The 111,566-nt window shown below is 61.3% G+C and carries 105 protein-coding genes, 1 other RNA gene and 4 pseudogenes (1 of these 110 running past the window's edge); 63 read left to right on the top strand and 47 right to left on the bottom strand.

What is annotated here, in order from left to right; translation table 11 throughout:
- Positions 1-196 precede the first annotated feature (196 nt).
- Positions 197-919 carry a ribonuclease PH gene (gene rph / locus LOY67_RS27385; RefSeq protein WP_024780256.1) on the top strand — a complete coding sequence of 241 codons (723 nt, stop codon included), beginning with the start codon at positions 197-199 and terminating at the stop codon, positions 917-919.
- Between the two features lie 30 nt (positions 920-949).
- Positions 950-1,318, top strand: coding sequence for a DUF4870 domain-containing protein (locus LOY67_RS27380; protein WP_024780255.1), 369 nt, complete (start codon positions 950-952; stop codon positions 1,316-1,318).
- A 174-nt stretch (positions 1,319-1,492) separates the two neighbouring features.
- On the opposite strand, the gene LOY67_RS27375 is transcribed toward LOY67_RS27380, so the two are convergent.
- On the bottom strand, positions 1,493-2,272 hold the full coding sequence (locus LOY67_RS27375) for an exodeoxyribonuclease III (RefSeq protein ID WP_013694557.1): 780 nt from the start codon (positions 2,270-2,272) through the stop codon (positions 1,493-1,495).
- Positions 2,273-2,355: 83 nt separating this feature from the next.
- On the opposite strand from LOY67_RS27375, the gene pyrE reads away from it, so the two are divergent.
- Positions 2,356-3,000 (top strand): orotate phosphoribosyltransferase, encoded by a 645-nt coding sequence (gene pyrE / locus LOY67_RS27370; RefSeq protein ID WP_047702586.1) that lies wholly within the window; start codon positions 2,356-2,358, stop codon positions 2,998-3,000.
- Between the two features lie 48 nt (positions 3,001-3,048).
- Here pyrE and LOY67_RS27365 read toward each other — a convergent pair whose 3' ends face one another.
- The 6 genes and pseudogenes from LOY67_RS27365 to coaBC all read right to left on the bottom strand — a co-directional run bounded on the left by LOY67_RS27365 (position 3,049) and on the right by coaBC (position 9,361).
- Positions 3,049-3,918 (bottom strand): hypothetical protein, encoded by an 870-nt coding sequence (locus tag LOY67_RS27365; protein WP_265065238.1) that lies wholly within the window; start codon positions 3,916-3,918, stop codon positions 3,049-3,051.
- On the bottom strand, positions 3,909-4,964 hold the full coding sequence (locus LOY67_RS27360; RefSeq protein ID WP_265065237.1) for a type IV toxin-antitoxin system AbiEi family antitoxin: 1,056 nt from the start codon (positions 4,962-4,964) through the stop codon (positions 3,909-3,911). The genes LOY67_RS27365 and LOY67_RS27360 overlap by 10 nt, the downstream gene beginning before the upstream one ends.
- A gap of 138 nt (positions 4,965-5,102) precedes the next feature.
- Positions 5,103-6,008: an acetylglutamate kinase gene (argB, locus tag LOY67_RS27355; RefSeq protein WP_258629234.1), complete on the bottom strand. Its 906-nt coding sequence runs from the start codon at positions 6,006-6,008 to the stop codon at positions 5,103-5,105.
- Positions 6,009-6,035: 27 nt separating this feature from the next.
- Positions 6,036-7,442: pseudogene (locus LOY67_RS27350) on the bottom strand (phosphomannomutase/phosphoglucomutase); the annotation flags it as partial.
- A gap of 249 nt (positions 7,443-7,691) precedes the next feature.
- Positions 7,692-8,147, bottom strand: a complete 456-nt coding sequence (dut, locus tag LOY67_RS27345; RefSeq protein ID WP_030138214.1) for a dUTP diphosphatase — start codon at positions 8,145-8,147, stop codon at positions 7,692-7,694.
- A gap of 5 nt (positions 8,148-8,152) precedes the next feature.
- Entirely contained in the window at positions 8,153-9,361 is a 1,209-nt protein-coding gene (gene coaBC, locus LOY67_RS27340; RefSeq protein ID WP_265065236.1) for a bifunctional phosphopantothenoylcysteine decarboxylase/phosphopantothenate--cysteine ligase CoaBC, read from the bottom strand.
- A gap of 146 nt (positions 9,362-9,507) precedes the next feature.
- On the opposite strand from coaBC, the gene radC reads away from it, so the two are divergent.
- On the top strand, positions 9,508-10,182 hold the full coding sequence (gene radC, locus LOY67_RS27335) for a RadC family protein (protein WP_265065235.1): 675 nt from the start codon (positions 9,508-9,510) through the stop codon (positions 10,180-10,182).
- A 127-nt stretch (positions 10,183-10,309) separates the two neighbouring features.
- On the opposite strand, the gene LOY67_RS27330 is transcribed toward radC, so the two are convergent.
- Complete coding sequence (locus LOY67_RS27330) at positions 10,310-11,896, bottom strand: ABC transporter substrate-binding protein (protein ID WP_265065234.1); 1,587 nt, start codon at positions 11,894-11,896, stop codon at positions 10,310-10,312.
- A gap of 436 nt (positions 11,897-12,332) precedes the next feature.
- Here LOY67_RS27330 and rpmB point away from each other — a divergent pair, with 436 nt between their 5' ends.
- Together rpmB and rpmG are read left to right on the top strand one after the other, a co-directional pair.
- Entirely contained in the window at positions 12,333-12,566 is a 234-nt protein-coding gene (gene rpmB / locus LOY67_RS27325; RefSeq protein WP_003177273.1) for a 50S ribosomal protein L28, read from the top strand.
- Positions 12,567-12,577: 11 nt separating this feature from the next.
- Entirely contained in the window at positions 12,578-12,733 is a 156-nt protein-coding gene (rpmG, locus tag LOY67_RS27320) for a 50S ribosomal protein L33 (protein WP_003177274.1), read from the top strand.
- A 176-nt stretch (positions 12,734-12,909) separates the two neighbouring features.
- Here the strand turns inward: rpmG and LOY67_RS27315 are convergent, their stop codons facing one another.
- On the bottom strand, positions 12,910-13,272 hold the full coding sequence (locus LOY67_RS27315) for a cupin domain-containing protein (protein ID WP_265065233.1): 363 nt from the start codon (positions 13,270-13,272) through the stop codon (positions 12,910-12,912).
- 233 nt (positions 13,273-13,505) lie between these two features.
- On the opposite strand from LOY67_RS27315, the gene LOY67_RS27310 reads away from it, so the two are divergent.
- Positions 13,506-14,999 (top strand): aldehyde dehydrogenase, encoded by a 1,494-nt coding sequence (locus tag LOY67_RS27310; protein WP_265065232.1) that lies wholly within the window; start codon positions 13,506-13,508, stop codon positions 14,997-14,999.
- Between the two features lie 158 nt (positions 15,000-15,157).
- Entirely contained in the window at positions 15,158-16,300 is a 1,143-nt protein-coding gene (locus tag LOY67_RS27305) for an MFS transporter (protein WP_265065231.1), read from the top strand.
- 193 nt (positions 16,301-16,493) lie between these two features.
- On the opposite strand, the gene LOY67_RS27300 is transcribed toward LOY67_RS27305, so the two are convergent.
- Both LOY67_RS27300 and LOY67_RS27295 read right to left on the bottom strand, forming a co-directional pair.
- On the bottom strand, positions 16,494-18,062 hold the full coding sequence (locus LOY67_RS27300; RefSeq protein ID WP_265065230.1) for a phospholipase D family protein: 1,569 nt from the start codon (positions 18,060-18,062) through the stop codon (positions 16,494-16,496).
- A gap of 61 nt (positions 18,063-18,123) precedes the next feature.
- A complete protein-coding gene (locus LOY67_RS27295) occupies positions 18,124-19,557 on the bottom strand; it encodes a PLP-dependent aminotransferase family protein (RefSeq protein WP_265065229.1) in 1,434 nt (477 codons plus the stop codon).
- 181 nt (positions 19,558-19,738) lie between these two features.
- Between LOY67_RS27295 and LOY67_RS27290 the strand changes: the two genes are divergently transcribed.
- Complete coding sequence (locus tag LOY67_RS27290; protein ID WP_265065228.1) at positions 19,739-19,984, top strand: DUF1127 domain-containing protein; 246 nt, start codon at positions 19,739-19,741, stop codon at positions 19,982-19,984.
- Positions 19,985-20,135: 151 nt separating this feature from the next.
- Here the strand turns inward: LOY67_RS27290 and LOY67_RS27285 are convergent, their stop codons facing one another.
- The gene (locus LOY67_RS27285) at positions 20,136-21,449 is read right to left on the bottom strand and encodes an NAD(P)/FAD-dependent oxidoreductase (RefSeq protein WP_265065227.1); all 1,314 of its coding nucleotides are present in this window, start codon (positions 21,447-21,449) and stop codon (positions 20,136-20,138) included.
- Between the two features lie 146 nt (positions 21,450-21,595).
- On the opposite strand from LOY67_RS27285, the gene LOY67_RS27280 reads away from it, so the two are divergent.
- Both LOY67_RS27280 and LOY67_RS27275 read left to right on the top strand, forming a co-directional pair.
- A complete protein-coding gene (locus LOY67_RS27280; protein ID WP_265065226.1) occupies positions 21,596-21,949 on the top strand; it encodes a YkgJ family cysteine cluster protein in 354 nt (117 codons plus the stop codon).
- Between the two features lie 119 nt (positions 21,950-22,068).
- Positions 22,069-23,238, top strand: coding sequence for an IS4 family transposase (locus LOY67_RS27275; protein WP_265064268.1), 1,170 nt, complete (start codon positions 22,069-22,071; stop codon positions 23,236-23,238).
- A 143-nt stretch (positions 23,239-23,381) separates the two neighbouring features.
- On the opposite strand, the gene LOY67_RS27270 is transcribed toward LOY67_RS27275, so the two are convergent.
- Positions 23,382-23,870, bottom strand: coding sequence for an Lrp/AsnC ligand binding domain-containing protein (locus tag LOY67_RS27270; RefSeq protein ID WP_003206849.1), 489 nt, complete (start codon positions 23,868-23,870; stop codon positions 23,382-23,384).
- 155 nt (positions 23,871-24,025) lie between these two features.
- On the opposite strand from LOY67_RS27270, the gene dadA reads away from it, so the two are divergent.
- The 6 genes from dadA to LOY67_RS27240 all read left to right on the top strand — a co-directional run bounded on the left by dadA (position 24,026) and on the right by LOY67_RS27240 (position 30,151).
- Positions 24,026-25,330, top strand: a complete 1,305-nt coding sequence (gene dadA / locus LOY67_RS27265; RefSeq protein ID WP_265065225.1) for a D-amino acid dehydrogenase — start codon at positions 24,026-24,028, stop codon at positions 25,328-25,330.
- Positions 25,302-25,655 carry a RidA family protein gene (locus LOY67_RS27260; protein ID WP_265065224.1) on the top strand — a complete coding sequence of 118 codons (354 nt, stop codon included), beginning with the start codon at positions 25,302-25,304 and terminating at the stop codon, positions 25,653-25,655. Before dadA ends, LOY67_RS27260 begins: the two co-directional genes overlap by 29 nt.
- A 92-nt stretch (positions 25,656-25,747) precedes the next feature.
- Complete coding sequence (gene alr / locus LOY67_RS27255) at positions 25,748-26,821, top strand: alanine racemase (protein WP_265065223.1); 1,074 nt, start codon at positions 25,748-25,750, stop codon at positions 26,819-26,821.
- 128 nt (positions 26,822-26,949) lie between these two features.
- On the top strand, positions 26,950-27,498 hold the full coding sequence (locus tag LOY67_RS27250; protein WP_265065222.1) for a cupin domain-containing protein: 549 nt from the start codon (positions 26,950-26,952) through the stop codon (positions 27,496-27,498).
- Positions 27,499-27,679: 181 nt separating this feature from the next.
- A complete protein-coding gene (locus LOY67_RS27245; protein ID WP_265065221.1) occupies positions 27,680-28,093 on the top strand; it encodes a c-type cytochrome in 414 nt (137 codons plus the stop codon).
- Positions 28,094-28,228: 135 nt separating this feature from the next.
- Entirely contained in the window at positions 28,229-30,151 is a 1,923-nt protein-coding gene (locus LOY67_RS27240) for an acetyl-CoA hydrolase/transferase C-terminal domain-containing protein (RefSeq protein ID WP_265065220.1), read from the top strand.
- Positions 30,152-30,275: 124 nt separating this feature from the next.
- Here the strand turns inward: LOY67_RS27240 and LOY67_RS27235 are convergent, their stop codons facing one another.
- Together LOY67_RS27235 and rep are read right to left on the bottom strand one after the other, a co-directional pair.
- On the bottom strand, positions 30,276-30,848 hold the full coding sequence (locus LOY67_RS27235; RefSeq protein WP_265065219.1) for a xanthine phosphoribosyltransferase: 573 nt from the start codon (positions 30,846-30,848) through the stop codon (positions 30,276-30,278).
- 56 nt (positions 30,849-30,904) lie between these two features.
- Entirely contained in the window at positions 30,905-32,914 is a 2,010-nt protein-coding gene (gene rep / locus LOY67_RS27230) for a DNA helicase Rep (protein ID WP_265065218.1), read from the bottom strand.
- Positions 32,915-33,176: 262 nt separating this feature from the next.
- On the opposite strand from rep, the gene LOY67_RS27225 reads away from it, so the two are divergent.
- Positions 33,177-34,841 carry a putative bifunctional diguanylate cyclase/phosphodiesterase gene (locus LOY67_RS27225; protein ID WP_265065217.1) on the top strand — a complete coding sequence of 555 codons (1,665 nt, stop codon included), beginning with the start codon at positions 33,177-33,179 and terminating at the stop codon, positions 34,839-34,841.
- A gap of 126 nt (positions 34,842-34,967) precedes the next feature.
- Here the strand turns inward: LOY67_RS27225 and LOY67_RS27220 are convergent, their stop codons facing one another.
- Positions 34,968-36,368, bottom strand: a complete 1,401-nt coding sequence (locus LOY67_RS27220; RefSeq protein ID WP_265065216.1) for a NorM family multidrug efflux MATE transporter — start codon at positions 36,366-36,368, stop codon at positions 34,968-34,970.
- A gap of 154 nt (positions 36,369-36,522) precedes the next feature.
- On the opposite strand from LOY67_RS27220, the gene LOY67_RS27215 reads away from it, so the two are divergent.
- The 4 genes and pseudogenes from LOY67_RS27215 (at position 36,523) to LOY67_RS27205 (ending at position 41,100) form a co-directional block, all read left to right on the top strand.
- Entirely contained in the window at positions 36,523-37,443 is a 921-nt protein-coding gene (locus LOY67_RS27215; RefSeq protein ID WP_265065215.1) for a LysR substrate-binding domain-containing protein, read from the top strand.
- Positions 37,444-37,630: 187 nt separating this feature from the next.
- Positions 37,631-38,704 (top strand): annotated as a pseudogene (locus LOY67_RS28730) (Cache 3/Cache 2 fusion domain-containing protein); the annotation flags it as partial.
- 42 nt (positions 38,705-38,746) lie between these two features.
- Positions 38,747-39,607: a methyl-accepting chemotaxis protein gene (locus LOY67_RS28725; RefSeq protein WP_413776235.1), complete on the top strand. Its 861-nt coding sequence runs from the start codon at positions 38,747-38,749 to the stop codon at positions 39,605-39,607.
- Positions 39,608-39,885: 278 nt separating this feature from the next.
- Positions 39,886-41,100, top strand: coding sequence for an aldose 1-epimerase family protein (locus LOY67_RS27205; protein ID WP_265065213.1), 1,215 nt, complete (start codon positions 39,886-39,888; stop codon positions 41,098-41,100).
- Positions 41,101-41,106: 6 nt separating this feature from the next.
- Here LOY67_RS27205 and LOY67_RS27200 read toward each other — a convergent pair whose 3' ends face one another.
- On the bottom strand, positions 41,107-42,600 hold the full coding sequence (locus LOY67_RS27200) for a YifB family Mg chelatase-like AAA ATPase (RefSeq protein ID WP_265065212.1): 1,494 nt from the start codon (positions 42,598-42,600) through the stop codon (positions 41,107-41,109).
- A 197-nt stretch (positions 42,601-42,797) separates the two neighbouring features.
- Between LOY67_RS27200 and LOY67_RS27195 the strand changes: the two genes are divergently transcribed.
- The 3 genes and pseudogenes from LOY67_RS27195 (at position 42,798) to LOY67_RS28715 (ending at position 45,826) form a co-directional block, all read left to right on the top strand.
- On the top strand, positions 42,798-44,078 hold the full coding sequence (locus LOY67_RS27195) for a sensor histidine kinase (RefSeq protein ID WP_265065211.1): 1,281 nt from the start codon (positions 42,798-42,800) through the stop codon (positions 44,076-44,078).
- A gap of 107 nt (positions 44,079-44,185) precedes the next feature.
- A pseudogene (locus LOY67_RS28720) lies at positions 44,186-44,968 on the top strand (MCP four helix bundle domain-containing protein); the annotation flags it as partial.
- The gene (locus LOY67_RS28715) at positions 44,963-45,826 is read left to right on the top strand and encodes a methyl-accepting chemotaxis protein (protein WP_413776234.1); all 864 of its coding nucleotides are present in this window, start codon (positions 44,963-44,965) and stop codon (positions 45,824-45,826) included. The pseudogene LOY67_RS28720 and the gene LOY67_RS28715, both read left to right, overlap by 6 nt.
- Positions 45,827-46,451: 625 nt before the next feature.
- Here LOY67_RS28715 and LOY67_RS27180 read toward each other — a convergent pair.
- Positions 46,452-46,712: an accessory factor UbiK family protein gene (locus LOY67_RS27180; protein WP_265065209.1), complete on the bottom strand. Its 261-nt coding sequence runs from the start codon at positions 46,710-46,712 to the stop codon at positions 46,452-46,454.
- 414 nt (positions 46,713-47,126) lie between these two features.
- Here LOY67_RS27180 and glnK point away from each other — a divergent pair, with 414 nt between their 5' ends.
- From glnK to sutA, 4 genes are all read left to right on the top strand, one after another.
- Complete coding sequence (gene glnK / locus LOY67_RS27175) at positions 47,127-47,465, top strand: P-II family nitrogen regulator (RefSeq protein WP_002555808.1); 339 nt, start codon at positions 47,127-47,129, stop codon at positions 47,463-47,465.
- Between the two features lie 37 nt (positions 47,466-47,502).
- On the top strand, positions 47,503-48,837 hold the full coding sequence (locus LOY67_RS27170) for an ammonium transporter (protein ID WP_265065208.1): 1,335 nt from the start codon (positions 47,503-47,505) through the stop codon (positions 48,835-48,837).
- A gap of 211 nt (positions 48,838-49,048) precedes the next feature.
- Positions 49,049-49,474: a secondary thiamine-phosphate synthase enzyme YjbQ gene (locus LOY67_RS27165; RefSeq protein ID WP_024780561.1), complete on the top strand. Its 426-nt coding sequence runs from the start codon at positions 49,049-49,051 to the stop codon at positions 49,472-49,474.
- A gap of 101 nt (positions 49,475-49,575) precedes the next feature.
- Positions 49,576-49,899 (top strand): transcriptional regulator SutA, encoded by a 324-nt coding sequence (gene sutA / locus LOY67_RS27160; RefSeq protein ID WP_265065207.1) that lies wholly within the window; start codon positions 49,576-49,578, stop codon positions 49,897-49,899.
- A 185-nt stretch (positions 49,900-50,084) separates the two neighbouring features.
- On the opposite strand, the gene LOY67_RS27155 is transcribed toward sutA, so the two are convergent.
- The 6 genes from LOY67_RS27155 to lptM are packed head-to-tail and all read right to left on the bottom strand — an operon-like array spanning position 50,085 to position 54,691.
- On the bottom strand, positions 50,085-50,789 hold the full coding sequence (locus tag LOY67_RS27155; protein ID WP_265065206.1) for an HAD family hydrolase: 705 nt from the start codon (positions 50,787-50,789) through the stop codon (positions 50,085-50,087).
- Positions 50,786-51,685 carry a tyrosine recombinase XerC gene (gene xerC / locus LOY67_RS27150; RefSeq protein ID WP_265065205.1) on the bottom strand — a complete coding sequence of 300 codons (900 nt, stop codon included), beginning with the start codon at positions 51,683-51,685 and terminating at the stop codon, positions 50,786-50,788. The genes LOY67_RS27155 and xerC overlap by 4 nt, the downstream gene beginning before the upstream one ends.
- A gap of 1 nt (position 51,686) precedes the next feature.
- Positions 51,687-52,412 carry a DUF484 family protein gene (locus tag LOY67_RS27145; RefSeq protein WP_265065204.1) on the bottom strand — a complete coding sequence of 242 codons (726 nt, stop codon included), beginning with the start codon at positions 52,410-52,412 and terminating at the stop codon, positions 51,687-51,689.
- Positions 52,413-52,425: 13 nt separating this feature from the next.
- On the bottom strand, positions 52,426-53,256 hold the full coding sequence (gene dapF / locus LOY67_RS27140; protein WP_265065203.1) for a diaminopimelate epimerase: 831 nt from the start codon (positions 53,254-53,256) through the stop codon (positions 52,426-52,428).
- A gap of 4 nt (positions 53,257-53,260) precedes the next feature.
- Positions 53,261-54,508, bottom strand: a complete 1,248-nt coding sequence (gene lysA, locus LOY67_RS27135) for a diaminopimelate decarboxylase (protein ID WP_265065202.1) — start codon at positions 54,506-54,508, stop codon at positions 53,261-53,263.
- Between the two features lie 9 nt (positions 54,509-54,517).
- Complete coding sequence (gene lptM, locus LOY67_RS27130; RefSeq protein WP_214999771.1) at positions 54,518-54,691, bottom strand: LPS translocon maturation chaperone LptM; 174 nt, start codon at positions 54,689-54,691, stop codon at positions 54,518-54,520.
- A 184-nt stretch (positions 54,692-54,875) separates the two neighbouring features.
- Between lptM and cyaY the strand changes: the two genes are divergently transcribed.
- From cyaY to rnk, 3 genes are all read left to right on the top strand, one after another.
- The gene (cyaY, locus tag LOY67_RS27125) at positions 54,876-55,208 is read left to right on the top strand and encodes an iron donor protein CyaY (protein ID WP_265065201.1); all 333 of its coding nucleotides are present in this window, start codon (positions 54,876-54,878) and stop codon (positions 55,206-55,208) included.
- A 4-nt stretch (positions 55,209-55,212) separates the two neighbouring features.
- Complete coding sequence (locus tag LOY67_RS27120) at positions 55,213-55,428, top strand: DUF1289 domain-containing protein (RefSeq protein ID WP_265065200.1); 216 nt, start codon at positions 55,213-55,215, stop codon at positions 55,426-55,428.
- A gap of 205 nt (positions 55,429-55,633) precedes the next feature.
- On the top strand, positions 55,634-56,044 hold the full coding sequence (rnk, locus tag LOY67_RS27115) for a nucleoside diphosphate kinase regulator (RefSeq protein ID WP_265065199.1): 411 nt from the start codon (positions 55,634-55,636) through the stop codon (positions 56,042-56,044).
- Positions 56,045-56,049: 5 nt separating this feature from the next.
- Here the strand turns inward: rnk and LOY67_RS27110 are convergent, their stop codons facing one another.
- The 3 genes from LOY67_RS27110 to LOY67_RS27100 form a co-directional block, all read right to left on the bottom strand.
- The gene (locus tag LOY67_RS27110) at positions 56,050-58,893 is read right to left on the bottom strand and encodes a class I adenylate cyclase (RefSeq protein WP_265065198.1); all 2,844 of its coding nucleotides are present in this window, start codon (positions 58,891-58,893) and stop codon (positions 56,050-56,052) included.
- A gap of 175 nt (positions 58,894-59,068) precedes the next feature.
- Positions 59,069-59,314 carry a TIGR02647 family protein gene (locus tag LOY67_RS27105; RefSeq protein WP_265065197.1) on the bottom strand — a complete coding sequence of 82 codons (246 nt, stop codon included), beginning with the start codon at positions 59,312-59,314 and terminating at the stop codon, positions 59,069-59,071.
- 279 nt (positions 59,315-59,593) lie between these two features.
- Positions 59,594-59,878, bottom strand: coding sequence for a hypothetical protein (locus LOY67_RS27100; protein ID WP_265065196.1), 285 nt, complete (start codon positions 59,876-59,878; stop codon positions 59,594-59,596).
- Positions 59,879-60,002: 124 nt separating this feature from the next.
- On the opposite strand from LOY67_RS27100, the gene LOY67_RS27095 reads away from it, so the two are divergent.
- On the top strand, positions 60,003-60,662 hold the full coding sequence (locus tag LOY67_RS27095) for a glutathione S-transferase family protein (protein ID WP_265065195.1): 660 nt from the start codon (positions 60,003-60,005) through the stop codon (positions 60,660-60,662).
- Positions 60,663-60,790: 128 nt separating this feature from the next.
- On the opposite strand, the gene argH is transcribed toward LOY67_RS27095, so the two are convergent.
- Positions 60,791-62,185 carry an argininosuccinate lyase gene (argH, locus tag LOY67_RS27090; RefSeq protein WP_134926354.1) on the bottom strand — a complete coding sequence of 465 codons (1,395 nt, stop codon included), beginning with the start codon at positions 62,183-62,185 and terminating at the stop codon, positions 60,791-60,793.
- Positions 62,186-62,643: 458 nt separating this feature from the next.
- Between argH and LOY67_RS27080 the strand changes: the two genes are divergently transcribed.
- The 7 genes and pseudogenes from LOY67_RS27080 (at position 62,644) to LOY67_RS27050 (ending at position 69,043) form a co-directional block, all read left to right on the top strand.
- Positions 62,644-63,390, top strand: a complete 747-nt coding sequence (locus LOY67_RS27080) for a LytR/AlgR family response regulator transcription factor (protein WP_265065194.1) — start codon at positions 62,644-62,646, stop codon at positions 63,388-63,390.
- Positions 63,391-63,529: 139 nt separating this feature from the next.
- Positions 63,530-64,471 (top strand): hydroxymethylbilane synthase, encoded by a 942-nt coding sequence (gene hemC, locus LOY67_RS27075; RefSeq protein WP_265065193.1) that lies wholly within the window; start codon positions 63,530-63,532, stop codon positions 64,469-64,471.
- A pseudogene (locus LOY67_RS27070) lies at positions 64,471-65,214 on the top strand (uroporphyrinogen-III synthase); the annotation flags it as partial. The gene hemC and the pseudogene LOY67_RS27070, both read left to right, overlap by 1 nt.
- Before the next feature lie 36 nt (positions 65,215-65,250).
- Complete coding sequence (locus LOY67_RS27065) at positions 65,251-66,381, top strand: uroporphyrinogen-III C-methyltransferase (RefSeq protein WP_265067834.1); 1,131 nt, start codon at positions 65,251-65,253, stop codon at positions 66,379-66,381.
- Positions 66,378-67,625, top strand: a complete 1,248-nt coding sequence (locus LOY67_RS27060) for a heme biosynthesis HemY N-terminal domain-containing protein (RefSeq protein ID WP_265065192.1) — start codon at positions 66,378-66,380, stop codon at positions 67,623-67,625. Before LOY67_RS27065 ends, LOY67_RS27060 begins: the two co-directional genes overlap by 4 nt.
- A gap of 241 nt (positions 67,626-67,866) precedes the next feature.
- Entirely contained in the window at positions 67,867-68,409 is a 543-nt protein-coding gene (locus LOY67_RS27055; protein ID WP_265065191.1) for a disulfide bond formation protein B, read from the top strand.
- A gap of 175 nt (positions 68,410-68,584) precedes the next feature.
- Positions 68,585-69,043 (top strand): Rsd/AlgQ family anti-sigma factor, encoded by a 459-nt coding sequence (locus LOY67_RS27050; RefSeq protein WP_041022643.1) that lies wholly within the window; start codon positions 68,585-68,587, stop codon positions 69,041-69,043.
- A 56-nt stretch (positions 69,044-69,099) separates the two neighbouring features.
- Here the strand turns inward: LOY67_RS27050 and LOY67_RS27045 are convergent, their stop codons facing one another.
- On the bottom strand, positions 69,100-69,765 hold the full coding sequence (locus tag LOY67_RS27045) for an FKBP-type peptidyl-prolyl cis-trans isomerase (protein WP_265065190.1): 666 nt from the start codon (positions 69,763-69,765) through the stop codon (positions 69,100-69,102).
- Between the two features lie 191 nt (positions 69,766-69,956).
- Here LOY67_RS27045 and LOY67_RS27040 point away from each other — a divergent pair, with 191 nt between their 5' ends.
- The gene (locus LOY67_RS27040; protein WP_265065189.1) at positions 69,957-71,114 is read left to right on the top strand and encodes an AlgP family protein; all 1,158 of its coding nucleotides are present in this window, start codon (positions 69,957-69,959) and stop codon (positions 71,112-71,114) included.
- Here LOY67_RS27040 and LOY67_RS27035 read toward each other — a convergent pair.
- Positions 71,111-71,575, bottom strand: a complete 465-nt coding sequence (locus tag LOY67_RS27035) for a TIGR02444 family protein (RefSeq protein ID WP_265065188.1) — start codon at positions 71,573-71,575, stop codon at positions 71,111-71,113. The two genes, LOY67_RS27040 and LOY67_RS27035, sit on opposite strands and share 4 nt — an antisense overlap.
- A gap of 50 nt (positions 71,576-71,625) precedes the next feature.
- On the opposite strand from LOY67_RS27035, the gene LOY67_RS27030 reads away from it, so the two are divergent.
- The 9 genes from LOY67_RS27030 to LOY67_RS26990 all read left to right on the top strand — a co-directional run bounded on the left by LOY67_RS27030 (position 71,626) and on the right by LOY67_RS26990 (position 82,952).
- Positions 71,626-73,536 (top strand): ATP-binding cassette domain-containing protein, encoded by a 1,911-nt coding sequence (locus LOY67_RS27030; RefSeq protein WP_265065187.1) that lies wholly within the window; start codon positions 71,626-71,628, stop codon positions 73,534-73,536.
- Entirely contained in the window at positions 73,536-74,117 is a 582-nt protein-coding gene (locus tag LOY67_RS27025; RefSeq protein WP_265065186.1) for a mechanosensitive ion channel family protein, read from the top strand. The genes LOY67_RS27030 and LOY67_RS27025 overlap by 1 nt, the downstream gene beginning before the upstream one ends.
- Before the next feature lie 134 nt (positions 74,118-74,251).
- Positions 74,252-75,352: an AAA family ATPase gene (locus LOY67_RS27020; RefSeq protein WP_265065185.1), complete on the top strand. Its 1,101-nt coding sequence runs from the start codon at positions 74,252-74,254 to the stop codon at positions 75,350-75,352.
- Positions 75,349-76,008: a DUF4276 family protein gene (locus LOY67_RS27015; RefSeq protein ID WP_265065184.1), complete on the top strand. Its 660-nt coding sequence runs from the start codon at positions 75,349-75,351 to the stop codon at positions 76,006-76,008. The genes LOY67_RS27020 and LOY67_RS27015 overlap by 4 nt, the downstream gene beginning before the upstream one ends.
- A 69-nt stretch (positions 76,009-76,077) precedes the next feature.
- Complete coding sequence (gene rhtB, locus LOY67_RS27010; RefSeq protein ID WP_265065183.1) at positions 76,078-76,710, top strand: homoserine/homoserine lactone efflux protein; 633 nt, start codon at positions 76,078-76,080, stop codon at positions 76,708-76,710.
- 280 nt (positions 76,711-76,990) lie between these two features.
- Positions 76,991-79,087: a type VI secretion system tip protein TssI/VgrG gene (gene tssI, locus LOY67_RS27005; RefSeq protein WP_265065182.1), complete on the top strand. Its 2,097-nt coding sequence runs from the start codon at positions 76,991-76,993 to the stop codon at positions 79,085-79,087.
- A 24-nt stretch (positions 79,088-79,111) separates the two neighbouring features.
- A complete protein-coding gene (locus LOY67_RS27000; protein ID WP_265065181.1) occupies positions 79,112-79,924 on the top strand; it encodes a DUF4123 domain-containing protein in 813 nt (270 codons plus the stop codon).
- 50 nt (positions 79,925-79,974) lie between these two features.
- Positions 79,975-80,442 carry a DUF3304 domain-containing protein gene (locus LOY67_RS26995; RefSeq protein WP_265065180.1) on the top strand — a complete coding sequence of 156 codons (468 nt, stop codon included), beginning with the start codon at positions 79,975-79,977 and terminating at the stop codon, positions 80,440-80,442.
- On the top strand, positions 80,427-82,952 hold the full coding sequence (locus tag LOY67_RS26990) for a T6SS phospholipase effector Tle1-like catalytic domain-containing protein (protein ID WP_265065179.1): 2,526 nt from the start codon (positions 80,427-80,429) through the stop codon (positions 82,950-82,952). Before LOY67_RS26995 ends, LOY67_RS26990 begins: the two co-directional genes overlap by 16 nt.
- Positions 82,953-83,109: 157 nt before the next feature.
- Here LOY67_RS26990 and LOY67_RS26985 read toward each other — a convergent pair whose 3' ends face one another.
- From LOY67_RS26985 to LOY67_RS26970, 4 genes are all read right to left on the bottom strand, one after another.
- Positions 83,110-83,853, bottom strand: coding sequence for a penicillin-binding protein activator LpoB (locus tag LOY67_RS26985; protein ID WP_265065178.1), 744 nt, complete (start codon positions 83,851-83,853; stop codon positions 83,110-83,112).
- 3 nt (positions 83,854-83,856) lie between these two features.
- Positions 83,857-84,444 (bottom strand): penicillin-binding protein activator LpoB, encoded by a 588-nt coding sequence (gene lpoB / locus LOY67_RS26980; RefSeq protein WP_265065177.1) that lies wholly within the window; start codon positions 84,442-84,444, stop codon positions 83,857-83,859.
- A 157-nt stretch (positions 84,445-84,601) separates the two neighbouring features.
- Entirely contained in the window at positions 84,602-84,973 is a 372-nt protein-coding gene (locus LOY67_RS26975) for a YcfL family protein (protein ID WP_003206754.1), read from the bottom strand.
- Between the two features lie 18 nt (positions 84,974-84,991).
- Entirely contained in the window at positions 84,992-86,389 is a 1,398-nt protein-coding gene (locus LOY67_RS26970; RefSeq protein ID WP_265065176.1) for a COG3014 family protein, read from the bottom strand.
- A gap of 312 nt (positions 86,390-86,701) precedes the next feature.
- On the opposite strand from LOY67_RS26970, the gene LOY67_RS26965 reads away from it, so the two are divergent.
- Together LOY67_RS26965 and LOY67_RS26960 are read left to right on the top strand one after the other, a co-directional pair.
- Complete coding sequence (locus tag LOY67_RS26965) at positions 86,702-88,600, top strand: FTR1 family protein (protein ID WP_265065175.1); 1,899 nt, start codon at positions 86,702-86,704, stop codon at positions 88,598-88,600.
- On the top strand, positions 88,600-89,055 hold the full coding sequence (locus tag LOY67_RS26960) for a YaiI/YqxD family protein (protein ID WP_265065174.1): 456 nt from the start codon (positions 88,600-88,602) through the stop codon (positions 89,053-89,055). The genes LOY67_RS26965 and LOY67_RS26960 overlap by 1 nt, the downstream gene beginning before the upstream one ends.
- Before the next feature lie 126 nt (positions 89,056-89,181).
- Here the strand turns inward: LOY67_RS26960 and elbB are convergent, their stop codons facing one another.
- Positions 89,182-89,850, bottom strand: a complete 669-nt coding sequence (elbB, locus tag LOY67_RS26955) for an isoprenoid biosynthesis glyoxalase ElbB (protein WP_265065173.1) — start codon at positions 89,848-89,850, stop codon at positions 89,182-89,184.
- 113 nt (positions 89,851-89,963) lie between these two features.
- On the opposite strand from elbB, the gene LOY67_RS26950 reads away from it, so the two are divergent.
- On the top strand, positions 89,964-91,199 hold the full coding sequence (locus LOY67_RS26950; RefSeq protein WP_265065172.1) for a sterol desaturase family protein: 1,236 nt from the start codon (positions 89,964-89,966) through the stop codon (positions 91,197-91,199).
- Here LOY67_RS26950 and LOY67_RS26945 read toward each other — a convergent pair.
- Complete coding sequence (locus tag LOY67_RS26945; protein WP_265065171.1) at positions 91,150-91,803, bottom strand: DedA family protein; 654 nt, start codon at positions 91,801-91,803, stop codon at positions 91,150-91,152. The genes LOY67_RS26950 and LOY67_RS26945 overlap by 50 nt on opposite strands.
- 203 nt (positions 91,804-92,006) lie before the next feature.
- On the opposite strand from LOY67_RS26945, the gene hemB reads away from it, so the two are divergent.
- Together hemB and ppk1 are read left to right on the top strand one after the other, a co-directional pair.
- On the top strand, positions 92,007-93,020 hold the full coding sequence (gene hemB, locus LOY67_RS26940; protein ID WP_265065170.1) for a porphobilinogen synthase: 1,014 nt from the start codon (positions 92,007-92,009) through the stop codon (positions 93,018-93,020).
- Between the two features lie 17 nt (positions 93,021-93,037).
- Positions 93,038-95,254, top strand: coding sequence for a polyphosphate kinase 1 (gene ppk1 / locus LOY67_RS26935; RefSeq protein ID WP_265065169.1), 2,217 nt, complete (start codon positions 93,038-93,040; stop codon positions 95,252-95,254).
- A 197-nt stretch (positions 95,255-95,451) separates the two neighbouring features.
- On the opposite strand, the gene ppx is transcribed toward ppk1, so the two are convergent.
- From ppx to LOY67_RS26910, 5 genes are all read right to left on the bottom strand, one after another.
- Positions 95,452-96,954 carry an exopolyphosphatase gene (ppx, locus tag LOY67_RS26930; protein ID WP_265065168.1) on the bottom strand — a complete coding sequence of 501 codons (1,503 nt, stop codon included), beginning with the start codon at positions 96,952-96,954 and terminating at the stop codon, positions 95,452-95,454.
- Positions 96,955-97,212: 258 nt separating this feature from the next.
- Positions 97,213-97,947 carry an amino acid ABC transporter ATP-binding protein gene (locus tag LOY67_RS26925; protein WP_265065167.1) on the bottom strand — a complete coding sequence of 245 codons (735 nt, stop codon included), beginning with the start codon at positions 97,945-97,947 and terminating at the stop codon, positions 97,213-97,215.
- Positions 97,934-98,584 carry an amino acid ABC transporter permease gene (locus tag LOY67_RS26920; RefSeq protein WP_265065166.1) on the bottom strand — a complete coding sequence of 217 codons (651 nt, stop codon included), beginning with the start codon at positions 98,582-98,584 and terminating at the stop codon, positions 97,934-97,936. Before LOY67_RS26920 ends, LOY67_RS26925 begins: the two co-directional genes overlap by 14 nt.
- Positions 98,581-99,261: an amino acid ABC transporter permease gene (locus LOY67_RS26915; protein ID WP_265065165.1), complete on the bottom strand. Its 681-nt coding sequence runs from the start codon at positions 99,259-99,261 to the stop codon at positions 98,581-98,583. The genes LOY67_RS26920 and LOY67_RS26915 overlap by 4 nt, the downstream gene beginning before the upstream one ends.
- A 21-nt stretch (positions 99,262-99,282) precedes the next feature.
- Positions 99,283-100,068, bottom strand: coding sequence for a transporter substrate-binding domain-containing protein (locus LOY67_RS26910; RefSeq protein WP_265065164.1), 786 nt, complete (start codon positions 100,066-100,068; stop codon positions 99,283-99,285).
- Positions 100,069-100,323: 255 nt separating this feature from the next.
- On the opposite strand from LOY67_RS26910, the gene LOY67_RS26905 reads away from it, so the two are divergent.
- The 6 genes from LOY67_RS26905 (at position 100,324) to LOY67_RS26880 (ending at position 106,483) form a co-directional block, all read left to right on the top strand.
- Entirely contained in the window at positions 100,324-101,031 is a 708-nt protein-coding gene (locus LOY67_RS26905; RefSeq protein ID WP_265065163.1) for a FadR/GntR family transcriptional regulator, read from the top strand.
- A gap of 121 nt (positions 101,032-101,152) precedes the next feature.
- Positions 101,153-101,482: a thioredoxin TrxA gene (gene trxA / locus LOY67_RS26900; protein WP_003206727.1), complete on the top strand. Its 330-nt coding sequence runs from the start codon at positions 101,153-101,155 to the stop codon at positions 101,480-101,482.
- 239 nt (positions 101,483-101,721) lie between these two features.
- Positions 101,722-102,981: a transcription termination factor Rho gene (gene rho, locus LOY67_RS26895; protein ID WP_003206716.1), complete on the top strand. Its 1,260-nt coding sequence runs from the start codon at positions 101,722-101,724 to the stop codon at positions 102,979-102,981.
- Positions 102,982-103,100: 119 nt separating this feature from the next.
- A complete protein-coding gene (gene ubiD / locus LOY67_RS26890) occupies positions 103,101-104,567 on the top strand; it encodes a 4-hydroxy-3-polyprenylbenzoate decarboxylase (RefSeq protein ID WP_039590257.1) in 1,467 nt (488 codons plus the stop codon).
- On the top strand, positions 104,567-105,535 hold the full coding sequence (locus LOY67_RS26885; protein WP_265065162.1) for a CDP-6-deoxy-delta-3,4-glucoseen reductase: 969 nt from the start codon (positions 104,567-104,569) through the stop codon (positions 105,533-105,535). Before ubiD ends, LOY67_RS26885 begins: the two co-directional genes overlap by 1 nt.
- 279 nt (positions 105,536-105,814) lie before the next feature.
- Positions 105,815-106,483, top strand: coding sequence for a gamma-glutamylcyclotransferase (locus tag LOY67_RS26880; protein WP_265065161.1), 669 nt, complete (start codon positions 105,815-105,817; stop codon positions 106,481-106,483).
- Here LOY67_RS26880 and glpT read toward each other — a convergent pair.
- Both glpT and LOY67_RS26870 read right to left on the bottom strand, forming a co-directional pair.
- Positions 106,459-107,808: a glycerol-3-phosphate transporter gene (glpT, locus tag LOY67_RS26875; RefSeq protein ID WP_265065160.1), complete on the bottom strand. Its 1,350-nt coding sequence runs from the start codon at positions 107,806-107,808 to the stop codon at positions 106,459-106,461. The genes LOY67_RS26880 and glpT overlap by 25 nt on opposite strands.
- 225 nt (positions 107,809-108,033) lie before the next feature.
- A complete protein-coding gene (locus tag LOY67_RS26870; protein WP_265065159.1) occupies positions 108,034-109,011 on the bottom strand; it encodes an NADPH:quinone oxidoreductase family protein in 978 nt (325 codons plus the stop codon).
- 151 nt (positions 109,012-109,162) lie between these two features.
- Between LOY67_RS26870 and LOY67_RS26865 the strand changes: the two genes are divergently transcribed.
- A complete protein-coding gene (locus LOY67_RS26865) occupies positions 109,163-109,582 on the top strand; it encodes a flagellar basal body-associated protein FliL (protein WP_265065158.1) in 420 nt (139 codons plus the stop codon).
- Between the two features lie 125 nt (positions 109,583-109,707).
- Here the strand turns inward: LOY67_RS26865 and LOY67_RS26860 are convergent, their stop codons facing one another.
- Positions 109,708-110,160, bottom strand: coding sequence for an EVE domain-containing protein (locus LOY67_RS26860; protein ID WP_265065157.1), 453 nt, complete (start codon positions 110,158-110,160; stop codon positions 109,708-109,710).
- A gap of 195 nt (positions 110,161-110,355) precedes the next feature.
- On the opposite strand from LOY67_RS26860, the gene LOY67_RS26855 reads away from it, so the two are divergent.
- Positions 110,356-110,502 carry a hypothetical protein gene (locus LOY67_RS26855; protein WP_265065156.1) on the top strand — a complete coding sequence of 49 codons (147 nt, stop codon included), beginning with the start codon at positions 110,356-110,358 and terminating at the stop codon, positions 110,500-110,502.
- 35 nt (positions 110,503-110,537) lie between these two features.
- Here LOY67_RS26855 and LOY67_RS26850 read toward each other — a convergent pair whose 3' ends face one another.
- The 3 genes from LOY67_RS26850 to LOY67_RS26840 all read right to left on the bottom strand — a co-directional run.
- Positions 110,538-111,143, bottom strand: coding sequence for a 5-formyltetrahydrofolate cyclo-ligase (locus LOY67_RS26850; RefSeq protein WP_265065155.1), 606 nt, complete (start codon positions 111,141-111,143; stop codon positions 110,538-110,540).
- A gap of 117 nt (positions 111,144-111,260) precedes the next feature.
- Positions 111,261-111,440, bottom strand: a non-coding RNA gene (gene ssrS / locus LOY67_RS26845) — 6S RNA.
- A gap of 30 nt (positions 111,441-111,470) precedes the next feature.
- Positions 111,471-111,566, bottom strand: the 3' portion of a protein-coding gene (locus LOY67_RS26840; protein WP_024780504.1) for a cell division protein ZapA. It continues 222 nt past the right edge of the window; 96 of the gene's 318 nt are visible here — the last part of the coding sequence; its start codon lies beyond the right edge, outside the window; the stop codon is at positions 111,471-111,473.

Genomic DNA, 111,566 nt, shown 5'->3' with positions numbered 1-111,566 from the left:
CCGACGGGCAGCAAAGGCGCAGGATTGTAGCGCAGTGAGGCGCATGCCCCCAAACCGAGCCTGTGACAAAGCGCTGCAGCCCGTCGGGCGGGCCTTTGAGCGGCTTCGCTCGTCGCGCCGGTTTTTTAGAATGCCCTCTGGCGATTCACGGCTTTATAATGCCGGCAGTTTTCCGTCCTCTGTACAGGTGTTCCCTATGAAACGTCCAAGTGGTCGCGCTGCCGATCAGCTCCGCTCGATCCGCATTACCCGCAACTACACCAAACACGCCGAGGGATCCGTACTGGTCGAATTCGGTGATACCAAGGTCATCTGCACCGTCAGCGTCGAAAACGGCGTGCCACGGTTCCTCAAAGGGCAGGGCCAGGGCTGGTTGACGGCCGAGTACGGCATGCTGCCGCGCGCTACCGGTGAGCGGAACCAGCGCGAGGCCAGCCGTGGCAAGCAAGGTGGTCGCACCCTGGAAATCCAGCGGCTGATCGGCCGTTCGCTGCGCGCCGCCCTGGACATGTCCAAGCTCGGCGACGTGACGCTGTATGTCGATTGCGACGTGATCCAGGCCGATGGCGGTACCCGCACCGCATCCATCACCGGTGCCATGGTTGCATTGGTCGACGCCCTGAAAGTGATCAAGAAGCGCGGCGGCCTCAAGGGCGGCGACCCGCTCAAGCAGATGATCGGCGCGGTGTCCGTGGGCATGTACCAGGGCGAGCCGGTGCTGGACCTGGATTACCTGGAAGACTCCGCTGCCGAGACCGACCTGAACGTGGTGATGACCAGCGCTGGCGGCTTCATCGAAGTCCAGGGCACTGCCGAGGGCGCGCCATTCCAGCCTGAAGAGCTGAACGCTATGCTGGAACTGGCGAAGAAAGGCATGAGCGAAATTTTCGAACTGCAAAAGGCCGCCCTGGCCGACTGATCGTTTCACGCTTCAGACAAGGAGAGCGTCATGAGTGATGAGCAAGTGCTACTGCCCCAGCCGGACAGGGAGGCGCGTCAATGGGCGATGTTCTGCCACTTGTCCGCCCTGTCGGGCCTGGTGATTCCGTTCGGTACGCTGATCGGGCCGCTGGTGCTCTGGCAGATCAAGCGCGAGTCCGATCCGTTCATCGATGCCCAGGGCAAGGAAGCGCTGAACTTCCAGATCACCGTGGCGATCGCCTCGCTCATCAGCTTCCTGTTGATGATCGTGGTGATCGGCTTCTTCCTGTTCGGGCTGATCGCCATCGGCGCGCTGGTGCTGACCATCATCGGTGGGATCAAGGCCAATGAAGGGCAGCCGTATCGGTACCCGTTTACCTGGCGGTTGATCAAATAACGATCAATGCGTAGCCCTTGTGGGAGCGAGCCTGCTCGCGATGGCGGTGGGTCAGTCAACGTTGATGTTGGATGATCAATCGCATCGCGAGCAGGCTCGCTCCCACAGAGGAAATTTATTGCCCACAAAAAAACCGACAGTGCTGTCGGTTTTTTTGTGGCTGCGAAACAGCGTTTAAATCGTCAGCGTCCAGTCGTAGTCCACGATCAGCGGCGCGTGCTGCGAAAACCGAGGCTGGCGCGGCAGGCGGGCGCTGCGCACGAAACGGCGCAGGCCGGGCGTCAGCAACTGGTAGTCGAAACGCCAGCCGAGGTTGAGCATCTCGGCCTGTTCGTTGTCCGGCCACCAGCTGTACTGGTCGCCTTCGCGGCTGACTTCGCGCAGGGCGTCGACATAGCCCATGTTGCCGATGATCTCGTCCATCCAGGCCCGTTCAGGCGCCAGGAAACCCGGGGATTGCTGGCTGTCGCGCCAGTTCTTGATGTCCAGCTTCTGTTGCGCCACGTACAGCGAGCCACAATAGATGTACTCGCGACGTTTGCGCCGCTGCTTATCCAGGTAACGGGCGAAGTCGTCCATCAACTTGAATTTCTGATTCAAATCTTCATCGCCGTTCTGCCCCGATGGGAGCAGTAAGGTCGCGATGCTGACCTTGTCGAAATCGGCTTGCAGGTAGCGCCCGTAGCGGTCCGCCGTCTCGAAACCGAGACCGTTGATGACAGCCTTCGGTTGCAGCCGCGAGTACAAAGCCACGCCACCCTGGGCGGGGACTTCGGCATCGCAGGCATAAAGGAAGTAACCATCCAGTTGGAAGGCTGCATCGTCCAGTTCAAAGGCGGAGGCGCGGGTGTCCTGCAGGCAGATGACGTCGGCATTCTGTGCTTGCAGCCAACTGAGCAAACCTCGCTCCACTGCAGCCTGAATACCATTGACGTTCACACTGATGATCCGCATAAATGGCCCCAAAAATCACGTGCGTGTATGATACACGCCGTGTACCTATTTAGCTAAATCCGCGGTATTTGAGGCTTTTTTTCATGCAGGCGTATCAGCGCGATTTCATTCGCTTTGCCATCGATCGCGGGGTTTTGCGCTTCGGTGAGTTCACCCTCAAGTCCGGGCGCACGAGCCCGTACTTCTTCAATGCCGGCCTGTTCAACAGCGGTTCCGCCCTGGCCCAGTTGGGTCGTTTCTATGCGGCGGCCATCGTCGAGAGCGGCATCCCGTTCGACGTGCTGTTCGGGCCGGCCTACAAAGGCATCCCGCTGGCCGCCACCACCGCCGTCGCCCTGGCCGAACACCACGACCGCGACCTGCCCTGGTGCTTCAACCGCAAGGAAGCCAAGGCCCACGGTGAAGGCGGCAGCCTGGTGGGCGCGCCGCTGACCGGTGACGTGTTGATCATCGACGACGTGATCACCGCCGGCACCGCCATCCGCGAAGTGATGCAGATCATCGCTTCCCAGGACGGCGCCAAGGCCGCCGGCGTGCTGATCGCCCTGAACCGCCAGGAACGTGGCAACGGCGAACTGTCGGCGATCCAGGAAGTGGAGCGCGACTTCGGCATTCCGGTCATCAGCATCGTTTCGCTGACCCAGGTTCTGGAGTTTTTGGCCGACGACCCGCAGCTCAAGCAGCATTTGCCGGCGGTCGAGGCTTATCGGGCGCAGTTCGGCGTCTGAAAAAATCCAGGGCTCTACCCACAGGGCCCTGAATTTTCAAGTGGAGCTTCAAGCTCGTAGACGAAGGGCGCGCAGTAACGCATCCACTTGCCCAAAAGCATCCATTTGCCACTGCTCCGAGGTTCGATTTTCAAGGATCTGACTGTCCTCGACGAAGCGTCTTACGGAAGTTGGGCCGTAGCCGTCGACTCCATCGAATTTTTGGCAAATGTACAGGAAGCCTTGTTCGCCGCTACCAGTCTCGATGACTGGCCGACACTCCTCAGCGAGTGCTGCTATGCCACCAGGATAATTTCGAACGCAATAGTAGATGTCGTAAGCGTCTTTTTGCTTATGCCGTCCGTTAAGCGCATATCCCTTCATCGCGAGTAAGGCGGGGATTGAGCACACGGCAACCTCGACGCGGTTGGTACCGCCCGTTGGCATAGGACCTTCAATCGCGACCATTTGGTAGAACCGCGTTGCCAGGTCGGCACCGTCAGCGCGCTGCACAGCAAAGTCACTGAGAATAGGTGGCTTATTCTGAATAATCTCGGCGTCGCGTGGCATCAGAAAGTCCACGATTACGTCTATTGGAGCACCCCCGTCGACTACAGGAACCTGACGAACAAGCTGGAATCGCCGTAACTCTCCTCGCTGCTCATACCCGTTTCCCATCAAGGCTTCGACCAGTGTCGCGTACTCTCCATCGCCAAGCGCCTGTGCATCAAGACTCAAGTCGACATCGAGCGTGCCGACATGCTGCATGTCGTCATTTGCCAGAAGCAGCCAAGGCACCGCGCCGCCGATGACAGTGAATTTACCCTTGAAACTACCCAGAATCTGGCCCATTTCGACGAGTACCGCCTTTACAGCATTCGTCGTCCTGTCTTCATAATCCAAGGCGGATTGAGGCTCTTGCGGCACGACTAAGACCATGTCAGTTTTTCCTGGCGTAAATGCTCGGCTGCTTCTTGCGCGCGCTCCCCGGCAACGGATAGGTCCAAATAAGTTTGGGCGGGGCTGGTGCATATGACGCCGGGGGCGGCCTCGACGGCGTCCAGTAGAAGTCCTTCGTCCTTGGGGATTGTGATCACCACATTTTCGCCCTTGGATGCGGGAATAAGCTCTAGTGCCTTGATCAGCTTTTCCAGCCCTTCGCTGTCCGCATAGAAATGGTGGCTGCTCACCCGGGCATAGGGGGCGAGCCATTGCGCAGCGGAAAATGAGGCGAAGAGCGCACGCCCATTGCTATTTTCACTGACAGCGCTTCGCGCTGCTTTCTCCAAGGCACTACCGTGCAAGGTGGTGTAGAACTTCTTACGTTCCCCTAATGGGGGCTCGTAAACCTGGACCCAGGCGTCCAAAAGGGCTGGGGGATCGCGTAGAACGAATCCGTCGCCTGTCGTTTGTCCCCATTCCCGATCAAGCAGAGCTGTTCGGATATTGCTGACCAGACCCAGACTTACCCCAGCTACGTAAGAGAGTTCGGAAACTCGCCATGCACGGTTCGGCTCTCGCAACATCGTGCGAAGAATTTGCGCTGATTTTGGTTTGAAAAGAGACTTCAGCTCCCTGTGTTCCGAGGAGGGCTTGTCGGCAACTTGACGGTCAATGAATACGCCATCGAATGAGAGCCACGCATTGCCCAGCAGATCCAAATACCCAACACCCTTTTCCCGACATGCTTGCCTGGTAACGGGCGAAAGATAGGGGGCTATTACGATAGGTGTGGCATTGATCTCCTTGCCAATCACGTAGTCACGAAGCTGAAGTACGGCCGTAGTTACAAATCTGGGCTGTCCATTTGCTTTTATCGTACAGATTAGGAAACGTGATTTGCCTGATACCTCTATCTCCACAATGAAATCAGGATTCCACGCTTGTGTCTGCAGCGCGGTTTTCAGGTTTCTAATTTCAATGAGAGGCACTGTGCCAAGAAGGCTGCTAAGCGCCTCTCTTGAACGTATTTCGAGCTCTTTCATCAAATCTGCCCCTTTCAACGAATGCTGAAAATAGCCATATTAGTGAAAATCGTCTAGCGATTTCACCAGATATAGCTATTTCAGCGTTTGCTGAAGCCCCGCTTTTACTGAAATCCGAGCGGGTTTTCGAGGCTGATGTCAGTTGCGCTTACGATTGCTGATCAACGTACCCACACCGGTATCGGTGAAGATCTCCAACAGGATCGCATTCGGCACCCGGCCATCGATGATCAGCGAACTGCCGACGCCGCCCTGTACCGCTTCCAATGCGCAACGGATCTTCGGCAGCATGCCGCCGTAAATAGTGCCGTCGGCGATCAGATCGTCGACCTGTTGAGTCGACAGGCCGGTCAGGACCTTGCCCGACTTGTCCATCAGGCCGGCGATGTTGGTCAGCAGCATCAGCTTTTCAGCTTTCAGTGCTTCGGCGACCTTGCCGGCCACCAGGTCGGCGTTGATGTTGTACGACTCGCCGTTGGCACCCACGCCAATAGGCGCGATCACCGGGATAAAGTCGCCCTTGACCAGCAGGTTCAGCAGGTCGGTGTTGATGCCGACCACTTCGCCCACCTGGCCGATGTCGATGATTTCCGGTTGGGTCATTTCCGGCGTCTGGCGGGTGACGGTGAGTTTCTTCGCCCGGATCAGCTCGGCGTCCTTGCCGGTCAGGCCGATGGCGCTGCCGCCATGGCGGTTGATCAGGTTGACGATGTCCTTGTTGACCTGGCCGCCGAGGACCATTTCCACCACGTCCATGGTCTGCGCGTCGGTGACGCGCATGCCATCGATGAAGTGGCTTTCGATCGCCAGGCGCTTGAGCAGGTCACCGATCTGCGGGCCACCGCCATGCACCACCACCGGGTTGATGCCCACGGCCTTCATCAGCACGATGTCGCGGGCGAAGCCGGTCTTCAGCTCCTCGCTTTCCATCGCGTTGCCGCCATATTTGATCACCAGGGTCTTGCCGACGTAGCGTCGGATATAAGGCAACGCTTCGGACAGGACCTTGGCGGTGTTGGTGGCGGCTTCGCGTTCGAGGGTCATTCAGGGCTCCAGTGGCGCTTCAAAAAATCAAAACGGTAGTTGAAGATCGGGTGCAACACGTTTGAGTTGGGTGTGGAACACATCCTTGATGCGCTGCAGCTCGGCTTCGTTGTCGGCCTCGAAACGCAGGACCAGCACCGGTGTGGTGTTGGACGCGCGAACCAGGCCCCAGCCTTGGGGATAGTCGACCCGCACACCGTCGATGGTGGTCAGTTCGGCCCCTTCGCCCCATTGAGCGTCGTGCAGTGCATCAATGATGCTGAATTTGCTCTCTTCGGTCACATGGATATTGATTTCCGGCGTAGAAATATCGTTCGGGAAGGTCGCGAACAGTTCTTCGGCGCTGGATTTTTCCTTGCTGAGGATCTCCAGCAGGCGCGCGGCGCTGTAGATGCCGTCGTCAAAACCGAACCAGCGCTCCTTGAAGAAGATGTGGCCGCTCATTTCGCCGGCCAGCAGGGCGCCGCTTTGCTTCATTTTTTTCTTGATCAACGAGTGACCGGTTTTCCACATCAGCGCACGACCGCCGTATTCCTTGATCAGCGGCACCAGGCGACGGGTGCACTTGACGTCGAAAATGATCTCCGCGTCGGGGTTGCGGGCCACGACGTCCTTGGCGAACAGCATCAGCAGGCGGTCGGGGAACACTACGCTGCCGGTATTGGTCACCACGCCCACGCGGTCGCCGTCGCCGTCGAAGGCCAGGCCCAGGTCGGCGTTGGTTTCCTTGACCTTGGCGATCAGGTCTTCAAGGTTTTCCAGCTTGCCCGGGTCCGGGTGGTGGTTGGGGAAGTTGCCGTCCACCTCGCAGAACAGCGGGATGACCTCGCAGTTCAGGGCTTCGATCAGTTGCGGGGCGATCACGCCGGCCGCGCCGTTGCCGCAATCGACCACCACTTTCAGGCGACGGGCAAGCTTCACGTCCTTGACGATTTCGTCGCTGTAGCGCTCGAGGATCTCGACTTTGGTGATGCTGCCCTTGCCGCTGCTCAGGTCGTTGGTCTTGAGGCGGGTGTGCAGGGCCTGGATCTGTTCGTTGGCGAGGGTGTCGCCGGCGATGACGATCTTGAAGCCGTTGTAGTTCGACGGATTGTGGCTGCCGGTGAGCATCACGCCGGATTTGCCGGCCAGTACGTTGGCGGCGTAGTACAGCGCCGGGGTCGGGACCAGGCCGACGTCGCTGACGTGGCAGCCGCTGTCGGCAACGCCCTTGATCAGTTGTTCGACCAGTTCAGGGCCGGACAAGCGGCCATCGCGGCCGACGGACACGTTCGGCTCGCCCTGGGCCAGGCTCTGAGAGCCAATGGCGCGGCCGATCCAGTAAGCGGTTTCGGCGGTGAGGGTTTCCGGTACCACGCCACGGATGTCGTAGGCGCGGAAGATGCTGTCAGGAAAGATCGGGGCGATTGCGGCTGGGGTGTTCATGGGCGGGGTGCTCTATCAGGAAAGTGACTGGACAGGCCGACGGTCAGCGTCGGCAGGCTCAAGCTGAAGGGTATGACGGCGTTTTTGACAGAGAGTTCGTGGTGGGAAAGTGCCATGAGACAGCGTTATCCCGCCCTCGGTCGCCTAATACCTTGATTCCGGATGGGAAACCTAGCAGAAAGCCATTGCGCATTTTTCGTCCTGAAACAGAAGCTTAATAAAGCGGCCGGGCAGGGCGCCCGGCGCTGACCAACAGGATCAGTGGCTGCCGGAGTGCCCGAAGCCGCCCGCGCCGCGCTGGCTCTCGTCGAACTCCTGGACCAGTTCGAAATGGGCCTGGACCACCGGTACCAGCACCAGTTGGGCGATGCGTTCGCCCACCGCGATGTTGAACGCCGTTTGACCACGGTTCCAGCACGACACCATCAATTCGCCCTGGTAGTCGGAGTCGATCAGCCCCACCAGGTTGCCCAGCACGATGCCGTGCTTATGGCCCAGGCCCGAGCGCGGCAGGATCAGTGCGGCCAGGCCCGGATCACCGATGTACACCGACAGGCCGGTAGGGATCAGCAGGGTCTGGCCCGGCTCCAGGACGGTGTCCTGCTTGAGCATGGCCCGCAGGTCGAGGCCGGCGGAACCCGGTGTGGCGTATTGCGGCAGCGGGAATTCGTTGCCGATGCGAGGGTCGAGGATCTTGGCTTGTAGCGCGTGCATGTCAATTAAACCTGGTTCAGCCGTTCGGCGATAAAAGTGATTAGCTGGCGGGCAATCTTGCCTTTGCTGGTCTGGGCGAAAAGGGTGGCGTGCAACTGGCGGTCGATCACGCTGCAGGCGTTTTCTTCGCTGTTGAAGCCGATGCTCGGGTTGGCGACGTCGTTGGCGACGATCAGGTCCAGGTTCTTATCCTTGAGCTTGCGCGCGGCATAATCGAGCAGGTGCTCGGTTTCGGCGGCGAAGCCGACACTGAACGGACGGTCGGGACGGGTGGCGATGGTGGCCAGGATGTCCGGGTTGCGGACCATTTGTAGTAACAGGCCGTCGCTGCTCGTAGGGTCTTTCTTCAATTTTTGCGGGGCAACGACTTCGGGACGGTAGTCCGCCACCGCCGCCGAGGCGATGAACAGGTCGCAGGGAATGGCCGCTTCGCAGGCCGCGAGCATGTCCCGGGCGCTGACTACATCGATACGGGTGACCCGATCCGGCGTCGGCAGGTGCACGGGGCCGGTGATCAGCGTCACCCGGGCGCCGGCTTCCACTGCGGCTTCGGCCAGGGCGAAGCCCATTTTCCCGGAGCTGTGGTTGGTGATGTAGCGCACCGGGTCGATGTTTTCCTGGGTCGGGCCGGCGGTAATCAGCACATGCTTGCCGGTCAGGGCCTGGCGCTGGAAGCAGTCGGCGGCGCATTGGGCCAGGTCCGTGGCTTCGAGCATGCGGCCCATGCCGACATCGCCGCAGGCCTGGCTGCCGGAGGCCGGGCCAAAGACTTTCAGGTCGCGGCTTTCGAGCAGTTGCAGGTTGGCCTGGGTGGCCGGATCGCGCCACATGGCCTGGTTCATGGCCGGTGCGACAGCGACCACGGCGTCGGTGGCGAGCACCAGGGTGGTCAACAGATCATTGGCGATGCCTTGGGCCAGGCGGGCGATCAGGTCGGCCGTGGCCGGGGCGATCAGCACCAGGTCGGCCCACTTGGCCAATTCGATATGGCCCATGGCGGCTTCGGCCGCGGGGTCGAGCAGATCCAGGTGAACCGGGTGCCCGGACAGGGCCTGCATGGTCAGCGGGGTGATGAATTCACTGCCGCCACGGGTCATGACGACCCGCACTTCCGCGCCCTGGTCGATGAGTCGGCGAACCAGCTCGGCGCTCTTGTAGGCAGCAATGCCGCCGCCGACGCCCAGAACGATGCGTTTCCGATACAGCCGCTGCATAGGCCTGCCTTTCGATTTCAGTGGTCAGTGCAGTGCGAACCCTTCGGCAACAGCCTGCCAGGGTGCAAATCGCCTGCAAAAAAGATGGGCTACGATATCACAGCGACCGCTATGGAACAGCGGTGCGCCACAGACCAGGAGGTCCTATGAGTATTCGTGATTGGCCGGCGGCCGAGCGCCCGCGGGAGAAGCTGTTGGAACTGGGTTCGGCGAGTCTTTCGGATGCCGAGCTGTTGGCGATTTTTTTACGAACCGGTGTTTCCGGAAAGAGCGCGGTAGACCTGGCTCGTCACCTGCTGCATCAATTCGGCTGTCTGCGCGTTTTGCTGGAGGCCGACCTGCGTACCTTCAGCGCGCAACTGGGCCTGGGTCCGGCGAAGTTTGCGCAGTTGCAGGCAGTCCTGGAGATGGGCCGTCGACACCTGGCGCAGGACTTGCGACGAGAGTCGGTGCTGGAGAACCCGCTGGTTGTGCGCGACTACCTCAAGGCCATGTTGCGGCATGAGCCCCACGAAGTGTTCGGCTGCTTGTTCCTGGATTCCCGGCATCGGGTGCTGGCGTATGAGGCGCTGTTTCGTGGTTCGATCGACAGTGCCAGTGTCTATCCCCGGCAAGTGGTCAAGCGCGCCCTGGCCCACAACGCCGCCGCGCTGATCCTGTGCCACAACCATCCCTCCGGCAACACCGAACCCAGCCACGCCGACCGTGTGCTCACCGAACGACTTCGAGAGGCGTTGGAACTGATTGACGTGCGGGTGCTCGATCACTTCATTGTGGGCGATGGGGAGCCGCTGTCGATGGCGGAGTATGGGTGGATGTGAGCGAAATCTGGTGCTCAGAAAACCCTTTGTGGGAGCGAGCCTGCTCGCGATAGCGGTTCGTCAGTGACATTGTCTGTTCTGACACTCCGCAATCGCGAGCAGGCTCGCTCCCACAAGGTGCGCGGCGTTACTTGAGGCTGACCTTCGAATAATCCTGGCGTCCAAACGGACTCACCGCATAACCCTGCAGGTCCTTGCGAACCAGGGCGAACGCGGTCGGGTGCGCCAGCGGTAACCACAGGGCCTGTTGCTGGATCTGTGCCTGGGCCTGCTCATAGAGCTTGGTGCGCACACCCTGTTCGCCGGTGGTCTTGCCGGCGCCGATCAGTTTGTCCAGGTCCTGGTTGCAGTAACGGGCGAAGTTGGTGCCGGACTTGACCGCCGCGCAGGAAAACTGCGGCGTGAGGAAGTTGTCCGGGTCGCCGTTGTCGCCGGCCCAGCCCATGAACAGCAGGTCGTGCTCGCCGGCCTTGGCGCGACGGATCAGTTCTCCCCATTCGATCACCCGGATCTCGGCCTGGATGCCGATTTCCGCCAGGTCGGATTGCAGCAGTTGCGCGCCGAGGCTGGGGTTGGGGTTCAGCAGGCTGCCGGACGGGCGGGTCCAGATGGTGGTCTGGAAACCCTCTTTCAAGCCGGCCTTGGCCAGCAGCTCGCGGGCCTTGGCCGGGTCGTGGGCGTAGCCGGGCAGGTTTTTGGCGTAGCTCCAGGTGTTCGGCGGGTAGGGGCCGTTGGCCGCTTCGGCGGTGCCCTCGAAGACGGTCTTGAGGTAGCTGGCCTTGTCGAAGGCGAGGTTGATGGCTTGGCGCACCTCGGGTTTGTCCAGCGGTGGGTGCTGGCTGTTGATCGCCACGAACGCGGTCATGAAGGCATCGGTCTGCTCAACCTTCAGGGTCGGTTCCTGCCGGGCGGCCTGCACGTCCAAAGGCTTGGGCGACAGGGCGATCTGGCATTCGTTGCGCCGTAGTTTCTGCAGGCGCACGTTTGCATCCGGCGTAATGGCGAAGATCAGCGGGTCGACCTGGGGTTTGCCAGCGAAGTAATCATTGTTGGCCTTGTAGCGAATCGAGGCGTCTTTCTGGAACCGGTTGAAGATGAACGGACCGGTGCCGATGGGCTGGTTGTTGAGTTTTTCCGGGGTGCCGGCCTTCATCAACTGATCGGCGTATTCAGCCGAATAGATCGAGGCGAAGCCCATGCTCAGGGTGGCCAGGAAGGTTGAGTCCGCGTGATCGAGGGTAAAGCGCACGGTCAGCGGGTCCAGGGCGTCGATTTTCTTGATCAGCGCCGGCAGTTGCATGGATTGGGCATGGGGGAAGCCGCTCTGGGCGACTTTATGCCAGGGGTTGGCAGGGTCCAGCATGCGCTCGAAGCTGAACTTCACGTCTTCGGCGCTCAGGTCACGGTGCGGCGTGAAGTATTCGGTCTGGTGGAACCTGACCTTTGGATTCAGCTTGAACACGTAGGTCAGCCCATCGGGCGAGACGTCCCAGTGCTCGGCCAGGCTGGGGACCACCTTGCCGCTGGCGGTGTCGAAATCCACCAGTCGGTTCATCAGGACATCGGCAGAGGCGTTGGTGGTCGTCAGCGAGTTGTACTGGACGACATCGAACCCCTCCGGACTGGCCTCGGTGCAGACGCTCAGGGCGGCAGCCTGGGCCAACGGGCTGATCAGCAGGGGGGCGAGCAGCAGTGATAGGGCAGCGAGGCGCATGATCGGTTTCCTTGTCAGGTCGAAGGCCCATCTGCGAGTGCAGTCTGGAAAAGGCCTACCCTAGTGGGCTCGCTGCCAAATGACTATCCCCTTTTTGTTTTTTCCGGCACGCTGCGCCAGCGCATTGAGGGGATAAAACCGTCGGCGCTGAAAAAAAGCTGGATGCCGCGACGAGCGGTCACGGGCATTGGCGGCCTTTGCCCCAGCCGTTCGGCACGATTGGGCGTTGGCTCCCAGCAAAGACAAATCACACAGGCTGTTGTTGCACCGAGGTCTTTCTGGTATAAAGCAGCGCTCTTTTCTAGGGGCCCGGTTCCTTCACTGTAGGTGTAGCCGGTAAGACCCTTAAAGAAACGCGGCGCCTGGCGCCAAATGACTGAGAGATTAAGCGGCCAACCCATGCCGGGTTGGGCATGTGGTTTTAGAGGGCTGAGGCATGTCTAGAGTCTGTCAAGTTACCGGTAAGGGTCCGGTGACTGGGAATAACATTTCCCACGCAAACAACAAAACCCGTCGTCGTTTCCTGCCGAACCTGCAGCATCACCGCTTCTGGGTTGAAGAAGAGAAACGTTTTGTACGTCTGCGCGTATCTGCCAAAGGCATGCGTATCATCGACAAGCGTGGCATCAGTGTCGTGCTGGCCGAACTTCGTCGCGATGGCAAGGTTTAAGGGAGCTAATCATGCGTGAATTGATTCGTTTGATCTCGAGCGCCGGTACTGGTCACTTCTACACTACCGACAAGAACAAGCGTACTACCCCGGACAAAATCGAGATCAAGAAATATGATCCGGTTGTTCGCAAGCACGTGATCTACAAGGAAGGCAAAATCAAGTAATTGATTTTTCCCTCTTTACGAAAAAGGCCCGTATCGCGAGATACGGGCCTTTTTTTGTGGCTGGCTTTCAGGGCCTCATCGCGAGCAGGCTCGCTCCCACATGGGATCTGTGTGATGTCCGGCCCTTTGTGGGAGCGAGCCTGCTCGCGATGAGGCCAGACCCGACACCAAAAAACTCAAGCCTTCTGCTCAAACACCACATAGATCTTGCGGCACGGTTCCAGCACTTCCCAGGTGCCCTTGAAGCCCGCCGGAATCACGAAGCGGTCGCCAGCGCGCAGCGTCTTGGCGTTGCCATCGTTGTCCCGCAGCACGGACACGCCCTGGACGATTTCGCAGTACTCATGCTCGGTGTAGTTGACCGTCCACTGGCCGACCGCGCCTTCCCAGACGCCGGCGTTCATTTGCCCGCAGGGACTGTTGTAGTGGTTGAACACGGCTTGCTCGGGATCACCCTTGAGTACCTTGGCCGGGTCTGGGCGATAGCGATCGGCGACGGTGCTGGCCTGGCTGAAGTCGACGATGTCCTGGATGCTCATGTCCGTAGTCCCCGGTGATTGCTTTGAAGTCTCGAGTCTATGTTTATTAAAACGAACATCGCAAGGCGGTTTTCCGGACTTATGTCAAATATATTGAAACTTGAGGTGCGGCTGGTTTAGGGTGGCGGGTGCCCCGTGCCGAAAATGTGCGCTGCAAACAGGCGGGCCGGGCAGAATTCCTGAGCGCTGCGCGCCATGCGACGCTCATACCCAAATAAGAGGAGGACACTCGCATGACCACCCTGACTCGTGCCGACTGGGAACAACGCGCTCGCGACCTGACCATTGAAGGCCGCGCCTTCATCAACGGCGAATACACCGATGCGGTGTCCGGCGAAACCTTCGATTGCCTCAGCCCGGTCGACGGCCGTCTGCTGGGCAAAGTCGCCAGTTGCGACGTTGCCGACGCCCAGCGTGCCGTCGAAAACGCCCGTGCGGTGTTCAATTCCGGCGTCTGGTCGCGCCTGGCGCCGAGCAAACGCAAAGCCATCATGATTCGTTTCGCCGGCCTGCTCAAGCAGCATGTCGAAGAGCTGGCCCTGCTCGAAACCCTGGACATGGGCAAACCGATCAGCGATTCCCTGAACATCGATGTGCCCGGCGCGGCGCAAGCGTTGAGCTGGAGCGGCGAAGCCATTGACAAGCTCTACGACGAAGTGGCCGCGACCCCGCATGACCAGTTGGGCTTGGTCACCCGTGAGCCGGTGGGCGTGGTCGGCGCCATCGTGCCGTGGAACTTTCCACTGATGATGGCCTGCTGGAAGCTCGGTCCGGCACTGTCCACCGGTAACTCGGTGGTCCTCAAACCGTCGGAAAAATCTCCGCTGACCGCCATCCGCATCGCCGCACTGGCCGTCGAAGCCGGGATTCCGAAAGGCGTGCTCAACGTGCTGCCAGGCTATGGTCATACCGTCGGCAAGGCCCTGGCCCTGCACATGGATGTCGACACACTGGTGTTCACCGGTTCCACCAAGATCGCCAAGCAACTGATGATCTACTCCGGTGAGTCCAACATGAAGCGCATCTGGCTGGAAGCCGGCGGCAAGAGCCCGAACATCGTGTTCGCCGACGCCCCGGACCTGCAGGCTGCCGCTGAAGCCGCGGCCAGCGCCATTGCCTTCAACCAGGGCGAAGTCTGCACCGCCGGTTCGCGTTTGCTGGTGGAGCGCTCCATCAAGGACACCTTCCTGCCGCTGGTGATCGAAGCCCTCAAGGGCTGGAAGCCGGGTAACCCGCTGGACCCGGCGACGAACGTCGGTGCCTTGGTCGACACCCAGCAGATGAACACCGTACTGTCCTACATCGAAGCCGGTCACAGCGGCGGTGCCAAACTGGTGGCCGGCGGCAAGCGGATCCTTGAGGAAACCGGTGGTACGTATGTCGAGCCGACGATTTTCGACGGCGTGAGCAACGCCATGAAAATTGCCCAGGAAGAGATTTTCGGTCCGGTCTTGTCGGTGATCGCTTTCGATACCGCCGAAGAAGCTGTCCAGATTGCCAACGACACGCCGTATGGCCTGGCAGCGGCGGTATGGACCCGGGACATCTCCAAGGCCCACCTGACCGCCAAGGCCCTGCGCGCCGGCAGCGTGTGGGTGAACCAGTACGACGGCGGCGACATGACTGCGCCGTTCGGTGGCTTCAAGCAGTCGGGTAACGGCCGCGACAAGTCGCTGCATGCCTTCGACAAATACACTGAGCTGAAGTCGACCTGGATCAAGCTGTAACTGTGCAGCACTGATCCCTAATGTGGGAGCGAGCCTGCTCGCGATAGCGGTATGACAGTCGACAGCTTTGTTGAATGTTGCGCCGCTTCGCGAGCAGGCTCGCTCCCGCATTGTTTTGAGTGATGCCGGGAGCCGATGACTACCACAGGAGCATGGAAATGCGTTGGGCGACTTATTTCGCCGTGTTGGCGTCTGTCCTGAGCGTCGGCCTGGCCTTGGGCGTGAGCATGCCGCTGGTGTCGCTGCGCCTGGAGGGTTGGGGTTATGGTTCGTTCGCCATTGGCGTGATGGCGGCCATGCCGGCCGTCGGGGTGTTGCTCGGGGCCAAGGTGTCGAGCCGGCTGGCGGCGCGGTTTGGGACGGCGACCTTGATGCGCCTGTGCCTGTGGGGCGGAGCGTTGTCCATCGGGTTGCTGGCGCTGTTGCCCAGTTATCCGGTCTGGCTGGTGCTGCGGCTGGTGATCGGGGTGGTCCTGACCCTGGTGTTCATCCTCGGTGAGAGCTGGATCAATCAACTGGTGGTCGAGCAGTGGCGCGGGCGGCTGGTGGCGCTGTATGGCGCCAGTTATGCCTTGAGCCAGTTGTCCGGCCCGCTGCTGCTCGGTGCCCTGGGAACTGTTCACGACTACGGATTCTGGGTCGGCGTTGGTCTGCTGCTGGTGGCGCCGTTGCTGTTGCTCGGTCGCAGCGGTGCGCCTACCAGCGAAGCCAGTAGCGTCACGTTTGGCGATTTGTGGGCGTTTTGCCGAGGCTTGCCAGCGATTGCCTGGGCTGTCTCGTTGTTTGCGGCTTTCGAGGCGATGATCCTGACGTTGCTGCCGGTTTATTGCCTGCGCCAAGGCTTCAGTGCCGACATTGCGCTGGCGATGGTCAGTACCGTGGTGGTCGGGGATGCCTTGCTGCAACTGCCCATCGGCGCCCTGGCCGATCACTTGTCTCGCCGAACCTTGCTCACGGGCTGCGCGGTGGCGCTGACCTTGTCGAGCCTGGCGGTCCCGTTGCTGATCGATACTGTATTGATCTGGCCGCTGTGGGTGCTGTTCGGTGCCAGCGCGGGTGGCTTGTTCACCTTGTCGCTGATCCTGATCGGTGAGCGCTACCGCGACGATGCGCTGGTGCGGGCCAACGCCCACATTGCCCAGCTGTGGGGGATCGGTTGCTTGATCGGCCCCCTTGCGGCGGGTGCAGGCAGCCAATGGATCAGCGGGCATGCGCTGCCGTTGTTCATGGCGGCGGGGGCGTTCGGGCTGGTGATTCTGTTGCTGCGCCAAGGTGCGTTTGGAGCCTCTCAGCCGGCTTGAAACACCAAATTTTTGTGGCAAAGAGGATTCCTGTGGCGAGGGGATTTATCCCCGCTGGGCTGCGCAGCAGCCCCAAAAACCAGTTACTGCGGGGTGTCAGGTTAATGCAATCAGCTTCATTAGGGCTGCTACGCAGCCCAGCGGGGCGGTGCGACGTTTCGCTAAATCCCCTCGCCACAGGGGCGGGGCAGGGCTACAACATCCGCTCCAACCCCACAGTCGTCGCAAACCAGGCATTGAACCGGCGCCACCAACTGCCTGGCTCGCGGTCCAGGTCATGAAGCTGGCCATTGTCTTCGGTGGTCCAGACCAGCTTTCCATCTTCCAGTCGCGCCTGATAACTCAGGGCCGGTGCCATGCCCTGCAAGGCCAGGTCACGGACCTGCCCAGCGAGTTCAGGGCTGTCCACCAATACGCCGACCTCGGTGTTCCACAACACTGAGCGCGGATCGAAATTGAACGAGCCGATGAACGATTTCTGCCGGTCAAAAATGATCGCCTTGCTGTGCAGGCTCGAGTCCGATTCGCCGTAGGACTTGCTGTAGAACAGGTGAGGACTGCTGCCTCCCGTGTCCCCGGGCTGGCGCCGCAGTTCGAACAGACGCACGCCGTGCTCCAGCAGCGCCTTGCGATAAGGCGCATAACCGCCGTGCACCGCCGGCACGTCGGTGGCTTCCAGGGCGTTGGTCAGCAGGCTTACGGCCACGCCGGCATCGGCGCGGCTGGTCAGGTACACCAACCCGGGCTGGCCAGGCACGAAGTAAGCCGAAATCATGATCAGTTCTTTGCTGACACTCGCCAGTTCAGGGCCCAGTTGCGTGGTCAGCAACAGTTGCGGATCCGGCTCGTCCTTGGACAGCACCTTGCTGGGCGCATCCCACAGCGCCTGGTTCCAGGCCCAGACCAACTCGTTGCGCCAGATATCCAGGCGCGGTTGGGTCCGGTAGGTGGTCAACTGCTGGTACAGCGCATGGTTCTCCTTTTGCGTCTGTTCCAGGGACTTTTGCAGGCGCAGGCGGCTGTTGGCCAAGTCCTTGGCGGTGGGCCGATGGGAGAGGAATTGTTCAATCGGCTTGCTCAGGGCGCTGTTCCAATACTGGTCGAAGCTGTGCCCCAGTTGCTCGGCCACCGGGCCGACGCCGAGCAGGTCGATGTCCGTGAAGTTCAGGTGGGGTTCGGCATCGAAGTATTCATCCCCCAGGTTGCGCCCACCGACGATGGCCATGCTGTTGTCCGCCAGCCATAGCTTGTTGTGCATCCGCCGGTGTTGCAGCGACAGGTTGAACAGGCGGCCGAGGCTGCGGGTCACACCTGTGGCACGCCCCAGGTGCAACGGGTTGAACAGGCGGATCTGGATCTGCGGGTGGGCGCCGAGGGTCGAAATGATCTGTTCCTGGCCATCGCTGGTGGTGTCGTCCAGCAGGATCCGCACGCGCACACCCCGGTCGGCGGCCTTGAGCAGCTCATCCACCAGCATCCGTGTGCTGATGCCGTCGTGAACGATGTAGTACTGCAGATCCAGGCTGCTTTGCGCGTTACGAATCAGTTCGGCCCGGGCAGTAAAGGCATCGGTGCTGTCGGAGAGCAGGCGAAACCCTGAGCGTCCTTCATGCGGTGCAACCTGGGCCTGGACCGAGCGTCCGAACGAGGATTCGGAAGCCGGCAGTGCCTGGGAAGGCTCGCGGGTAATATCAACGCTGGCACAGCCTCCCAGCAGTGAGGCGACAAGCAGTAGCGCAGGCAGGACCGGTTTGGATCTCACGTAGGATCGTTCCGCTGGTTGGCGTTGATTGGCTGTCGGATACTGCTTCCCTGCCTAGAATTCAGACGCCGTCGCCCTGGGTTTCGTTCAACAGCGCGATGGCGGCGGCCCCTACCTTACGCACGGCCTCCTCGATCTGTGCCGTTGGCTTGGCAGCGTAGTTCATCCGCAGGCAGTTGCGGTACTTGCCTGACGCCGAAAAAATGCTGCCGACCGCGACCTGCACACCTTGGTCATGCAGGACCCGGTTGAGCTTCAGCGTATCGAAACCTTCGGGCAGTTCGACCCACAGCATGAAGCTTCCCCGGGGGCGACTGGCGCGGGTGCCTGACGGGAAGTAGCGGCTGACCCAGTCGATCATCACGTCACGATTGCGCTGGTATTGTGTGCGCATCCGCCGCAAATGGGGTTCGAAATGCCCATTCTTGAGGAATTCGGCGATGGCGATCTGCGGTTGCGGCGCGGTGGAGCCGGTGCTGATGTACTTCATGTGCAGCACCCGCTCCAGATACCGGCCCGGTGCGACCCAACCCACGCGCAGGCCCGGCGCCAGTGTCTTGGAGAAAGAGCTGCAGAGCAGGACGCGGCCGTCTTCGTCGAAGGATTTGATCGTGCGGGGTCGTGGGTAGGTGTAGGCCAATTCCCCATACACATCGTCTTCGATGATCGCCACGTCGAAGCGCTGTGCCAGGTTCAACAATGCGCGTTTGTTTGCTTCCGGCATGATGTAGCCCAGCGGATTGTTGCAGCTGGGCGTCAACTGTATGGCCTTGATCGGCCATTGCTCCAAGGCCAGTTCCAACGCCTCCAGGCTGATGCCGGTGAGCGGGTCGGTGGGGATTTCCATGGCCTTCATGCCCAGGCCCTTGAGGGTTTGCATGGCGCCATGGAAGCTGGGTGAGTCCACCGCGACGATGTCGCCTTGTTCGCAGGTGGCGCGAATGCTGACCGACAGCGCTTCGTGGCAGCCGGTGGTGACAATCAGGTCGTTGGCCCCCAACTGACAACCCGAATCCAGCAGCAGGCGGGCAATCTGTTCGCGTAACGCGAGGTTGCCATAGATGTTGTCGTAATACAGACCGGGCATGTCCTGCCGACGGCTGATCTGCGCCAGGCTGCGCAGCAGCGGTTTCATGGTCGGCGAGTGGATGTCCGGCATGCCTCGCCCCAGTTGCACCACATCCTTGCGCGGTACGGCGCGTATCAGCTCCAGCACCTGGTCCCATTGTGAAATATCCACTGGCCGCTGGGCTGGACGGCCTATTGCCGGCAGGTCCGGCAGTTCGCGGCTGACCGGGACGAAATAGCCGGATTTTGGCTTCGGCATCGCCAATCCGCTGTCCTCCAGCACGCGATAGGCCTGCTGCACCGTACTCAGGCTGACGCCATGCTCCGTACTCAATGCCCGCACCGACGGCAGCCGGTCGCCGGGGCGATAGAAACCCTGTTCGATGCGGGTGCCGAGCAATTCGGCGAGGTTCACGTAGAGGGTCATGGCGTGCTCTCGATGGGTTGGACAGCAGGTAACCAATACAGATGGCTGGTAAAAACAGCATTCAGTGGCAAAAAGACCTTATCTGTATGCAAATAAAATACAGATGTTGAATCTGTATCGATTTTAGCCGTCCGCGCATCATGAAACCTCTGGCTACCCAAGTAAACAGGAGCGGTGAAAAATGAACGGCTTGAGCGATGTGCGGCTGACGTTACACAGTCAGGAACTGGAGGCAGGGCAGGAGAAAGAGCTTCGAGGCGCAAGGTTTCGAAATGCCCCGACCTGCCTGAGTCGCTGGGACCTGTTCTGGCATCGTCTGCATACACGCAAAGTCCTGTTGGAGCTGACACCCGAACAGTTGCGTGATATCGGGATGAGTCGGCAACAAGCGCGGGAGGAGGGCCTCAAGCCGTTCTGGCGCAGCTGATGAAGAAACCCTGTGGCGAGGGCGCATGTTTGCGCTGGACCGTAGGAGCTGTCGAGTGCAACGAGGCTGCGATCTTTCCCCTGCCCATTGAGGCTCAAGGCGAAAGATCAAAATCAAAAGATCGCAGCCTTCGGCAGCTCCTACAGAGGGATCAGACCAGCTCTTTCAACCTGTGCCACAACATCCCCAACGCCAGCAGCGGCGAGCGCAAGTGTTTGCCACCGGGGAAGGTGATGTGCGGAACCCGGGCGAACAGATCGAACCCGCCGCCTTGCTGTCCGCTGATGGCTTCGGCCAGCAGCTTGCCAGCCAGGTGCGTGGCGTTCACGCCATGGCCGGAGTAGGCCTGGGCGAAGTACACGTTGGGCTGGTCCTTGAGCCGGCCGATCTGCGGCAGGCGGTTGGCGCCGATGCCGATCATCCCGCCCCATTGATAGTCGATCTGCACCTCTGCCAACTGCGGGAAGACCTTGAGCATTTTCGGACGCATATAAGCGGCGATGTCCTGCGGGTCGCGGCCCGAATAATGACAGGCCCCACCGAACAGCAAGCGTCGATCCGCCGAAAGCCGGTAGTAGTCCAGCGCCACCCGCTGGTCGCAGACCGCCATGTTCTGTGGCAACAACGCCTGGGCTTGGGCCTGGCTCAAGGGTTCAGTGGCGATGATGTAGCTGCCGGCCGGCAGCACCTTGCCGCTCAATTCCTTGTTGAGGCCGTTGAGATAGGCATTGCAACCCAGTACCAGGGTCTTGGCGCGAACCGAGCCGTGTGGGGTGTGCACCTTCACTTCAGGACCGTAGTCGATCCGCGTGACCGCCGATTGCTCGAACAGCCTGACTCCCAGTCGCTGTGCTGCGTCAGCTTCGCCCAGGGCCAGGTTCAATGGATGCAGATGGCCGGAGCCCATGTCGATCAGGCCGCCGACATACCGATCCGAGCCCACCACGCTGTGCATCTCATGGGCTTGCAGCAGGCGGGTCGGGTGACGATAGCCGAGGCTGCGCAGTTCCTCGGCGTCCTCGGCGAAGCCTTCCAGGTCGGCGGGTTTGTTGGCGAGGTCGCAATAGCCCCAGGTGAGGTCGCAGGCAATCTGAAAACGCTCGACCCGCTGTCGGACGATTTCCACCGCCTCAAGGCCCATGAGTTTCATCTGACGGACGCCCTCGGCACCGATGGCCGGGGCGAACTGATCCAGGCCATGACCGACGCCGCGGATCAACTGGCCGCCGTTACGTCCACTGGCACCCCAGCCGATCCTGTGCGCCTCCAGCAACACGACGCTCATGCCGCGCTCGGCCAGTTCGATGGCCGTGTTCAGCCCCGAGAACCCGCCGCCGACCACGCAGACATCCGCCAGCAGCTCGCCTTGCAGCAGCGGATGGTCCGGTTGCGGCAGGCTGCTGGCGGCGTAGTAGGAGGCGGCGTGCGCGTGGCTCGGGACAGGTTGCTGAACACGGGCGTTCATGTGCGTAATCCTGATTGTTGTGTTTGAGAAATTTTACAGAGCATAAGCCGTGGATTCCTCCGCGGGCAACAGTGGTCGGTTGGCGCTGTCTGGTACAAGGCTTTTCGGGCAGAATTCGGATCAGTCCCGACCAGGTAACCGCCTCGATGAGCTGCAACAGTCAAAAAATCCGCACGCTGCGCCAGCAGATTCCCTCGTTCGAGTGCGTCCCGGGTTGCCATGACTGCTGCGGGCCGGTGACCACGTCACCGGAGGAGATGGCCCGGCTGCCGCGCAAGAGCCGCGCCGAGCAGGATGCCGCCCTGGAAGCACTCGATTGCGTGCACCTGGGGCCGAACGGTTGCACCGTGTATGACGAGCGACCGCTGATCTGCCGCTTGTTCGGCACCACGGCAACCTTGCCATGCCCCAACGGGCGGCGTCCGGTGGAGTTGATCCATCCGCGGGTCGAGCAGCAGATTCATGAGTACATGGCTGCCAATCGGCAGGTGTTGGTCTAGCGAGATCGTTCCCACGCTCTGCGTCACTAGTGTCCGGTAAAAACTGAAGGGGGAGCTTGCTCCCCCTTGCTGTACCTGCCTTTGAGCGATACTCGGCTTTTTCAGACTCGATTCCGGCTATGTTCAGCAGCACTCGCTTTTCACAAATGCTCCAAGCACTCCCTCATCAGTTGTTCAAAAATGCAGTCAAACGCTGTGGCGCTGATCGTTATGCCAAGCAATTCAGCTCTTGGGATCTGCTCGTCACGCTGATCTTTGGTCAGATAACACAAGCCAGCAGCCTGCGCGCCTTGGCGACAGCATCGCAATCGCTGGAACCTCACCATTATCATCTCAACGCTCGCAGCATGGTTCGCTCAACGCTTTGTGATGCCTTGAGCAAACGCAGTTCAGAGCCTTTTCGGCTGGCCTGCGAGCACTTGCTGCAGGGCGTTGGCCGCAAGCAGCGCAAGTCCCTGGAAGCGATGGTCACGCTGATCGACTCGACCTCAATCACCTTGCGCGGTCCCGGCTTCGACGACTGGACCGCTGCGACGAAAACCCGCATAACACAAGGCCTGAAGGTGCATGTGGCAATTGATCCACGACAAACAGCACCCACTTACGTGAACATCACTGCCGCCAACGTCAATGACCTGAGTGACGCCCTGACCATGCCGCTTGAAGCAGGCATCACGTACGTTTTCGACAAGGGATACTGCGATTACAACTGGTGGCACCAGATTGATCAGGTGGGGGCGTTCTTCGTCACACGACTCAAAAAAAATGCCAATGTGAATCACGTAGAGGATCTGAACAGAGGGGAAAATGCCGACTTCATAGAGTCGGACGAAGCCGTGCGATTTGGCAAAAAACACCTGAATACACGACGGTTAAATCACTATCACGACCAAACCGTACGTCGGGTCCAGGTTCGTCGAGATGATCACGAAACGCCGCTGATCCTGGTGACTAATGATTTTTCACGCTCAGCTGAAGAAATTGCCGACCTGTACAAGCAGCGCTGGCAGATCGAGTTGTTCTTCAAGTGGATCAAGCAAAAACTCAAGCTCAAACGGTACTTCGGATTCTCTGAAAACGCGGTGCGTCTACAAATCTACAGCGCGCTGATCACATACCTTTTGCTGCTCCTGTATCAACAACGTTCGGCCTGCTCAGACTCGCTTTCAAACTTCACTATCCGGCTGGCTCATAGCTTGTTTGAGCGCCCGCTCAGCGACACACACCGCGGATATCGAAGGCAAGAACGAACAGAGCTGAAGGCTGCCCAGGGTAGCCTTCAGCTATGAAAAGGTTTTACCGGACACTAGTGACGCTCTGCGTGGGAATGCCTCATCGGACGCTCCGCGTTTGGCTGTTCCGGGACGCGGAGCGTCCCTGGCTGCATTCCCACGCAGAGCGTGGGAACGATCTACGCTCCGCGCGGGAACGATCAATCCGGAATCGGCAGATTCAGGCTCTCTTTCACCTCTTCCATCACGATATAGCTCTTGGATTCGCGCACATGGGGCAGCTTGAGCAGGATGTCGCCCAGCAGTTTGCGGTACGAGGCCATCTCGGAAATCCGCGCCTTCACCAGATAGTCGAAATCCCCGGACACCAGGTGACATTCCAGCACGTGAGGCAATTTCAGCACGGCACGTCGGAATTCTTCGAAGGTGTCGCCGGACTTGTAATCGAGGCTGATCTCGACAAATACCAGCAGGCTGCCCTTCAAGTGCTGCGGATTGAGCCGGGCGTTGTAGCCCATGATGATCCCTTCGCGCTCCAGGCGCCGTACCCGCTCGGTACACGGAGTTGTGGAGAGGCCGACCTTTTCCCCCAGTTCGGTGAAGGAGATCCGCCCGTCCGCCTGGAGGATACGCAGGATGTTGCGGTCGATCTTGTCCAGCTCGCGCTTGGTCTGGGTGTTGGTACGCACAGGGGATGCGCCTCCGTGAAAAGGGTTTTTGCCGAGAATTCTCGCCAAATATAGGCAGTTATATAGTGAAAAGCACTGCCTATTCTTTCTTACACTGCGCCCATTACAGTTCTGTACAACAAACGTCAGCGGCTCGCCGCGATGAGGGCGACAACATGCGTGTTCTGGTCTTGGGTAGCGGCGTCATCGGTACCGTCAGTGCTTACTATCTGGCCCGTGCCGGGTTCGAAGTGGTGGTGGTCGACCGTCAGCCGGCGCCTGCCATGGAAACCAGTTTCGCCAACGCCGGCCAGGTGTCGCCGGGTTATGCCTCGCCGTGGGCCGCGCCGGGCGTGCCGCTCAAGGCCATCAAGTGGCTGCTGCAGCGCCACGCACCGCTGGCCATCAAGGCGACCGCCGACATCGACCAGTACCTGTGGATGGCCCAGATGCTGCGCAACTGCACCGCCAGCCGCTACGCCATCAACAAGGAACGCATGGTGCGCCTGTCCGAGTACAGCCGCGACTGCCTCGACGAGCTGCGCGCCGAAACCGGTATTGCCTACGAAGGCCGTAGCCTGGGGACTACACAGTTGTTCCGTACCCAGGCACAGCTCGATGGCGCAGCCAAGGACATCGCCGTGCTGAAAGAGTCCGGTGTCCCGTTCGAAGTGCTCGACCGCGAAGGTATTGCGCGGGTCGAGCCGGCCCTGGCGAATGTCACCGACATCCTGGCCGGTGCGCTGCGTCTGCCCAACGACCAGACCGGCGATTGCCAGATGTTTACCACGCGCCTGGCGGAGATGGCCGTGAAGCTTGGTGTGGAGTTCCGCTTCGGCCAGGACATCCAGCGCCTGGACCAGGCCGGTGACCGCATCAACGGCGTCTGGATCGACGGCAAGCTGGAAACCGCCGACCGCTACGTCCTGGCCCTGGGCAGCTATTCGCCGCAACTGCTCAAGCCCCTCGGCATTCGCGCCCCGGTGTATCCACTCAAGGGCTATTCCCTGACCGTGCCGATCACCAACCCGGCCATGGCGCCGACCTCGACCATTCTCGACGAAACCTACAAGGTCGCGATCACCCGTTTCGATAACCGCATCCGGGTGGGCGGCATGGCGGAAATTGCCGGTTTTGACCTGTCGCTCAATCCGCGTCGCCGTGAAACCCTGGAGATGATCGTCAACGACCTTTATCCTCAGGGCGGCGATCTGGCCCAGGCCGGTTTCTGGACCGGTTTGCGTCCGACCACGCCGGATGGCACGCCGATCGTCGGCGCCACCCCGTTCAAGAATCTGTTCCTGAACACCGGCCATGGCACCCTCGGCTGGACCATGGCTTGCGGTTCCGGTCGCTTGCTGGCGGACCTGATGGCGAAGAAAAAGCCGCAGATCAGCGCCGAAGGTCTCGATATTTCCCGTTATGGCAGCAAACATCAGGAGTCTGCAAAACATGTCAATCCAGCGCCAGCTCACCAATGACCGCATGAGCCAGGTGGTCGTGCACAACGGCACCGTTTACCTGGCCGGGCAAGTCGGCGACGACATGAGCGCAGGTATCGAGCAGCAGACCCGCGAAACCCTGGCCAGCATCGAGCGGTTGCTGGACCTGGCCGGGACCGACAAGAACCGCCTGCTGTCGGTAACCGTCTACCTGAAAGACATCGAGGCCGACTTTGCCGGCATGAACGCGGTCTGGGACAAATGGCTGCCCAAGGGCGTCGCGCCGGCCCGTGCCACCGTACAGGCCAGGTTGTGCGAGCCGGAAATCCTGGTGGAGCTGTCTGTCGTGGCCGCGCTGCCTTAACGCTGTCGAAACGATCCCTCTCCCGGCGCTGTTGGTGGTTCACGCCATCAGCCGGCGCCGGTTTTTTCATGTCTGCCTAGAAGCCTGCCGTCATGCGTCCTGCCCGTGCCCTTATCGATCTTCAAGCCCTGCGCCACAATTACCAATTGGCTCGCGACGTCACGGGGGCCAAGGCCCTTGCGGTGATCAAGGCCGATGCCTACGGGCATGGCGCGGTACGTTGTGCCGAGGCGTTGCAGGACACCGCGGACGGGTTTGCCGTGGCTTGCATCGAAGAGGCCCTGGAGCTGCGAGCCGGCGGTATTCGTGCGCCGGTGTTGCTGCTGGAAGGTTTTTTCGAAGCCGATGAGCTGTCGTTGATCGTCGAGCACGATTTCTGGTGCGTCGTGCATTCGTTGTGGCAGCTCGAAGCAATTGAAAAGGCGCCGTTGAGCAAGCCGCTCACGATCTGGCTCAAGCTCGACTCGGGGATGCACCGGGTTGGCCTGCATCCGCAGGACTATCAAGGCGCCTATCGTCGACTGCTGGCCAGTGGCAAAGTCGCGAAAGTCGTGTTGATGAGCCACTTTGCCCGCGCCGATGAGCTGCACGACTCTTCCAGTACCCGGCAACTGGAGGTGTTCGAAGCCGCCCGCCAGGGGTTGGTGGCCGAGACCAGTCTGCGCAACTCCCCGGCGGTATTGGGCTGGCCACAGATGCCGAGCGACTGGGTCCGACCGGGCATCATGCTGTATGGCGCGACGCCGTTCGATGAAGCCAACGCCACCGCCGCGCGCCTGCAGCCGGTAATGACCCTGGAATCGAAGATCATCTGCGTGCGTGAACTGCCCGCCGGCGAGCCGGTGGGGTACGGCGCCCATTTCATGACCACGCAGCCGACCCGGGTTGGAGTGGTCGCCATGGGCTATGCCGACGGCTACCCGCGCCAGGCCCCGAGCGGTACGCCGGTGCTGGTGGACGGCCAGCGCAGCCAATTGGTCGGGCGTGTGTCGATGGACATGCTGTGCGTCGACCTGACGAACATCCCCCAGGCCGGACTTGGTTCGACCGTGGAGTTATGGGGCAAGCATGTGCTTGCCAGCGATGTGGCGAAGGCCGCCGGCACTATTCCCTATCAGATTTTCTGTAACCTGCGGCGGGTGCCACGGCTCTATTCCGCGGGCTGACGCACAACGGGATCGACCGAAGGTCGCTTCACCGCACAGGATTCGGGTCAAGGTGTTGTAAATACTGAACGCTGTCGCCATGATAACGCTCACTTTCCACACAACCTGATCCCCTGGAGGTTCCAGCATTGGACGTCGGTGAACGACTGCAAGCCATTCGTAAACTCAAAGGCCTTTCCCAGCGTGAACTCGCCAAGCGTGCGGGCGTCACCAACAGCACCATTTCGATGATCGAGAAAAACAGCGTCAGCCCCTCGATCAGCTCGCTGCGCAAGGTCCTTGGCGGCATCCCCATGTCCATGGTCGAATTTTTCTCCGAGGAAATCCTCCAGGAGAAGCCGACCCAGATCGTCTATAAAGCCAACGAACTGATCGATATCTCCGACGGCGCCGTGACCATGAAGCTGGTGGGCAGGGCACACCCGAGCCGGGCGATCGCCTTTCTGAACGAAATCTACCCGCCTGGCGCCGATACCGGTGACGAGATGCTCACCCATGAAGGCGAGGAAACCGGGATTCTGGTGGAAGGGCGTTTGGAGCTGGTGGTCGGTGCCGAGACATTCGTGCTTGAAGCGGGCGACAGCTACTATTTCGAAAGCACCAAGCCACACCGTTTCCGTAATCCGTTCGACGCGCCGGCGCGACTGATCAGCGCAGCCACACCGGCCAATTTCTAAGGAAGGAGGCGCCGGGCCCATGAGGCAAGGCGCCGAACAAGCGGGCTGGCATGCCGGGACAAGACCCTTGCGACTTTAGGGTTGTTTCAGTGTGACAGGCTTACCGCTATACTTGCGCCCGCCTGCAACCGTGGCCGCAGGCGTGACTAGCCACCATGAGGGTGTACGCGTGAACCTAATTATGAAAATGCTGGCTGCACCAGCAACCGTATTGGCCCTTTGGGCAGTCAGTGCCCAAGCGGCGACCAACGACGAAATCGCCAAGCGCCTCGAGCCGGTCGGCCAGGTTTGCGTGGCGGGGAAGGAATGCAAGGGCATGGAAGTGGCTGTTGCGGCGGGCGGCGGTGCTAAGAAAACACCCGATGACGTGATTGCAAAACACTGTAACGCTTGCCATGGCACCGGCCTGCTGGGCGCTCCAAAAATAGGTGATACAGCAGCCTGGAAAGAGCGCGCTGACCATCAAGGCGGTTTGGATGGCATCCTTGCGAAAGCCATTACCGGTATCAATTCCATGCCGCCTAAAGGCACCTGTGCCGATTGCTCGGATGACGAACTCAAAGGCGCCATCCAGAAGATGTCCGGCCTGAAATAAAGCCAGCATCCGTCGAAAGAGCCGCTTACGAGCGGCTTTTTTGCGTCTGGGGAACGATCGGCAGGGCTGTTCATCGCAACCAAGACCCGGCAAGCTCGGTCCAACCCACATTCACGGAATGACCCGGAGGGTAGGATGGTGCAGTTGTGTTCAATCGAGCAGGCGGTGGATGACGTTCTGGAACGCCTGCCGGCGCATATTCACCTCGGCATGCCCCTGGGGTTGGGCAAGCCCAACCTGTTCGCCAACGCGCTGTACCGGCGCATCGCCCAATTGCCCGAACGACAACTGACCATCTACACGGCCCTGAGTCTGGGCCGGCCGAACCTGGGCGATGGTTTGCAGAGGCGCTTTCTCGAGCCCTTCGTCGAACGCGTCTTCGGTGACTATCCCGAACTCGATTACCTGGCCGACCTGCAGCGGGACAGCCTGCCTTCCAACATCCGCGTCGAGCAGTTCTTCATGCAACCCGGCAGCCTGCTGCACAGCGCATCGGCCCAACAGAACTACGTCAGCAGCAACTACAGCCATGCCGCCCGGGACATCAATGCCGCCGGCTTGAACCTGATCGCGCAACTGGTGGCGAGCGATCCGCAGTATCCGGATCGCCTGAGCCTGAGTTGCAACCCCGACATCACCCTCGACCTGCTGCCGATGATCGAGAAGCGCCGGGCCGCGGGGGAAACCATCCTCATGGTCGGCCAGGTCCATAGCGACCTGCCCTACATGCCGGGGGACGCGGAAATCGGCATCGACGGTTTCGACCTGTTGATCGACGAGAAGGACAGCCACACGCTGTTCTCCACGCCGAACATGCCGGTGGGGTTCCAGGACCATTTCATTGGCCTGCACGCCAGCAGCCTGGTGCGTGACGGCGGCACGCTGCAGATCGGTATTGGTTCCATGGGCGATGCATTGACGGCGGCGCTGCTGGCGCGTCAGGCCGATAACGCCGGGTACCAGGCGTTACTGGCGGACCTGAACCTCAGCCAGTGGGCCCAATTGATCGAGCGCGAGGGAGGACTCGAGCCGTTCGCCAAGGGGTTGTACGGTTGCAGTGAAATGTTCGTCAACGGGTTACTGGCGCTGGCGGAGGCCGGGATCATCCGGCGTAAGGTCTATCCCGATGAGTCGACCCAGGAGCAGGCCAACGCGGGTACGCTCGACGAGGCGGCCCAGCCCGACGGCATCTGTGTCCATGGCGGCTTCTTCCTCGGCCCGCACAGTTTTTACCAGCGCTTGCACGAGTTGCCCCAGGACCGACGGCTCGAATTCAACATGACCCGCATCAGCTACATCAACGAGTTGTATGGCCAGGAGCGCCTCAAGCGTTTGCAGCGTCTCGATGCCCGCTTTATCAACACGGTGTTCACCATGACGCTGCTGGGCGCCGGGGTGGCCGATCAGTTGGAAGACGGACGGGTGCTCAGCGGTGTGGGCGGGCAGTACAACTTCGTCGCCCAGGGGCATGCGCTGGAAGGTGCGCGGTCCATTCTGCTCCTGCGCAGTTGGCGGGAGGCCGGGGGCGAGATCAGCTCGAACATTGTCTGGGAGTACGGCCATTGCACCATTCCCAGGCACCTGCGGGACATCGTGGTGACCGAGTACGGCATCGCCGACCTGCGGGGCAAGGCCGATGCCGCGGTGATCGAAGCGTTGCTGAACATCAGCGATTCACGTTTCCAGCCCGGGTTGATCGAGCAGGCGCAGAATGCGGGCAAGTTACCGAAGGATTTCCGCCTCGATCCGCGGTTTGCCGACAACACGTCGCAGCGTTTGCGGGCGATCCAGGCGCGGCATCCGAATCTGTTTCCGGAGTATCCGCTGGGTGCTGATTTCGACGAGGTGGAGCGGGACCTCTTGCGGGCGCTGAACTGGCTCAAGAGCAAGTTCAAGCTCACCGAAATGCTCGAGTTGGGCAAGGCCGCGCTGGATGCACCGGAGCCCTCGTTGTATCCCGAACATCTGGAGCGGATGCAACTGGCGAGCACCGACGGGTTGAAGGAAGATCTGTTCCAGCGTTTGCTGCTGGCGGGGCTCAAGGCCACCGCGCAATAACGGCCAGCCCCAAAACATTGTGGGAGCGAGCCTGCTCGCGATGACGGACTACCTGCCAGCACTTATGTTGGATGTGCAGGCCTCATCGCGAGCAGGCTCGCTCCCACAGGGGGGATTTGTGCGGTTATTCGATAAAGGTGACTATCCCACCCGCCAGCGATTTCACCCGCGCCAGGGACTCGACGCGATAGCCCTGGGCATCCAGTTCCGCGCGGCCACCCTGGAACGACTTCTCGATCACGATCCCCAGCCCGGCCACGGTGGCGCCGGCCTGTTTGATGATGGAAATCAGCGCCTGGGAGGCTTTGCCGTTGGCCAGGAAGTCATCGATGATCAGCACCCGGTCGCTGCTGGTCAGGTGACGGGGGCTGATGGCGACGGTGCTTTCGGTCTTCTTGGTGAACGAATACACGGTCGCCGAGAGCAGGTTTTCCGTCAGGGTCAGGGATTGTTGCTTGCGGGCGAAAATCACCGGCACGCCGAGGTTCAGGCCGGTCATGATGGCCGGGGCGATGCCCGAGGCTTCGATGGTGACGATCTTGGTGATACCCGAGTCCTTGAACAGCGCGGCGAATTCATCGCCGATCTGTTTCATCAACTGCGGATCGATCTGGTGGTTCAGGAACGCGTCGACTTTCAGGACCTGGTCGGAAAGCACGATGCCTTGCTCACGGATTTTCTGGTGCAGGGCTTCCATGAAGCCTCCTTTGATGACGCCTTAAGGGCTCTGAAGTCGGAAAAAAGTAGTCGATTCTAGCGCTTTAGCATGGCTCGTATATCGGCCAAGGCGCTGTTGCCGCGAACGGCCTTCACTTCGGTCGGGGTGTCGTCGTTGCCTTCCCAGGCCAGGTCGTCCGGCGGCAGTTCATCGAGAAAGCGGCTTGGCGCGCAGTCGATCACTTCACCGTATTGCTTGCGCTTGGCGGCAAAGGTAAACGCCAGCGTCTGGCGTGCCCGGGTAATGCCCACGTAGGCCAGGCGCCGTTCTTCTTCGATGGTGTCGGCCTCGATGCTGGAACGGTGCGGCAGGATTTCTTCTTCCATGCCCATGATGAACACGTAGGGGAACTCCAGGCCCTTGGAGGCGTGAAGGGTCATCATCTGCACGCCTTCGGCACCGTCTTCCTCTTCCTGCTGACGCTCGAGCATGTCCCGCAGCACGAGTTTGCCGATGGCGTCCTCGACGGTCATCTCGCCGTCTTCGTCTTTTTCCAGGGTGTTCTTCAAGGCCTCGATCAGGAACCAGACGTTGCCCATGCGGTAGTCGGCGGCCTTGTCGCTGGAACTGTTGGTGCGCAGCCAGTTCTCGTAGTCGATGTCCATGACCATGCTGCGCAGCGCCGCGATCGGATCTTCCCCGGCGCACTGCTCGCGGACCTTGTCCATGAAGCGCTTGAAGCGCGCCAGGCGGTCGGTGAAGCGGCTGTCCAGATGTTCGCCCAGGCCGATTTCGTCAGTGGCGGCGTACATCGAGATCTTGCGTTCGGTGGCGTAGTTGCCGAGTTTTTCCAGGGTGGTCGAGCCGATTTCCCGGCGCGGGACGTTGATCACCCGCAGGAAGGCGTTGTCGTCGTCCGGGTTCACGATCAGCCGGAAATAGGCCATCAGGTCTTTCACTTCCTGGCGGCCGAAGAAGCTGTTGCCGCCGGACAGGCGATAGGGCACCTGGTGATGCTGCAACTTCAGCTCGATCAACTTGGCCTGGTAGTTGCCGCGGTACAGGATCGCAAAGTCGCTGTACGGCCGGTCGGTGCGCAGGTGCAGGCTGAGGATTTCCATGGCCACGCGCTCGGCTTCGGCGTCTTCGTTGCGGCAGCGGATCACGCGGATCTCGTCGCCGTGGCCCATCTCGCTCCACAGCTGTTTCTCGAACTCGTGGGGGTTGTTGGAAATCAGCACGTTGGCGCAGCGCAGGATTCGGCTGGTGGAGCGGTAGTTCTGCTCCAGCATCACCACTTTGAGCGACGGATAGTCTTCCTTTAGCAGCATCAGGTTTTCCGGCCGCGCGCCACGCCAGGCGTAGATCGACTGGTCGTCGTCGCCCACCACCGTGAACTGATTGCGTAAACCGATGAGCAGTTTCACCAGCAGGTACTGGCTGGCGTTGGTGTCCTGGTATTCGTCCACCAGCAGGTAGCGAACTCGGTTCTGCCATTTCTCGAGGATGTCGGCATGTTCCTGGAACAGCTTGACCGGCAGCAGGATCAGGTCGTCGAAGTCCACCGCATTGAACGCCTTGAGCGTGCGCTGGTAGTGGGTGTAGACGATGGCGGCCGTCTGCTCCTTGGGGTTGCGGGCGTTTTCCAGGGCTTCGGCGGGCAGCACCAGGTCGTTTTTCCAGGCGCCGATCATGTTCTTGATCTCGTCGACGCCGTCGTCGCCCGCGTACTCCTTCTGCATGATGTCGGTCATCAGGGCCTTGACGTCGGTCTCATCGAAGATCGAGAAGCCCGGCTTGTAGCCCAGCCGCACGTGTTCCTTGCGGATGATGTTCAGGCCCAGGTTGTGGAAGGTGCAGACCGTCAGGCCGCGGCCTTCGCCGGCGCGCAGCAGGCCGCCGACCCGTTCTTTCATTTCCCGGGCGGCTTTGTTGGTAAAGGTCATGGCGACGATGTACTGGGCGCGGATGCCACAGTTCTGGATCAGGTGCGCGATCTTGCGGGTGATCACGCTGGTCTTGCCAGAGCCTGCACCGGCGAGCACCAAAAGAGGGCCGCCGACATAGTTCACGGCTTCTTGCTGCCGGGGATTGAGTCGGGACATGACAGGGTCAGGGAGTCGTTTGCGAAAATGGGCCGGCATTTTAACAGGCTCAGAGAATTGTGCTGCTCTGTCCGACTTGTGACGCGCAGGCGCGTTTCGCTGCTTGATCCCGGGATTTGGGGCGGATTGACGCTGATGTTCGGCCTGGAATGAAAAAAGATTCGCCAGAAGCCAGTATTTGAGAACTATTAGCACTGGTCATTGTCCGGCGGCAGGTCATAATGCCCAGCGCCTACCCCCATGCAGAGTCTACGGAGTCAGCTTGTCCACGCCTGTCGAACCCTTGCGTTTGCTGTTATTGGCCGAAGAGCCTGAGTGGTCAGCGATATTGCGCGAGTGCCTGGCGCCCATGGCGGGCTCGGTCGTGTTGATCAATGCCCCGACCTGGGAGTCGGTCAGCAGTCTGTTCGAAGACAGCCGCAACGCGGTACTGCTGACGGTCGCGGCCTTGCAACCGGCGCCCGGTCGCTGCCATCTGCCGACCATCCTGCTGCTTGAACACGAGCCCGCGACGCCACCCGATGGCGCCAGCGACTGGTTGGTGCGTGACCTGCTCGATGGCGCGACCCTGCGCCGTTGCCTGCGCCATGTGCGAGAGCGCGGCGTACTGGAAAACACCTTGCAACGCCTTGCCGAACAGGACCCGTTGACCGGCATTGCCAACCGCCAGGGGTTCCAGACCCTGCTGGCGGCGCGCCTGGCTGAAAGCGAAGGCCGTGGCCTGGCACTCGGTCACCTGGACCTGGACAACTTCCGCCACGCCAACGACGCCCTCGGTCATCAGGCCGGTGATCGCTTGATCCTGCAGGTGGTGTCGCGCCTGAAGGGTGCGCTCGAGGCCGGCGATCAACTGGCGCGATTGGGCAGCGACGAGTTCGCCCTGTTGATCGACACCCGCCGGGCACCTCAACGGGCCGAATGGATGGCCGAGCGCATCACCCAAGCCATGGCCGAACCCTATTGGGTGGACGGCGAAAGCCTGTTGATCGGCTGCAGCCTGGGCATCGCCCACGCCCGGGCCCAGGCCGGAGCCGATCCGCTGATGTGGCACGCCCACATCGCCATGCAACAAGCCAAGAGCACCCAGGGCTGCACTTTTCATGTGTTCAACGAGCGCATCAACCGCAACGCCCGCAGCCTCGCCGACCTGGAAAGCGAACTGCGCCGGGCGCTGCGTCGCGACGAACTGGAGCTGCACTACCAGCCCCGATTGGACCTCGAGGGCGGCCATATCGTCGGCCTCGAAGCCCTGGTGCGCTGGCGTCACGGCGAGCGCGGGCTGCTGCCACCGAGTGAATTCGTGCCGCTGGCCGAGCAGAGCGGCCTGATCGTCCCACTGGGCTACTGGGTGATTTCCCGTGCGCTGCGGGACATGCAGGCCCTGCGCGAGCGAGGGCTGGCGCCGCTGCACATGGCGGTCAACCTGTCGTTCCGGCAGTTCCAGGACAGTCAATTGCTATCGACCTTGAGCCGGTTGATTGCCGAGCGGGGCGTTGAAGCCCAGTGGCTGGAATTCGAACTCACCGAAACCGCGGTCATGCGCCGCAGCGAGCTGGTCAAGCAGACCATGGATGCCCTCGGTCGCCTCGGGGTGCGTTTCTCCCTGGACGACTTCGGCACTGGATTTTCCTCGTTCGTGCACCTCAACAGCCTGCCCATCGCCTTGCTCAAGATCGACAAGAGCTTCGTCGGCGGCATGGAGCAGCGCGAAGAGAACCGCAAGCTGGTGCACGCGATGATCAACCTGGCCCACAACCTCAACCTGGAGGTGGTGGCCGAAGGTGTGGAAACCCGGGAGCAACTGGACCTGCTGCGCGGTTTCGGTTGCGATCAGGTGCAGGGCTTCCTGATCAGCAAGCCGTTGCCGTTGCCTGAGCTGGTGGAATACCTGACGTTCGACAACAAGTCGACGGAAGTCACCGCCTGACACAAAACCTGATGGCTGACACAACCCCCTGTGGGAGCGAGCCTGCTCGCGATGGCGGTCGATCAGTCGAGATCGATGTATCAGACACATCGCTATCGCGAGCAGGCTCGCTCCCACACGGGATGTTCATTCAGTCTGGACGATCTCGAAACCCTGTTGTTCCGACCCACCCCTGATCATCCGCTTCATTTTCCCTTCAAACGCCAGCGTCAGGCTCACTGCCGCGCAGGCCAGTCCCAGGGCCAGGCCCCACCAGACACCCGTCGGTCCCCAGTTCAGGTGGAATGCCATCCACCAAGCCGCCGGTGCGCCGATCAACCAGTAACACCCCAGGCCCACCAGGAAGGTGGTCTTGGCGTCCTTGAGCCCGCGGATGCAGCCCATGGCGATGGTCTGCGTACCGTCGAACAGTTCGAACCACGCCGCCACGGCCAACAGGCTCACCGCCAGCTCGATCACCGGGCGGAACGCCGGGTCGTTGTGGTCCAGGAACAAACCGATCAACTGATTCGGCAACAGCCAGAACACCATGGCGAAGGCCAGCATCACTGCGGCGCCGAAGCCAATACCGACCCGTCCGGCCAGTCGCGCCATCAGCAGTTGCCCGGCGCCATAGTGCTGGCCGATGCGCATGGTGATTGCGTACGACATGCCTGCCGGGACCATGAACGCCACTGAAACGATCTGCAGGGCGATCTGATGGGCCGCCAGCGGCGTGCTGCCCATGGTGCCCATGCACAGCGCGGCGAACGCGAACAGCCCGACTTCTACGGCATAGGTACCGCCAATCGGCAGGCCCAGGCGCCACAGCTCCTTGAGGTACTGGCGATTCGGCCGCAACAGCCCCTCAAGCAACGGGTACGCCCGGTATGCCGGATGCCGGCGAATGTGCCAGGCCAGCGCCAGGGCCATGCAACTGGCAACGATGGCGGTGACCATGCCAATACCCGTCAGACCCAGTTTCGGCAGCCCGAACATACCGGTGATGAGTGCGTAATTGAGCAGAAAGTTGGCCACCGTGCCGCCGAGGCTGATCACCATGACCGGCGTGGCCCGGCCGATGGCGCTGGTAAAGCCGCGCAGGGCCATGAAGCTCAGGTAGCCGGGCAGGGCAAACGGCAGCGCCACCAGGAATTGTCCGGCGGAGAGCACGTTGGTTTCGGTCTGGCCGAACATCAGCAGCACCGGCTTGAGGTTCCACAGCAGTAGTCCGGCGACCAGTGCCATCAGCCAGGCCAGCCACAACCCGGCCTGGGTCAAGCGGGTGGCACCCTCGATGTCGCCGGCACCGTGACGGATCGCCACCAGCGTGCCCACCGCCGCGATCACGCCGATGCAGAAGATCGACACGAACGAATAACTCGCCGCGCCCAGTCCACCGCCGGCCAGGGCTTCGGGGCTCAGGCGCGCCATCATCAAGGTGTCGGTGAGGACCATCAACATGTGCGCCAACTGCGAGGCAATCAACGGCCCCGCCAGCCGCAGGATGGCCCGCAGTTCAGTACGCACAGGATGCTGCATGATCATCACGCTCCATGTTCAAACAAGGCATTGAAGCGACGATTCTCGGCGCTTGCGGCGCTTTGCACAAAAGGATAAAAACGATGGCAGATATGATTAAAACTCATGCATGAGGTCTTTCTGGTAGGGTGCGTGAACCCCAGCCTTGGAGCGTTTTCCGATGTCTCGTCGTCTCCCACCTCTTTATGCGTTGCGGGCATTCGAAGCGGCGGCGCGATGCAGCTCGTTCACCCGGGCCGCAGAAGAGCTGTCGATTACCCAGAGTGCGGTCAGCCGCCACATCCGCACGCTCGAAGAACATTTTGCCTGCCGACTGTTCCAGCGCAGTGGTCGCAACCTGCAGTTGACCGAAGCGGCGCGGCTGCTGCTGCCAGGCATACGCGAAGGCTTCATGGCGCTGGAGCGGGCCTGTCATACGCTGTCCGGGGAGGACGGTATCCTGCGCATGAAGGCTCCCTCGACCCTGACCATGCGCTGGCTGCTGGCGCGCCTGAGTCGCTTTCGGCATTTGCAGCCGGGCAACGAGGTACAACTGACCAGCGCCTGGATGGACGTCGATTCGGTGGACTTCAACACCGAACCTTTCGATTGTGCGGTGTTGCTGGGCAACGGACATTTTCCAGCGGATTGGGAGGCCAGTTTCCTGTTTCCCGAGGAACTGATCCCGGTGGGTGCGCCGAACCTGTTGAACGATCAACCGTGGGATGTGCAACGGCTGGCCAACGCCGAGCTGCTCCATCCCACGCCGGACCGTCGCGACTGGCGCAGTTGGCTGGAGCGCATGGGCTTGTCCGACAAGGTCTCGCTCAAGGGCGGGCAGGTGTTCGATACGCTGGAGCTGGGCATGATTGCAGCCGCCCGCGGTTACGGTGTTTCCATGGGCGACCTGTTGATGGTGGCCGAAGACGTGGCCCAGGGGCGCTTGAGCCTGCCGTGGCCGACCGCCGTCGCCAGTGGCGAGCACTATTACCTGGTCTGGCCGAAAACCCGCCCGGGAGGTGAACGTTTGCGTCGGCTCAGTGACTTCTTGCAGGGCGAAGTCAAGGCGATGCAACTGCCTGCAGTGGAGCATCTTGGCTGAAACGTTGCAGTGGGAGTGATGGCAGCCTGATATTATTTCCCCAAGCCGCTCAAGTATCTGGCTTTGCTGCCGAACCCGTGAACATGGAACCCTCGTTCAGAAAGGGCAAATACATACCTTACCTCGAATAAAATGCCGAGCGTGCGACGTGATCAAGGATGATCCGGTGTCTCGGCCAGGAGCCGTCATGTCCCAACCCCGTGCCCGGATCGCCTCACAGCTAGGCCTTGCCCTTGCCGTGATATTGGCGATCGTGATCTCCGGCAGTACCGTCTTCGCCTTGCGTTCGCTGGACGCCGCCAACCTCGCCACTCGTGAAGAGCACCTGGCCAGCGAAGCGCGGCTGATGGCCGATCAGCTCAATACCTTCCACGGCACTTTGCGCGAGAGCACCCAGCGCTTGGCCGGCCTGTTCGAAAAGCGCTTCAGCGCGGGCCTGAGCGTGCACCCGGACCAGCCGGTTGCTGTGGCAGGCGTACAGACGCCGAGCCTGAGCCTGGGCAGCGAAGTGCTGAACAACAACTTCAAGGAAGTTGACGAGTTCAAGCAGATGACCGCCGGGACCGCCACGGTGTTCGTGCGCAGCGGCGACGACTTCATCCGCGTCAGTACGTCGGTGGCCAAGCAGGACGGTTCGCGAGCCATCGGTACCGTACTTGACCATGCCAGCCCGGCTTACGCCCGCTTGACCAGTGGGCAGAGCTATATCGGCCGCGTCTTGCTTTTCGGCCGTTACTACATGACCCAGTACAGCCCGGTTCGTGACGGTAGCGGCAAGATCATCGCGGCGCTGTATGTAGGTTTCGATTACACCGACGCGCAAAATGCGCAATTCGAAAATCTCAAGCGCTTCCGTATCGGCAAGACCGGCTCGCTGGCCCTGCTGGATGAGCAAAACAAATGGCTGGTGCCGCCGGCCGGCGTCCAGGCGCTTGATTCTGCTGTCACCACCGTGGTTGGCCTGGTGAAAGAACCGGGTAAGGGCGCGTTCTGGAGCGACACCGCCGAAGATTTCTACAGCGTCGCCGTACCGTTCGAGGGCGGGCCGTGGGCGGTGGTGGCGAGCATGCCGAAGGCCGAGATCCGCGAGGTGACCTGGAGCGTCGGTACGCAACTGGCCATCGGCAGCCTGTTGGCAATGCTGCTGGCGGTCGGTGCGGCGATGTGGCTGCTGCGCAGCAAGCTGGCTCCCCTGGGCGATCTGGTGCGCCAGGCCGAAGCGCTGGGCGCCGGCGACCTGAGCGTTCGCCTGAACGTGTCGAGCCATGACGAAATCGGCCAACTGTCCCGTGCTTTCAACCAGATGAGCCAGGCGCTGTCGACCATGGTCGAGCACATTCGCAAGGCGTCCCTGGAGGTCAACAGCCGCGCCCAGGCCCTGTCGGGGTTGTCCAGTGGTGCGTATGAGGGGATGGAGCAGCAGTCCGGCGAAATCACCAGCATGGCCGGCGCGGTGGAGGAGTTCAGCGCGACTTCGTTGAACATTGCTGACAACATGAGCAACACCCAGCGTCTGGCTCAGGAAAACGCACAACAAACCCAGATCGGTCGTACGTCGATGGGAGAAGCTTCATCCTCCCTGGAGCAGATCGCCGGCTCGCTGAACAGCACTGCCACGGTCATCAACACCCTGGGCCAGCGTTCCCAGGAAATCGGCGGCATCGTGGGTGTGATTACCTCCATTGCCGAGCAGACCAACCTGCTGGCCCTGAACGCCGCCATCGAGGCCGCCCGTGCAGGTGAACAGGGCCGTGGTTTCGCCGTGGTGGCGGATGAGGTCCGTAGCCTGGCCTCCCGTACCCGTCAGGCCACTGACGAGATTTCCAGCATGATCACCAGCATCCAGCAGGAAACCGGCAACGCCATCAGCACGATGGAACAGGGCAACCTGTTGATGCAGGAAGGTCTGTCGCGCAACGCCAATGTGGCCTCGGCCCTGGCCCGAATCGACGAGCAAAGCCGTTCGGCCGGCCAGCAGTTCGCGGCGATCACCACCGCCACCCAGGAACAAAGCAGCACGGCGACCCTGCTCAGCAGCAACCTGCAAAGCATCGCCATGGCCAACAGCGAACAGCGCGAAGTGGTCTCGAACCTGGCCGTCACTGCCAAGGAACTGGAAAAACTGGCGCAGGACCTGCGCCAAGAGGTCGACCGGTTCCGCTGAGTCACCCATAACCGCCGCGAGCAGGCTCACCCGAGATCATTGTGGGAGTGAGCCTGCTCGCGATGGCGTTGGCACAGGCGACATCTGTGCAATCTGGGCTACCGCAATCGCGAGCTGGCTCGCTCCCCACAGGGTTTCGGTTTTCGACCGCAAATACTTCAGGCGTCCCGGCTAATTCCTCCAGTCTTGCTTTTTTAGAGTTATTGCCGCTTTTAGGCTTGCTGAAACGTTTCTTCAAGTCTATAAAAACCGCACAACTCCAATAAAAGGCCAAGTCCATGACTCCGCTCAAACTCCTCGTTACCCTCGGCGCCCTGGGCGCTGCCTCCCACGCCATGGCCTGGGATTATGTCCTGCTCGACACCGATAAAGCCGCGCAACCCTGGCAGATCACCAGCCAGCAGCTTGGCGTGAAAACCGACAAGCCCTTTTCCGTGACGATGCGCACCCTGCATGGCGGTCGCCAGGAAGGCGTCAGCATCGTCGACATCGACAACGGCATCATGAAGCTTTCGGTCGTCCCGACCCGGGGCATGAACGTGTTGCAGGCGTCGGTGGGAAATGCGCGGATGGGCTGGGACTCGCCGGTCAAGGAAGTGGTCAACCCGGCCTTCATCGAACTCAACGGTCGCGGCGGGCTGGGATGGCTCGAAGGTTTCAACGAGCTGGTCACCCGTTGTGGTTACGAGTGGGTGGGTCACCCTGGCATGGACAATGGCGAACTGCTGACCTTGCACGGTCGCGCCGCCAATATCCCGGCCAACAAGGTCACCCTGCACATCGATGAAAAAGCGCCTTATGCCATCACCCTGAGGGGTGAATTGAAGGAGCAGGCTTTCAAGAAGGTCGATTTCTCGGTGCAGACCGAGTTGGTCACCGAACCTGGCAGTGTAACGTTCGCCCTCAACGACACGTTGACCAACAACGGCGACTATCCGAAGGAATACCAGGCGCTCTACCACAGCAATTTCAGCACGCCTTTCCTGGAGCAGGGCGCCCGCTTCGCCGCGCCGGTCAAGCAGGTCTCGCCATTCAATGACAAGGCCAAGGGTGATCTGGCCGACTGGCAAACCTACCGGGCGCCCACCAAGGATTACGACGAAACCGTCTATAACGTCGTGCCCTACGCCGATGCCAAGGGCGACACGCTCACCGTGCTGCACAACAAGGCCGGCAGCCTCGGCGTATCGGTGGGCTTCAACACCGGAGCGCTTCCGGTGTTCTCCCTGTGGAAAAACACCGATACCCAAGGCCAGGGTTACGTGACCGGGCTGGAACCGGGCACCAGTTTTTCCTATAACCGCCATTACCAGCGCCCATTGGGCCTGGTGCCGATCATCGCGCCGAAAGAGCAGAAGCACTTCCAGATCCACTACAGCCTGTTGGCGGACAAAGGCGCCGTGGATAAAGCGCTCAAGCGTATCGGTGAGATCCAGGGCGATCGCAAGACCGAGGTACGAGGCACGCCGCTGGTGGACCTGAGCAAACCGTGACACGGTTCAGGCCGTAGCGGGTCGATACTGCAAGGCTTCAGCCAGGTGCTCCCGGCTGATACGGCCCGCTTGCTCAAGGTCCGCCAGCGTCCGGGCGACCTTGAGCAAACGATGGGCGGCCCGCAGCGACAAGGTCAGTCGCTCGCAGGCCGTTTCCAGCCACGTTTCATCGGCTGGGGATAACGTGCAATGCCGCCGCAAACCCGGTAGATCCAGGAAAGCGTTGGCACAGCCCTGACGCGCCTGCTGGCGTTCACGGGCTTCGGCCACCTGTTCGGCCACGGTGGCGGTGTCCTCACCCGGTTCGCTCTTGGGGTTCAGCGCTGTGGCTTCCCGCGCCACCGTCAGGTGCAGGTCGATGCGGTCCAGCAGGGGGCCGGAGAGCTTGTTGCGATAGCGCTGCACCATGTCTGGTGTGCAGGAGCAACGGCCGCTGGGCTCGCCAAGGTATCCACAGGGGCAGGGGTTCATCGCCGCCACCAACTGGAAGCGCGCCGGAAAGCGTACACGGTCGCGGGCACGCGAGACGACGATGTGGCCCGACTCCAGTGGCTCGCGCAGGACTTCCAAGACCTTGCGGTCGAACTCCGGCAATTCATCCAGGAACAGCACGCCGTGATGGGCCAGGGTGATTTCCCCCGGCTGCGGTTTGGAACCGCCACCGACCAGCGCCGGACCGGATGCCGAATGATGGGGCTGGCGAAAAGGGCGTTGCGGCCAATGACTCAATGGCACGCAACTGGCAACCGACTGGATCGCCGCGACCTCCAGGGCCTCGCTCTCGGCCAGTGGTGGCAGCAGCCCCGGCAGACGACTGGCCAGCAATGTCTTGCCGGTACCCGGTGGGCCGCTGAACAGCAGGTTGTGCGCGCCGGCGGCAGCGATCAGCAGTGCACGCTTGGCCCCGACCTGGCCCTGCACTTCATTCAGGTCGGGGTAGGGCTTGCTGGCCGAGAGCAGTCCGTTCGAAACGAATGGCTCGACCGGAGCGTGGCCGTTGAAGTGCGCCACCACTTCGAGCAGATGATCCACGGCGATCACCCTCAGGCCCGACGCCAGGCAGGCTTCCTCGGCATTCGCCCGCGGCACCACCAGCGTACGCCCGGCCTGGCGCGCTGCCAGTGCCGCGGGCAATACCCCGCGTACCGGTCGCACGGCGCCGGATAACGCCAGCTCGCCGAGGCATTCCACGTCGTCCAGCGTCAGGGTCGGCACCTGCACGCTGGCCGCCAGGATGCCCAGGGCAATGGCCAGGTCGAACCGCCCGCCGTCTTTCGGCAGATCCGCCGGCGCCAGGTTCAAGGTGATGCGCCGCGCCGGGAAGTTCAGCCCCGAATTGATGATCGCGCTGCGCACCCGGTCCTTGCTTTCCTTCACCGCCGCCTCCGGCAGACCGACCATCGTCAGCGACGGCAAGCCATTGGCCAGATGGACCTCAACGGTAACGGCGGGAGCCTCCACCCCCACCTGGGCGCGGCTATGGACAATGGCGAGCGACATGAATCGTTCCTTGAATGAATGGGCGCCGCATCCTGCGGCTTTCGAAGGTTAGTCGTGAGGACGATCCTCGGCGTGATAAATGGCGGGTGAAATCTTGGCAGGATGTTGCGGGCGTAATGACGGCCTGGCAAATGAGCACGCAGGCCTCTGCTAGACTGCGATTTGTGGCAATTCAATGGCACAGGGAGGAAGCGGCCATGAACGACTTGCTGGCGTTATTGACCGATAACCGCTTCATGCCCCATGGACATTGCTACTTGTGGCGCCCGGATCTGCTATGGACCAACGTGATTGCGGACGGGCTGATCACGTTCTCCTACATCACCATTCCCTTTACGCTCATCTACTTTATCCACAAGCGCAAGGACGTGCCTTTCGACTGGATGCTGGCGGCCTTCGGCGTATTCATCCTGGCCTGCGGAACCAGCCATGTGATGGAAATCCTGACCATCTGGCAACCCTACTACTGGCTGTCGGCGCTGGTTAAGGTGATCACCGCGATTGCGTCAGTGATTACCGCCGTCCTGCTGGTCCGGCTGGTGCCCGCGGCCCTGAAGATCCCCAGCCCGCAGCAAATGGCCCGGGTCAACGACGAGTTGCGCGAGGCCCAGGCCGAACTGGTCACTACGGCACGCCGGGCCGGCATGGCGGAAATCGCCACCAACGTGCTGCATAACGTGGGCAACGTTCTCAATAGCGTCAATGTGTCGGCCCAGGTCCTGTACGACAAAGTCCATACGTCCAAAGGGCAGGGGGTCGCCAAGGTGGTTCAATTGATGAAGGAGCATTCCGATGATCTCGGCGACTTCTTCAGCAGCGACCCGAAAGGTCGGGCACTACCGGACTATCTCGGCAAGCTGGCCGAATCGCTGGCAATCGAGCAGCAAAGCATGATCAATGAGTTGGCGCAGCTGACCAAGAGCATTGACCATATCAAGGAAATCGTCGCCACCCAGCAGTCCTATGCCGGCAATTCCAGCGTGTTGGAGTCAGGCTCGTTGCGCGAGTTGATCGAGGATGTGGTGCGCATCTGTCATGTGTCCCTGGCCCGTCATCACGTGACGCTGGTCAAGGAGCTCAACGATACCCCGATCATGGCGCTGGATAAGCACAAGGTGCTGCAGATACTGATCAACCTCATCAACAACGCCAAACAGGCGCTTGATCCGGTCACCGACCGTCCCTCGCGGATCACCCTGCGCCTGAAGGCCATTGACGACCAGCGTGTACGGATAGAGGTCGAGGACAACGGTGAGGGTATCTCCATGGACAATCTGCCTCGGTTGTTCGAACACGGCTTCACGACCCGCGTCGACGGTCACGGTTTCGGCCTGCACAGCTGCATCCTGGCGGCTCATGAGCTGGGCGGTGAGCTGACCGTGCAGAGTGCGGGGCCGGGGCAGGGGGCGTTGTTTGCACTGGAACTGCCAATTGCGCTTGAGCAGGAACAATCCCTGAAGGCCGCGCATGATCGTTGAATAATCCAAGCGGTCATGCGATTCCCTGCATTGTGGTCAATATTTAGCCTGACTTAGCATCTCTCGGTTGATATGGCAAAGGGCCATTGCTCCACAGGGATCCGCTAATGAACTGGCTCTATGACGCAAAAATCTCGACCAAACTGCTCACTTCGTTTTTCCTCTGCGCCCTGATCACGCTCGCCGTGGGCATGCTTGGCGTCAGCGGTGTTGCTGCGTTGTCGGCACGCCTGCAGACCGCTTTCAACACCAACCTGGTCTCGGTTGCCAACACGGCGCAAACCAAGACCAAGGCCGTTGGCCAGACGCGCGACATGTTCCGGCTGTACATCGCCACTGCCAGCAACGCTCCGCAGAGCATGAAGGATGAGTTCCTGGCCTCGATGAAAGCCAATCAGTTGGCCAGTGAGCAGGCCTTCGCCGCTTATCGTCAAGGCAACCTGGCGGAAGACGAACGCCTTGCCGGTGACCAGATGGCCCGTGATTGGCCGGTCTACCAGGCCATGGTGCAGCAGTACGTGGCAATGATGGCGGCCGGCGACCTGGAGAACGCTCGCACCCTGCTGATGGGTGACTTGCAGAAGACCTATCGCAAGGTGATGGACCAGTTGACCATCATGATCGACTCCAATGACCGTCAGATCAGCGAAGACGCCAAGGCCGCCACACGCCAGGAAGCGTCGGCCAGGACGGTTCTGTACAGCGGTATCGTTATTGCCTTTATCGCGGCGCTACTGTTGGGTGTGTTTATCAGTCGGCTGATCAGCCGGCCGATTGCCGTAGCGGTTGATTGCGCGCAACGCATTGCCCAGGGTGACCTGACCCAGCACATCACCAGCAACAGTGGCGACGAGGCCGGTCAGTTGCTCAAGTCCCTGGGCGATATGCAAACCAGCCTGAAAACCACCATCCAGCAGATTGCCAGCGCTTCGGAACAGTTGGCTTCCGCCGCCGAGGAGCTCACCGCGGTCACTGACGATGGCAGTCGTGCCCTGATCCGGCAGAACGACGAGATCCAACAGGCGGCCACGGCTGTGACTGAGATGACCTCGGCAGTGGAGGAGGTGGCCCGCAATGCCGTTTCCACCTCCCAGGCCTCCCAAGCGACCAGTTCGCAAGCCAGCAATGGACGCGATCAGGCCCGTAATGCGGTGCAGGCGATCAACAATGCAACCCGGGAAATTACCTCATCCACCGGATTGGTCAGTGATCTGGCCGTGCAGGTCCGGGATATCGGTAAGGTGTTGGATGTGATCCGCGGGATCGCCGAGCAGACCAACCTGCTGGCGCTCAACGCAGCCATAGAGGCCGCTCGCGCAGGGGAGCAGGGGCGCGGCTTTGCCGTGGTGGCTGATGAGGTTCGCGCCCTGGCAGCGCGCACCCAGGCGTCCACCGGTGAAATCGAAAGCATGATCCATGCGGTCCAGAATCGTGCCGACGGCGCGGTCGATGCCATGGGCAAGAGCCAGGCACTGGTCACCGAGACCCAGAGTCTGGCTCGGGCCACCGGTGAGGCACTGGAGCAGATCGCTGACGGTATTTCGCAGATCAACGACCGCAACCTGGTGATCGCTACCGCGTCCGAGGAGCAGGCCCACGTGGCCCGTGAGGTGGACCGCAACCTGGTGAATATCCAGGATCTCTCGACCCAGACCGCGGCGGGGGCGAACCAGACCAATGCGTCGACCCAGGAGTTGTCCAACCTGGCGTTGTCCTTCAATACGCTGGTGGGCCGTTTCCGGCTCTGATCCCTAGCGTTCAGGTCACGCGTGCTGGATAGGTAATCGTCAAAAGATCGTGATGAAGTCAGTCGTTTACAGCATCGGATTTCAGCCGCGTGCGCCTGCGAGCAGACCGGCTGGCTCCATCTCTTTACCGCAGGCCGCCGCAACTTTCAAAAAGCGGATCTGGGTGGCAGAAATGCCGCCAACTGACCTCAATCTGATTGCAACCCAGCATCCGCGCGTAAAACTCAGTCGTTAGAAGCGCTATCGGAGCGACCCATCCGCGCAGTGGATGGGTATGGTCCGGGCTGCCCTGAAGCAGTACGATTTTTAGGCGAACAGTGCTTTTCCTGGGAGTCGCGTAGCACAGACCGCACAGTACTTCCCGATGCCAGATCGCGATATCCAGACCCTTGGCGTCCTTTTCCTTTTCTTCTCATTAGTAGCGTTCTACCGAGTTCAAGGTGAGAACTGTAATGAGGAGGAATGGGCGCGGAAATCAGTCAGCAACGCCGATACTTGTAGGACTGGTCTTGGAGAAATGAAGGACGTTTATTAGGGAGCGGGCACCCCTACTGTTTGAAGGCTCACGTCCTTAATGCATCGCTGGCAGCGATTGCGAGCCCGCAACGTATCTCATCGGTAGCGCTTATTTCGCGTCAGTGGTGAGTCGCGCTTCCAACTCCGCCACCTTCGCCTCCAGGCTCTCCAGCCGCGCCCGGGTGCGGGCCAGTACGACCATCTGACTGTCGAATTCTTCCCGGCTTACCAGGTCCAGCTTGCTGAAGCCGCTTTGCAGCAGCGCCTTGAACTGGCTTTCGATTTCGCTTTTGGGCAGGGGGGTATCGCCGCTCAAGAGGCGGGAGGCGTGGCCGCTGAGGGCGTCGAGCAGGTCTTTGGGGGCGAGCATGGCAGCAATCCTGAAAACGATGGCGGCAGTGTATCACGCAGTGTCTATAGTCAATTCGGGTGCGCCGGATGCACGCTTTTTGCGCACAGGGTCGGGCGGCGTCGCACTGTTGTTGTGCGTATCGCTGCGGTTCGTGGGGCGGCGCAAGTGGTTGCGGCAGGTAAACCCTTGAAATCACGGGGCTTGGGCACAGATGGCAAGGTTTCTGCTTAGAGGCTCATGACCCATGCACTGATGCAGTCGTTGTGACGAATGCAGTGCAGCCAGGCGAAGCGGGGAGCTTCGTCAGGCACGGTTGACTGGCGCTGGTCGGGCAACTTGGGCCGACGATGCGTTACAAAGCCAGGCACTGCGCTTAGACTTGAGTCGGGTTTGTTTTCCTGGGGCAAGTCCACCAATTCGGGAGAGAGTTTCATGAAGCTAGTCACTGCCATCATCAAGCCGTTCAAGTTGGACGACGTGCGCGAGTCGTTGTCCGAGATCGGCGTGCAGGGCATTACCGTTACTGAGGTCAAAGGCTTCGGTCGGCAGAAAGGTCACACCGAGCTGTATCGCGGCGCGGAATACGTGGTCGATTTCCTGCCCAAGGTGAAGATCGACGTCGCCATTGACGACAAGGATCTTGACCGGGTGATCGAGGCAATCACCAAGGCTGCCAACACCGGCAAGATCGGTGACGGAAAGATCTTTGTGGTCAATCTGGAACAGGCTATCCGCATCCGTACCGGCGAAACCGATACCGACGCTATCTAAAAAAGCCGCCAAACCCAACGCCCCAGGAGAAAACAATATGACTCTGCGTAAATTCGCAGGGCTAGGAGCCCTGTTGTCCTTCGTAATGCCTGGCCTGGCCATGGCAGAAGAGGCGGCAGCCCCCGTCCTCAACTCCGGCGACACCGCCTGGATGCTGACTGCCACGATTCTTGTACTGTTCATGACTATTCCCGGCCTGGCGCTGTTCTACGGCGGCATGGTTCGGTCGAAAAACCTTCTTTCCGTGATGATGCAGTGCTTTGCCATTACCGGTCTGATCAGCGTCCTGTGGGTCATTTATGGCTACAGCATCGCGTTCGACACCACTGGCATGGAGCAGGGCGTCGTCAATTTCAATTCCTTCATCGGCGGCCTGGGCAAAGCGTTCTTGGCGGGCGTGACCCCGGCGAGCATCACCGGTCCGACGGCGTTGTTCCCTGAGGCGGTGTTCGTCACGTTCCAGATGACATTCGCCATCATCACCCCGGCCCTGATCGTCGGCGCCTTTGCCGAGCGGATGAAGTTCTCCGCCATGCTCATCTTCATGGGCGTGTGGTTCACCCTGGTGTATGCGCCGATTGCGCACATGGTCTGGTCCGGCAACGGCGGCCTGCTGTGGGACTGGGGCGTGCTGGACTTCGCCGGCGGCACTGTGGTGCACATCAACGCCGGTATCGCGGGCCTGGTGGCGTGCCTGGTACTGGGCAAGCGCAAAGGCTTCCCGACCACCCCAATGGCGCCGCATAACCTGGGTTACACCCTGATGGGTGCGGCCATGCTGTGGGTCGGCTGGTTCGGTTTCAACGCCGGTTCCGCCGTCGCCGCCAACGGCACTGCCGGCATGGCGATGCTGGTGACCCAGATTGCTACCGCTGCTGCGGCACTGGGCTGGATGTTTGCCGAGTGGATTGCCCACGGCAAGCCAAGCGCACTGGGCATCGCCTCGGGCGTGGTAGCGGGCCTGGTTGCAATCACCCCGGCTGCCGGCACCGTGGGCCCGATGGGCGCCCTGGTCATCGGCCTGGCGGCGGGTGTGGTGTGCTTCTTCTGCGCAACCACCCTCAAGCGCAAACTCGGCTATGACGACTCCCTGGACGCCTTTGGCGTGCATGGCATCGGCGGTATCCTCGGCGCGATCCTCACCGGCGTGTTCGCCGCGCCGGCCCTGGGTGGCTTCGGCACCGTGACCGATATCGCTGCGCAAGTGTGGATTCAAGTCAAGGGCGTGGGCTTCACGGTGATCTACACCGCGATCGTCACCTTCATCATCCTCAAGGTCCTGGACGCCGTCATGGGTCTACGTGTCTCCGAGGAAGAAGAGGCTGTCGGCCTGGATCTGGCCCAGCACAACGAGCGTGGCTACAACCTGTAGACCCACGGTAAAAAATTGCCCGGTTCGCCGGGCATTTTTTTGCCCGCGATTTGTCAACGCTCACAGGAAGAGCCGGTTTTTCCGAAGCCTTTTTGTCTTGTGGGTGACAAGGATTTTCCAGCGCCAAAGGCTTACATCGAAGGTGGAATATTAGGCTCTTTGTTTTTTTCCTGAGCGCGCTAGAATGCGCGCCGAGCGTGCGGAGAACTGTATGTGGCAACAGACGCTGATAACCCTGCGGGCAAGGCCCCGGGGCTTTCATCTGGTGACGGACGAGTTGCTCGCCGGCCTGCCTGAACTCCGGGCGTGTCGCGTCGGTCTGTTGCATCTGTGGCTGCAGCATACCTCGGCCTCGTTGACCATCAACGAGAACGCCGATCCGGCGGTACGTCGAGACTTCGAACGATTTTTCAATCGGTTGATCCCACAAGGAACTGCCGACTATGAGCACAACGACGAAGGCCTGGACGACCTCCCGGCGCACTTCAAGGCCAGCGTGCTGGGATGTCAGCTCAGCCTTCCGGTAACGGATGGGCGACTGGCTCTGGGTACCTGGCAAGGTGTTTATCTGGGCGAGCACCGTGATCATGGCGGTGCTCGTAAAGTCCTCGCCACCTTGTACGGTGAAGGGGCATGACCGCCGATTGCCGGTGGATGTTGAATTTTTTCTGGCAGCCTTCGACAGATGGCGTAGCTGGGCTATAACTAATCTGCTTTTCGCAAGTCATGAGGTAGAACATGAGCGACGATGATCTGGAAAACGACGACCTCGAAGTCGGTGAAGAAGACGAGGCCGAAGACGGCCTGGAAGCGGCGGCTGAAGACGTTGCCGACGATGATGGCGCCGATGTACCGGCCCCGACCGCCAAGGGCAAGGCCAAGGCTGCGGTGTCGGTCGACGAGTTGCCGAGCGTAGAGGCCAAGAACAAGGAGCGCGATGCGCTCGCCAAGGCCATGGAAGAATTCCTGGCCAGGGGCGGAAAGGTGCAGGAAGTGGAGGCCAATGTGGTCGCCGATCCGCCCAAGAAGCCTGACAACAAGTACGGCAGCCGCCCTATCTGAGTTTCTGCTTCTTGCTTGCTGAAAAAGCCCGCCGTCGTCGCGGGCTTTTTCATGGGTGCAGATTGGCTTTCAGGCTATGCGCAACCTTGTGGGAGCGAGCCTGCTCGCGATAGCGGTGTGTCTGACACATGAATGTCGCTGACACTCCCTCATCGCGAGCAGGCTCGCTCCCACAGGTCGCAGGCTCAGGGCTGTCCGTGCCAGCCCGCCAACAACCCCGGCAACTCGGTCAGGCTGCGAATCTCCGCATCCGGAACGTGCTCGGCATCCCAGGCCTTGCCTGCCGGGTTGAACCACACCGCCCGCAGGCCGGCCTGTTGGGCGCCGGCGATGTCATCGCCCGGGTGGTCCCCCACATGCACGGCGGTCTGCGCCGTGGCGCCACCGCGCTGCAAGGCTTCGTGGAACAGCCGCGCATCAGGTTTGGCGATGCCGATGTCTTCGGCGCAGAGGGCGAACTTGAAGTAATCCGCCAGCCCCAGGCGACGCACATCGGCGTTGCCATTGGTGACCACGCCGAGGGCGAAGTGGTTGGCGAGGATTTCCAGGGTGGGCTGCACCTCGGGGAAAATTTCCAGTTGATGGCGGGCGTGCAGGAACGTCTCGAACCCCTGGTCTGCCAGCTCGGACGCTTGCCATTGGTCATAGCCGGCTTCTTGCAGCGCACGGAACAGCACCCGCCGTCGCAATGCGCTGATGCGATGCTTCAGGCCGGGTTCTTCGCGCAGCACCTGCTCGCGAATCGAAAAAAGATGCTCGACCGGCAAGCCGCCCAGGTTCGGTGCGTTGTCGGTCAGCCACTGGCGTAGAACGGCTTCGGCCGTGGCGATCACCGGGGCGGTGTCCCACAAAGTGTCGTCGAGGTCGAAAGTGATGAGCTCGATGGTCATGATTCGTCGCCCTTGATACGTTTGGCCCTGGGATGGGCACTGTCATAGACCGTCGCCAGGTGCTGGAAGTCCAGGTGGGTATAGATCTGAGTGGTCTTGATGTCCGAGTGGCCCAGCAGTTCTTGCACGGCGCGCAGGTCCTGGGAGGACTCCAGCACATGGCTGGCGAAGGAGTGCCTGAGCATGTGCGGGTGCAGGTTCTGCCCCAGCTCGCGTTCGCCGGCCGCCTTGACCCGCACCTGGATCGCCCGGGGACCGAGGCGCCGACCCTGTTGGCTGACGAATACCGCGTCATCGGCAGGATTGCTCAGCGCCCGCAACGGCAGCCACAGTTCCAGTGCCTCCCGGGCCTTGCGGCCAATGGGCAGCAGGCGGGTCTTGCTGCCCTTGCCGAGCACCTGGACCATGCCATCGGCCAGGTCCAGTTGATCCAGGTTCAGCCCTGTCAGCTCGGAAAGCCTGAGGCCGGAGGAATAGAACAGTTCGAGAATCGCCTGGTCCCGGCGCGCCAGGAAGTCATCTTCGACCGCGCCTTCAAGCAGTTGCAGGGCGCGGTCGGTGTCGAGGGTTTTCGGCAGCCGACGCTCGCCCTTGGGCGGCGCCAGGCCGGTGGCCGGATCGTGATCGCACAGGCCTTCGCGGTTGAGGTAGTGATACAGCCCACGTACCGCTGAGAGCAGGCGCGCCAGGCTACGGGAAGATTGCCCTTGCTGATGCAGGCGTGCGACCAGGCTGCGCAGGCGCTGGATGTCCAGCGCCTGCCAACTGCCAACGTTCTGTTTCTGACACCAGCCCAGGACTTTTTCCAGGTCGCGACGATAGGCCGACAACGTGTGGGGTGACACCTGGCGCTCACTGCGCAGGTGCTCGCAGTAGGCCTCCAGCTGTCGTTCCATCTCAGCGTACCGAGCGCAGCGAACCGGCAACCCGTGGCAGCACCCGGCCGGTGACTTCGGCGATGTAGCTGAGGAACAGCGTGCCCACCGAACTCTTGTAGTGCTGGGGATCACGGCTGGCGATGGCCAACACGCCGTGTACGCCTTGATGAGCGATGGCGACGACGGCGGTGGAGCCGATCTGCTTGCGCTGTTCTTCGCCGAACAGGAAATCCAGCTCATGTTCGCGCAGGCTGCCGCTGACGCTTTTGTTTTCCGTGAGCAGGCCGCCAATGGCCGTCTGGGCTTCGGCGTGGGTCACCCAGCGGCCCACCGGCATGGCGTTGTCACCGAACAGGATCAGGCTGACAAAAGGCACCTGGAAATCCTGGCGCAGGCTGTCTTCGACGCTCATGACCAGGTCTTCGAGGGTGCTGGCGTCCATCAGGGCCAGGATCAGGCGGCGGGTCTTGTCGAAGAGCCGGTCGTTGTCCCGGGCGACGTCCATCAGGTGCGACAGGCGATGGCGCATTTCGATGTTGCGTTCGCGCAGGATCTTCATCTGATGCTCCACCAGCGACACGGTGTCGCCGCGCCGGTGGGGGATGCGCATCACTGAAAGCAAGTCTTCACGCTGAACGAAAAAGTCCGGATGAGCCTCCAGGTAAGCGGCCACTGCCGCGGCCTCCGGAAGCGGGCTCGAGGATTCATCGGGCTGTGGCGCTGGAACCTGTGGCGTGTCGGTCATGGGTTTGGCTCATTCAAAGACGAACTTGTCCTTCGTATACGCGTACTGCCGGGCCGGTCATCAGCACCGGTTGGCCGGGGCCTGCCCATTCGATGGACAGGCGCCCGCCAGGCAGGTCGATCAGTAGGGGCGAATCCATCCACCCCTGGCTGATCGCAGCGACTGCGGCGGCACAGGCGCCGGTGCCGCAGGCCTGGGTCTCCCCGGCACCGCGTTCCCAGACCCGCAACTGCGCGCGGTGACGGTCGATGACCTGCAGGAAACCCACGTTCACCCGTGCCGGAAAGCGCGGATGGTTTTCGATCTTAGGCCCCAGCTCATGCACCGGGGCGTTGTTGATGTCGCTGACCCGCAGCACGGCATGGGGATTGCCCATGGACACTGCCGCCAATTCCACCGCGGTGCCGTCGACGTCCAGTTGATAGCTCGGGGCCTGGGCCGGTGCTTCGAACGGAATCTCGGCCGGTATCAGGCGTGGGGGCCCCATGTTGACGCCGATCTGACCGTCGCTGCGTACGTCCAGCTCGATGATGCCACTTTTGGTCTCGACGCGAATCCTGCGCTTGGCCGTCAGGCGCTTGTCCAGCACGAAGCGGGCGAAGCAGCGTGCGCCGTTGCCGCATTGCTCGACTTCCGAACCGTCGGCGTTGAAGATCCGATAGCGAAAGTCCACGTCCGGGTTATTCGGTGCCTCGACGATCAGCAACTGGTCGAAACCGATACCGGTGTGCCGGTCGCCCCATTGCTTGGCATGTTTGGGCAGAATATGCGCGTGCTGGCTGACCAGGTCGAGAACCATGAAGTCATTGCCCAGGCCGTGCATCTTGGTAAAACGCAGCAGCATGGTTTTACTCCGGCAGCAGGCTTTCGCCGGCAAACAACTCGGCTACCGTCTCGCGGCGACGCACTTCGAATGCTTGATCACCGTCCACCAGCACCTCGGCGCAGCGACCGCGGGTGTTGTAGTTGGAACTCATGACAAACCCGTAGGCACCGGCCGAGTGCACGGCCAGCAGGTCACCTTCTTCCAGCGCCAGCTCACGGCCCTTGGCCAGGAAGTCACCGGTTTCGCAGATCGGGCCGACGATGTCGTAGCTGCGGGCGGCGGTATCGCGGGGGCGCACGGCGGTCACGTCCATCCACGCCTGGTACAGCGCCGGGCGGATCAGGTCGTTCATGGCCGCGTCGACGATGGCAAAGTCTTTGTGCTCGGTGTGCTTGAGGTACTCGACCTGGGTCAGCAGCACGCCGGCATTGGCCACGATGTAGCGGCCCGGCTCGAACATCAGTGCCAGGTCGCGACCGGCGAGGCGCTCGCGAACGGTCTTGATGTAGTCGGCCACCAGCGGCGGCTCTTCATCGCGGTAACGCACGCCGACACCGCCACCCAGGTCGATGTGACGCAGGTAGATGCCGCAATCGCCGAGGCGGTCGACCAGCGCCAGCAGGCGGTCGAGGGCATCGATGAAGGGTTCCAGGGTGGTCAGTTGCGAGCCGATGTGGCAGTCGACGCCCAGCACTTCCAGGTTCGGCAGTTGGGCGGCACGTACATAGACGTCTTCGGCGTCGGCGATGGCGATGCCGAACTTGTTTTCCTTGAGGCCGGTGGAGATGTACGGGTGGGTGCCGGCATCGACGTCCGGGTTCACGCGCAGGGAAATCGGCGCACGCACGCCCAGCTCGGCGGCGACGACCTGGAGGCGCTCCAGTTCGTCGGTGGATTCGATGTTGAAGCAATGCACGCCGACTTCCAGGGCGCGGCGCATGTCTTCGCGGGTCTTGCCGACACCGGAAAAGACGATCTTGTCGGGGCTGCCGCCAGCCGCCAGCACACGCTCGAGTTCGCCACCGGAGACGATGTCGAAACCGGCACCCAAACGCGCCAATACGTTGAGCACGCCCAGGTTGGAGTTGGCTTTCACGGCAAAGCACACCAGGTGCGGCATGCCGGTGAGAGCGTCGGCGAAGGTCCGGTACTGGGCTTCGATGTGGGCCCGGGAGTAGACGTAGGTCGGCGTGCCGAAACGCTCGGCAATCGCGGACAGGGCAACTCCTTCCGCGAACAGCTCCCCGCCACGGTAGTTAAAAGCGTCCATGGCGTTCCCTTAGTAAGTGGTGGAGTGGGTGTCGTGCGCGTGGGCCTTGGATTGCGACGACTTGGCCTGCTCTTCGGGGGACTTGCTGTCGTCAGGCAGGTACAGCGGACCTTTTTGACCACAGGCTGTCACAAGGCAGGCAACCGCGACGAGCGCAGCAAGGGAAGAGATCAGGCGCTTCATGGCGAAATCCTTGAAAATGCATTAATTGCGCCGGAGTATACCGGCCACCCGGCGGCTTGCCTATGCAACGGGGCTCCCGTCCGGCGGGGCTGGTGGTCGCCGATGGGTTATCCTTTGCAATCATCTGGCCGCGCCCGTATCTTGCGGCGCTTGAGCATGAGCAGACATTTTCGAGGTTGCCGCAATGAGTTTGACTGAAGCCCGTTTTCACGATCTGGTCGATACCACCCAGCAAATGCTGGAGGATATCTTCGATGAGAGCGAACTGGACATCGATCTGGAAAGCTCCGCCGGCGTGCTTACCGTCAAGTTCGAAAACGGCAGCCAGTTGATCTTCAGTCGCCAGGAGCCGCTGCGACAGTTGTGGCTGGCGGCGGTATCCGGTGGTTTCCACTTCGATTACGACGAGGAAAGCGAGCGCTGGATGTGCGACAAGAGCGAGGAGCAGTTGGGCGAGATGCTCGACCGTATCGTCAAGCAGCAGGCCGGTGTGGAACTTGAGTTCGAAGGTCTGTGACAACATGAGCCAGACTGCCCCGGCGCGGCCCCCCAAGCCGCTTTACAGCAATGTCAGTCCCGCCGTGCCGTCACCGTGTACCAGCGTGTGCAAGCTGGACGAACAGAAGGTCTGCCTCGGCTGTTTCCGCCATGTGGAGGATATCCGTGAATGGCGCTCGGCCGATGATGAGCGGCGGCGGGAGATCTGTGCCGAGGCGGCGGGGCGCAAAGCCCTGTAGGAGCTGCCGAAGGCTGCGATCTTTTGATCTTGATCTTTCATCCCCGATTCAATTGTCTGAGACAAGATCGCAGCCTCGTTGCACTCGTCAGCTCCTACTGATAGTGTCCGGCTACGCCTCAACTCATCGAGGCTCGTGAAAAACCCCGTCTTTTTGTGGCGGGGTTTTGCTTTTTTCGTGCAGAAGAAAGGAGTCTGCCTGAATCATGACCGCACCTTCCATCACCCTTACCCGCCTGGACGTACAGCGTCTGGAGCGCCTGATCGACAGTCTCGACGAAACGCTGCCGGGCGTGATTGCGTTGCAAACCGAGCTGGATCGCGCCGAGACCCTGGTGAGCCACGAGCAAGTGCCAGCCGATGTCGTGACCATGAACGCACGGGTGCATTGCCGTGAGGAAGGCAGCGGCAAGGACTATCACCTGACGCTGGTTTATCCACAGGACGCGAATGCCGACGAAGGCAAGGTCTCGATCCTGGCGCCGGTGGGCAGCGCCTTGCTGGGGCTGAAGGTCGGCCAGCACATCGATTGGCCGGCACCGGGCGGCAAGACCTTGAAGCTGACGCTGCTGGCGGTGGAATACCAGCCCGAAGCGGGTGGCGACTTTCACCTCTGAGGGCTTCAGACCAGGGCCAGCACCTCGTTCAGGGCGCGTTCCAGGTCGGCCTTGTAGCGCAGGTACAGATTGCTTGAGCAGGCGCTATCACCCAGCAGGCCCGAGAGGTCCAGGTCGGTGATATAGCAGCGATAGCGTTCGGCATCGCGGCGCTGTTCGACGATCTCATTGGCGACCACACGGAACAGTTGGTCGCCATGTTCCAGCTCCGAAAACTCCTGCTGGTTGCAATACAGGGTGACGTGGACCTGGCCATGGGTCGCCTTGCCAATGATGGCCTGCACGTCATAGAACGGCTTGTTCTCGGGTGTCTGCGGCGCTGGGCGCATGTCGACCCGGCGTGCACGTCCGTTGCCCGAGGGCAGGAGCTGGTAGTACAGGGTTTCCAGGTTCAAGGGCTGGTCGGTGTCCATCGACAGCAAGGCGTCCCGACGGTACAGCACCGATTGCAGGAAGCGTTGCAGCGGCACCAGCAGGCTGTGTTCGTCGTGATAAGGCAGGCGTTGCTGCCACAGGGCGTTGAGTTCATCGAGCACATACAGCTCGGCATCGTCCTCATTGACCCGGTAGAACACCTGGATGCATTCCGGCTGGCCCATGGGCAGGATCAGCGCCAGGTCATGGTCTTCCAGGGCCATCGGGTCCAGGTGCAGCGGACTGTAGGCGCTCAGCTCTTCGCCCAGGTAATCCAGCAACGCCGACAGGCTGCCCAGCGCCACATGCCTGACCTGGCCGGGCACCAGTTCGAGTACGTGATAATGCTGTTGCACCTGCAGCAGGTAGCGGTGATTGAGTCTGCTCAGCAGCAGGGTCTGGGCCGTTTCGATGACCTCTTCGACCCGCCGCGCAATGAACTGCGCCCGGTTGTGGCAGAAACAGCGCACCTGCAAGCGCGGCTGGCGCTGTGTGGCGGGCAGGTCGTTGAGGTAGTCGCGCAGACAGTCGAGCAGCGCGTGCTCGCCATCGAAACGGTTGACCAGCACTTCATTCCAGCTATTGAGCGTGACCTGGTCGAGGGTCAGCACCAGGTTTTCCCGGACCCCGGCGTAGCTCAGGGAGTCGGTGCGCTCGGTGGTCATCAGGATGTTCAGGTCGCGGTGATGCTTGAGCGGGTCGACGCCGACGTTCACCAGGATCAGCACTTCACTGGGCACGCTGGCGTGCAGCAGCTGTTCTTCGTCGACTGTGACCAGGGGCAGGGCGATGGACTGCTGCAGGCTGCCCAGCAGGTTGAACAGTTCGAACTCGCTCAAGTCGCTGTCGCCGGGGTGCAGCGCCAGGCGCGTGCTGCTGTCGATCACGCCGTTGCGGTGGCACCAGGTCAGCAGCTCCAGCAGTTCGCGGCTGCGCTTGATCGGCGCGAAGTTCTCCCACTCCAGGGCGTTGAGGCTGCCGTTGTACAGGCCCCACTGATTCTGCCCGGGTTCTTTCTTGTTGGGCGACTGGACCAGCGTCAGGGTGTCCTCGGCCAGGTCCGGGGCGATGCCGGGATTGATGAACTCGACCTTGTCGGCCTTGCGTTCGAAGGCTGCATACAGCCGTCGGCCAAGCACGTTGAGGTCGCGCTTGTTGATCAGGCTGACGGTTTTCTCGGTGCGGGCGAACTGGGTCAGGAAGCGGTAGCTGTAGGTCAGTTCATTGACCAGCGCCCGGCGTTCGTTGCTGACCTGGCGCACCTTCCACTGGCTGCGGCTGTCCAGCAGCGCCAGTTGACGCGGGTCCCAGCCCCACTCCCCGGCCAGGCGTTCGAGCAGCGTACGCTGCCAGCCATTGCTGCGCCCCTGGCCGGTGAGCTTGCGATTGACCTTCAGGTACAGCGCGCGCCGGATCAACTCCAGGCGTTCGGGTTCGCCGCGAGCGTTGAGGTATTCCTCGATGCGGCGGTAGACCAGCATGTACGGGTCCAGCTCTTCCAGGTCCAGGTGATTGGCGAACACGGCCTGCTTGAAACGCAGGCTCAGGCAGCGGACATCGGGGTGTTCGCTGGCATAGACCTCGGTCAGCAGCAGCTTGAGCACGGACTTGTAGGGCGACTCTATGCCCTTGAACAATTGCCAGAGGCCGGCGCCGATGAACTCCCCCGGCGGGATGTAGGCCAGGTGCCCGAGGTCCAGCGTCTCATCGGCACGGATGAAGCGCTTGGAAAGCAACGTATGGGTGTATTGCTCATAGTTGTCTTCCTCGTAGACCGGCACCAGCCACCAGATCGGTGTACGACCGGCCAGCCAGATCGCCGTGCGGTAGAACTCGTCCAGCAGCAAGTAGTGCTGGGTCGTGCCGCAATCGTCGGAGCTGAGTTGATTGTCTCGTTCACCCCGCACGAACCGGGCCGGGTCGATCAGGAAAAAGTGGGCTTCGGCGCCCTGGGTCGCCGCCCAGGCTTCGAGCAATTGGCATTTCTTGCGCAGTTCGGCCAGTTCGTCGTCGCTCAGGTCCGGCCCGTGGCAGACCCACACATCCATGTCGCTCTGATCCGCTTGGGCGAGCGTGCCCAGGCTGCCCATCAGGTACAAGCCAAGGATCGGTCGCGGCGGGTTGCTACCGTGGCGTGGCTTGTAGGAGAACGAGCGGGTCAGTCGCTGGGCATCGGCGAGGACGCTGGCGTCGGGTTCGTAGTTCGACAGCCCGGCCGGTGTGCTACCGGAGACGTAGCCTGGTAGCAGGGGATGGTTGACGTGGAAAAACAGCGGAAGCAGCGTCAGCACGCCTTGCTGGCGAGGCGACAGGCCTTCCATGGCGCGATCCATCCGGACGGTGTTGAGCTTGAGAAAACGTGCGCGCAGCTGACTCAGGACCTTACGGTCAATTCCCTCGTCCAGATCGGGGCGTATTTCGTGATTGCGGGTCATGTCGGCTCAAACCGGCTCGCGGCGTCGAACGTGAGAAATCAGGGGGTAACGGCAGTTTAGCGTCCGGGCTGGGGATTTCTTAAGCCGAAAGTAGGGTTTGGGTGTCAGGTTTTTCACACAAAACGCCCACGCCTGCGGAAATCCGGCGAAGCAGATTTCCGTGGGCGACAGGGAGTCAGGCGGCTTCTTGAACGCTGAGTATCGTCAGAACGGTTTGTATGTTTTGCGCGGCATCACGACCCAGGCTGGTCAGGTAACCACCGTCGGGTTGGGTGATCAGTTCTTTTTCATACAGGCGTTGGGCGGCGGCAACAGCTTTTGGGGCAGCGGTCTGATGGATTTTCAAACCCTCCTGGGAACTGTCCAGGTTGAAGAGTGCAAGGATTTCCAGTTCGGCAACCAGCTCAGGGGTAAGCGACATAAGGACTCCAGACTTTCTAGAATATGGTCGATAGCGTCACTAAGGTGAGCGCACTCGGCCGAGCTGTCCAGTGCCGGAGGCAGGCTTTTTTTGTTTTGGGTGGTAGAGCCGATGTCTTCTGCGATGGCGGGACCACGCAAGTCCCCTGTGGCGAGGGGATTTATCCCCGTTGGGTCGCGAAGCGACCCTTGAAATTATCGCCGCCCGATTTTTTAGGCCTGCTGCGCAGTCCAGCGGGGATAAATCCCCTCGCCACAAGAGCAGTCGCGTACCGTAAGTTCAGTTCCTTTCCGGCGGCAACTCGGGCAGCTTGCGCAGCGCCGCTTCGTACCATTGGGTATTGAACGGGCGGTCTTCATCGAGCATCGCGTCGATCTCATAGGCCAGTACGTGGGCCATGAGGTTCAGGATGTCTTCGCGCTCGTAATTGACCAGGGTCAGTTTGTTGAAGGTGGCCTTGGCCGCAGGCGGATTGTCGCTTTCGATCTGGTTTTCGATGGCTTCGATCAGGGTCGACTCGACGAATTCTTCTTCGTCGTTGTCGATGTCGGTTGGCTCGCTCATGGCAGGCTCCTGTGAGAAAGGCGCCAGTTTACCTGCATTCAGCGGCGTGATGCGGCTGGCGAGAAACCTCCTGGCAGTCTATAACGCAAGGCTGCCCACCCCACACGGTCCGGAGGTATCTGCAATGCTCAAGCTCTACGGTTTCTGCGCCAGTAACTACTACAACATGGTCAAGCTGGCGTTGCTGGAGAAGGGCGTGCCCTTCGAAGAAGTGTCGTTCTTTGGCAGCCAGACCCCGGAAGTACTCGCCATCAGCCCGCGGGGCAAAGTGCCGGTGCTGAAAACCGACCGGGGCTTCATCAACGAAACCAGCGTGATCCTCGAATACATCGAGCAAACCCAGCCCGGCAAAGCCCTGCTGCCCGCCGACCCGTTCGAACGCGCCCAGGTCCTGGCCCTGTGCCGGGAGATCGAGCTGTACATCGAACTGCCGGGGCGCGCCTGCTATGCCGAGGCATTTTTCGGCATGTCGGTACCGGAGCCCATCAAGGAAAAGGCCAGGGCTGAACTGTTGCTGGGGTTCGCCTCGCTCGGTCGGCATGGCAAATTTGCTCCCTTTGTCGCGGGCGACAGCTTGAGCATTGCCGATCTGTATTTTCTCTACGGTGTTTCGCCAGCCTTACAGGTGGGCAAGAAGTTGTTCGATATCGACCTGTTCGCAGACATGCCGGCAGCCAAGGCGCTGATGCAGCGGTTGGGGGAGAATCCGCATGTGCAGCGGATTGCAGAGGATAGGGAAGCAGGGATGCCGGCATTTTTGGCGATGATCGCCGCCAAGAAGTGAGATTGGTGCGGTTCTGAAGACTGCTTTCGCGAGTAGGCTCGCTCCCACAGGGGGATCTCAGTGAACACAGACTTGTGAACAACAGAGATCCCTTGTGGGAGCGAGCCTGCTCGCGATGCTTTTAGCTCTTAGCGGCTGGCAAGCAGCGCCTGGCCACGCACCACGGCAGCCTTGACCTGCGCCGGCGCGGTACCGCCGATATGGTCACGGGCGTTGACCGAGCCTTCCAGGGTCAGCACCGCAAACACGTCCTGCTCGATCTGGTCGCTGAACTGGCGCAGTTCGTCCAGGCTCATCTCCGCCAGATCCTTGCCACTGTCCACGCCGTACTTCACGGCGTGGCCGACGATTTCGTGGCAATCGCGGAACGGCAGGCCACGGCGCACCAGGTAATCGGCCAGGTCTGTTGCCGTGGAGAAACCACGCAGGGCCGCTTCGCGCATCACCGCATGCTTGGGCTTGATGGCCGGGATCATGTCGGCGAAGGCGCGTAGTGAGTCGCGCAGGGTGTCAGCGGCGTCGAACAGCGGCTCCTTGTCCTCCTGGTTGTCCTTGTTGTAGGCCAGCGGTTGGCCTTTCATTAGGGTCAGCAGGCCCATCAGCGCGCCGAACACCCGGCCGCTCTTGCCCCGTACCAGCTCCGGCACGTCGGGGTTTTTCTTTTGCGGCATGATCGAGCTGCCGGTGCAGAAGCGATCCGGCAGGTCGATGAACTGGAACTGCGCGCTGGTCCACAGCACCAGCTCTTCGGAGAAGCGCGACAGGTGCATCATCGCGATGCTCGCGGCGGCGCAGAATTCGATGGCGAAATCGCGGTCCGAGACGTTATCCAGCGAGTTGCCGCCCACGGCGTCGAAGCCCAGCAGTTGGGCGGTGTACTCGCGATCGATCGGGTAGGTGGTACCGGCCAGGGCGGCGCTGCCCAGGGGCATGCGGTTGGTGCGCTTGCGGCAATCGACCAGGCGCTCGTAGTCGCGGCTGAGCATTTCGAACCAGGCCAGCATGTGATGCCCGAAGGTCACCGGTTGCGCGGTCTGCAGGTGGGTGAAGCCGGGCATGATGCTTTCGGCTTCGCGCTCGGCCTGTTCCAGCAGGCCTTTTTGCAGGCGGGTGATTTCGGCCAGGATCAGGTCGATTTCATCGCGCAGCCACAGGCGGATGTCGGTGGCGACCTGGTCGTTGCGGCTGCGGCCGGTGTGCAGTTTCTTGCCGGTCACGCCGATGCGGTCGGTCAGGCGTGCTTCGATGTTCATGTGCACGTCTTCAAGGTCGACACGCCAGTCGAACTGGCCGGCCTCGATTTCAGCCTGGATGGTCTTCAGGCCATCGATGATGCTGTCGCGCTCGGCATCGGTCAGCACGCCGACCTTGGCCAGCATGGTGGCGTGGGCGATCGAACCCATGATGTCGTGGCGATACAGGCGCTGGTCGAAGTTGACGGAGGCGGTGAAGCGGGCGACGAAGGCGTCGACGGGTTCACTGAAGCGGCCGCCCCAGGACTGATTGGTCTTGTCAGTGCTCATGAATTCGCTCGTGATCGGCTGTGGAAAAAGTAGCGGTTAAAGGCTGCGGCGGATGATAGCAGGGTTGCCGGGGCTGGCGCTGGCACTGGTCGGCAGGTTTTTTGCGCATGCCCCGGGCACTCAGGCAGGTTTCTGCACAACGATATTTTCCGATTGAGCAATATCGTCGTGGCAACCGTCTACAGTGGACGATAGGAGTTTTGCTTTTCCATCATGGCGCATGGGGCGAATCAACCAGGGGGGCTCAATTTGATCGGACCGAAAATGAACAATCCCTACGGCGACGCCGTGCGACAACGGGCCTCGGGCATCGGTCGGCAAGCGCTGGTAAAGATAGACAACCGCCTCGCGGCACTTTTTGGCCCTCGAGCGAGTCTTAGCGTGGATCGCGGTGACGGATGTCACTTCCCCTGTCTACGCTATCCTTGTGCGAGACTCACGCAGGAATCCAGCGCAATATGAATGTCCTGATCGTTGATGACGAACCACTGGCCCGCGAGCGCCTGAGCCGAATGGTCGGCGAACTCGAGGGTTACAGTGTCCTGGAGCCGAGCGCCACCAATGGCGAAGAGGCGTTGGCCCTTATCGACAGCCACAAGCCGGATATCGTGCTGCTCGACATTCGCATGCCTGGCCTGGACGGTCTGCAGGTGGCGGCGAAGCTGTGCGAACGAGAGTCGCCCCCCGCCGTGGTGTTCTGTACCACCCGGGATGACTTTCCGCCCGAGGTGTTGCAGGGCGGTGGTGTAGGCTATCTGCTCAAGCCGGTGGCCTCCGAGACGTTGCTTGACGCCTTGCGCAAGGCCGAGCGGCCCAACCGCGTGCAACTGGCGGCGCTGACTCGTCCGGCAGCGGAAAGTGGCAGCGGCCCGCGCAGCCACATCAGTGCGCGAACCCGCAAGGGCATCGAACTGATCCCGTTGAACCAGGTGGTCTACTTCATTGCCGACCATAAATACGTGACCTTGCGCCATGAGAGTGGCGAGGTGCTGCTGGACGAGCCCCTCAAGGCCCTCGAGGACGAGTTCGGCGAGCGATTCGTGCGCATCCACCGCAATGCCCTGGTGGCCCGCGAGCGCATCGAGCGCCTGCAACGCACGCCCCTTGGGCATTTTCAACTGTTTCTCAAAGGCCTCAATGGCGATGCGTTGATCGTCAGCCGACGGCACGTGGCCGGCGTGCGCAAGATGATGCAGCAGCTTTAGCCCGCGGTTGCAGGACGTTCGAGACATTCCATTTTCCAGGACATTGACGGCCAGGGAGGCCTTGGGGTCGTGATTCAAGTCAAAGCGGATTTGGCTGAGCTGTTATTATCCGCCGTATCTTTTCAGTACGGATTGATCCATGTCCCCTCGCGAGATCCGCATCGCCACCCGTAAAAGTGCCCTGGCCCTCTGGCAGGCCGAATACGTCAAAGCCCGTCTGGAGGCCACCCATCCCGGCCTGATCGTGACGCTGGTGCCCATGGTCAGTCGCGGTGACAAGCTGCTGGACTCGCCGCTGTCGAAAATCGGTGGCAAGGGCCTGTTCGTCAAGGAACTGGAAACCGCGCTGCTGGACAACGAAGCCGACATCGCCGTGCATTCGATGAAAGACGTGCCCATGGACTTCCCCGAAGGCCTGGGTCTGTTTTGCATCTGCGAGCGGGAAGACCCACGCGATGCGTTCGTTTCCAACACCTTTGCCAGCCTTGACGCGCTGCCGGCCGGGAGCGTGGTCGGCACGTCCAGCCTGCGTCGCCAGGCGCAACTGCTGACCCGTCGTCCGGACCTGCAAATCCGCTTCCTGCGCGGCAACGTCAACACCCGCCTGGCCAAGCTCGATGCCGGCGAATACGACGCCATCATCCTTGCCGCCGCCGGCCTGATCCGCCTGGGCTTCGAGGACCGCATCACCTCGGCCATCAGCGTCGACGACAGCCTGCCGGCCGGCGGGCAAGGCGCGGTAGGCATCGAATGCCGCAGCGCCGATAGCGAGATCCACGCGCTGCTGGCCCCTCTGCACCACGAAGACACCGCCACCCGGGTTTTCGCCGAGCGTGCCCTCAACAAACACCTCAACGGCGGCTGCCAGGTGCCGATTGCCTGCTATGCCGTGCTGGAAGGCGAACAGGTCTGGTTGCGTGGCCTGGTGGGTGATCCGGACGGCGGCACGTTGCTCAGCTCCGAAGCCCGGGCGCCCCGTGGCGATGCCGAGGCGCTGGGGGTGCGGGTTGCCGAAGACCTGCTGAGCCAGGGCGCCGGCGCCATTCTCAAGAAGGTCTACGGCGAGGCTGGCCACGCGTGATGGGCTGGCGGTTGCTGTTGACCCGGCCGCAGGACGAGTCGTCGGCCCTGGCGGTTGTCCTGGCCGAAGCCGGCGTATTCAGCAGCAGCCTGCCGTTGCTGGATATCGAACCGATTCCCGTGACCGATTCCGGTCGAGCGATGCTTCAGCGGCTCGACCAGTACTGCGCCGTGATTGTCGTCAGCAAGCCGGCCGCCCGGCTGTGCCTGGCGCTACTGCGCGAATATTGGCCCGAGCCGCCGGAACAGCCCTGGTTCAGCGTGGGTGCGGCCACCGGGCAGATCCTGGCCGACGCGAGCCTCACCGTGTTTTATCCGGACGGTGGCGACGATAGCGAAGCCTTGCTGGAACTCCCGGCGTTGCGTCAGGCTCTGGCCCGGCCCGACCCCCAGGTTCTGATCGTGCGTGGCGAGGGTGGCCGTGGCTTGCTGGCAGAGCGCTTGCGCGAGCAAGGTGCTAGGGTCGACTATCTGGAATTGTACCGACGCGGCCTGCCGGAGTATCGCGAAGGCGAATTGTCGGCGAAGGTCGAAGCGGAACGCTTGAACGCACTGATGGTCAGCAGTGGGCAGAGTTTCGAGCATCTGCAGCGTCTGGCGGGTGCCGCGTGGCCAGATCTGGCGCGGTTGCCGTTGTTTGTTCCAAGCCCAAGGGTTGCCGAGATGGCGCGTGCCGCCGGGGCCCGATCAGTTGTGGATTGTCGTGGCGCCAGTGCCGCGGCTTTGCTGGCGGCGTTACGGGAACAATCCGTGCCGTTTTCTAATGCAAAGGATGGATACGTGAGCGAAACAGCCTTGCCAAAAGATCAAGACCGACCTGTGATCGATGCTCCGGTGGAAACGCCGGCACCGGTGGCGCCGCGTCGCGGTAACGGGTTGGCCATTGTTGCATTGCTGCTGGGGGCCGCCGGCGTGGCCGTTGGCGGCTGGGGCGTCTGGCAGGTGCGTCACCTGCAGGCCAGCAACCAGCAACAGTCTGCCCAGGTCCAGGCCCTGAATGATCAGGCCCAGAATCTCAAGCTCAATGAGCAACGCCTCAGCGAGCGCCTCGCGCAGATGCCGGCGGCCGAAGAGCTGGAGGAGCGACGCCGTCAGGTCGCCCAGTTGCAAGGCGACCAGCAACACCTGAGCCAGCGTCTGGAAACCGTACTCGGTGCCAGCCGCAAGGACTGGCGGTTGGCCGAGGCCGAGCATCTGTTGCGCCTTGCCAGCCTGCGCCTTTCCGCCCTGCAAGACATCAGCAGTGCCCAGGCCCTGGTCCAGGGCGCCGATGAAATCCTGCGGGAACAGAACGACCCGGGCTCGTTCGCGGCCCGCGAACAATTGGCCAAGACCCTCGCGGCGTTGCGCAGCACCGAGCAGCCGGATCGCACCGGGCTGTTCCTGCAATTGGGAGCCCTGCGTGAGCAAGTGCTGCAACTCTCGGAGCTGGCGCCCGAATACAAGGATCGTGGCGAGTCCCTGCTGGGCCTGACGGCCGATGGCGATGGTGCCAGTCGCTGGGCGCAGTGGTGGGATCAGATCTCGCGCTATATCCGCATCGATTTCAATGCCGACGAGAACGTCCGTCCTCTCCTGGCCGGGCAAAGCCTGATGCAGGTGCGCCTGGCCTTGAGCCTGGCGCTGGAGCAGGCGCAGTGGGCCGCCCTCAACGGGCAGGCGCCGGTGTATACCCAGGCGCTGGTCGAAGCCCGTGACGTGTTGAAGAACAACTTCAACCAGGACAACCCGCAGAGCAAAGTCATGCTCGAGCGAGTGGCTGAACTGGCCAACGAGCCGGTGACCGTGGTCACGCCGGACCTGACCGCCACCCTGAGCAGCGTCCAGGCCTACCTGGAGCGTCGTAACCTGAATGCCGAGGAGTCGGTCAAGCCGCTGGCCAAGCCTGCTGAGCAGGGGGCCACGCCATGAAGCGTCTCTACGTGATTCTGTTCGTGGTCATCGCTGCCGCCGCCCTGTTGGGCGTGGCGATTTCCGAGCATTCGGGTTACGTGCTGGTGGCGTACAAGAACTTCCGCTACGAAGCCGGCCTGTGGGTCACCCTGGCGCTGGTGGCCGTGCTCTGGCTGTTGTGGCGAGGCCTGCGCGCCTTGATCGGCCTGGTGACCGCCTCCAGCGGCGTGGTCAACCCGTGGTCGCGGCGCAATCGCAGCCGGCGCGTGCAAGTGGCGATCGAGCACGGTCAGCTGGACCTTGCCGAAGGGCGCTGGGCCAGTGCGCAGCGGCATTTGCATCGCGCCGCCGAAGCCGAGCGCCAGCCGTTGCTGTATTACCTCGGCGCGGCCCGCGCGGCCAATGAGCAAGGTCTTTACGAGCAGAGCGATAACCTGCTGGAGCGCGCCCTGGAACGTCAGCCCCAGGCCGAGCTGGCCATTGCGCTGAGCCACGCACAGTTGCAGATGGACCGTGGCGACACCGACGGCGCCCTGGTCACGCTGCAAGCCATGCATGATCGTCATCCCCATAACGTCCAGGTGCTGCGTCAGTTGCAACGGCTGCATCAGCAGCGCGGCGACTGGTCGGCGGTGATCCGCCTGTTGCCGGAACTGCGCAAGGACAAGGTCCTGCCGGCGACGGAGCTGGCTGAGCTGGAACGCCGGGCCTGGGGTGAAAATCTCTCCCTGGCGGCCCACCGTGAAGAAGACGGCAGCGTCGGTTTGCAATCGCTCAACCGCGCCTGGCAACAGCTGACTTCTGCGCAGCGTCAGGAGCCGGCGCTGGTGCTGGCCTATGCCGAGCAATTGCGACAGCTGGGTGCGCAGGGCGAGGCCGAGGAAGTGTTGCGCACCGCGCTCAAGCGTCACTATGACAGTCATCTGGCACGTCTGTACGGGTTGGTCCGCGGCAACGATCCGGCTCGACAGCTGCAAGCGGCCGAAGGCTGGCTCAAGGATCATTCGGACGATTCCAGCCTGCTGTTGACGTTGGGTCGCCTGTGTCTGCAGAACAGCCTGTGGGGCAAGGCGCGGGATTATCTGGAAGGCAGTCTGCGGATCCAGCGCAATCCTGAAGCCTGTGCCGAACTGGCGAGATTGCTGGCGCAACTGGGCGATGCCGAGCGCAGCAACCAGCTGTTCCAGGAGGGCCTGGGGCTGCTGGACGAACGCTTGCTTGCGGCGCCGCTGCCGGTGCCGGCACAGGCGCTGTCCAGCTAAGCAATACTTACAGCGCTCGGCGGTTCGAGTTGGCTTTGCCAGAGTGACGGCCGCTGATCACTGCCCGATTCAGGGCTCAAATGATGCAGTCGGGAAAGTCCTACAGGGGATTGCGCTGAATCCCCTCGTCCCTGTCGGGAATTCCCTACACCCCTGGTGAAGTGTCTGCGCGGGCCTGCCTTGAAAGGCCCGAGGGCTTTCCTCTACCGTAACTGCTTGTCTCTTCTGTTACGGAACCGCCATGTCTTTGGCTTGCTCTCGCTTCTTGTTTTTCATGGCTTCCACCGCCGCGGCCCTGGCTTTGGGCATCGCCAGCTATCTGGAGTACGCAGTCGGTCTGACGCCTTGCAGCCTGTGTGTTTTGCAGCGTATGTGCCTGGTGCTGTTCCTGGTGAACGGCCTCGTGGCCTGCATGCATGGTCCGGGTCGAAAGGGCAGCATCCTCTACGGGGTGACGGGATTGGTTTTTGTGTCGGGCGGAATGGCCCTGGCCTGGCGTCAGGTCCTGGTGCAAAGCCATTCGCTCGAGCCTCTGCCCGATTGCCTGGCCCAGATGAAGGGCGTGAGTTCATGGTGGAGCGCCATGCAGCGTGTCCTTGACGGTGCGGTCGACTGTGCGGGCGTCACCTGGACGCTGTTCGACCTGAGCATCCCCGAATGGAGCCTGCTGTTTTTTCTCGCTGTGTCGATTGCGATGGCCTCCCTGCTGCTTCGCCTTGTCTGGAAGGCTCTGATCCGACCGCTGAGCGACAAGACGTCGCAATTCGTCCGGGTCGCGGATTAAACACTTGTATGAACTTTGTCGCCTGCGTACCTTGAAGCGGCTGTCGTGCGGGCATAATCTGGCCCGCACGTATCATTGGAATTATGCCGCTCGATCATGTTGTGTCCGGCTTGCCATGAATCATCAAGGTGTATGCAGGCTGCGAGGGGCATGACTCACAAGGGAAGAAATCGCCATGCTCGAAAGTTGTCAGAATGCTCAGGAACGCTGGGGTGGGGTGCATCTGCTGATCGACCGCTGGTTGCAGGAGCGTCACGAACTGGTTCGGGCCTATGATGCTCTCGGTGACAAGCCTGAGGCGTTGGGTGAAAGCCGTAAGCCGTTGCAGGAATTCTGCGGTGTGCTGGTGGACTATGTCTCTGCCGGGCATTTCGAGATCTACGAGCAACTCACCGGCGAGGCCAAGGCCTTCAACGACAAGCGTGGCCTGGAGCTTGCCGAACAGATCTACCCGCGCATCGACGTTATCACCGAAAAGCTGCTGGCATTCAACGACCTGTGCGATGAAGGCAAATGCGTAGCGGAAAAATTCAAGGAACTTGGTGGTCTGCTGCACGAGCGCTTCGAGCTGGAGGACTGCCTGATCGAAGTGCTGCACAACGCCCATAAGGAAGAGGCGGCGGTCCAGGCTTGATGGTTTCGCTGTAAAAAAACGGTGCGCATTGCGCACCGTTTTTCGTTTGAGTCATGTCAGCTCGTCGCACCCAGCAATTCGATTTCGAATACCAGTGGCGTGAACGGTGGAATCACATCCCCGGCACCTTCGGCGCCATAGGCCTGGGTCGAAGGAATCACCAGTCGCCATTTCGCGCCCACCGGCATTTGCGGCAACGCGCTGCGCCAGCCATCGATCACGCTGTCGAGGCTGAACCACTGCGCCTGGCGGTTGGCGTCGAACACGGTGCCGTCGGGCAGCCGACCGGTATACAGCACCTGGACCTTGCCATGGGGACCGGCTTTCGCGCCATGGCCTGGCTTGAGTTCAGTCAGCAGGATGCCGTCTTCCAATTGTTTTACGCCTGGCCGGGTTTTTTCCTCGTCGAGAAATTTCTGCTCCGTCTTCAGCGCCACTTCAATCTGCGGTGTCGTCGATTGCGCGGTCAGCTGTGCCTGATGCTTGGCCAGGATCTGCTCGATGCGTTCATCCTTGAGCGCCAGCGGTTTGCCCAGGTAGGCCTGTTGCAGACCTTCCACCAACGCCTGGATCTGCAGGTCGGGCACGTCCTGGCGCAAGCGTTCACCCAGGCTCGCGCCCAGGCTGTAGGCCAGGTCGTGGGCATCGTTGGCGCTGGTTTTTTCAACGGCCTGGACCATGGAGCAAACCATGCACAGGAGGAAAAACAGGTGACGCGACATGGGTGCTCTCCGGGCTCGAATGGAGGAATTATGCCAGCGCCGATTGCTGCGAAGTGAGATTGCTCCGGCAATGGCGCAGAAGATTTTTTGTCTCTTGCAACGCAACGTCTTGTGTACTGTCAACATGCCCTAGCGGCGGTTGCAGCAGAGGTCTAGTATGAGCCGCACTCACGTCAGTCAGGAGGTAAACCATGTCGGCCCCCAAGAAGCCTGTAAACACTCCGTTGCACTTGCTCCAACAACTCTCGGGCAGCTTGCTCGAGCATTTGGAAAATGCCTGCTCCCAAGCCCTGGCTGATGCTGAAAAATTGCTCGCCAAACTGGAAAAACAACGCGGCAAGGCGCAGGAAAAACTGCACAAGTCACGCACCAAACTGCAAGACGCAGCCACTGCCGGCAAGGCCAAGGCACAAGCCAAGGCCAAGGACGTCGTGAAAGAACTCGAAGACCTGCTCGATGCCTTGAAGGATCGTCAGTCCGAAACCCGCGCCTACATCCTGCAACTCAAGCGTGATGCCCAGGAAAGCCTGAAGCTGGCCCAGGGTGTTGGCCGCGTGCAAGAGGCTGCCGGCAAGGCGCTGACGCTTCGTGCTGCCAAGCCTGCTCCTGTATCGGCCAGGAAACCGGTTGCTAAACCCGTTGCTGCAAAAGCACCGGCCAAAGCAGCTGCCAAGCCAGCCGCGAAAGCACCGGCCAAAGCGGCGAGCAAGCCAGCGGCTAAACCGGTCGCTGCCAGCGCTGCCAAACCAGCGGCCAAAAAACCGGCTGTAAAAGCGGCTGCCAAGCCTGTTGCAAAAACAGCCGCCGCCAAGCCTGCTGCGAAAGCTGCTGTCAAACCGGCCGCTAAAAAAGCAGTCGCTGCCAAACCCGCCGCGACGAAAACCGCTGCGGCTAAACCTGCTGTCAAAGCACCTGCAAAAGCTGTTGCCGCGAAGCCAGCTGCCAAACCAACGGCGACAAAAACGGCTGCTGCCAAACCGGCTGCGGCCAAGACTGCTGCCGCCAAGCCAGCCGCCAAAGCGCCTGCCAAGGCTGCGGCTAAACCCGCTGCCAAACCGGCAGCAGCCAGATCCGCCGCCAAGCCAGCTGCCGCGAAGCCTGCCGCTGCCAAACCTGCCGCTGTAAAACCAGCAGCCAAACCTGCTGCGGCCAAACCCGCTGCCAAGCCAGCAGCCAAACCCGCTGTGAAAAAGCCAGCCGCTGCCAAACCTGCGACTGCGCCGGCGGCCAAGCCTGCATCATCGACTCCGGCAGCGACCCCAGCTCCAGCCGCCAGCACGCAGGCTTCGACGGTCAGCCCATCCGCCTCCGTTGCGCCGAGCACCAGCACCCCAACCAGCGCTTCCTAAGTGCCGGACACCGCGACGCGCAGCTGATGCAGCGCGTCGTGGTTCGCTGGTCCGGCACTCGCCGCCAGCCCTTGCAGCCATTGCGCTGATTCTTTCTGTTGGCCCCCAGGCCAATGTGCAGCCACCGCCTCCAATCGCTCCAGCAAACACCGTTCGGCTTGCAGCTCCAGTTTCTTGACCTGCTTGCGCAGGTGAGCAAGCTCCGTGTCCTGAAGGGCGCTCGCCTTCCATTGGCTGCGAAGCGTCCGTAATGGCTGGACCACCTCTTTGTCCCAAGGCTCTGCCAACTGCCGAAGCTGTTGCAGCCTATGTTCATCGCAGGCCACGCCGCGCTGTTCCAGCCACAGCCCGCAAAGCAGCAGGCAGACGCTGGCGCCGGCCTCCTGCAACGTCAGGCAGCTTTGCTCCACGCCAGGCCGGGCGTAGAGGTCGAGGGAGAAATTCCACAGGTCAGGGGACATCGTGCTACTCGCGCCAGTTGCGAGCGAAGCTGGTAGACTCCGCCGCCATTATGATCCGACTTCAGAACCTGACTTTACAGCGTGGCCCGCAACGTCTGCTAGAAGACGCCGAGCTGACCCTGCACGCCGGCCACAAAGCTGGCCTCATCGGCGCCAACGGCGCCGGCAAATCGAGCCTGTTCGCCTTGTTGCGGGGTGAGCTTCACCCGGACTCCGGTGATTGCTCGCTGCCCGCTGATTGGCGTATTGCCCATATGCGCCAGGAGGTCGATACCCTCGAACGCCTGGCCGTGGACTACGTGCTCGATGGCGATATACGCCTGCGTCAGGTTCAACGCGACCTGGCTGTCGCCGAAGCGGCCCATGACGGCGCCGCCCTGGCCCGGTTGCATTCGGAACTCGATAGCGCCGACGGCTATACCGCCGATGCCCGCGCCCGCAAGTTGCTCGCCGGCCTGGGGTTTACCAACGAACAGATGGACCGTCAGGTCGGAGATTTTTCCGGCGGCTGGCGGATGCGCCTGAACCTGGCGCAGGCCCTGATGTGTCCTTCGGATCTGCTGCTGCTCGACGAGCCGACCAACCACTTGGACCTCGACGCCATCATCTGGCTCGAGGACTGGCTCAAGAGCTACCCGGGCACGCTGCTGCTGATTTCCCACGACCGTGATTTCCTCGACGCCGTGGTGGATCACGTGGCCCATGTCGACCAGCGCAAGCTCGTCCTGTATCGCGGCGGCTATACGGCTTTCGAACGCGCCCGTGCCGAGCGCCTGGCCCAGCAACAGCAGGCCTACGAGAAGCAGCAGGCGCAGCGGGCGCACATGGAAAGCTACATCGCCCGCTTCAAGGCCCAGGCCACCAAGGCCCGTCAGGCCCAGAGCCGGATCAAGGCGCTGGAACGGATGGAGGAGCTGTCCGCGGCCCACGTCGATTCGCCGTTCGATTTCGTCTTCCGCGAGTCGAGCAAGATCTCCAGCCCATTGATCGACCTGTCCGACGCGCGACTGGGCTATGGCGACAAGACCGTGCTGGAGAAGGTCAAGCTGCAACTGACGCCGGGTGCGCGGATCGGTCTGCTGGGGCCCAACGGTGCCGGTAAGTCGACCCTGATCAAGAACCTCTCCGGTGAACTCCAGCCCCTGGCCGGGCGCCTGACCCGTGGCGAGAACACCGTGGTCGGCTACTTCGCCCAGCATCAGCTAGACTCCCTCGATGCCAAGGCCAGCCCGTTGTTGCATTTGCAGCGCCTGGCGCCGACCGAGCGCGAGCAGACCCTGCGAGATTTCCTCGGCGGTTTTGACTTCCGCGGTGCGCGCATCGACGAACCGGTGCTGAATTTCTCCGGCGGCGAGAAGGCGCGCCTGGCGCTGGCCTTGATCGCCTGGGAGCGGCCTAACCTGCTGCTGCTCGACGAACCGACCAACCACCTCGACCTGGAAATGCGCCTGGCCCTCACCATGGCCTTGCAGGAGTTCAGTGGCGCGGTGCTGGTGGTCTCTCACGATCGGCATCTGCTCAAGAGCACCACGGATAATTTCTTCCTGGTGGCCGACGGCAAGGTCGAGGAGTTCGATGGCGATCTCGAAGACTACGCGCGTTGGCTGGTGGACTACCGTCAGCGCAATGCGCCGGTCAGCACCACGCCAGTGAACCCGGACAAGACCGACAAAAAAGCCCAGCGCCAGGCCGCCGCAGCCCTGCGTCAGCAGTTGGCGCCGCATAAGCGCGAAGCCGACAAGCTCGAATCCGAACTGGGCAAGCTGCATGAAAAATTGCAGAAAGTCGAAACCAGCCTCGGGGACAGTGGTCTCTACGAGGCAGCGCGCAAGGATGAACTGCGTGATCTGCTGGCCGAACAGGCCCGGTTGAAGGTTCGGGAAGCGGAGCTTGAGGAGGCGTGGATGCAAGCCCTGGAACTGCTGGAAACCCTGCAAGCGGAGCTGGAGGCGCTGTCCTGATGGAAGCGTTGACCTTGCCCATCCCGGTCATGTGGATCGAACCGCTCTGGCTCGGTGTGCAAGTCCTGCTGATCCTGTTGGCCGGTTATGTCATGCAGCGTCTCGTGGCGCGTGCGCTCACAGGGCTCGGTGAGCGCTACCCGTTTCCGCCGCACCTGCTGATCGTCCTGCGCGGCGTGTTGCGCTGGCTGATCATGGGCAGCGCGGTGCTGGTGGTACTCGAGCGCCTGGGTGTTTCGGCCACGGTATTGTGGACCGCGATTTCAGGCTTCGTCGCGGTGGCGGCGGTGGCGTTCTTTGCCATGTGGAGCGTGCTGTCGAACCTGCTGTGCGCGGTCCTGATCTACACCGTCGGACCGTTTCGCCTGGGTGATGTGGTCGAACTGGTGGATACCACCGACAAGCCCGGCATCAAGGGGCGGGTGGTAGCGATCAACCTGCTCTACACCACTTTGATCGAGCCCGAGGAACTCGGCACCGGCAGCTCCATGGTGCAGGTGCCTAACAGCTTGTTCTTCCAGCGTTCGGTACGGCGTTGGCGCGGCAGCGAGGCTTTTCCGGTGGGTGGGTTCGTCGAGTAGACTGCCTCGATACAGCTACCCTCTTTCGTCAGTGTCTGAAACAAATTTCAAGCTGCGCCGGTGTGCGATACCGGTACTGTTCAGGCAGGTACTGACCGATTTTCTCGTCGAATGCGCCGTATCGGGAGGCTAAGATGGTTAAGAAAGTTTACGATTCGGATCAGCTATCGAGGCTGACCCTCAAGGGTTACAAGTCCATCGCCGAATGCGACATCGAACTGGGCAAGCTGAATGTGCTCATCGGTGCGAATGGCGCAGGGAAATCCAATTTCATTGGTTTCTTTCGCTTGATAAGTCGCATCCTGGATGAGCAGCTACAACTCTCGGTGGGGGCCGCCGGAGGTCCTGATGCCTTGCTTCATTTCGGTCGAAAAAGGACCGAAGAGCTTTGTGCGGAACTGTACTTCGGCAATAACGGTTATAAATTCAAGCTCAAGCCTACTCAAGATAACCGCATGATGTTCACCCATGAGGCACTCTGGTGGAACGTCAGTGGCGACTGGCGTGCCAGATCCGGCCATTTTGAGTCATACGCTGCTGAGCAAAAATCCAAGACGCAGATCTACAGGCATGTTGTTCCGGCTATCAGAAGTTGGCGTATCTATCATTTCCATGACACGGGCTCCAGTGCCCTTGTAAAGCAAATCCATGGCATCAACGATAATGAGTATCTGCGCGATGATGCGCGAAACCTGGCAGCATTTTTATATCGCTTGAAGAACCACAACGAGACGCACTACAAGCGCATCGTGAAGGCCATTCAGATGGTGGCTCCGTTCTTCGGTGACTTTCATCTGCGTCCAACGGTTGATAACAAGGAAAAGATACAGCTTGAATGGACTGAAGTCGGCCAGGACACCCCTTTTACCGCAGCCGCTCTGTCGGATGGCACCTTACGCTTCATCTGCCTGGCAAGTGTGTTGCTGCAGCCTGAGGAGTTCATGCCCTCAGCCATTCTGATTGATGAGCCGGAACTGGGGCTGCACCCCTTTGCCATCGTTGCGCTGGGCGGCCTGATGAAGTCGGTCTCTCAGAAACACCAGCTCATTATTTCGACGCAGTCAGTAGAGCTTGTTGATCAGTTCGACGCTGAAGATTTGATCGTGGTAGACAAGGTCGGCGGTGCCTCGACTTTCAAACGGTTGGATACAGCTGCTCTGGGCGCCTGGCTGGAAGAGTTCAGTCTTGGTGAACTCTGGAAGAAGAACATATTGGGCGGGAGACCGAGCCGATGAGTCGAGTCGTTCTTCTTGTAGAAGGGCAAACGGAAGAGGCCTTCGTCAATGAGCTGCTGGCTCCTCATTATTGGGCGCTTGGTGTTTTTCTCACGCCGATCATCATCAGTACGAGCCCCGGCAACAAGGGGGGCGTCGTCAGTTATGGAAAAGTCAGGCATCAGGTGGTTCGTTTGTGCCGGGAGCATCATGCTGCGCAGGTCACCACGATGTTTGATCTCTACGCGTTGCCCGGTGATTTCCCCGGCTTGGCATCAGCCGATTTTCCGATTGCGGGTACAGGGCATCAAAAGGCTTGTTTTCTGGAAGCTCAGTTGGCGATCGATGTTGGAGAGAAGAACTTCATTCCCAACTTGATGGTGCACGAGTTTGAAACACTTCTCTTCGCAGGTACTGAAAAGTTTGCAGAATGGACGGATGACTCAAAGGTCGTACCTGCCCTCAAAACGATCGCTGATACCTATCAGACACCGGAAGACATCAACAACAGTCCACAGACTGCCCCTTCCAAGCGTATCTCCAAGGCGATGCCTGAATATCAGAAAACATTTCACGGGCCTTTGATCGCTTGTGAGATTGGGTTGGATGCCATGCGTCTGAGTTGCCCTCATTTTCATGAATGGCTGTTCAAGCTTGACGCTTTGGCGACGACGTAAAAATTCGTGGCGTTTACCCGATAGTCGCATTAGCGTAGTCGTTTCGACGAATCCGAGCCGAGGTGTGCAATGCTGCTGGAAACATGGCTGGCGTTTTTCGCTGCTTGTTGGGTGATCAGTCTTTCGCCGGGCGCCGGTGCCATCGCATCGATGTCCAGCGGTCTGCAGTACGGTTTCTGGCGCGGTTACTGGAATGCCCTGGGCCTGCAACTGGGCCTGGCATTGCAGATCGTGATTGTTGCCGCGGGTGTCGGTGCGATCCTCACCGCCTCGGCCACGGCGTTCTATGCCATCAAATGGTTCGGGGTCGCCTATCTGGTCTACCTGGGCATCAAGCAGTGGCGCGCCATCCCCGGCGAGATCAGTGACGACGCTACCTTGCGGCCCATCGGCAAGCCCCTGGCGCTGATGTTCCGTGGCTTTCTGGTCAATATCAGCAACCCCAAGGCATTGGTGTTCATGCTGGCGGTGCTGCCGCAGTTCATCGACCCGCATGCCCCCCTGGTCAAGCAGTACCTGATCCTGGGCGTGACCATGATTTGCGTCGACCTCATCGTCATGGCCGGCTACACCGGGCTGGCCTCCAAAGTCCTGCGCCTGTTGCGTACCCCGAAGCAGCAGCGGCGGATGAACCGGACCTTTGCCGGGCTGTTCATTGGCGCGGCGGGTCTGCTGGCGACGATTCGCAAGGCTGCCGTGTAGCGCTTTTGCCACAACTTGAAACCTATGGGAGCGAGCCTGCTCGCGATAGCGATCGATCATTTAACGTTGCTGTTGAATGGTTCACCGCTATCGCGAGCAGGCTCGCTCCCACATTTTTTGTGTGCTGCGGGTAGGTATCAGCCTACAAATCCACCTTTTCTGACAGACCGGACTGGGGGTAAGCGAGGAATTTGCCTATGGGGTGTTCGGAAGGGGGCTGCATACGACCTGTGTCGGTTTCTTGATCATGGAGGCTCTCTCGTTCCCCCGGTGACCGGACGTGCCTGCTACCTCCACAACCCAGTTCAGGTTGACGATCGACAGCCTGTCCGATGAACTCGGTGTTCTCGCCTTCGAGGGCACGGAAGCAATCAGTCGACCTTTTGAATTCAGGATCCGGCTCGTCAGCGAGCATGCCGACCTGGCGCTCGAACGGTTCCTGCATCGTCCCGCGTTCCTGGCTTTCGATACGCTGGGCAATGGCATCCACGGGCAAATCGCGGATTTCGCCGTGGGTGAGTCCGGGCAGCGGCTGACCCATTATCATGCGACGCTGGTGCCACGCCTGAGCAGTCTCGACCTGGCTTTCAATCGGCGAATCTTCCAGCAGCAGACCGTTCGCCAGATCATCACCGTGGTGCTCAAGCTGCACGGTCTGCTGGAAGACTCCTTTCGTTTTCAACTGGGCCCCACGGAGTATCCGCCGCGGGACTACTGCACCCAGTACGAAGAAAGCGACCTGGCCTTTATCCAGCGCTTGTGCGAAGAGGAAGGTTGGCACTATCACTTCGAGCATGGGGCGCAACAGCATGTCCTGGTATTCGGCGATGACCAGTCCCGGTTCAGGAGCCTGCCACCTACACCGTTCATACCTGACGGTGCGATGGTCGCCGACGAACCCACGATCAGGAGCTTTACCGTTCGGGTGCGAGGTGCCACCAGTCGGGTCACCCGGCGTGACCATGATTTCGAAAAACCTCGCCTGACCCTGGAAGGTGCCTCTCGGCATAACCCGTTGGGTGAAGGGGAATCGCAGCCGGACCGAGAGGATTATGCCTACGCGCCAGGGCGCTTCCTGACCCTGGGGCAGGGCGGGCAGACGGCCCGGCGGAGCTTGCAGCGCCGCCAGCGAGACACCTGCATTGCCGAAGGCAGTAGCAATCAACCGGCCCTGGTAAGCGGGCATTTCATGAGGCTGCAAAACCATGGCCGGGCTTGCTGGAACCAACGCTGGTTGCTCACCTGGCTCAGGCACGAAGGCTCGCAGCCCCAGGTTCTCGAAGAAGTCATCGGCAATCCTGGAGGGGCGACACTGGAGCAGGGCTATGGCAACCACTTCAAGGCGATCCCGTGGGATGTGTTCTATCGCCCGTCCGTGGGGCGTCGTCGGCCGGTGCTGGTCAGTGAAACGGCCACGGTCAGCGGCCCGAAGGGCAGCGAGATTCACTGCGACGAGTACGGCAGGGTCAAGGTCCGTTTCCATTGGGACCGTGCCGAAGGCCACCCGGAACGGAGCAGTTGCTGGGTGCGGGTCGCCACGGGATGGGCGGGGGACGGCTTCGGCACCCAACTGATCCCCCGGGTCGGCATGGAGGTCGTGGTCACCTTCCTCGCGGGCGATCCCGATCAACCGCTGATCACCGGTTGCGTGCCGAACAGGGTCAACCCTGTGCCCCATGCGTTACCCGCCAACGACACCCGCAGTGTCTTCAAGAGCCGGAGCACGCCGGGCGGCGGTGGCAGCAATGAGCTGCACATCGAAGACCGGAAGGGTGCTGAACGGATCTATCTGCGGGCCGAACGCGACCTGTTCGCCAAGGTGTGCAACGACCACACGCTGGAGATCGGTCGCGACCAGCGCATGACCCTGGTCGGGCAGCGCTACAGCGAGGTGCGGGGCGAGGAGCACCACACCGTTCGGGAGCATCGCGTGACGCAACTGGATGCCGACGACTTTCTCAACATCAACGGCAGCCTCCACGCACAGGCTGGAGAAACCCTGGTGATTCGCGCCGGGCAGGTCCTGCAGCTCGAATGCGCGGGTGCGCTGACGGTCAAGTCCGGATCGCAGCTGACCCTGGAGGGCGGTGGGCATTTCCTGCGCATTGGTGCTGATGGCCTCTTCAGCAGCGCTCCCATCGAGCAGGGTGGCTGTCCTGGTCCCGGAGCGACTTTGCAGTACAAACCTGCCCGCTTGCCGGGTGACACCGATGAGCCAATGACCGGACGCACAGGCACCTTGACTGGCGGCGTCGCCATCAGCGAAAGCACGACCGGGCCGCCGGCTGGTCGCTCGCCCTTGCCGATCGGTGTGCTGTGCAAACGCTGCTTTCAACATGCCCAAGCCCAGGCCAGAGGATTGGCCGCCCGTCTCTGAGCAAATCAATTTTCAAGGATGATCATGTCTCCAACCGCCCTGCAATGGCTGCAACATCTATACGCTCAGGCCAAGGCCTGCGGCCTCGCCCATGTGGATCTGCTGATCAACTGCGCGCTGCTCGACTATCCGCTGCTGCGACGGTTGAACGAGCTCGTGCCGTCGCCGCGCTACCGGCTTCTGCTCCAGGACTCCCCGGAGCGGGCCTTTGCCGACCAGGGGCCGGTGCTGGTGCGGGTGCTGCTTTTCAATACCGCGCAGCGGGCCTGGCTGATGGACTTTCTCCAAGCGTGCCACGGCCATTCGCGGGTGCTGGTGCTGCTTAGCCGCTGGTCGTTCGATGCCCTTGGCGAGCGTCTTGGGCGGTGCACCCAGGCCGAATGGGAGCAGGGCCGCAAAAGCGGTGTTCTGCGTTACTACGACACCCGTTTGTTCAGACTCTTGTGTGAATTGCTCGATCCCGACCAGCGCAAGATGCTCCATGAGGGGGTCATCGAGTGGCAATGGATCGACCGCGATGGCAAGGCCTGCCAGATGGCGGGGTTCGATGTCCGGCAGGGGGAGGCGGGGCGGGGAGCGCCTGCGTTGCGCTTGAGCGATGAACAAGTCACCGAAGTGGGCGCCCTCGGTGACGCACAACAATGGTGTGCCCGGCAGGAAGTTTTCCCGGGCAGCTACGGTTTCGAATCGTTCGAGACGTTCGTCTACCAGGTTTTTCGCGCTCATGTCGATGCAGAGCGTCAGCAGTTCACGGCGATGGCGCGGGAACAATTCCTCCAGGAATGGCTCGTGACGTGTGCCGGGCAGGCGAACGGTGAACGGGGTATCAGCCAATGAAGCGTAGAGGAGCATGGGCGCTACCGGTCTTCTGTGTCCTTTGCGGCTGCATGCCGGCGCAACCCGCTCTGATCGGCACACCCATTGAAGGCTACAACCACACTCCGGCGGCCATCATTCATTTCAGCGTCAACCGCAACGGTGGGCCGAACATCGGGCCTTATGGTGGTGGCGGCAAGCAGAACTGTTGTGTCGGGATGCCGACCCGATGGCGACCGGGTCTGAAGGTGCTGGTGGAATGGGAAAAGGATCCGGCGCCTCATGCGTATGGCAGTTGGCCGGAGCGCCGGCACACCGATGAATGGCGGGCGCGGATGAACGCACATCGGGCCGGCTACAGCCGACACAGCGTCTGGGCCGAGGTGGCGCCCTACGAGCGGCTCGGTGTGGTTGACGTGCATTTCCTGCCTTGTGACCAGGTCGCCGTGTCTGCGGTGGCGGTGCTACCAGGCATGCCTGGTTATCCCTTCGATTTTCCCCGCAGGATGGAGGCGCCGTCGCCATGTCCAGTGCGTTGAGAAGCAAGCCTCAGCCCCTGGCCGCCACGCCGTTCTTTACGAAAGAGGGGATGTTGCCGCGAACGCCCAAAGACGTGGCACGCAATCATGTCGAGCAGCAAAGAACCCTGACCGAGGCGGCGAACATTGCCAGAGCGGCTTGCAGGACGGCGAGCGTTCCCTATTGCGGCTCACCTTGCATGGACGTGCTGCATATCACGTTGTGCTTTGACGGCACCAACAACCACGAACCAACGGACAAACGTAACCAGCCGCCGACCACCAGCAACGTGGCGCGCCTGTATCACGCCAGCCTGGGTGGGGGCGCCGGCGCGGGGCAAAGCCGGGCCAATGAGCAAGGTTTCTATGCCTATTACATGCAGGGCGTCGGCACCGAGTTTCCGGAAATCGGTGAGTTTGAACCTGATGCCATGGGGTTGGTGGCGGCTCGTGGTGGAGAAAATCGTATCAATTGGGGCCTGACGCGGCTGATCGATGCTTTGCGTCGACACTGTGGGGAGTCGCACCTGGAACCGGTACAAGCCCTTGCGTGGGTCCGGCAGATGAGTACGTCCCTCGGTGATGCCCTCAACACCGGACAGGAACGTCGACGTGCCGTGCTGGAAGAGCCGTTGATGGCCTTGCGCGGGACCGTCGAGCGCTTGCACGCCAGTCGCTCGATCCCACGGATCGAGGCCCTGCGCCTGTATGTCTATGGCTTCTCCCGTGGCGCCGCCCAGGCCCGGGCGTTTACCCAGTGGTTACGTCAGCTGACCGAAGTCGAGGCGAACGGCGAAACCGGCCATCTGTTTGCCGGCGTGCCCATCAGCATCGGTTTCCTCGGTCTGTTCGACACGGTAGCGTCGGTGGGCATGGCCTACCTGGCGCCCTTTGTCAGCGGGCACATGGGCTGGGCGGACGGTTCGTTGCGGCTGCCCGAGTCGCAGATATTCCTGGAGCGTTGCGTGCACCTGGTCGCAGCCCATGAGCAGCGGGGCAGCTTTCCCCTGGATTCGATCCGTCGAAAAGCCGATCCCGACGACCCCGATTGCCCATCCGCTTATCGCGTAGGCACATTTGAATACCTCTATCCGGGTGTGCATTCGGATGTCGGTGGTGGCTATCCGCCGGAAGACCAGGGCAAGGCGTTGGGTGGCAATCACGAGCTGCTGTCCCAATTGCCCCTGCAGCACATGTTTCATGAGGCCTATCAGGTCGGCGCTCCCTTGCAGGCACCTGCCGATGCCCTCAGTGATGAGCAGAAAGAGCGCTGGCCATGGTTGGTCATGGATGGTGCGACGTATGACGCGTTCGACATCTCCCCGACGCTGACCAGCCGCTTCAATATCTGGCTCGATGCCCAGGACAACGGGCCGCTCGAAGAGGTCATGGCCCGAGAGGCCGGGTTGATGACCGGTTGGCGCATCAACCGCTATGCCAATTTTCTTTTTCGCACCACCTCGGCCTGGGCCCACGTGCAGGGCAAGGACATGAGCGAAGAGGAGCGTTCGGCCTTTGCCGCGTTGCACCTGCGGCAGCGGGAAGAAAATACCGCCCTGCGGGCCGGCAGGGAGCCTCCTGCCGTACCCGGCGAGCATGAAGAACACCTGGCCCTGAAGCGTGCCTATGAACAGCGAACCGGGGCGCCCGAGATCGCGCTCAATACGGCCAAAACGTTCGAGCCAAGCCTGGATCAGCGTCAGCTGCACGGCGCCATGCTGGATTTTCGCCGCGACTACATTCCTGAGTGGAACCTGAATCCCCTCGGCCCGGGCCTGAGCCAGGGTAGCCTCATCAATGCGTCGGTAGGCGGTCTGGTGTACCTGCTCAACGAGCAGGATGAAGCGGAGGAGTACCGCGACCTGCGCCGGGCCGGCAATCGGGAGGTGGTGCGCTGGTTCGGCGAGGACCATGCGCCCCGCAATGAAGAAGCGTGGGAACTGGTGCGGTTGTTCGACGAACATGTCCACGATTCGCGCGCCTGGTTCATGAATGCGGCGCTGAACGAGCGGGAAGTGTTCAGCGACTACTTTCGCTATCGGGCGATTTTTTTCGACGACGAATCCAATAAGCGTCTGTCACTGTTGGCGACGGCCGGACAGGTCGTTGGCGTGGCTGTGGCACTTGCAAGCATTGGCCTGAGTATCAGCCGCCGCGATCCACGGCTGTTGGTGGGCCTGTTGATGCCGGGGCTCGGCATCCCGGTGTTCCGTGGCAAGCTCGGCGTCGTTCCGATGATCGAGGCGTTTGATAGCGTCACCGGTATCGCCTTGCCAATGATCGAGGGGCTCGATGAGGTCCGTGCCTGTACGCGAAAAACCGGCAATGTCCTGAAACTGGCCCAGGCGTTACCGTTATCTGCATCGCTGGACGAACAAGCGGCGCAGAGCCTCGGACGGCAGACGCTGCTCGGCGCGATTCAATCGGCGAGAACACAGGAAAGTGGCCGGTTGGGGGAGCTCAGGCAGACGCTTGATGACGCCACAGGAAACCCTGTCCCTGGTCGGGGGGACAGGGGGTCAGGTGCCTAGTGGCCTGTGTGGCTAATTCGTGCACTCAACTTCGGCGCCAGGACTTGCCAGCCTGCGTTGCCATTCCTCGCCGTAGCGGGGCTACGACTCGTCATGGCGCCTTGTCTGACAAGCCCTGGCACTCGAATTTGAGTACTCGAATTAACCGTACAGGCCACTAGCGCAGGATCACCGGTGCGGTGTCCCGTGGCAGGTTGCTGCGCGGTACCGGCTCACCGGGTTGTTCGTAGCTGGGGCCGCCGAGCTGCTCGCTCAGTTGTCGCGCCACGTCTTCGCCCAGGGCCTTGGACACGTCGCGTACCACGCGGGGGCGGTTGAGGCTGATACGCGCGTCCCGGTGGTTGAGCAATTTGGTGTCCTGGCCTTCACCCATGGCGGTAAACGCCGAGGTGATTTCGAAGGTCCGGGTGTTGATCAGGCTGAAATCGGCCACCAGGGTCAGCCCAAGCACGGCCGAGTAGCTGTCGGTGTTGGCCAGTTCATTGATGTCGCGGGTGAAGTCGATGTCCGATACCGTGCCGAACAGCACGTAGTCGGCGCCCTTGAAGCGTCCGGCCTTGATGCGCTTGATCACATCGTAGACGTCGCCCGTGGAGGACTCGGTGTGAGGCGTGCCCTGCACCAGCTGGAACATCCCGCTGCGCAGGATCTCGCCCTTGATATCACCGGTGAACTTGCGCAGTTCACCTTGCTCGATGTAGCTGCTGGTGGCTTCCATCTCATCGTAGCTCGACGATGCGCTGGCACTGTAGGTGTTCGCCTGGAAATTGCTCTGGGCCGAAACGGTGTGGATGTATTCCTCCACCCGTTGCTGGTACGCCAGGTCGGTAACGGCGACTTTCGGGGCCGCGTGCGCGCCGAACGCGCAGGCCAGGGCCATGATGCCTATCCATGTGCGCATGGCTTAGCGCTCCGTGGTCTTGCGGATTTCTTTTTCGTCCATCCACTCGGCCAGACCACTTTCGACGTCGATCAATTGCAGGCTGAATTTGTAGAAGACGTCCTTGTAGTCGCTGCTGCGCTTGACGATCGAGCTGATGGAGCCCTCGAGGCGGTACTTGGCAGCGATCATGTTGCCGGTCTTGGCCACGGTGCTCTTCTTGTACAGGCCGCTCTGGTTCTGCAGCTTGAGCTGGTCGACCTGGCTGTCCATGTCGTTGTTGTCGCTGGCAAAGCGTGCCGCGCCGGTCTTCATCAGCTGGGTCTTGATGCTGGTGGTGATTTCGCGGGTATCGATGTACTCGCTGGTCTTGTTCTTCACGTCATAGACCTGGACCACCGGGCGGCCGTGCAGGATGCCGGACTGGGCCAGGGAGCGGGTCATGGACTCGGCGATCATCTGCAGGTCGGTGGAGCCGAACTCGTTGGTCACGGTTTCCACGGCCTTGGTGTCGCCGTAGGTGATGTTCTTGTTGCCCAGTACCGGGGAGTTATTGGCGCAGCCGCTGACCAGCAGGGCGGCGAGGGCAAGGGATGAAATGCGTAGGAACATGTGGGTGCTCTCAAAAACTGAATAAGGAATGACGCGTGATGCCAGTCAGTCAACAAACTGTGGGAGCGAGCCTGCTCGCGATAGCGGTGTGTCAGGCGACGGCATTGCTACTGATCTATCGCCATCGCGAGCAGGCTCGCTCCCACAGGGTTTGCCCTTAAGGCGTATTGATTTCCAACCGGAAGTCCACGGCCTTGGGCGTCGGCGCAATGGCCGGCAGGAAGCTGGTCTGTTCGCCGTACAGTGTCAGGCTCTTCCAGGTTTCCTCTTCGGCAATCGGAAAGCCTTCAGGCCCCAGCCAGGCAAAGCGGTAGTACATTGTCTTGTTGTTGTAGCTGGTGTTGCTCAGCTGCACATTGACGGTCATGTAGCCGTTTTCCCGGGCCACGCGCATGGCGCCGACGACGATGTTCTTGGTCTTGCCCATCGCCACGACTTTGCTCGCGGCACTGCCCGGCTCAGGGGGTGGCGGGGTGGCGCAACCGGCCAGCAAGGCCAGGGCGCCGACGGCGATCAGTTTTAAACGCATATGAACAAGACTCCGTTCTTAAGGTTGTTTGAGGCTGGCGACGGCGGTCGGGTTGGCATTCGGCATCACCTGGGCGGCCAGGCCACCGGCGAAGACCTGATTGCCCACGGCCCGCAGGGTGACCACCTGGTAACGTTGGTCGACGACGACCTTGACCACCGAGCCGCCTACCGCGTTTGGCAGGGTGACCTGGTGCTCGCCTTTCTTCAGGCGCAGGCGCACCACTTGGGTGTAGTCCGGCAGGGTGCGCCAGGTCCGGGTGTCGGCGCCTTCGAGCACGGCCGAGGTGAGGCCCACGGCCAGGCCGGCCAGGGGATTGGTGTCGTTGATCTGCTTTTGCGCCACGCCGCGGGTGATGGCGCGCACGGTGGTGCGCAGGATGATGCCGGGCATGTCGTCGCGAAGGGCGCGGCGGGACATGGCGGTGGTGCTGTTGAGCTGGGTCAGGTCCATCTGGCGGCCATCGACACCGATCTGGGTGAAGGTGGCGGTAGAGGTGTCAGGCTTGATTACCGGGAACGACAGCGGCGTGATAACGAGATTGCCGCTGATGGGCAAGGGCAGGGGAATGCGGATCGAGTCACGGGACGGCGCCAGGCCGCTTTGCACCACGATCAGGATGTCGCTGTCATCGTTCTTGGCGGCAGGCTTGTCCAGATCGAGCAGTGCCTGTTCCAGCAAGGGTGTGTTGGGACGCAACTCGGCAGCCTTGCGATAACCCGGAGCGGCCAGGCCTTTTTCTCCCAGGGCTTCATAGACGAAACCGGACAGGTAATGGCTGAACGCGCTCTGGTAGCTGTTTTTCAGACCCACCACTTCCGGGGCGTCGAGGCTGGCCACCGGATAACCTTGGAGGTCCTTGTACTCGGTCTTGACCCCTTGCTGCTCGGCCTCTTCCTCGCGCTTGAGGTATTCCTTGTCCCGCAGGTCGGCAATCACCGCTTCGCGTTCGTGGGTCTTCTTGATCTGGGTCCGGGCACCGTCGAAATCGTTCACGGCCAGCAGGTTCAGGGCCATCTGCGTGGTCAGCATGACCTTTTCGTAGTCGTAGCCCTCGTAGCGCCGGACTTTATCGTTGACCAGGAAACTGCCGAACTGTGCCACGTACTTGGCGGTGTCGAGCTTGACCGAATCTTCCCACTCGCCAACCTGCCGATCAGCGCTGGTCCAGGCCGTCTGGCTGCCGGACAGATCGCCTTTGGCCCGCAACAGCTCACCTTTCTCGAAGTAATACAGCAGGTCCCGATCTTGACTGGTGTTGTTTTTTTCCAGCAGGGTCAACGCCGCGTCGACGTTGCCGGACGCCAGCTGTTGATTGGTCTGGGTCAGTTCGCTGTCGTAGTTGCGGAAAACCGAACAGCCGGACAGCAAGGTGATCGCACCGAGGGCGACCGAAAAAACGGCACGGGAGGCCATGAACATTTCTTCCCTGAGGAACAGCCAGGTATGCGGGTCGGGCTGGGACGATCCACGGATGGCGTCGGGACGCTATCGGTTCCTCCTAATCAGAGGAGCTTTTATGCCGAGTTCTTATAAGAAGGCCGCGGGATTATAAACGTGGCCGTTGGCTATGTAATGGCTTTTCAATTTCAAAATGCGGTTTTTGTGACATCACTTCCAAAGCATGAAAATCCGATGAAAATGCACCATCGCAGCACATTCGCTCTTGAGCCAAAGTCTGTGTAAGTGAACAATGTGTTACTTCTTATTTCCAATTGAGAGTCATTCATGATTGCCCCGCTTCGTTTTCTGGCCTGGCTTGCGCTGCCGTTGCTCGCCCTGTGCAGCAATCCATTGCTGGCCAACACCGTTGAAGGCGCTCCCCAGGCGTTGCACCTGCTGGATTACATCGGGGCGGATTACCCGGCGACTGTCGAAGCGGGCAAGGTTATCGAAGAGTCCGAGTATCGCGAGCAACTGGAATTCACCCAGGTGTTGGAAGGGCTGATCGCTGCGTTGCCGGCCAAGCCGGAAAAGGCTGAGCTGACACAGGGCATCGGTGCCTTGCGCAAGGCGATCACTCAGCATCAGGACGGCGCTGATGTCGCCCGCCTGGCGCGTCAACTGGGGGCGAAGCTGGCAGTGGCCTATGAGGTCAGCCAGGCACCGATCATTACCCCGGACCCGACCCGTGGTGCGCCGCTGTATGCCCAGAACTGCTCGGTGTGCCACGGTGACAGCGGTGCCGGCGACGGCCCTGCCGGTGTCGGCCTGGTGCCGGCACCGTCCAACCTGCGCGATGGTCGGCGTCTCGATCACCTGAGTCTCTATGCGATCTACAACACCCTCGGCATGGGCATCGAAGGGACCGACATGCCGGCCTTCGCCGATCAGCTCGATGAGCGTCAGCGCTGGGACCTGGCCACCTACATCGCCGGCTTCAGTGCCGACCCGGCGGCGGCCAAAAGCGAACAGACCTTTAACCTCGCCGACCTGGCCCGCCAGACCCCGGCTGAAGTGCTGGCGGCCCAAGGCCCCGCAGCGGCTGCCACCTTCCGCGCCCAGCGCGCCCAACCGCCGCAGGTGCAGCGTGGCCCGGCGCAGTTGCTCGACTACACCGCTGCCACCCTGGATAAAAGCATCGCGGCGTATCGTGCCGGTGATCACGACCAGGCCTATGACTTGTCGGTAGCGGCGTACCTGGAAGGCTTCGAGCTGGTGGAAAGCTCGCTGGATAACGTTGATGCCGCTGTGCGCAAGGACACCGAAAAGGCCCTGATGGCTTACCGTCAATCCCTGCAGGACGGCTTGCCGGTCGAGCAGGCCGAGCAGCGTCTGGACGCGGCCAAGACCAAGTTGAAGACGTCGGCGGGGCTGTTGGGCGGGGATAGCCTGAGTTGGTCGCTGAGCTACATCTCGGGTTTGCTGATTCTGTTGCGTGAAGGGCTGGAAGCGATCCTGGTGCTGGCGGCGATCCTGGCGTTCCTGCGCAACACCGGCCAGGAATCGGCGGTGCGCAGTGTCAACGCGGGTTGGGGCCTGGCGTTGCTGGCCGGTCTGGCGACCTGGGGCCTGGCTGCCTATGTGATCGACGTCAGCGGTGCCCAGCGTGAATTGCTTGAAGGCGCAACCGCGTTGTTCGCCAGTGTGATGGTGCTGTGGTTGGGTGTGTGGATGCACGACCGTCGTCACGCGGCGGCCTGGCAGGATTACATCAAGAGCAGTCTGGTCGGCGGCGGTGGCCGTTTCGGCTTCGCCGTCCTGGCGTTCTTCTCGGTCTATCGCGAGCTGTTCGAAGTGATCCTCTTCTACGAAACCCTGTGGCTGCAGGCCGGCCCCGCCGGGCACAACGCCGTGCTGGCCGGTGGCGCGACGGCGCTGGTGCTGCTGGTCGGTCTGGCCTGGGTGATCCTGCGCGGCTCGGCGCGACTGCCACTGGCGCTGTTCTTCAGCATCAACGCTGCGTTGCTGTGCGCGCTGTCGGTGGTATTCGCCGGGCATGGCGTGAAGGCGTTGCAGGAAGCCGGGATCTTCGGCACCCGTCCGGTGGCGTTCTTCGACTTCGACTGGCTGGGTATTCATGCCGATGCTTATTCGCTGAGCGCCCAAGTGATCGCGATCCTGGCGATCGTTGTGTTGTATGGCCGTAGCTGGGTGGCGGAGAAGCGCAGGGTGCAGGTTTCCTGATGCGCGTCTGGATCGACGCGGATGCCTGCCCCAAGGCGGCGAAGGAACTGGTGGTCAAGTTCGCCTTGAAGCGCCAGTTCGAGGTGGTGCTGGTGGCCGGGCAACCGCAGATCAAGCCAGGCCTGGCCTGCGTCAAGCTGATCGTGGTGCCCAGCGGCCCTGATGCGGCGGACGATTACCTGGTGGAGCATGCCGAGCCGGGTGAGCTGGTGATCTGCAGCGACGTGCCCCTGGCCGACCGGTTGGTGAAGAAGGGCGTCGCGGCCCTGGACCCGCGGGGCAAGGAGTTCAGCGCGCAGAACATGGGCGATCGGCTGGCGGTGCGCAACCTGTTCACCGATCTGCGTGAGCAGGGCCAGATGGGCGGCGGCCCTGCGGCCTACAGCGAGCGGGACAAGCAGGGGTTTGCCAATGCGTTGGATCGGATCCTTACGCGCTTGAGCCGGATGTCCTGAGCTTGCCCCGGAGCCTGGCATTGTTCCTTTGTGGGAGCGAGCCTGCTCGCGATGGCGGCGTGTCAGCCATAGATATGCCGACTGAATGGACGCCATCGCGAGCAGGCTCGCTCCCACATTGGGTTGTCAGGCGTCGTTTTCGTGGGTCAGCTCAAGTACCCGGTCCACCAACTTGTTGATCCCTGATGCCGCTTCGCTGATGTTCTGCGCCAGCATGTAGGCCGGGGTGCTGACCAACCGGCGCGCGCGGTCTTCGACGATGTCGGTGACGGCGCAGTCTTCGTGAGTGCCGCCCATCCTGGTCACGGCAGCCGCGGTGTCGACATCCGTGCCGATGGTGCAGGTCACCCCGGGGCCGTAGATTTTCGCCGCCAGGGCCGGGGAAATGCAGATCAGCCCCACCGGCTTGCCGGCCTCGGCGAAGGCCTCGGTCAGCGCCAGGACTTCCGGCTGGAGGGTGCAATTCGCGCCTTCGACGGCAAAGTTGGAGAGGTTCTTCGCCGAACCGAAGCCACCAGGGATGATCAGGGCATCGAAGTCCTCGGCCCTGGCGTCGCGCAAGTCCTTCACGTTACCGCGGGCGATCCGCGCCGATTCCACCAGCACGTTGCGGCTTTCGGGCATTTCTTCGCCGGTCAGGTGATTGATCACATGCAGTTGGGCGATGTTGGGGGCGAAACACTGGACCTGCGCGCCGCGCTGATCGAGGCGCAGCAGGGTGATCACGCTTTCGTGGATCTCGGCGCCGTCGTACACGCCACAGCCGGAAAGGATCACTGCAACTTTTTTGCTCATGGGTTTTTCTCCAGATTCATGGCGTTAAATGTCCACTAATTTGTCACTCGCTGCCATAGGGTTATCCGGCGGCTAAACCTAATCTGCCGCCTATCTCCTGCCCGGGTCGCATGATGAATTTCATTCTGTATGCCGTGCCGTTCTTCTTCGTGCTGATCGCCGTCGAGCTGCTGGCCGATCGCTGGCGTGGCGTGAGTCATTACCGCATGGCAGATGCGATCAACAGCCTGAGCACCGGCGTGTTGTCGACCACGACCGGTCTGCTGACCAAGGGCGTGGGGCTGGTGACCTACGGCCTTGCCCTGGAATACCTGGCCCTTGTCCGATTGCCCGCCGATCAGGCCTGGGTCTGGGTGTTTGCCTTCGTGTTCTATGACTTCTGCTACTACTGGCTGCATCGTATGGGTCATGAGCGCAACATCCTCTGGGCCGCCCACTCGGTGCATCACCAGAGCGAGGACTACAACCTCTCCACCGCGCTGCGCCAGACCAGCACCGGGTTCCTGTTGAGCTGGGTGTTCTACCTGCCGCTGGCCGTGCTGGGGGTGCCGCTGATGGTGTTCGTCAGCGTTGCGGCGCTGAACCTGCTGTATCAGTTCTGGGTCCACACCCAGCACATTCCCAAGCTCGGCTGGCTGGAATGGTGCTTCGTCACGCCGTCCAATCATCGTGCCCACCATGCGCAGAACCCTCTCTACATGGATCGCAACTACGGCGGGGTGTTCATTATTTGGGATCGTCTGTTCGGCACCTTCCAGGAGGAAGACGACAACGAGCCGGTGATTTTTGGCGTGACCACGCCGCTGGCGAGCTGGAACCCGTTGTGGGCCAACCTGCAGTTCTACGTGCAGTTATGGACGGATGCCCGACGGGCCGGACGTTGGTGGGACAAGTTGCGGATCTGGTTCATGCCGACCGGTTGGCGACCGGCGGACGTGGCAGCCAGGTACCCGCTGAACAAACCGGACCTGAGCCGTTTCCGCAAATTCGAGGTGCCGCTGGACGGACGCCAGCAGGGGTATGTGGCGTTGCAGTTCTGCTTCTACATTGCGTTGGGCAGTTATTTGATGAACCTGGAGAACAGCCTGCCTGTCGCCGCCCTGGTGCTGGGTTGGGGAACGGTAGCGTTGGGGCTGTTCGTGTTGGGCGTGGCCCTGGAGAATCGCCCGTGGGCGTTGCGGCTGGAGCTGCTGCGGCTGGCGTCGAACCTGCCGCTGGTGTGGCTGGCGCCGCTGGCCGGGTTGTGGCCGGCCGGCCCCGCGGCCTGGGTCGGCTTGCTCAGCTACAGCTTGCTCAGTGTCATGGGGCTCTATTACTGCCGCAACCGGTTTGTTCGGCTGACGTCGTAGCTTCGTCGGACCTGGTTCGCTCCAACCGCTCGGCTTCGAGGGCCTTTTTCGCCATTCGCGCATTCTTGATGCGACGGCGCAACCACAGGCACAGGCCCAGCAACAGCAACGCGCCGAGTACCCACAATTCATATTTCTTGATGCTGCCCAGCATGCCTTCGAGGACTGCGCCGAAGTGATAAGCGGCGGCGGCCAATGCGGTCGCCCAGATCGCCGCGCCGATGCCGTTGAGCAACAGATAGCGTCCCGGTGGATAGCCTGACAGACCGATCGCCACCGGCATCACCGTACGCAGGCCATAGACGAAGCGGAAACTCAGGACCCAGATGTCCGGGTGCTTGCGGATGTGCTCCAGCGCGCGATCCCCCATCAGTTGCCAGCGAGGCTTGCGCGCCAGCAGCTTGCGCCCGTGCCTGCGTCCCAGGAAATACCACAGCTGGTCACCCGCATAGCTGCCGCAGAACGCCACGACCACCACGAGATTGATGTCCATGTAGCCACGGAACGCCAGGAAACCTGCGAGCACGAGGATGGTTTCGCCTTCGAAGAACGTGCCGATAAAGAGGGCCAGGTAGCCGAAGTCATGTAGAAATTGCTGGAGCATTGTCTGGGTGCTGGCGAAATGAACGCGCAGCCTAACCCTTCAGACACATTCAGGAAAGTGTCGAAATGTGTCTCGACGTGAACATTTCCTACAACGACAATACCTGCGACGACAGGTCACAGGTGCACATAACTGTCATACGTTGGTCATAATGGCCGCTTATAACTGTCACGCTCGCCCGTCAGTGGGCTCAGGAGTCTGCCGTGAGCTTTACCCCCGCCAATCGTCTGTTCCCTGCTACCCGCCTGCGTCGCAATCGCCGTGATGAGTTCTCTCGTCGGCTGGTGCGTGAGAACGTGCTGACCACCGATGACCTGATCCTGCCGGTGTTCGTGCTGGACGGTGAGAACCGGCGCGAAGCGGTGGCATCGATGCCCGGGGTGGAACGCCTGACCATCGACCTGCTGCTCGAAGAAGCCGCCAAGTGGGTGGAGTTGGGTATCCCGGCGCTGGCGCTGTTCCCGGTGACGCCGCCGGGCCTCAAGTCCCTGGACGCTGCCGAAGCCTGGAACCCGGAGGGCATTGCCCAGCGCGCGACCCGTGCCCTGCGCGCACGCTTCCCGGAGCTGGGGGTGATCACCGACGTGGCGCTGGATCCGTTCACCACCCACGGGCAGGATGGCATCCTCGACGAAGAAGGTTACGTGGAGAACGACATCACCGTCGACGCCCTGGTCCGGCAGGCCCTGTCCCACGCCGAGGCCGGTGCCCAGGTGGTGGCGCCGTCGGACATGATGGACGGTCGTATCCAGGCGATCCGCGAGGCCCTCGAAGTGGCCGGGCACGTCAATGTGCGGATCATGGCCTACTCGGCCAAATACGCCAGCGCCTATTACGGCCCGTTCCGCGATGCGGTCGGTTCGGCCCTGAACCTGGGCAAGGCCAACAAGGCCTCTTATCAGATGGACCCGGCCAACAGTCAGGAAGCCTTGCACGAAGTGGCGGCCGACTTGTCAGAAGGGGCAGATATGGTCATGGTCAAGCCGGGCATGCCTTACCTCGACATCCTTTGCCGGGTCAAAGACGAATTCAAAGTGCCGACCTTCGTTTATCAGGTCAGCGGCGAGTACGCCATGCACATGGCGGCGATCCAGAACGGCTGGTTGAGCGAAGGGGTCATCCTCGAGTCCCTGACCGCGTTCAAACGCGCAGGCGCTGATGGGATCCTGACTTACTTTGCCGTGCGTGCGGCCCAATTGTTACGAGAGCAGAAATAGCCTCCCAGGAACTTGCGATGAATACCGAAGGACTCTCTGAAGTTGCTGTAAAAGACGCTCAACCCGTGGTCGAGCAAATCGCAGAAACGCCACCGGAGCTGGAGCCTGCTCCCCCGGTGGTGGCCGCCGAGCCTGCCCCGGCACCGGTGATTGCGATCACCAACCTGGATGACAGCAGCCTGTACATCCATCGCGAGCTGTCGCAACTGCAGTTCAACATCCGCGTGCTGGAGCAGGCGCTGGACGAGTCCTATCCACTGTTGGAGCGGTTGAAGTTCCTGCTGATCTTCTCCAGCAACCTGGATGAATTCTTCGAAATCCGCGTCGCCGGCCTGAAGAAGCAGATCACCTTCGCCCGTGAACAGGCCGGTGCCGATGGCCTGCAACCCCATCAGGCCCTGGCGCGCATCAGCGAGCTGGTCCACGGTCATGTCGACCGCCAGTACGCGATCCTCAACGACATCCTGTTGCCGGAGCTGGAAAAGCATCAGGTCCGCTTCATCCGTCGCCGCTACTGGACCACCAAGCTCAAAACCTGGGTACGCCGCTATTTCCGCGACGAGATCGCACCGATCATCACGCCGATCGGCCTCGACCCGACGCACCCATTCCCGCTGCTGGTCAACAAGAGTCTGAACTTCATAGTCGAGCTGGAAGGCATCGATGCTTTCGGCCGCGATTCCGGCCTGGCGATCATCCCAGCGCCACGCCTGCTGCCGCGGATCATCCGCGTGCCGGAAGACGTCGGCGGCCCGGGCGACAACTATGTGTTCCTGTCGTCGATGATCCACGCCCACGCCGATGACCTGTTCCAGGGCATGAAGGTGAAGGGCTGCTACCAGTTCCGCCTGACGCGCAACGCCGACCTGTCGGTGGACACCGAGGACGTCGAAGACCTGGCCCGCGCCCTGCGCGGCGAGCTGTTCTCCCGTCGCTACGGTGATGCGGTGCGCCTGGAAGTGGCCGACACCTGCCCGAAACACCTGTCCGACTACCTGCTCAAGCAGTTCAACCTGCACGAGACCGAGCTGTATCAGGTCAACGGCCCGGTCAACCTGACCCGGTTGTTCAGCATCACCGGCCTGGACAGTCATCCGGAGCTGCAATATTCGCCGTTCACGCCGCAGATCCCGAAACTGCTCCAGAACAGCGAGAACATTTTCAACGTGATCAGCAAGCAGGACATTCTGCTGCTGCACCCGTTCGAGTCGTTCACGCCGGTGGTCGACCTGCTGCGCCAGGCCGCCAAGGACCCGCACGTCCTGGCGGTGCGCCAGACCCTGTACCGCAGCGGCGCCAACTCGGAGATCGTCGACGCCCTGGTGGATGCGGCGCGAAACGGCAAGGAAGTCACGGCGGTAATCGAATTGCGCGCGCGCTTCGATGAAGAATCCAACCTGCAACTGGCAAGCCGTCTGCAAGCGGCCGGTGCGGTGGTGATCTATGGTGTGGTCGGTTTCAAGACCCACGCCAAGATGATGCTCATCCTGCGGCGCGAGGCCGGCGAGATCGTGCGTTACGCGCACCTGGGCACGGGCAACTACCACGCTGCCAACGCCCGCCTGTACACCGACTACAGCCTGCTGACCTCCGACGATGCCTTGTGCGAAGACGTCGGCAAGCTGTTCAGCCAGTTGATCGGCATGGGCAAGACGCTGCGCATGAAGAAGCTGCTGCATGCGCCGTTCACCCTGAAAAAGGGCATGCTCGACATGATTACCCGGGAAACCCAGTTCGCCCTGGACGGTAAACCGGCGCACATCATTGCCAAGTTCAACTCGCTGACCGATCCGAAGATCATCCGTGCGCTGTACAAGGCCAGCCAGTCCGGCGTGCGCATCGACCTGGTGGTGCGGGGCATGTGCTGCCTGCGGCCAGGTATCCCGGGGGTATCCCATAACATCCACGTGCGTTCGATCATCGGACGCTTCCTGGAGCACACGCGGGTGTTCTACTTCCTCAACGGCGGCGAGGAGCAGATGTTCCTGTCCAGCGCCGACTGGATGGAGCGCAACCTCGACAAGCGCGTCGAGACCTGTTTCCCGGTGGAGGGCAAGAAGCTGATCCTGCGGGTCAAGAAGGAGCTGGAAAGCTACCTCACCGACAACACCCATAGCTGGAGTCTGCAGTCGGATGGCCGTTATATCCGCAACACGCCGACCGGCAACCAGAACCCGCGTAGCGCCCAGGCGACGTTGCTGGATCGTCTGAGCAGCCCGGTGTTGGCGGTGTAGGAGCTGTCGAGCGAAGCGAGGCTGCGATCTTTTCCCTGGCAATTGAGTCGGGAGCGAAAGATCAAAAATCAAAAGATCGCAGGCTTCGCCAGCTCCTACAATCCGACTCAAGTGTCTGGGAAAAGATCGCAGCCTCGCTTCGCTCGACAGCTCCTACAGAGTCGAGCGGGCCACAGCGGGGCTCGCTACCCTGGCTATCAGTGGATATTCAACACAATCCCGACCCGGGTCAGCCATTCCGCTTCCTGGGCGAAATCGGCCTGGGTCAGTTGGTTCTCTTCCAGCCAGTTCTCCGGGAACATCACATCCAATTGATCGCCGTCGGCGCGCAGGGCCACCTGGGGCATTTCCTGGGTGCCGCGGATGTGGTGGAACAGGATCGCGAACCGTAGCAGCACGCACAGGCGAATCAGCTTGATGCCTTCATCACCGAATTCGGCAAACTTATCCTTGGGAATGTTGCGTCGGTGGCCGCGTACCAACAGCGCGAGCATCTGCTGGTCTTCCCGGGAGAAACCCGCCAGGTCCGAGTGCTCGATCAGGTAGGCGCCGTGCTTGTGGTAGTGGTAGTGGGCGATGTCCAGGCCGACTTCATGCACCTTGGCAGCCCAACCCAGCAATTCGCGCCAGACCCCGTCGGTGAGGTCCCAGTCGTCGGCCACCTGGTCGAAGGCATGCAGCGCCTTGCGCTCGACCCGCACGACCTGTTCCTGATCGACGTGATAGCGCTCCATGAGCGAGCCCAGGGTGCGTTCGCGGACGTCTTCGTGGTGATGACGCCCCAGCAGGTCATACAGCACACCTTCGCGCAGGGCGCCTTCGCAGTGGTCCATGCGTTGCAGTTCGAGGGCGTCGAAAATGGCTTCGAGAATCGCCAGGCCCGCCGGGAAAATCGCCCGACGGTCGGGTTTGATGCCTTCGAAATCGATCTTGTCCGATTCGCCGAGCTTGAACACCTTGCGCTTGAGCCAGGCTAGGCCCTCGGCGTTGACCTCGCCATTGCCATGGCCGCCGGCCTTGAGGGCCAGGCCGATGGCGCGGATGGTGCCTGAGGAGCCGATGGCTTCATCCCAGGTCAGGCGGTGCAGGGCGTGCTCGATGCTCATGATTTCCAGCCGCGCCGCGGTGTAGGCCTGGGCGTAGCGGGCCGGGGTGATCTTGCCGTCGCGGAAATAGCGCTGGGTGTAGCTGACGCAACCCATCTGCAGGCTTTCGCGCAACAGCGGCTCGAAGCGCTGGCCGATGATGAATTCGGTACTGCCGCCGCCGATGTCCGCCACCAGCCGCTTGCCGGGGGTGTCGGCCAGGGTGTGGGAGACACCGAGGTAGATCAGGCGGGCTTCTTCACGGCCGGAGATGACTTCCACCGGATGGCCGAGGATCTCTTCGGCGCGGCGGATGAATTCGCCGCGGTTGCGCGCCTCGCGCAAGGCGTTGGTGCCGACGATCCGCACCGCACCCAGGGGCATGCCGTTGATCAGTTGGGCGAAGCGCTTGAGGCAATCGAGCCCACGCTGGATGGACTCCTCGCTCAGTTGGCGTTCTTCATCGATGCCGGCGGCCAGTTGGACCTTTTCGCCGAGTCGCTCAAGAATGCGGATTTCCCCGTTCTGGGCCTTGGCGACAACCATGTGAAAGCTGTTGGAGCCCAGGTCAATGGCGGCAATCAGGGACAGATTCTTGGCTTGGGATGGCGGCATGTCGGAAAGTCTCGGTCGATAACCCTGCCATCCTGCCACGATCAACCGTTTACGCCAACGCGCCTGAACCAAACCCTTGAGTCAGCGCTGGTCCTGTAGGAGCTGTCGAGCGCAGCGAGGCTGCGATTTTTTGATCTTGATCTTTTCGCTCGCGACTCAATTGCCAGGGGAAAGATCGCAGCCTCGCTGCGCTCGACAGCTCCTACAGAGCCGAGCGGGAGCAAGCTCTCGCCACAGGGGCATGTTTGGCAGCCTGGATCAGACGGGCTCGACCATCCCGATAAAGTTCGCCAGCTCCACCGTCTGCGGCTCGGCAAACAGTACCTTCGGATCCCCCACCTCATGCACCTTGCCCTGGTGCATGAACACCAGTTTGTCCCCCACCTCACGGGCGAAGCGCATCTCGTGGGTGACCATGATCAGCGTCATGCCTTCCTTGGCCAGTTGCCGCACCACACCGAGCACTTCATTGACCAGCTCGGGGTCCAGGGCCGAGGTGATTTCATCGCAGAGCAAGACCTTGGGCGACATCGCCAGGGCCCGGGCAATCGCCACCCGTTGCTGCTGGCCGCCGGACAAGCGGTCCGGGAAGGCGTCGAATTTTTCACCAAGCCCGACCCGCTCCAGCATCTCCCGCGCCAGTTCTGTCGCCTTGGCCTTGGATGTTTTTTGTACAACCTGTGGCGCGAGCATCACGTTTTCGCCGACGGTCAGGTGTGGAAACAGGTTGAACTGCTGGAACACCATCCCGACTTTCTGCCGCAGGCTGCGCAGATCGGCGCGAGCAGCGTCGAGGTACTCGCCGTCCACTTCGATCACGCCATCGTTGATCGACTCCAGGCCGTTGAGGGTGCGCAGCAAGGTGGATTTTCCCGAGCCGCTGCGGCCGATGATCGCCACCACCTGGCCTTCCTCGACGGTCAGGTCGATGCCTTTGAGCACGTGATGCTCACCGTAGTATTTATGCAGGGCGGAAATTTTAAGCAGAGGCATGCAGTCTCCTTTCCAGGTAGCGCGCGCTGAGGGACAGGGGGTAGCAGAGGAGGAAATAGCCGAGGGCAACCAGGCCATAGACCATGAAGGGTTCGAACGTGGCGTTGGCGAGCATGCCGCCGGTCTTGGTCAGTTCGGTGAAGCCGATGATCGAGGTGACGGCGGTACCCTTGACCACTTGCACCGAGAAGCCCACGGTCGGCGCCACGGCGATGCGCAGGGCCTGGGGCAGGATCACATAGCGCAACTGCTCCAGGCGGTTCAGCGCCAGGCTCGAGGACGCTTCCCACTGGCCATTGGGGATCGCTTCGACGCAACCGCGCCAGATCTCCGCCAGGTAGGCGCTGGTAAACAGCGTCAGGGCAATGGCCGCCGCCATCCACGGCGAAATCTCCACCCCGGCCAGGGCCACGCCAAAGAACACCAGGAACAGTTGCATCAACAGCGGCGTGCCCTGGAACAACTCGATGTAGGTGCGGGCGACATGGCGGGGCAGGGTGTCCTTGGCGATGCGCATCACCATGACCAGCAAACCGATCACGCCACCACCGATAAACGCCACCAGCGACAGCGCCAGGGTCCATTGCAGGCCCGTGAGCAGGTTGCGCACCACGTCCCAGAAAGTGAAGTCGCTCATCGTTCGCTCCTGGCGCTGCTTTTGTACAGGCAGCGACGGCCCACCCAGTTCAATAACTGGCGGATCAACAGCGCCATGCACAAGTAGATCAGCGTGGTCAGTGCATAGGTTTCAAAGGCGCGGAAGTTGCGCGACTGAATGAAGTTGGCGGCGAAGCTCAATTCTTCGGTGGCAATCTGCGAACAGACCGCCGAACCGAGCATCACGATGATGATCTGGCTGCTCAGGGCCGGCCAGACCTTGCCCAGCGCCGGCAGCAGCACCACGTGGCGAAAGGTTTCGAAACGGCTCATCGCCAGGGCCGCGGCGGCTTCCAGTTGTCCGTGGGGGACCGCCTGGATGCCGGCGCGAATGATTTCGGTGGAGTAGGCGCCGAGGTTGATCACCATCGCCAGTACCGCCGCCTGCCATTCGGAAATCTGCACGCCCAAAGACGGCAGGCCGAAGAAGATGAAAAACAGCTGCACCAGGAACGGCGTGTTGCGGATCAGTTCCACGTACACCCCGAACATCGCCGCGAACGGGCGGATATTCCACGCCCGCACCACGGCGCCGACGATGCCGAGGCCGACCCCGAGCAAGGCGCCGATGGCCGTCAGTTCCAGGGTGAACAGCGCACCGCGCAACAGCAGCTCGGTGTTTTGCATCACCGGCAGAAAATCGAACTGATAAGCCATGCTCAGCCTCTCAAGTGACGGTCAAAGGTCGGCCGGCAGCGGCTGCTTGAGCCAGGCCTGGGCGTTCTTCTCCAGGCTGCCATCGGTCTTGGCCGTGGCAAGGATCTGGTTGACCTTGTCCAGCAGTGCGGGCTCGTTCTTGTTCACGCCGACATACACCGGCGAGTCCTTGAGTTTCACTTTCAGCGCCGGGACGCGCTTGGGGTTGCGCTCACTGATGGCGACCATCACCACGTTGCCGCTGGCGATCAGGTCCACCTGACCGGCGAGGTAGGCGGCGATGGTCGAGTTGTTGTCTTCGAAGCGCTTGATGGTGGTGCCTTCCGGCGCGACCTTGGTCAACTCGATGTCTTCGATGGCACCCCGGGTGACGCTGATGGTCTTGCCCTTGAGATCGTCCAGGCCATTAATGGCGGCCTCGGGCGGGCCGAACACGGCGAGGTAGAACGGTGCGTAGGCACTGGAAAAATCAATGACCTTCTCGCGCTCCGGGTTCTTGCCCAGGCTGGAAATCACCAGGTCGACCTTGCCGGTGGTCAGGAACGGAATGCGGTTGGTGCTGTTGACCGGGGTCAGTTCAAGTTTGACCTTGAGCTGGTCGGCCAGCAGCTTCGCGGTATCGATGTCCAGGCCACGGGGCTTCATGTCCGGGCCGACCGAGCCGAATGGCGGGAAGTCCTGGGGCACCGCGACTTTGAGGGTGCCGCGCTTGACCACGTCTTCGAGGCCGTCGGCGTGGGCGGGCAACTGGCAGAGCATCAGGCTGGCAAACAGGGCGGTGAGCAAGGCGCTGCAACGCTGGATCATGGCGAATCTCCGCGGTCGATGATGTGATTGCTGCGTTCGGACAGAGCACAGGCCATGCCAAAGCGATTTCAAACCCTCCAAAGCCGCGGATTTGCTGGCGGGAGTCGGTCTGACTGGTCTGAACAGTTGCGCCGCGTTTCGCACCGTTATCGGGCGTTGGTATTTGCCGCCGAACCCTGCTGGGGCACGACTTGCCGGGCGCGGCGAATAGCTTTACAACTAGCCGCTCACTGGTCTGATATGCCCGAAAAAAACATGAATTCCATCTCCCGTGCGGTTCCCGAAGTGGCCTTGCAAGGCATCCGCAAACTGATCGCTGATGAAGGCTTCGGTCCGGGGGACGCGTTGCCATCGCAGCGGGATCTGGCGCTGCAACTGGGCGTGAGCCGGGCGTCTTTGCGCGAGGCCCTGTCGTCGTTGAGCGCGTTGGGAATGATCAGCGTGCAGCCGGGCAAAGGTGTGTTCGTGCAATCGTCGACGGAGGTTTCGCACCATGAGTCGACACCGGGCTGGCCGTTCGCGGCCCAGGTCTCGCCATTGGATATTTTCCAGTTGCGCTATGCCCTGGAAGGTTTCGCGGCCGGGATGGCGGCCGCGACGCTGAGCCCCGATGAGCTCGATGGGCTGGGTGATAACGTCGAGGCCATGCGCCGGGAGCTGAAGTCAGGGGACTTCGACGCGGCGGCGCGGCTGGATTTCGAATTTCATCGGCGAATCCTGTTGGCCGGCGGCAACCAGGCGATGCTGAATATCCTCACCGCCAGCGCCGAGATCTTCCTGGAGAGCCAGAAATTACCGTTCATCAGGGCGGAACGGGCCATGGAAACCTGGCAGGAACATCGAAAAATCCTACGGGCGCTTTCCCGTCGTGCCTCGGGCTCCGCCCAGAAAGCCATGCAGGAACATGTCCGTAACGCTGCGCTGCGCACCGGAATCTGCTTCGTCGCCCCTGCCGCCTCATGACCTGAATCATGTCCAAATGCGTCCGGCGCCATAGCGAGACTCAATCGACAGTGGCTTCCTGAACCCGGGAAGGGCAGCTATGATGGGCCACGTTTTTTTGCTGACAACCCCGGAGATTTCCATGAGCAGCGATCTGATCAAACACGTTAGCGACGCTAGCTTCGAGGCTGACGTACTCAAGGCCGAAGGCGCTGTACTGGTGGACTATTGGGCTGAGTGGTGCGGTCCGTGCAAGATGATCGCTCCGGTCCTGGACGAAATTGCCGAGACCTACAAGGGCAAGCTGACCGTCGCCAAGCTGAACATCGACGAAAACCAGGAAACCCCGGCCAAGCACGGCGTGCGTGGTATCCCGACGCTGATGCTGTTCAAGAACGGCAACGTCGAAGCCACCAAGGTCGGTGCGCTGTCGAAGTCGCAACTGGCTGCTTTCCTCGACGCCAACATCTAAGCGCCGAATGCCACTGAAAAAGCCCCGCCAATCGCGGGGCTTTTTCGTTATTCGGGGCTAGACGCTCGCAAACCCAGGTGGTACATTCGGCCCCGCACTGGTTTCTCCATTGCCCCCTGCAAGCCGTCGCCGACGCACTCCTTTCGAATAAGTACGCGATCCTGTCGCCTTCTCCGCGGCGCGGCCTCATTAAGCCAAAAGCTTAATTTCCCCTCCATAAATGATTACGTCATTCCTATATGAATCTGACTGAACTCAAGCAAAAGCCGATTACCGAACTGCTCGAATTGGCCGAACAGATGGGCATAGAAAATATGGCCCGTTCGCGCAAGCAGGACGTGATTTTCTCCCTGCTCAAGAAGCACGCGAAGAGCGGCGAGGAAATCTCCGGTGATGGCGTGCTGGAGATTCTCCAGGACGGCTTCGGCTTCCTCCGTTCCGCGGACGCTTCCTACCTTGCCGGCCCGGACGATATCTACGTCTCGCCGAGCCAGATCCGTCGCTTCAACTTGCGCACCGGTGACACCATCGTTGGCAAGATCCGCCCTCCGAAGGAAGGCGAGCGTTACTTCGCGCTGCTCAAGGTCGACACGATCAACTTCGACCGTCCGGAAAACGCGAAGAACAAGATTCTCTTCGAAAACCTGACCCCGCTGTTCCCGACCGTGCGCATGAAGATGGAAGCCGGCAACGGTTCCACCGAAGACCTCACCGGTCGTGTCATCGACCTGTGCGCACCCATCGGCAAGGGCCAGCGTGGCCTGATCGTGGCGCCGCCGAAAGCGGGCAAGACGATCATGCTGCAGAACATCGCGGCCAACATCGCCCGTAACAACCCTGAAGTTCATCTGATCGTGCTGCTGATCGACGAGCGTCCGGAAGAAGTGACCGAGATGCAGCGCACCGTGCGCGGCGAAGTGGTCGCCTCGACGTTCGACGAGCCGCCGACCCGCCACGTGCAGGTTGCCGAAATGGTGATCGAGAAGGCCAAGCGCCTGGTCGAGCACAAGAAGGACGTGGTCATCCTGCTGGACTCCATCACCCGTCTGGCCCGTGCCTACAACACCGTGATCCCGAGCTCCGGCAAGGTGCTGACCGGTGGTGTCGATGCCCACGCCCTGGAGAAACCGAAGCGTTTCTTCGGCGCCGCGCGCAACATCGAAGAGGGCGGCTCGCTGACCATCATCGCCACCGCACTGGTTGAAACCGGTTCGAAGATGGACGAAGTGATCTACGAGGAATTCAAGGGCACCGGCAACATGGAACTGCCTTTGGATCGTCGCATCGCCGAGAAGCGCGTATTCCCGGCCATCAACATCAACCGCTCCGGCACTCGCCGTGAAGAGCTGCTGACGGCCGATGACGAGTTGCAGCGCATGTGGATCCTGCGCAAGCTGCTGCATCCGATGGATGAAGTGGCTGCCATCGAGTTCCTGGTCGACAAGTTGAAAACGACCAAGACCAACGATGAGTTCTTCCTGTCGATGAAGCGCAAGTAAATCGACAGATCCAGCAAAGCCGGGGAAACCCGGCTTTTTGCTATCTGTGCATTCACTATTTCGAACGGGCGGCGTTAAACTCGGGCCCCCGAACGCCACGGCCACCATGAGGCTTTTGCATGCAGTATCGCGATTTGCGCGACTTTATCAGCGGTCTGGAACAGCGCGGCGAACTCAAGCGCATCCAGGTGCCGGTGTCTCCTGTGCTGGAAATGACCGAGGTCTGTGACCGCACCCTGCGTGCCAAAGGCCCGGCGCTGCTGTTCGAAAATCCGACAGGGTATGACATTCCGGTACTGGGCAACCTGTTCGGCACGCCGGAACGCGTGGCCCTGGGCATGGGCGCCGAGGCCGTCAGCGAACTGCGCGAGATCGGCAAGCTGCTGGCGTTTCTCAAGGAGCCCGAGCCGCCCAAGGGCCTGAAGGACGCCTGGTCCAAGCTGCCGATTTTCCGCAAGATCATTTCCATGGCGCCGAAAGTCGTCAAGGACGCGATCTGCCAGGAAGTGGTGATCGAGGGCGACGATGTCGACCTGGCGATGCTGCCGGTGCAGACCTGCTGGCCGGGCGATGTGGGGCCGCTGATTACCTGGGGCCTGACCGTCACCAAAGGTCCGAACAAGGACCGCCAGAACCTCGGTATCTATCGCCAGCAGGTGATTGGCCGCAACAAGGTCATCATGCGTTGGCTGAGCCATCGTGGCGGTGCGCTGGACTATCGCGAGTGGTGCGAAAAACACCCCGGCCAGCCCTTCCCGGTGTCCGTGGCCCTGGGCGCGGACCCGGCGACCATTCTCGGCGCCGTCACGCCCGTGCCCGACAGCCTCTCCGAATATGCCTTCGCCGGCCTGCTGCGGGGCAACCGCACCGAGCTGGTGAAATGCCGTGGCAACGACCTGCAAGTCCCGGCCACCGCCGAGATCATCCTCGAAGGCGTGATCCACCCCGGCGAAATGGCCGATGAAGGCCCGTACGGCGACCACACCGGCTACTACAACGAAGTCGACAGCTTCCCGGTGTTCACTGTCGAGCGCATCACCCATCGGATCAAGCCGATCTACCACAGCACCTATACTGGCCGTCCACCCGATGAGCCAGCGATCCTTGGTGTGGCGCTGAACGAAGTGTTCGTGCCGATCCTGCAAAAGCAATTCCCCGAGATCACCGACTTCTACCTGCCGCCGGAAGGCTGCTCGTATCGCATGGCCGTGGTCACCATGAAGAAGTCGTATCCGGGCCATGCCAAGCGGGTGATGCTGGGTGTCTGGTCGTTTCTGCGACAGTTCATGTACACCAAGTTCGTTATCGTCACTGACGACGATATCAATGCACGGGACTGGAACGACGTGATCTGGGCCATCACCACGCGCATGGACCCCAAGCGCGACACGGTGATGATCGAAAACACGCCGATCGACTACCTCGACTTCGCTTCGCCGGTCTCCGGCCTGGGGTCGAAGATGGGGCTCGATGCCACGCATAAATGGCCCGGTGAAACCACTCGTGAGTGGGGCCGGGTTATCGTCAAGGATGAAGCCGTTACCCAACGGATCGATGCCATCTGGAATCAGTTAGGAATAGATTGATGCGTGTGACCTTGCAGCCGTCCGGCGCGGTGCTGGAGATACGGCCCGCCGAGCGGATTCTCGATGGTGCGCGGCGCCTGGGCTATGAGTGCCCGCAAAGCTGCCGCAACGGCAACTGCCACGTCTGTGGCGCGTTGCTGGTGGAAGGCCGCGTGGAACAGGCTGGCGACGTGCGCGATCACGGGGAGATCTTCACCTGCATCGCCGAGCCCCTGGAGGATTGTGTGGTGTTGTGGGACGGTGTGTTGGCGCCCGGCGAGTTGCCAGTGCGCCGCCTGGCGTGCCAGGTCAGCGGATGTGTCGATGCGGGTGGCGATGTCTGGCGGGTCAGCCTGCGTGCGCCGGCGGGCAAGCCGCCGCGCTATCACGCGGGGCAGTATTTGATGATCGAGCGGGAGAATGGCGATAAATCGGCTTTCTCCCTGGCTTCGGCGCCGCATTCGGGGCGCGATCTGCAATTGCATGTACTGGTGCGCGAAAACAGTGCGAAGGCGCTGCTGGAACAACTGCACCGCAACCCCAACGTTCATGTCGAAATGCCGTTTGGCGATACTCACTTGTCCGAATTGCCGGACGGCCCTTTGGTGCTGATCGCCGCCGGTACCGGCATGGCGCAGATGCACAGCCTGATCGAGCACTGCCGGGCAGAGGGCTTCAAGCATCCGGTGCATCTGTATTGGGGCGTGCGGCGACCGGACGATTTCTATGAAATCGAGCATTGGGAGGAGTGGAAGAAGCTGCCGAATCTGTTCCTGCACAAGGTCGTCAGCGATCTGTGTGGCTGGGAAGGGCGCTGCGGCATGCTCCACGAAGCGGTATGCGAAGACATCAGCGACCTGTCCGGCGTACACGTCTACGCCAGCGGCTCGCCGGCCATGATCTATGCGACCCTCGACGCGCTGGTTGAAGCCGGGATGGACGCCCACCAGATGCGCGCCGACGTGTTTGCCTACGCGCCTCGCGCTTGAGTCTTGATCTTGAACGATTCTGGATGATGCATTTTTGTGGCGAGGGGATTTATCCCCGCTGGGCTGCGTAGCAGCCCCCATCAATTTATCTGACCCACCGAGCGCTCAGGTTTTAGGGCAGCTACGTATCCCAACGGGAATAAATCCCCTCGCCACAGGTATTTTCCAGTGCCATGGGTGTCAGTGGCATCCAACTTGCCTGGGTTCTGACAAGCGTCAGTCCCATGACGCGTGCCTATCCATTTTCCGATCCTTACGAGGAGCCTGTCGCTACCGGCCATGACCGCTATCGAAACCGCCATTAGCTGCGCCCTGTATCCGCCACGCCTTGACCTGGGCGCGCAACTGACCCGAGAACAATTGCTCGCCTCGATGCAATCGACCATGCGCCTTCACCAGGGTGGCCCGGTCTGGCTGTTCGCTTACGGCTCATTGATCTGGCGGCCGGAATGCACGGCAGTGGAGCGGGTGCGTGGGCGGGTCCATGGGTATCACCGCGGTTTGTACTTGTGGTCCCACGAGCATCGCGGCACGCCGGAGTTGCCGGGGTTGGTGTTCGGGCTGGATCGCGGCGGTTCATGCAGCGGTTTCGCCTACCGATTGCCGGAGGAGAATCTCGAGGACTCGTTGTTTGCCTTGTGGCAGCGGGAGATGCCGGTTCCGTCCTATCGCCCGCATTGGCTCAGTTGTCGCCTCGAGAATGGCAATCGCGTGCAGGCCTTGGGTTTTGTGCTGGAACGACACCTGCCCAGCTATGCCGGCAACCTGCCGGACCATGTGCTGAGTCAGGTCTTCGAAAGCGCCTGCGGGCGTTTCGGCACCACTCGCGACTATGTCGAGCAGACCATCCACGCCCTGCGCAGCCACGCCATGCCGGATCGGAATCTGGAGGCGCGGCTCAAGCGTTGCAGGTCAGCCCTCGATCAGGCCACCGCTTCGCGGCTCTGACTGCTGACTTGCTTGTGTCCCAGGGTTGGGGCGAGGAAAGCCATGGCCAGCAGGCACGCGGCGATCAGCAGGATGAAACCGCCATTCCAGCCGAAATAGTCCACCGTGTAACCCATCAGGGCACTGGCCGCGACTGAACCACCCAGGTAACCGAACAGCCCGGTAAAACCGGCCGCCGTACCGGCCGCTTTCTTGGGCACCAGTTCCAGCGCCTGCAGGCCCACCAGCATCACCGGGCCGTAGATCAGGAAGCCGATCGCGAACAGCGAGATCATGTCGACCATCGGGTTGCCCGGTGGATTCAGCCAGTACACGAGCGTTGCTACGGTCACCAGCGCCATGAACACCATGCCCGTCAGGCCACGGTTGCCGCGGAAGATCTTGTCCGACATCCAGCCGCACAGCAGCGTGCCGGGAATGCCTGCCCATTCGTACAGGAAGTAAGCCCAGGACGTCTTGTCGAAGTCGAAGTGCTTGACCTCTTTAAGGTAGGTCGGCGCCCAATCCAGGATGCCGTAGCGCAGCAAGTAGACAAAGACGTTGGCCAGGGCGATGAACCAGAGCATTTTGTTGCGCAGTACGTATTTGACGAAGATTTCCTTGGCGCTGAATTCGTTCTCGTGGCTGGCGTCGTAGCCTTCCGGGTAATCGTTCTTGTACTTCTCGATGGGCGGCAAACCCGTTGATTGCGGGGTATCGCGCATGACAAGGAACGCGAATACAGCCACCAGCAAGGCCACGGCAGCCGGCACGTAGAATTTGCTGTGCCAGTCGTTGAACCAACCCATGCCGAGGATCGCCAGTGGGCCGATCAGGCCGCCGCCGACGTTATGCGCGGTGTTCCATACCGAAACCACGCCGCCGCGCTCTTTCTGCGACCACCAGTGCACCATGGTACGCCCGCTCGGTGGCCAACCCATGCCTTGTGCCCAGCCGTTGATGAACAGCAGGATGAACATCATGGTTACGCTGGACGTCGCCCACGGCGCGAAACCGAAAACGAACATCACCGCGGCGGACATCACCAGGCCGAAGGGCAGGAAGTAGCGAGGGTTGGAGCGGTCGGACACGATGCCCATCAGGAACTTGGAAAGGCCGTAGGCAATCGCGATCGCCGACACCGCCACGCCGAGCTGGCCCTTCGTATAGCCTTGGGCGATGAGGTCCGGAAATGCCAGGGTGAAGTTCTTGCGCAGCAGGTAGTAACCCGCGTACCCAATGAAAATCCCGGCGAAAATCTGCCAGCGAAGGCGTCGGTAGGTGCTGTCTATTTTTTCTTCAGGCAGGGGCGCCTGGTGTGCGGCAGGACGAAAGAAAGCAAACATTCAAGGACTCCGGATTTCTTGTTATGGCTGCGAATGCGAATGTTACAGTTTCGTTACCGAAAATAGCATCGCTTGTTTTGGTCTGAATAGAGGAAATATTGCCGGAGGGATGTTCTTAAACGAACGAGCCGGGCGGGCGACGTTACGGGAGTGGGTGTTGGAGGCGCTTCGGTCTCGTGGCAATCGCGGTCCGACGCGCCGGGCGTCCGGACCGCATCAATGCAGTCAGCGCACCTGCACAACCACCTTGCCCACAGCCTTGCGCTGGGCGAGGTCATTGATCGCTTGGGCGGCGTTGCCCAGCGGATACACCTGCGAGACCAGTGGCTTGAGCCTGCCCTCGGCGAACCAGCCGAACAACTGCTGGAAGTTGGCGGCGTTGTCCTGGGGCTGGCGCTGGGCAAAGGAGCCCCAGAACACCCCCACCACCGCGGCGCCCTTGAGCAGGGCGAGGTTCACCGGCAGTTCGGGAATGCGCCCGCTGGCGAAGCCGACCACCAGCAACCGGCCATTCCAGGCGATGGAGCGGATGGCCTGGTCGAACAGATCACCACCCACCGGATCGTAGATGACGTCGGCGCCCTGGCTGTCGGTGAGGCGCTTGATCTCATCCTTGAGGCTGGTTTCGCTGTAGTTGATCAACTCGTCGGCGCCGGCAGCCTTGGCTACGGCGAGTTTTTCCGTGCTGCTGGCGGCAGCGATCACCCGGGCACCCATGGCCTTGCCGATCTCCACCGCCGCCAGGCCCACGCCACCAGAGGCGCCGAGCACCAGCAGGGTTTCGCCGGGTTGCAGGTTGCCCCGCTGCTTGAGGGCGTGCATCGAGGTGCCGTAGGTCATGCTGAAGGCGGCGGCGGTGTTGAAGTCCATGGATGCGGGGATCGGCAGCACGTTGTAGCCGGGCACCGCGACCTGTTCGGCAAAGCTGCCCCAACCGGTCAGTGCCATCACCCGGTCACCGACTTTAAGGTGGCTGACCTTTTCACCCACTTCCCTGACCACACCCGCCGCCTCGCCACCGGGTGAAAACGGGAAGGGTGGCTTGAACTGATATTTGCCCTCGATGATCAGCGTGTCCGGGAAATTCACCCCGGCGGCGTGCACGTCCAGCAGCACTTCGTTCTTCTTTGCGACGGGGCTGGCGACGTCTTCCAGCACCAGCGATTCGGCGGGGCCGAATTCTTTGCACAGCACGGCTTTCATCAGGGCTATTCCTTTGGGAGTGATGGCCGATAAGTGTAGGTGTGAGAGTCAACGGGTCAACGAGCATGCCCTGCCCTGATAGCCGGCCATAAGCTTGTGCTTGAACGGCGGGTCGGTATGCTGGGCCGCAAAATCGGATGAGGAGTCGAATGTGAAAGCGTGGATCGTGTTGATGCTGGCCCTGTCGTTGCCTGTGGCAGTGATGGCCAACGAAGAGGCCAAGGAAGCAAAAGAGGGTGAAGCGCCGAAGGTCAGCTACATCACCCTGAGCCCGCCCTTCGTGGGCAATTACGGTCTGGATGGCACGGCGAAGCTGAAGGTCTACAAGGCCGACGTGGCCCTGCGCGTGACCGGCGATGCCGCTGCGGCCGCGGTGAAGGCTAACGAACCGCTGATCCGCAACCAATTGGTTGCGCTGTTTGCCCAGCAGACCAGCGAAACCATGAATAACCTTGAAGCCAAGGAAAAGCTGCGCCAGGAAGCGTTGAAGCAGACCCAGCAAGTGATGAATGACGAGACCGGCAAGCCGATGGTGGATGATCTGTTGTTCAACAATTTGATCATTCAGTAAGTCTTCTGCCGTCTGGGCCGGCCTCATCGCGAGCAGGCTCGCTCCCACACTGAATCTCCATTTGATGAAGATCCCCTGTGGGAGCGAGCCTGCTCGCGATAGCGGACTGGGGGACGCCGATAGAGCTACGACTTCAACGCCATCACCGCCGCCCACTGCTCTGCCGTCACCGGCATCACCGACAGCCGGGAGCCCTTTTGCACCAGCGGCATTTCGGCCAGGGCGGCTTGCTGCTTGAGGTAGTCGAGCTTCAGCACGCGGGGGAAGGTTTCGACATGGGCCACGTCGATTGCGGTCCAGGGGTTTTTATCCGGGTTGGCCTTCGGGTCGAAGTAGTGGCTGTCGGGCTCGAGTGCCGTCGGGTCCGGGTAGGCTGTCCGGACGATCTGCCCGATCCCGGCAATGCCTGGCTCCGGACAGCTGGAGTGGTAGAAAAAGAAGGAATCGCCTTGCGCCATGGCCCGTAGGAAATTTCGCGCCTGGTAGTTGCGAACCCCGTCCCAGCGTGCCTGGCCGAGCTTTTCCAGGTCCATGATGGACAATTCGTCGGGCTCGGATTTCATCAGCCAATAGGCCATGATTTCTACTCCTGGGCGGTGTGCTAGAAAATAGTTCAGCGATTTTATGACAAACCGACAGTCGGTTGACGCCAGAGTTTGCGTGTCGCTCAAGGTTGTCGCAAAATGCCGGCCTTCCAAGCTTGACGCTGCTGCACGGCCAATAAGAAAACCGCTGCTGTCATCGTGTGTGATATGCCTTGAGGGGGGCAATCGATGAAACGCAAACCGGATTTGTTGTGGATTCTGGTCATTCTGTTCGGTCTGGGTGTCGTGACTACGGGTTACGCCCAAAGCCTGTGGGCCAGCAAGACCGAGGCGCCGATGGATATCACCCAACCTGCGCCACCGCTTAAACGCTGAACCTGTCTTCCAGGCGCCGCCGGGTATCGCGGCGCCTACCCCGCAATATACCAACGCCTGTCACTGACCGTCCCTTGCAACGGTACATCCCAGCTCGCCTGCGCCAGCCTTTCGACTTTCTGGCATTCATGGGCCAGCCCCAGCAGCGTTGGCTTGCGCCATAGCTTGCGTCGCGCCAGGTACGCCAGGCTGCGGTCATAGAACCCGCCCCCCATGCCGAGCCGGCCGCCCACATCGTCGAACCCCACCAGTGGCAGCAATACCAGGTCCAGTGTCCAGACCTTGCGTTGCCGGGCGACGTCGATCCGTGGTTCGAGAATCCGAAAACGATTGGGGTGCAGTGGTTCCCCGGGACGGATGCGCTGGAAAACCATCTTGGTCTGCGGCCACGAGTTGAGCACTGGCAGGTAAGTCGCCTTGCCCCGGCGCTGGGCGGCGCGCAGCAGCAGGCGCGGATCGATCTCGCCATCGTTGGGCAGGTACAGGGCGATGTGGCGGGCGCGGCGAAACATTGGATGCTGGGCCAACTGCCGGTAGAGGCCTTGGGCGGCTTGGCGTTGTTGGGCGGGCGTCAGGGCGCGACGGGCCTGGCGCAGCAGGCGTCGAAGTTGCGGGCGGGGTAGCAACGCGGGTTCGGACATGGTCGATGCTTCGAATCTGGCTTGGATGACACAGCGTAACCGCAAACGCTGTAGTCAGAAATGCCTGCGCCAGACACGACAATGCCAGTCTTGAAGACTGGCATTGTCTGGAAAATCAGGCTCCCCGGATGAACCGCTGCCGGCTTAGCCCTTGAACCCGAGAGTTCAAGGTGGAAGTTGCAGGAGGCGTTAAGGCTTTCCGTCAAGCGGACATGCACACCGGCCCCAACGTGCAACCCCCGTGGTTGTGCGTATCGGCTCAGGGACATCACCAACTGGCAAGCACCCCAGGGAGTGACGCAAGTATACCCCAGGCAGCTTCGCGAATCAGCCCTTGCTGACGTCCGGATCGGTGGCCAGCACCAGATCCACCCGTTCCAGCAGGTCGCGCACCTGTTCACGGGTCGATCCGCTGACCTGCAC

Origin of the sequence: Pseudomonas sp. B21-056 (assembly GCF_026016325.1) — a bacterium.
In the GTDB taxonomy this organism is placed as follows: Bacteria; Pseudomonadota; Gammaproteobacteria; order Pseudomonadales; family Pseudomonadaceae; genus Aquipseudomonas.
The sequence above is the reverse complement of the archived record's forward strand: the minus strand, read 5'-3'. Positions and strand labels throughout refer to the sequence as shown.

What these genes read in the sequence shown, in the direction of transcription:
- rph (WP_024780256.1), top strand. Translation starts at nt 197, where the DNA reads ATGAAACGTCCAAGTGGTCGCGCTGCCGATCAGCTCCGCTCGATCCGC.
- LOY67_RS27380 (WP_024780255.1), top strand. Translation starts at nt 950, where the DNA reads ATGAGTGATGAGCAAGTGCTACTGCCCCAGCCGGACAGGGAGGCGCGT.
- LOY67_RS27375 (WP_013694557.1), bottom strand. Translation starts at nt 2,272, where the DNA reads ATGCGGATCATCAGTGTGAACGTCAATGGTATTCAGGCTGCAGTGGAG.
- pyrE (WP_047702586.1), top strand. Translation starts at nt 2,356, where the DNA reads ATGCAGGCGTATCAGCGCGATTTCATTCGCTTTGCCATCGATCGCGGG.
- LOY67_RS27365 (WP_265065238.1), bottom strand. Translation starts at nt 3,918, where the DNA reads ATGGTCTTAGTCGTGCCGCAAGAGCCTCAATCCGCCTTGGATTATGAA.
- LOY67_RS27360 (WP_265065237.1), bottom strand. Translation starts at nt 4,964, where the DNA reads ATGAAAGAGCTCGAAATACGTTCAAGAGAGGCGCTTAGCAGCCTTCTT.
- argB (WP_258629234.1), bottom strand. Translation starts at nt 6,008, where the DNA reads ATGACCCTCGAACGCGAAGCCGCCACCAACACCGCCAAGGTCCTGTCC.
- dut (WP_030138214.1), bottom strand. Translation starts at nt 8,147, where the DNA reads ATGCACGCGCTACAAGCCAAGATCCTCGACCCTCGCATCGGCAACGAA.
- coaBC (WP_265065236.1), bottom strand. Translation starts at nt 9,361, where the DNA reads ATGCAGCGGCTGTATCGGAAACGCATCGTTCTGGGCGTCGGCGGCGGC.
- radC (WP_265065235.1), top strand. Translation starts at nt 9,508, where the DNA reads ATGAGTATTCGTGATTGGCCGGCGGCCGAGCGCCCGCGGGAGAAGCTG.
- LOY67_RS27330 (WP_265065234.1), bottom strand. Translation starts at nt 11,896, where the DNA reads ATGCGCCTCGCTGCCCTATCACTGCTGCTCGCCCCCCTGCTGATCAGC.
- rpmB (WP_003177273.1), top strand. Translation starts at nt 12,333, where the DNA reads ATGTCTAGAGTCTGTCAAGTTACCGGTAAGGGTCCGGTGACTGGGAAT.
- rpmG (WP_003177274.1), top strand. Translation starts at nt 12,578, where the DNA reads ATGCGTGAATTGATTCGTTTGATCTCGAGCGCCGGTACTGGTCACTTC.
- LOY67_RS27315 (WP_265065233.1), bottom strand. Translation starts at nt 13,272, where the DNA reads ATGAGCATCCAGGACATCGTCGACTTCAGCCAGGCCAGCACCGTCGCC.
- LOY67_RS27310 (WP_265065232.1), top strand. Translation starts at nt 13,506, where the DNA reads ATGACCACCCTGACTCGTGCCGACTGGGAACAACGCGCTCGCGACCTG.
- LOY67_RS27305 (WP_265065231.1), top strand. Translation starts at nt 15,158, where the DNA reads ATGCGTTGGGCGACTTATTTCGCCGTGTTGGCGTCTGTCCTGAGCGTC.
- LOY67_RS27295 (WP_265065229.1), bottom strand. Translation starts at nt 19,557, where the DNA reads ATGACCCTCTACGTGAACCTCGCCGAATTGCTCGGCACCCGCATCGAA.
- LOY67_RS27290 (WP_265065228.1), top strand. Translation starts at nt 19,739, where the DNA reads ATGAACGGCTTGAGCGATGTGCGGCTGACGTTACACAGTCAGGAACTG.
- LOY67_RS27285 (WP_265065227.1), bottom strand. Translation starts at nt 21,449, where the DNA reads ATGAACGCCCGTGTTCAGCAACCTGTCCCGAGCCACGCGCACGCCGCC.
- LOY67_RS27280 (WP_265065226.1), top strand. Translation starts at nt 21,596, where the DNA reads ATGAGCTGCAACAGTCAAAAAATCCGCACGCTGCGCCAGCAGATTCCC.
- LOY67_RS27275 (WP_265064268.1), top strand. Translation starts at nt 22,069, where the DNA reads ATGTTCAGCAGCACTCGCTTTTCACAAATGCTCCAAGCACTCCCTCAT.
- dadA (WP_265065225.1), top strand. Translation starts at nt 24,026, where the DNA reads ATGCGTGTTCTGGTCTTGGGTAGCGGCGTCATCGGTACCGTCAGTGCT.
- LOY67_RS27260 (WP_265065224.1), top strand. Translation starts at nt 25,302, where the DNA reads ATGTCAATCCAGCGCCAGCTCACCAATGACCGCATGAGCCAGGTGGTC.
- alr (WP_265065223.1), top strand. Translation starts at nt 25,748, where the DNA reads ATGCGTCCTGCCCGTGCCCTTATCGATCTTCAAGCCCTGCGCCACAAT.
- LOY67_RS27245 (WP_265065221.1), top strand. Translation starts at nt 27,680, where the DNA reads ATGAAAATGCTGGCTGCACCAGCAACCGTATTGGCCCTTTGGGCAGTC.
- LOY67_RS27240 (WP_265065220.1), top strand. Translation starts at nt 28,229, where the DNA reads ATGGTGCAGTTGTGTTCAATCGAGCAGGCGGTGGATGACGTTCTGGAA.
- LOY67_RS27235 (WP_265065219.1), bottom strand. Translation starts at nt 30,848, where the DNA reads ATGGAAGCCCTGCACCAGAAAATCCGTGAGCAAGGCATCGTGCTTTCC.
- rep (WP_265065218.1), bottom strand. Translation starts at nt 32,914, where the DNA reads ATGTCCCGACTCAATCCCCGGCAGCAAGAAGCCGTGAACTATGTCGGC.
- LOY67_RS27220 (WP_265065216.1), bottom strand. Translation starts at nt 36,368, where the DNA reads ATGATCATGCAGCATCCTGTGCGTACTGAACTGCGGGCCATCCTGCGG.
- LOY67_RS27215 (WP_265065215.1), top strand. Translation starts at nt 36,523, where the DNA reads ATGTCTCGTCGTCTCCCACCTCTTTATGCGTTGCGGGCATTCGAAGCG.
- LOY67_RS28725 (WP_413776235.1), top strand. Translation starts at nt 38,747, where the DNA reads ATGAGCCAGGCGCTGTCGACCATGGTCGAGCACATTCGCAAGGCGTCC.
- LOY67_RS27205 (WP_265065213.1), top strand. Translation starts at nt 39,886, where the DNA reads ATGACTCCGCTCAAACTCCTCGTTACCCTCGGCGCCCTGGGCGCTGCC.
- LOY67_RS27200 (WP_265065212.1), bottom strand. Translation starts at nt 42,600, where the DNA reads ATGTCGCTCGCCATTGTCCATAGCCGCGCCCAGGTGGGGGTGGAGGCT.
- LOY67_RS27195 (WP_265065211.1), top strand. Translation starts at nt 42,798, where the DNA reads ATGAACGACTTGCTGGCGTTATTGACCGATAACCGCTTCATGCCCCAT.
- LOY67_RS28715 (WP_413776234.1), top strand. Translation starts at nt 44,963, where the DNA reads ATGCAAACCAGCCTGAAAACCACCATCCAGCAGATTGCCAGCGCTTCG.
- LOY67_RS27180 (WP_265065209.1), bottom strand. Translation starts at nt 46,712, where the DNA reads ATGCTCGCCCCCAAAGACCTGCTCGACGCCCTCAGCGGCCACGCCTCC.
- glnK (WP_002555808.1), top strand. Translation starts at nt 47,127, where the DNA reads ATGAAGCTAGTCACTGCCATCATCAAGCCGTTCAAGTTGGACGACGTG.
- LOY67_RS27170 (WP_265065208.1), top strand. Translation starts at nt 47,503, where the DNA reads ATGACTCTGCGTAAATTCGCAGGGCTAGGAGCCCTGTTGTCCTTCGTA.
- LOY67_RS27165 (WP_024780561.1), top strand. Translation starts at nt 49,049, where the DNA reads ATGTGGCAACAGACGCTGATAACCCTGCGGGCAAGGCCCCGGGGCTTT.
- sutA (WP_265065207.1), top strand. Translation starts at nt 49,576, where the DNA reads ATGAGCGACGATGATCTGGAAAACGACGACCTCGAAGTCGGTGAAGAA.
- LOY67_RS27155 (WP_265065206.1), bottom strand. Translation starts at nt 50,789, where the DNA reads ATGACCATCGAGCTCATCACTTTCGACCTCGACGACACTTTGTGGGAC.
- xerC (WP_265065205.1), bottom strand. Translation starts at nt 51,685, where the DNA reads ATGGAACGACAGCTGGAGGCCTACTGCGAGCACCTGCGCAGTGAGCGC.
- LOY67_RS27145 (WP_265065204.1), bottom strand. Translation starts at nt 52,412, where the DNA reads ATGACCGACACGCCACAGGTTCCAGCGCCACAGCCCGATGAATCCTCG.
- dapF (WP_265065203.1), bottom strand. Translation starts at nt 53,256, where the DNA reads ATGCTGCTGCGTTTTACCAAGATGCACGGCCTGGGCAATGACTTCATG.
- lysA (WP_265065202.1), bottom strand. Translation starts at nt 54,508, where the DNA reads ATGGACGCTTTTAACTACCGTGGCGGGGAGCTGTTCGCGGAAGGAGTT.
- lptM (WP_214999771.1), bottom strand. Translation starts at nt 54,691, where the DNA reads ATGAAGCGCCTGATCTCTTCCCTTGCTGCGCTCGTCGCGGTTGCCTGC.
- cyaY (WP_265065201.1), top strand. Translation starts at nt 54,876, where the DNA reads ATGAGTTTGACTGAAGCCCGTTTTCACGATCTGGTCGATACCACCCAG.
- LOY67_RS27120 (WP_265065200.1), top strand. Translation starts at nt 55,213, where the DNA reads ATGAGCCAGACTGCCCCGGCGCGGCCCCCCAAGCCGCTTTACAGCAAT.
- rnk (WP_265065199.1), top strand. Translation starts at nt 55,634, where the DNA reads ATGACCGCACCTTCCATCACCCTTACCCGCCTGGACGTACAGCGTCTG.
- LOY67_RS27110 (WP_265065198.1), bottom strand. Translation starts at nt 58,893, where the DNA reads ATGACCCGCAATCACGAAATACGCCCCGATCTGGACGAGGGAATTGAC.
- LOY67_RS27105 (WP_265065197.1), bottom strand. Translation starts at nt 59,314, where the DNA reads ATGTCGCTTACCCCTGAGCTGGTTGCCGAACTGGAAATCCTTGCACTC.
- LOY67_RS27100 (WP_265065196.1), bottom strand. Translation starts at nt 59,878, where the DNA reads ATGAGCGAGCCAACCGACATCGACAACGACGAAGAAGAATTCGTCGAG.
- LOY67_RS27095 (WP_265065195.1), top strand. Translation starts at nt 60,003, where the DNA reads ATGCTCAAGCTCTACGGTTTCTGCGCCAGTAACTACTACAACATGGTC.
- argH (WP_134926354.1), bottom strand. Translation starts at nt 62,185, where the DNA reads ATGAGCACTGACAAGACCAATCAGTCCTGGGGCGGCCGCTTCAGTGAA.
- LOY67_RS27080 (WP_265065194.1), top strand. Translation starts at nt 62,644, where the DNA reads ATGAATGTCCTGATCGTTGATGACGAACCACTGGCCCGCGAGCGCCTG.
- hemC (WP_265065193.1), top strand. Translation starts at nt 63,530, where the DNA reads ATGTCCCCTCGCGAGATCCGCATCGCCACCCGTAAAAGTGCCCTGGCC.
- LOY67_RS27060 (WP_265065192.1), top strand. Translation starts at nt 66,378, where the DNA reads ATGAAGCGTCTCTACGTGATTCTGTTCGTGGTCATCGCTGCCGCCGCC.
- LOY67_RS27055 (WP_265065191.1), top strand. Translation starts at nt 67,867, where the DNA reads ATGTCTTTGGCTTGCTCTCGCTTCTTGTTTTTCATGGCTTCCACCGCC.
- LOY67_RS27050 (WP_041022643.1), top strand. Translation starts at nt 68,585, where the DNA reads ATGCTCGAAAGTTGTCAGAATGCTCAGGAACGCTGGGGTGGGGTGCAT.
- LOY67_RS27045 (WP_265065190.1), bottom strand. Translation starts at nt 69,765, where the DNA reads ATGTCGCGTCACCTGTTTTTCCTCCTGTGCATGGTTTGCTCCATGGTC.
- LOY67_RS27040 (WP_265065189.1), top strand. Translation starts at nt 69,957, where the DNA reads ATGTCGGCCCCCAAGAAGCCTGTAAACACTCCGTTGCACTTGCTCCAA.
- LOY67_RS27035 (WP_265065188.1), bottom strand. Translation starts at nt 71,575, where the DNA reads ATGTCCCCTGACCTGTGGAATTTCTCCCTCGACCTCTACGCCCGGCCT.
- LOY67_RS27030 (WP_265065187.1), top strand. Translation starts at nt 71,626, where the DNA reads ATGATCCGACTTCAGAACCTGACTTTACAGCGTGGCCCGCAACGTCTG.
- LOY67_RS27025 (WP_265065186.1), top strand. Translation starts at nt 73,536, where the DNA reads ATGGAAGCGTTGACCTTGCCCATCCCGGTCATGTGGATCGAACCGCTC.
- LOY67_RS27020 (WP_265065185.1), top strand. Translation starts at nt 74,252, where the DNA reads ATGGTTAAGAAAGTTTACGATTCGGATCAGCTATCGAGGCTGACCCTC.
- LOY67_RS27015 (WP_265065184.1), top strand. Translation starts at nt 75,349, where the DNA reads ATGAGTCGAGTCGTTCTTCTTGTAGAAGGGCAAACGGAAGAGGCCTTC.
- rhtB (WP_265065183.1), top strand. Translation starts at nt 76,078, where the DNA reads ATGCTGCTGGAAACATGGCTGGCGTTTTTCGCTGCTTGTTGGGTGATC.
- LOY67_RS27000 (WP_265065181.1), top strand. Translation starts at nt 79,112, where the DNA reads ATGTCTCCAACCGCCCTGCAATGGCTGCAACATCTATACGCTCAGGCC.
- LOY67_RS26995 (WP_265065180.1), top strand. Translation starts at nt 79,975, where the DNA reads ATGCCGGCGCAACCCGCTCTGATCGGCACACCCATTGAAGGCTACAAC.
- LOY67_RS26990 (WP_265065179.1), top strand. Translation starts at nt 80,427, where the DNA reads ATGTCCAGTGCGTTGAGAAGCAAGCCTCAGCCCCTGGCCGCCACGCCG.
- LOY67_RS26985 (WP_265065178.1), bottom strand. Translation starts at nt 83,853, where the DNA reads ATGCGCACATGGATAGGCATCATGGCCCTGGCCTGCGCGTTCGGCGCG.
- lpoB (WP_265065177.1), bottom strand. Translation starts at nt 84,444, where the DNA reads ATGTTCCTACGCATTTCATCCCTTGCCCTCGCCGCCCTGCTGGTCAGC.
- LOY67_RS26975 (WP_003206754.1), bottom strand. Translation starts at nt 84,973, where the DNA reads ATGCGTTTAAAACTGATCGCCGTCGGCGCCCTGGCCTTGCTGGCCGGT.
- LOY67_RS26970 (WP_265065176.1), bottom strand. Translation starts at nt 86,389, where the DNA reads ATGGCCTCCCGTGCCGTTTTTTCGGTCGCCCTCGGTGCGATCACCTTG.
- LOY67_RS26965 (WP_265065175.1), top strand. Translation starts at nt 86,702, where the DNA reads ATGATTGCCCCGCTTCGTTTTCTGGCCTGGCTTGCGCTGCCGTTGCTC.
- LOY67_RS26960 (WP_265065174.1), top strand. Translation starts at nt 88,600, where the DNA reads ATGCGCGTCTGGATCGACGCGGATGCCTGCCCCAAGGCGGCGAAGGAA.
- elbB (WP_265065173.1), bottom strand. Translation starts at nt 89,850, where the DNA reads ATGAGCAAAAAAGTTGCAGTGATCCTTTCCGGCTGTGGCGTGTACGAC.
- LOY67_RS26950 (WP_265065172.1), top strand. Translation starts at nt 89,964, where the DNA reads ATGAATTTCATTCTGTATGCCGTGCCGTTCTTCTTCGTGCTGATCGCC.
- LOY67_RS26945 (WP_265065171.1), bottom strand. Translation starts at nt 91,803, where the DNA reads ATGCTCCAGCAATTTCTACATGACTTCGGCTACCTGGCCCTCTTTATC.
- ppk1 (WP_265065169.1), top strand. Translation starts at nt 93,038, where the DNA reads ATGAATACCGAAGGACTCTCTGAAGTTGCTGTAAAAGACGCTCAACCC.
- ppx (WP_265065168.1), bottom strand. Translation starts at nt 96,954, where the DNA reads ATGCCGCCATCCCAAGCCAAGAATCTGTCCCTGATTGCCGCCATTGAC.
- LOY67_RS26925 (WP_265065167.1), bottom strand. Translation starts at nt 97,947, where the DNA reads ATGCCTCTGCTTAAAATTTCCGCCCTGCATAAATACTACGGTGAGCAT.
- LOY67_RS26920 (WP_265065166.1), bottom strand. Translation starts at nt 98,584, where the DNA reads ATGAGCGACTTCACTTTCTGGGACGTGGTGCGCAACCTGCTCACGGGC.
- LOY67_RS26915 (WP_265065165.1), bottom strand. Translation starts at nt 99,261, where the DNA reads ATGGCTTATCAGTTCGATTTTCTGCCGGTGATGCAAAACACCGAGCTG.
- LOY67_RS26910 (WP_265065164.1), bottom strand. Translation starts at nt 100,068, where the DNA reads ATGATCCAGCGTTGCAGCGCCTTGCTCACCGCCCTGTTTGCCAGCCTG.
- LOY67_RS26905 (WP_265065163.1), top strand. Translation starts at nt 100,324, where the DNA reads ATGAATTCCATCTCCCGTGCGGTTCCCGAAGTGGCCTTGCAAGGCATC.
- trxA (WP_003206727.1), top strand. Translation starts at nt 101,153, where the DNA reads ATGAGCAGCGATCTGATCAAACACGTTAGCGACGCTAGCTTCGAGGCT.
- rho (WP_003206716.1), top strand. Translation starts at nt 101,722, where the DNA reads ATGAATCTGACTGAACTCAAGCAAAAGCCGATTACCGAACTGCTCGAA.
- ubiD (WP_039590257.1), top strand. Translation starts at nt 103,101, where the DNA reads ATGCAGTATCGCGATTTGCGCGACTTTATCAGCGGTCTGGAACAGCGC.
- LOY67_RS26885 (WP_265065162.1), top strand. Translation starts at nt 104,567, where the DNA reads ATGCGTGTGACCTTGCAGCCGTCCGGCGCGGTGCTGGAGATACGGCCC.
- LOY67_RS26880 (WP_265065161.1), top strand. Translation starts at nt 105,815, where the DNA reads ATGACCGCTATCGAAACCGCCATTAGCTGCGCCCTGTATCCGCCACGC.
- glpT (WP_265065160.1), bottom strand. Translation starts at nt 107,808, where the DNA reads ATGTTTGCTTTCTTTCGTCCTGCCGCACACCAGGCGCCCCTGCCTGAA.
- LOY67_RS26870 (WP_265065159.1), bottom strand. Translation starts at nt 109,011, where the DNA reads ATGAAAGCCGTGCTGTGCAAAGAATTCGGCCCCGCCGAATCGCTGGTG.
- LOY67_RS26860 (WP_265065157.1), bottom strand. Translation starts at nt 110,160, where the DNA reads ATGGCCTATTGGCTGATGAAATCCGAGCCCGACGAATTGTCCATCATG.
- LOY67_RS26855 (WP_265065156.1), top strand. Translation starts at nt 110,356, where the DNA reads ATGAAACGCAAACCGGATTTGTTGTGGATTCTGGTCATTCTGTTCGGT.
- LOY67_RS26850 (WP_265065155.1), bottom strand. Translation starts at nt 111,143, where the DNA reads ATGTCCGAACCCGCGTTGCTACCCCGCCCGCAACTTCGACGCCTGCTG.